We start from the raw sequence: 98,537 nt of genomic DNA, 5'->3' as shown, positions 1-98,537 counted from the left end.
TTAACGCCTGTGGAGATAGTAGGTTACGAGGTCTGGGAAGCAGGAAGCCCATTGGCTTTAGACAATGGGTAGTTCACCAGGAAGGGCTTTCACGATGGGCTGGAGTCTCTCTTTACTTGTCAGGAGCAGCTGAAACATGCCGCTATGATTATGCTGGATGCGGATGGACTGAAGCTGGTTAATGATATTTACGGACACCATATTGGCGATGATTACCTGAAACGGATTGCTTCAGCCTTAGATGAAAGAACAAGGGGAAGGAAGCTCAGTGCGCGCCTGGGCGGAGATGAATTTATACTGTTTTTGTATGGATATTCGGCGAAAATTGATTTGGAACAGGATATTGAGAAGCTGAGGGAGCGCCGGGGAGAATGCTTTCTTGGAGAATCAGAAAACGTTCCTGTTACCCTTGAGTTTTCCATGGGATATGCGTTTTATCCAGACGATGACAGGGATTATCATGTGCTGATGCATCTGGCAGACCAAAATATGTATGAAGAAAAACGAAAACGGAAAAAGTGGCGTAGAGCGTGAGTGAAGGGTATTCTTAAGGCTCAAAGCTATTTTGAAGACACCCGTATATTGCTGAGGAGTGATGTGGCAATATTGCGGGTGTTTTTTATGTGCAGTCAAACTATAAAATAAACTATATAGAAACTATACATAATCATATATTTTACTTATAACCTTTCGAGAAGTATAATAAAAATCAGAAGGAATCTGTTTACGAAAGGAGAAGAATCATGGAGGAAATTAAGGCGGCGCAGGAACAGTTTGGAAAGCTGATTGAATCAGAATTTCAGCGGATTGAGAAAATGAAGAAGGACAGAGAAGCTGTTGATTTTTCCAGGCTGGAAACGATCGTGATTGGAGTTCTTCCCGGTGATGGGATTGGTCCGATTATTATGAAGCAGGCACTGCGGGTTCTGAGAGAGCTTTTGGCGCCGGAGTTGAAACAGGGCCGTGTGGAGATTCGTGAGATTGAAGGAATGACCATTGAAAACCGGGCAGCAAAGCTGCAAAGTCTTCCGGACGAGGTGTTTGAGGACATTAAGAAATGCAATGTTTTGATTAAGGGGCCAATGGTCACTCCACGGGCAGGAGAGCCCTGGCCAAATATGGTTTCAGCCAACAGTCTGCTGCGCCGGGGGCTGGAGCTGTTTGCTGCAGTCCGTCCCATTCGGATTCCGGATAAGAATATTGACTGGACATTTTTCAGAGAGAACATTGAAGGAGAATATATCTGGGGAAATAAGGGAATCCAGGTAAACGAGGATCTGGCCGTTGACTTTAAGGTACAGACCAGACAAGGAAGCGAGCGGATTGCCCGGGCTGCTTTTGAGTACGCGAGAAAAAATGGGAAAAAGAATGTGACGATTGTAACCAAGGCTAATATTGTAAAGCTGGCGGATGGAAACTTTATTGAAGCTGTACGGAGAGTGGGAGAAGAATATCCGGAGATCGAGATTCAGGAGCGGCTGGTAGATGCTATGTGCGCAAAAATGCTGGATCCGGAATTCAACAGGGGAATCGAAGTGATTGTCCTGCCTAATCTTTATGGAGATATTGTAACAGATGTAGCGGCAGAGCACCAGGGAGGATTGGGAACAGCATCCTCCTCCAATATTGGAAATCACTACGCCATGTTTGAGGCAATTCATGGAACAGCGCCATTTTTAATCAATCATGGACGGGGAAATTACGCAGATCCCTGTTCTCTGATTCGGGCGGCAGGAATGCTGATGGCTCATATTGGATATGGGGATCGGAAAGAGCTTCTGGACAGGGCTCTTGATATCTGTACAATTACAGAGCGTAAATGTGTGATTACTACGGATACAGACGGGGCAACGGCAGAGGAATTTACAGACTATCTGCTGGAAACTATCGAGGGGCTGAAAAGGGAAGGCAAAAGGAACAAACCGGAAAAGAAGGATGTGGAAAGAGAAGAGCTGGAAATATAAGCTCAGAACAAAAGCATCCGGCAAGAAAGGAGAAGAGAGAGGCTATGAGGAAATTTCATACGGTCTTTATGAGAGGCGGCACCAGCAAAGGATGTATGTTTCATAAAGAGGATCTGCCAGAAAACAGAGATGAATGGGACAGCATTTTTCTGCAGGCCATGGGGGATCCGGATCCCAAGCAGATTGACGGTCTGGGGGGGAACGGTTTCCTCTAACAATAAAATTGTAATTGTGTGGAAAAGCCAGGAGCCGGGAATTGATGTGGAGTATCTGGTTGGTCAGGTGATTGTGGGGAAGAGCCAGGTAGATTATAAGTCCAACTGTGGAAATATGACAGCCGCCGTAGGCCCTTATGCAGTAGAAGAGGGAATGGTGGATGTTGTGGAGCCGGTGACCTGCGTTCATATGTTAAATCGCAACACAGGAAAATATATTGATGTGACAGTTCCTATTGATCCGGAAACAAAAACCTTTGCTCAGGAGGGAAGCTGCGCCATTGCCGGTGTGGACGGAACGGCTGCGGAGCTGAATGTGAAATTTTTAAATCCTGCAGGCGCAAAGACAGGCTGTCTTCTTCCCACAGGAAGGTGCCTGGATGTTCTTGATATTCCCGGTTTTGGAAAGCTGGAGACAACAATTCTTGACGTATCCAATCCCATGGTTCTTGTACGCGCCAGGGATATTGGCATGTCCGCTGACATCGGCCAGCGCTATCAGTGTAGCGGCTGCACTGAAGGGTTCTGTGGTACAGCAGATGATGCATTCCATGGAACCGGTGAACCATGTGCGGATTGGCCATCCCAGCGGTATTATGACTATGGTGCCGGAGGTAAAAGAGGAGGACGGAGTTCTTAATCTGCCCAGTGTAGGTGTTCAGAGAACAGCGAGAAGAATTATGGAAGGAACCCTTTACATTAGAAAATAATGATTACTTTAACAGATAAAAAGACAAAAAATCATAAAAAAAGCCGGACTTTTCAGGGCAGTCGGGTTTCTGAATCCATAGGGGAGACAGAAACCCGGCTGTCTTTTGGATCCTGTACAGATTTCTATTGACGTTAGTAAAAAAATCTAGTATCATACTGATAAGAACAGGTTTATATAAAGATGCTATTTATAAGAATTTCTAATGAAGATAAAAGGAGAACTAACAATGGCGAAAGTAGGAATTGTAATGGGAAGCGACTCAGATATGCCGATTATGGCAAAGGCTGCTGAGATCCTTGATAAGCTTGGAATTGATTATGAAATGACGATTATCTCCGCTCACAGAGAGCCGGATATTTTCTTCCAGTGGGCAAAATCTGCAGAAGAAAGAGGGATTCGTGTGATCATTGCAGGAGCAGGAAAGGCAGCTCACCTTCCAGGTATGTGCGCAGCTCTGTTCTCTATGCCGGTCATTGGAATTCCCATGAAGACCTCTGATCTGGGCGGTGTAGATTCCCTGTATTCCATTGTACAGATGCCGTCTGGTATTCCGGTAGCAACGGTAGCAATCAATGGAGGCGCCAATGCAGGAATTCTGGCAGCAAAGATTCTGGCTGTTTCTGATGAAGAACTGCTGCAGAAAGTAAAGGATTATTCCGAAGCTCTGAAAAATGATGTAGTAAAAAAGGCAGAAAAGTTGGAGAGTGTGGGATACAAGGAGTATCTGGCACAGATGTAGAAGCGGTTGATAAGAACTGGAAATAAAATACATAGAAACAGCAGAATAAGATCGGAGGATGAATCATGGATTACAAGAAAGCCGGAGTGGATATTGAAGCTGGTTACAAGTCAGTGGAACTGATGAAGGAGCATGTAAAAAAGACCATGCGTGAGGAAGTTCTGGGAGGCCTGGGCGGTTTTTCCGGAGCATTTTCCCTGGCAAAGATCAAAGAGATGGAGGAGCCGGTGCTTCTCTCCGGAACAGACGGCTGCGGAACCAAGGTGAAGTTGGCTATTATTATGGATCAGCATGACACCATTGGTATTGACGCTGTAGCGATGTGCGTCAACGATATTGCATGTGCAGGCGGCGAGCCGCTGTTTTTCCTGGATTATATTGCCTGCGGAAAGAATTATCCCGAAAAGATTGCTTCGATTGTAAAAGGTGTGGCAGAGGGCTGTCTTCAGTCTGAGGCTGCTTTGATTGGCGGAGAGACAGCAGAGCATCCGGGACTGATGCCGGAGGAGGATTATGATCTGGCAGGATTTGCAGTTGGTGTCTGCGACAAAAAAGATATGATTACCGGAGAACATCTGCAGGCAGGCGACGTGCTGATCGGTATGGCATCTACAGGTGTTCATTCCAACGGCTTTTCTCTGGTGCGCAAGGTATTTGAAAAGGAACTGACAAAAGAAGGATTGGATACCTACTATGATGTTCTGGGCAAAACTCTGGGCGAGGCACTTCTGGCACCTACCAGAATCTATGTAAAAGCACTGAAGAGTCTGAAAGAAGCAGGCGTTCAGGTAAAGGCCTGCAGCCATATTACCGGCGGCGGATTTTATGAGAACGTTCCCCGTATGCTGAAAGAAGGAACCCATGCGGTGATCAAAAAGGACAGTTACCAGGTACCGCCGATCTTTAAGCTGCTGGCAGAAAAAGGAGAGATTGCTGAAGAAATGATGTACAACACCTTTAATATGGGACTTGGCATGATTGTAGCAGTCGATCCGTCCCAGGTGGATGCAGCTATGGAGGCAATCCGGAAAACAGGAGATGTTCCCTATGTGGTTGGTTCTATTGAAGCAGGAGAAAAAGGGGTGACCTTATGCTAAGAGTCGGTGTCATGGTTTCTGGAGGAGGCACCAATCTGCAGGCGATTCTGGATGCTGTTGAGGAAGGCAGAATTACCAATGTGGAGATTGAAGTTGTGATCAGCAACAATCCCGGCGCCTATGCACTGGAGCGGGCGAAAAATCATGGAATTGAGGCTGTATGCATGTCACCGAAGGACTATGAAACAAGAGATGATTTCAACCGGGCATTTCTGGAAAAGGTAGATGAATACCATCTGGATCTGATTGTGCTGGCCGGCTTTCTGGTAAAGATCCCAGAGGCGATGGTTGAAAAATATGAGCATCGGATTATCAATATTCATCCGTCTTTGATTCCTTCCTTCTGCGGAGTGGGTTATTATGGGCTGAAGGTACATGAGGCAGCTCTGGCCCGTGGTGTCAAGGTGACAGGGGCAACGGTTCACTATGTGGACGGCGGAATGGATACCGGCCCCATTATTCTGCAGAAAGCAGTGGAGGTGCAGGAAAACGATACGCCGGAGCTTTTACAGCGCAGAGTGATGGAGCAGGCAGAGTGGGTGATTCTGCCAAAGGCCATTGATATGATTGCCAATGGTATGGTATAAAGAAAAACAGGGCAGGCCGGAGGAATACCGGTCTGTCTTTGGTGTTTTAAGATTGATGCTTAAAATAAAGGAGGACAGGCTTGTATGAAGATTCTGATTGTTGGAGGCGGCGGAAGAGAACACGCCATTGCATGGAAGCTGGCGCAGAGCCCAAAGGTAGAGAAGTTGTATTGTGCACCGGGAAATGCAGGAATTGCAGAGGTGGCTGAGTGTGTCAATATTGGTGTTATGGAGTTTGATAAGCTGGTGGAATTTGCGAAGGAGCATGAGATTGACATGACCGTTGTGGCGCCTGATGATCCCCTGGCAGCAGGAGCTGTGGATGCTTTTGAGGCAGCAGGACTGCGTGCCTTTGGCCCCAGAGCCAATGCGGCGATTCTGGAGGGCTCCAAGGCATTTTCCAAGGATTTAATGAAAAAATACAACATCCCCACAGCTGCTTACGAGACCTTTTCCGATCCGGAGGAGGCTATCTCTTATCTGGAAACAGCAAAAATGCCGATTGTACTGAAGGCAGACGGTCTTGCCCTGGGAAAAGGCGTTCTGATTTGCAGGAACCTGGAGGAAGCGAAGGAAGGTGTGAAAACCTTGATGCTGGACAAGCAGTTTGGTTCTGCAGGAGATGAGATTGTTATTGAAGAATTCATGACAGGCCGCGAGGTATCTGTTCTGTCCTTTGTAGACGGAAAAACTATTAAAATCATGACCTCTGCCCAGGATCACAAGCGGGCCAAGGACGGAGATCAGGGGCTGAATACCGGCGGAATGGGAACCTTTTCTCCCAGTCCCTTCTATACGGCTGAGGTAGATACTTTCTGTAAAGAAAAGATTTATCAGCCCACTGTGGATGCCATGCGGGCAGAGGGAAGAGAATTTAAGGGGATTATTTTCTTTGGCCTGATGCTGACAGAAGATGGTCCCAAGGTGCTGGAGTATAATGCCCGTTTTGGAGATCCGGAAACACAGGTGGTTCTGCCAAGAATGAAAAATGATCTGGTGGATTTGTTTGACGCCTGCATTGACGGCACTCTGGATCAGATTGATCTGGAATTTGAGGATAATGCTGCGGTCTGCGTGGTTCTGGCATCAGACGGTTATCCAGAGCATTACGAGAAGGGCTTTCCGATTACCGGACTGGAGCGTTTTCAGTCTGCAGACGGATACTATGTATTCCACGCCGGAAGCAAATTTGACAGCGAAGGCCGTGTTGTTACCAACGGTGGAAGAGTGCTGGGGGTTACGGCAACCGGCGCAACCTTAAAAGAAGCCCGCGCCAATGCATATCAGGCAACGGAGTGGGTGCAGTTTGATAATAAATATATGCGTCACGATATTGGAAAGGCGATTGACGAGGCGTAAGATTGGAAAGGCAATTTGTTAATTCCCATTTCAATCGGAAACAAAGAGCGAAAACACACATGTCATAACAAACCGGAAAAGACCACGGACAGTCGGTAACCCCTGACTGTCTGTGGTTTTTTCTTTTTTACAGAAAAATATATTGTGCAGCAGCAGGTACGAAAAATGGGAAAGGTGTTTTCAAACAGCCGCTTGTTTCTTTTATAATGGAAAAAGCCAAAAATTCGGAAAACGCCTGTTTCCTTGATAATTTTATTTTATTCCGGACATTTCTTTTCTATACTCAGTATTCTGAAATATACTCAGAACCTGTTTATGTCAGCCTGCATTGCTACCACCTCATATTTACGCTCATCGTTCGATGAAAAAATCAGAAGAAGAGTAAAAGAGAGACAATATGGCTACTTTGGAAGAAAAGTTAAGATGGGCAGAGGAAGATTTCAGGGCACAGGTCAGGGAAGAACGATTTGCGTATGCATCGCTGACCTGGCTGATCGGGAAGGTATGTAAAAAGGCATTAAAAGGCAAGGATGCAGTCACGATTGCAAATGAGCTGGAGGAAGATGATGTGGGAAAGGTGCAGAGAATCATGGATGTGGCAAAATCGTTTGCTCCAGACTATGATGTGGAAGAAATCTATAAAAAGATGATGGCGTAATGGGAATAGTAGTATGGGATTTTAAGGTGTTCGATTTGTCGGATCAGTTGAACATGGGATTATAGTTGTGATACAATCCTGTCAGGAATCCGTAATTTTTAACATATAAAATGGGAGTGGACAAATGAGCATGAGCGACATGGAGTTTAGAGCGGTTTTGTTAGATCAAATGAAGGACTATCTGGACGGAAGAATCACGAAAGAAGAATATTACGATCAAGCAGAACCCTTTTATACGGAATACGCAAATACTTATGAAAATCCGCTGTTTCACAAGTGCTTTATGGATACAGTACCGGAAGCCTGTTTATTTTATATTGATGAGCCTGGTCTGACTTCGGAAATAAAAGAATCAAAATTCCATGAAGCATTGCAGGAAGCGTATGTGGCATTACAGAAACTTTGATTTAGAGTCTGACGATAATAGAATTGAATGAAATCATAAGGAGATCAGATGACACAAGAGGATTATTATATTAAAATTCCGCATAGATGAATTAGAAGAGTGTTTAGATTTAATAGAAGACGAGATATCGGATAAGATAAATCATGGCCATTATAAGCAGGAAGAATCGTATATGAATCTTGTTTTAAACTGCACGGGAAAAGTCTTTTGACTCTCCGTGAATTGATTTTATTATGTAAAAATGGTTTTCCGGATGGAGCCCTTGGCCTGGCCCGTAATTTGTTTGAACAGTTCATTATTATCTCTGTATTTGAAGCACAGTGTGAAGGTGTTGATAGAGACAGAATGGTAGAGAAATATTATGCTGATTATAATGTGCAAAGATATAAAAATTTAAAAACAATGTGCAGGTACGCAGGACAAACAGAAAAAATGCAGGACTACGAGAACGAGCTTGCGAAATTGCGGAAACAATTTTCTGTAAGCAAATTAAAAGATTATTGGTGGTCAGGTCATTACTCTTTTACAGATATGTGCGAATATGTCATCGAACATACAGATGGAAATTACAAAACGATGGTTATAAATTTATACTTACTTCGTTGCAACAACGGGAACGGCCGGGGTTTTCTGCTTGGAATTTCATAATTGACACCTGTCACGTTGCACGGTATAATATAAATATGATAAGATCATTTGCACACAAGGGATTGAAGGAATTTTTTGAGAACGGTTCCAAGAAAGGAATCCAGCCAGAGCATGCGCCAAAATTAGGCAGAATGCTTGATCGTCTTGATGCAAGTATCAGTCCACAGGATATGAATTTACCGGGATACCGGCTACATCCGCTGAAAGGAGACAAACAGGACATGTGGTCTGTTACTGTTAATGGCAATTGGCGATTAACATTTTATTTCGAAGGACAGGATGCGCATCTCGTGGATTACCAGGACTATCATTAGAAGGAGGAACATGTATGATAAGCAGAAAACCAACTCATCCGGGAGTTGTCCTCTTGGAAGATGTTATAAAACCACTGGGGCTTACCATTACCGATGCAGCCAGAATGCTTGGTGTAAGCCGGAAAGCATTATCAGAATTTGTGAATGAAAAAGCGATGTTAAGTCCTGATATGGCAATTCGCATTGCAAAAGCGACGAACACATCGCCGGAAAGCTGGATGAATATGCAGCAGAAACTGACACTCTGGGAAGCAAAACAGCATCTTCCAAAGAATGTTATCCCATTTCCATCCGTACGGTCTGAAGAGGCTGCTGCGCTAGATGTAAAAATGGCTCCACCATATTGATGGAGCCCCATTGAACCAACGGATGCTAAAATTTTAAGTTTTCCGTACCCGTTCCCCCCTTAAATCAAAATGTGAGGTCAGCCACAGGAAATTCCGTGACCGGCTGCATGTACTTTATATCTACAAACAAGAGAGTAATTTTTGTATAAAGATATACATTTTCCATTTTGGATATTTTGGGGAAACATATCCAAAATGCATTTCACTGACATTAACCCATTTTGCGGATAACGGTTTTTGGAATTCTTGTAACCCAAAACGTTCCACTATTTTTGAAATATCCAAAATGGAGTGATTTTAAAAAGTAGGTTTTCGGATAAAGTAAGACTTTGACCATAATCAGGATTGCGAAATGTAAAAACAGGCGGTTTTGAACCGCCTGTTTTAGATGTAATCTGTCGTTAAGGATGTTAATATAAATGAACAATAGTTGTTAAGCGATATTCGTATATGAAATAAGCATCTTCAAAAACACCTTCAAAATCCAAATTAGAAACTTAACGCAAAGCTATAATATCCTGTGGATTCGTCCTGGAGCTTGTGGAAGTCCAGACTGTTGGACATCTTCTGGTGTTTTGCAGAGGAAATAGGGACATAGTAGTGGAAATCTCCGATAGTAAGAAGAATTCCCACATGGAGTTTCAAACGTTCCCCATATTCCACATATCCGACATGGGAATCAAACTGCGTCAGGTAATTGATGTATTTTTTATCGATAACGTACCAATCCATAGATCCTCCTGAAAGTAAAAAAGAAGCTCGCTCGCGAGCTTCTCCGCCTGCGGCGGGTCGCTTCTGCGACAAAATTCTCTGCCGCCGCATAGCGATCCTCGCGGAGCGTTTTTATGTCATAGGACGCACTTTTCTATGACATAAAAAAGCGGGTGGATTACTCCACCCACTGCTGTTAACCGATTGTTTTAATTGGACAATCTAACCGCTTTTAAACGAGCATTTTAACTGGACGCTCTAACCGCTACACAGATATTTCCATCTGTGTCTTTATTATATGCAAGTTACAGTAAAAAATCAATGTTTTTAATTGTTAAATTTTTATATTCCCTGTGCAAGCAACGGGGGCGCTACTTGCCATAATCTTAATCTATAATTCCCCTGTAAAATCACAGGTATTCGAGTGACATCAATCAAAAAATGTATGGTTTGATTTTACCATAGGCATCGAAAAAAGGAAAGGAGTCGGAACTGGCGAAAAGCCAGTATGAAAGTTTCGTGAAGTTTGTTGCAGGGGGAAACTTGAACAAACCACAGTAGCCATTGTGGATAGCTGTTCCGGTTTCGAAGAAAGAGGAAGAGCGTTTCGCCATTCATCGGAAAACCATCGTAAAATTTATCGGCATTTGGTATAATATAGGCAACAGGAAAGTAGGGGGCTGAATGAAAAAAACAGGATATTGCCGCAAACGAGGAAATGCCTATTAGCGAAGAAATGGTTGTATCTTATGTGAGTGCTTTGCGGAAAGTTATACTGAAGGAAAACGGGGGAGAAACTGGAAGACTGAGACTGAACAGATTAGGTCTTAACATTAACAAGGAAGGTGACAAAATGTTCAGGATCGTTTTAGGTGATATTACAAAAGAGACAGTGGACGCCATTGTGAACGCTGCAAACACAAGCCTTCTGGGCGGAGGCGGCGTGGATGGCGCCATTCACCGGGCAGCGGGGCCGGAGCTCCTTGCGGAGTGCCGGACGATCCACGGATGTAAAACGGGACAGGCGAAAATCACAAAGGGTTATCGGCTTCCAGCAAAGTATGTAATTCACACACCTGGGCCGATTTGGAACGGCGGAACCAGGGACGAGGAACGGCTTTTGAGAAACTGCTACGAAAACTGTCTGAGACTTGCGGCGGAGAACGACTGCCAAAGCGTGGCGTTTCCGTCCATCAGTACAGGGATTTACCGTTTCCCTTTGGAGAAAGCGTCCAGAATTGCAGTAAGAACCATTCTGGAGTTTTTGGAAGCTCATCCGGATATAGAGGTGCGGATGGTGTGCTTTGACAGGGAAACGCTTGGATATTACGGAACTGCTTTGAAAGAGCAGACTGAGTTTTTGTAACGAGAGAAGAGAACTCAACTATCAGGAAATTCCAAGGAGGCAGTATGACAGTAAGATTTTTGGAAAAGAAGAATAAAGAAGTTAAATTGGTATTGATTATGGTATATGTGATAGCCCTTTTGATTTTAAAATCATATGAATGGTCGTTTTATATTTGTACCATAGCGTTAGTTGTTTGTCTTTCTATATATAGATGGTGGTATCATAAGCAAAATACAAAAGACAAATCGTTTTGAATGCAAAATATATTTGCACGAGTTGTGGAGGAATCTGTGTGAGAGGAAAACATGGAAGATGGGTTATGGCAGGAATCGCAGCCTTACTGCTCATATGGATGGTTTGGGGAAATAGAACAGTCGGCGTTACAAACTATATTGTTTCAAGCGATAAGCTGCCAGAGGCGTTTGATAACTACAAAATTGCCGTTGTTTCTGATGTGCATAATGCAGAGTATGGGGAAAACAACAGGATCCTGATATCTGTGATTCAAAAGGAAAATCCGGATATGATTGCCATAATAGGAGATTTGGTGGATGCAAATAAAACTGATATGGAAGCAGCAAAAACGCTGACAAAACAGCTCGTCGAGCTTGCTCCCTGTTATTATGTGACGGGAAATCATGAAGCGTGGATTGGCGAACAGTATCAGGAATTAGAAGAAAAATTGCTGGATATAGGTGTGAATATTCTTCATGACAGGGCAGTAAAAGTCATAAAGAATGGAGAAACGATACAGATTGCAGGTCTGGATGATCCGTATTTTGCTGGAGGGGATTTGTCTGTACAGGAAAACAGATTAAAAACCAGACTTCAAGAGATGAATCTGACAGAGGATTATTGTATACTGCTGTCCCACAGACCGGAATTTTTTCATATATATGTGTCGGAAAATGTGGATTTGACAGTAAGCGGACACACGCATGGCGGGCAGTTTCGGCTGCCATTTGTTGGTGGAGTGATAGCTCCAAATCAGGGGATGTTCCCTAAATATGATGCCGGAAAATATTCTGAGAATGGCAGGATTATGATTGTCAGCAGAGGAATTGGAAACAGTATTATTCCGGTGAGATTTCACAACAGACCAGAAGTGGCAATAGTTGGATTGCATGGTGTTTTATAACTTTGAGATTTATTGAGAATCTTGCAGTACGGCGGTTTTTTGTTTGTACCTTCGTTATTTTGGAAAAGAATTTCAAAATACAACGAAGCATTACATCAAATAGACAAAATAGAGGATAGAACAGATGAGTTCCAGATACTTGGATGTGGAGAACGTAATCAGAGGACAGGAGGGCTATAACAGCAACAATTTGCATGTACCTCCAGAATTGAAAAGAAATGCACAAAAATTGTGCTGGGAATATAATCAGACCGGACCATTTGAGACAGAGAAACGAAAGGAAATTTTGCAGAAATTATTGGGCAAATGTACTGATCTGACATTTATAGAACCTTCTTTCCGGTGCGACTATGGCTTCAATATTTTTATTCATGGTTTGGCGGTAATCAACTATAACTGTGTGATTTTAGATACGTCGCCGGTGAATCTGGGAGAAAATATTTTTATTGCGCCAGGCGTATGTATCGCCTGTGCTGGCCACTCAATAGATCCCACTCAGCGGGCAGAGGGAATCAGCACTTCCAAACCTATTGTAATAGAACGGGATGTCTGGATTGGCGCCAATGCGGTTATTTGCGGAGGCGTAACGATTGGTCAGGGCAGTGTCATTGGCGCAGGCAGCGTTGTAAATAAAGACATTCCGCCAATGTCAGTGGCAGCAGGAACCCCCTGCCGTGTGATACGGAAAATACGTGAATCGGATAAAATCAAGCCGGAAGATATTAGATTTTAATTACAAAGGTTGACAGTATAAAAAACCCACTCTCTGGGCAGATTACAGTTCCAGATGTAGGAGAAGTGATTCTGGATGATGTCAAGGCAAAGGGCGAGATCCTTGTAGGTTCCCAAAAAACGAAATGAGAGTGCTCTTTATATTAGCAGGGAGGATGCTTATGAAAATTGTGATTTTAATGGAGGATACAAAGGGAGAGCAGGAGGTAAGTGCAGAGCATGGTCTGAGTCTTTATATTGAGACGGGGCATCATAAGATTTTGGCAGATACCGGAGCTTCGGATCGAACCTGGGAGAATGCCGGGGCTTTGGGGGTGGATCTTACGGATGTGGATACGGTGTTTCTCAGTCACGGACACTATGATCATACCGGAGGTGTTCTGACCTTTGCCCGCAGTCATCCGAAGGCCCGAATTTATATGCAGAAAACGGCAGCAGGTGCTTATTATCATGGAGAACGGTATATTGGGATTGACCGGGAAATTCTGGAGCTTGCGGGGCTTCATCTTCTGGAGGGAAATTTCAGGATTGATTCGGAGCTGGAGATTTTTTCTGGGATCCAGGGCAGAAGATATTGGCCCAAAAGCAATGAGGCATTATCGGAGCTGGTTGGCGGCAGGCAGATGCAGGATTCCTTCCAGCATGAACAGTGCCTCGTTATCAGGGAGGGAGAAGAAACAGTTCTGATTTCCGGCTGTGCTCATAATGGAATTTTGAATATTTTGGATCGGTTTGAACAGCTTTATCATACTTGTCCCAGTAAGGTAATCAGCGGATTTCATATGGCGAAAAAGAGCGCGTATACAGAAGAGGAAATCCAAATCATACAGGATACAGCAAAACAGCTGTGCCATTATCCTGCCCGCTTTTATACAGGACATTGCACAGGGCAGGAGGCTTTCGCCAGGATGAAGGAGATCATGGGGGAGCAGCTGGTGGCCATCCATGCGGGGGACAGGATTGAAAGAGCATAAGCTGTTTTTTCGCGGGAACATGCAGCCGGTTCTTTCTTAATGCAAAATCAGCTGTGAAAAGAAGGGGGATTGTTGTAATGAAGGTCATTGATTTAACGCATACGATTCAGGAAGAAATGCCGGTTTTTCCGGGGACAGAGCCTCCGGCTCTGATGCAGGCAGCCAGCTGTGAAGAGGATGGATTTCGAGAAATACTTCTGAAACTGACTACTCATACAGGAACTCATATGGATTCGCCTGCTCATATTTTTCCGGATGGGATCACATTGGATCAATTTCCGGCAGATCAGTTTATGGGGAGAGCCCTTGTGATTGACTGCAGAGATTTAAAGGAGGGGGAAGCTATCTCTATGAAACAGATCCTGCGGTATGGAGAGAAAGCAGAAGAGGCGGATTTTCTTTTGTTTTATTCCGGATGGGATCAGTACTGGGGAACCAGTCGTTATTTTGGAGAGTACCCCTGCGTGGATGATGAGGTTCTGGATTTTATCATACAAGGGCGGTACAAGGGCATTGGATTTGATGTAATGGGACTGGATCCGATCCGGGATGAAAATCTGCCCCGTCATAAAAAATTGTTTCAGGGGCGGAATATGGTGAACATTGAGAATCTGAAAAACCTGGGTCTGTGCGGCCATGATTTGTTCAGGTTTTTCTGTTTTCCCATGAAAATCAGAAACAGTGACGGCGCGCCTGTGCGGGCGGCTGCCTGTGTGGAAGAGGAAAAATAAGGTGTGCCGGGAGAGAAAACTACGAATTTTTTAGGATGCAGCGTAACAAAACAGCACCATACCCTGACCCAGATTCCTATGGGATTGCTGAAACAGGAATTTGAGCTGAAGGCAGTGGAGGAGGCACAGCCGTCGGAGGAAATGATGGAGATTCCGGGAATGAAGGATGAACTGCGCCGCCCCATAATGCTTTTGGTAAAGGCGCAGGTGAAAAAGAAAAGAAATTGATCCAGAAGAAAAAGTATGATATACTTTGTTCAATAAAATATGAGCAGTCAGGTGTTCGGACAGGGCTTTGTCCATGTCCGGGTGAAAAGGGAAACAGGTGAAAATCCTGTGCGAACTCGTCACCGTAATGAGGGAGCAGACGCCGGTAAATCACTGGGAAACTGGGAAGATGGCGGATGTGTTGATTTCTGAGTCGGGAGACCTGCCTGACTGTGTACAGAAACAATAGTTTCAGGCCACGAGTAACTGGTTGTACAGAAAAATACAGGAATGCCCCTTTGTCAGAGCTTTCCTGATTTTTGTGTTCCCCTTTTCTTTGTGAGCAGGGGAATTTTTATGTCATAGGAAAGTGTGTCCTATGACATAAAAACGATCCGCGAGGATCGCCATGCGGCAGAAGAGAATTTTGTCGCAGAAGCGACCCGCCGCAGGCGGAGAAGCTCGCGAGAGAGCCTCTTTCTTATTATAGAGATAGGATCTCTCTGTTATTTTCTGCCGGAGGCTTTGTTTCTGACTTTGATACAGGATTGCTTTTGTCCGCTGGAATCGGACAAGAAAATGCAGGACTGAATTATTAAGAAAATACAAGGCAGGGATACTGCAGAAAGAGGGATTTTATGAAGAAGAGAAACGCAGCAGTTTTTATGGCAGTCTGGATGGGAGCAGCAGGAATCACCGGGTGTGCAGGAACACAGAATCAGGCGCAGAGCAGCCCGGCGGAAAGCAGGGCAGAAACTGTGACAACGTCGGAAGAAGGTATGCCAGAAACTTCTGAAGAATCTCAGGAAGAAGCTTTGTCTGCGGATCAGAAGGCAGCAGACCAGGTTGCAGCCATGATCGATGCGATTTATGTACAGAAGAGAACGGATGATACGGATAAACAGTGTGAAGCTGCAAAGGCAGGCTGGGATGCTTTAACGGAAGAACAGAAAATGTTGGTTTCCGGAGAAAATGCAGATCCGGATTATTTTGGAAGAGATACAGGAGATGCTTCTGCAGATGATCCGCGCAATCAGGATGAGATTGGGGAAAAGGAGATTCTTGTGGTTAGCTTTGGAACTTCCTTTAATGACAGCCGTACAGCAGATATTAAGGGAATCGAGGATGCTCTCCAGGAGGCATATCCGGAATGGTCCGTCAGACGGGCCTTTACAGCTCAGATTATTATTAACCATGTTCAGGCCAGAGACGGGGAGAAAATCGACAATGTGGATCAGGCATTGGAGCGGGCGGTGAAAAACGGAGTGAAGCAGCTTGTAGTTCAGCCGACACATCTGATGCACGGGGCAGAATACGATGAGCTGCTGGAGTCTGTGGAGGCATATCAGGAGCAGTTTGAGTCTGTGACTGTGGCAGAGCCTCTTTTGGGAGAGGTTGGCAGCGATGCTTCTGTGGTGAATGAGGATAAAAAGGCAGTTGCAGAAGCGATTGCAGCAGAGGCAGCATTCGATGCAGGCTATGAAGATCTGGACGGAGCAAAGGCAGATGGAACGGCTTTCGTATTTCTGGGCCACGGTACATCTCATACGGCAAAGGTTTCTTACAGCCAGATGCAGACGCAGATGAAAGCCCTGGGATATGACAATGTATGGATTGGAACTGTGGAAGGGGAACCGGAGGAGACAGAGTGTGGCCAGGTGATTGAGGCAGTATCCCAGGCTGGGTATCAGAAGGTGATTCTTCGCCCGCTGATGGTAGTAGCGGGGGATCATGCCAACAACGACATGGCAGGAGAGGACGAGGATTCCTGGCTGAGTATGTTCCAGGCGTCCGGAAAGTTTGAAGAGATAGAGACACAGATTTCCGGTCTTGGTTCTATCCCGGCAATTCAGAAGCTTTATATCGATCATACAGCTGCAGCTATGAAGCAATAAAAAACGGCAGGCTGAACTGTTACTAAAAAACTAGGAGTGTGGAAAATGAGAAAAAGACAGAGAAGGGCTGCTGGAGCAGTGATTGGTGCTCTGGTCTGTGCAGTTTTAGGCGGATGCGTTGGCTCTGTTTCGGAAAAGGCGGCGCCTGCGCAGACAGAGATCGTCTTCGAAGAAATCGCTCTTTCAGACGGAGTTTATCAGGCAGAATTTGATACAGACAGCAGTATGTTTCATGTCAATGAGGCCTGTGACGGAAAAGGAACTTTGACAGTGGCAGATGGAAAAATGACCATTCATATTTCCCTTACTTCAAAAAATATTCTCAATCTGTATCCAGGGCTTGCTGAGGATGCACAGAAGGAGGGGGCAGAGCTTTTGATGCCTACAGAGGATACGGTTACCTACAGTGACGGAACCACAGAGACAGTGCACGGATTTGATGTTCCGGTTCCTGCGCTGGATGAAGAATTTGATCTGGCTTTGATTGGGAAAAAGGGAAAATGGTATGATCACAGGGTGTCAGTTTCCAGTCCGGAGAAGATGACGGAACAGGGAGCGAAAGCGACAAAAACGCCAGGAGAAGAGACAGGAGCAGCGGAAGAAGCAGCCTCAGGAGAAGCGGAAAAAACGGCAGAAGCAGAGAAAAAGGTGGAGCTTGAGGAAGGTATCTATACGATAGAGGTAATGATGGAGGGCGGAAGCGGAAAGGCAGAGATTTTGTCTCCGGCACTTCTCCAGGTTTCGGAGGATCAGATTACTGCGCAGATTCAGTGGAACAGTCCCAACTATGATTACATGATTGTGGACGGGGAAACCTTTTATCCGGTAAATACAGAGGGAAATTCTGTTTTTGAAATACCGGCAGAGACGTTTGATGTTCCTGTGGATGTAATTGGAGATACGGTAGCGATGAGTAAACCGCATGAAATCGAATATACGCTGACCTTTTATTCGGATACGATTAAACCAGAAAGCTAAAGGAAGCGTTTTATGATAAGGACAATAAGAAACGGGATGATTGCAGCTCTTTTGATTGCCGGAATCTTTGGGCTTTCCGGCTGCAGTAGAAATTCTTCTGCTGCAGAGCAGGAACTTCCTCTGGTCTACGAGGACAGTTTAAGGCTGCAGTATGCGGAAAATTTTTCGATTGATTATTATGCCGGCGGGTATTCCATGATAACTACAAAGCGGGACGGCAGCAGGTTCCTGATTGTTCCGGAGCAGGCAGAAACCCCGGAGGGGGTGGAAGAGGATATTGTGATTTTAAAGCAGCCGATACAGGATATTTATTTGGTGGCATCGGCGGTGATGGATATGTTCTGTCAGCTGGATGGGCTGGATGCCATAAGCTTTTCCGGACAGAAGCAGGAAAACTGGTATATTAAGGATGCAAAAAATGCAATGGCAGAAGGGAGGCTTCGCTATGCAGGGAAGTACAACAGGCCGGATTACGAACAGCTTGTGTCAAGAGGCTGCAGACTTGCCATTGAAAACGGCATGATCACCCATGCGCCGGAGGTTGTGGAAAAGCTGGAGGATTTTGGAATCCCGGTGCTTATGGAGGCATCCAGCTATGAAGCGCATCCTCTGGGAAGAGTGGAGTGGATCAAGCTGTTTGGAGCTTTGCTGGGAAAGGAAGAGGCGGCGGAGCGGATTTTTCAGGAGCAGGCGGATATTTTAAACAGAATTTCTGAGGATCAGCCTTCTGAAAAAACAGTTGCGTTTTTCTTTGTTTCCTCCAATGGAATGGTACAGGTAAGGCAGTCCTCCGATTATATTCCCAGGATGATTGAGCTGGCTGGAGGACGGTATGTTTTTGAGAATCTGGGAGATCCGGAAAGCAGGAAAGCTACGATGAATATGCAGGCAGAGGAGTTTTATCACAAAGCCCGCAATGCAGATTTTCTTATATACAACAGCTCTATTGACGGAGGAATCTCTACAATGAAAGAGCTGCTGGATAAATGTGAGTTTCTGGAGGATTTTCAGGCAGTGAAGGAAGGAAATGTATGGTGCACCTCCAATGATATGTATCAGCAGTCTCTGTCCATTGGTTATCTAATGGAGGATATGCACAGAATGCTTCAGGGAGATGACACATCTCCCATGCACTATCTTTTTGAGGTTCAGTAAAGAAAGGTTGATTCAGATGGAGAAACAAAGAATATATCGGTACACATGGGGATTTTTGTTCCTTTTTGCCGGTGTGGCAGCTGGATTGATTCTGAATGTGTGTATGGGAAGCGTTCGTATTCCTGTGGAGGAGGTCTGGCGCATTCTGACAGGGAAAGGAGGAGAGATGGTATCTGCCAGGATTCTTCTGGATATTCGGATGCCCAGAACCATAGCGGCAATTCTCCTTGGTGGTGCTTTGGCCCTTGCCGGTTATCTTCTGCAGACCTTTTTCCATAACCCCATTGCTGGTCCTTTTGTTCTTGGAATTTCCTCAGGAGCCAAAATGGCGGTGGCTCTGGTTATGGTAGTGTTGATGGGGCACTCAGTGCGCGTCACTTCTGCAGATATGATTCTGTCTGCATTTCTTGGAGCTCTTCTTTCTATGGGCTTTGTGCTTCTGGTATCCCGACGGATGGCAGGTATGTCCCAGCTGGTTATCAGCGGAGTTATGATTGGATATATTTGTTCCGCAATTACGGAGCTGATTGTTACCTTTGCCGAGGATTCAGATATTGTGAATCTCCACAACTGGGCTCAGGGAAGCTTTTCCGGAATCACATGGGAGCAGACAGAGCTGATAGCAGCAGTAATTCTGGTAACCTTTCTTATTACTTTTTCCCTGTCTAAGCCATTGGGGGCTTATCAGCTGGGGGAGTCTTATGCCCAGAACATGGGGGTAAACATCAGGGCTTTGCGGATATGGCTGGTTCTCCTTTCCAGCATACTGTCGGCATGTATTGTGTCCTTTGCAGGGCCGATTTCTTTTGTAGGCATTGCGACGCCCCATCTGGTGAAACGCCTTTTTGGCTCTTCCAGGCCGCTGCTAATGATTCCGGCATGTTTTCTGGGAGGAAGTGTATTCTGCCTGTTCTGTGATTTGCTGGCAAGAAATCTGTTTGCGCCGACAGAACTGAATATCAGCACGGTGACAGCAATTTTCGGAGCGCCGGTAGTATTATGGGTTATGGCAAAGCAGAGAAAGGACAGAGGGCTGTAATGGACTATTATTTTCAGACAGAAGGGTATTCGGTAGGATATGACGGAAAACCCCTGATCCGTCAGATTGAAATTGGAATACAGAAAGGAGAAATTCTGACTCTGATCGGACCAAACGGAGCTGGAAAATCTACAATTTTAAAAAGCATTGCAGGGCAGCTTGGGGTAATTGGAGGCTCTGCTTACCTGGACGGACGGGAACTGGGAGCCATGTCGGGGGCGGAACTGGCCAGAAAAATGGCAGTGGTATTTACAGAAAGACTGAAAACAGAGCTGATGACCTGCGAGGATGTAGTGGCTACGGGAAGGTATCCCTACACAGGCCATTTCGGCATTCTGACGAAGAAGGACAGGGAAGCAGTGAGGGAGGCTATGGAGCTGGTTCATGTAATGGAAATCCGGGATCAGGATTTTGCAAAAATCAGCGACGGGCAGAGGCAGAGGGTCATGCTTGCAAGAGCGATTTGTCAGGAACCGGAGATTGTTATTTTAGATGAGCCCACCTCATTTCTGGATGTAAAATACAAGCTGGAATTTTTGTCAGTGCTTCAGGAGCTGCGGTTAAAAAGAGGGCTGACAGTGATTATGTCCCTCCATGAGCTGGAGCTGGCAGAGCGGGTTTCGGATAAAATTCTCTGTATCCGGGGGGATTTTGTAGATCGGTTTGGAAGGGCAGAGGAGATTTTTCAGACGGGATATATCCGGAGTCTTTTTGCAATAGAAGCCGGAAGCTTTGATGAGGAAAATACCAGTATGGAGCTGCAGGCGCCATCCGGACAGCCGGAGGTGTTTGTAATAGCAGGCTGCGGTACAGGGAGAGGCGTTTTCCGGGAGCTTCAGAGAAAGGGGATTCCGTTTAGTACAGGAATTTTATTTGACAATGATGTGGATTATCCGGTGGCGTCAGCCCTGGCATCCGAGGTGATTGAAATAAAGGGACTAGAACCGATTGGGAAAGAAACCATTCAGAGGGCAAAGCAGCGGATAGATTGCTGCAAACGAGTTATTTGCTGTAAAACACAATTTGGAAGTCTGGAGAAGGCCAATGAAGAGCTTTTAAAGTATGCAAAGTCCAGAGAAAAGGATATTGCATACACAGGTTTTAAGTGACCAACAATGAATGTGGAAGAAATGAGGGGAGGCTGTTTTGATTCAGCCTCTCCTCATTTTTTCAAAAACAGGAATATACAAAACCAGGGTTACTGCCATAACAGTCATCATCAGGAGAATCAGGCCCATCACAGCCATATAGCCTTCTTTTATCAAAAGCACGTCCAGCGTATCAGTCAGGCTGGAAATCAAAACTACAGCTGCGGCTTTCCAGATATCCTGTTTCGTCTCTGCTGTAAGGTAGAGAAAGCAGAAGACAGGAATCATCAGGATTCGAAAATATCCCATCAGATTCGGAATGGAAAACAGCTCATGGCGGTCGATGTGTTTCATGGCCTCACCTCCTAATGAGATCATTATACCATTTTTAGATGGGAATACCAATGGGAAAATGGTTTGCTTGACAAATATCCTGAAAAATCCTATGATAGTAGGACGCTGTTTTGGCATAGGCAGTAAGGAGGATATTATGAAAGAAAAACATCTTGATTTATGCAGAGATTCGGTAAACTCTGTATTTTTTCAATTTCTGATTCCGTCCATCGGAGCAACGCTGGTGAATTCTATCTATATTCTTGGAGATACCATATTGGTGGGACGGGGAGTAGGAAGCATGGGAATTGCGGCCCTGAATTTGCTGCTTCCGGTGTTTTCTCTGTTTTTTGCCACAGGAATGCTGTTTGGAGTAGGTGGAAGCGTTTTGTTTTCCTTTGATAAAGGACGAAAAGATGAGACAGCAGCAAGAGAGCATTTTTCTGCAGCCCTGGCAGGCACGATATTGATGGCAGTTTTTTATGAAATTGTGTGTGGATTGTATTTTGCTCCCATTACCGCATTTCTTGGAAGAAATGAGGCAATGGATGAGATGGTAAGAAGTTATGGACGGATTCTCACGGCAGGCTGCCCAGTGTTCCTGCTGTCATCGTTTCTTCAGGCATTTGTGAGAAATGACAGGGCGCCGAGGGTGGCGATGGCAGCAGTGATCGCAGGCGGAGTCAGCAATGTGATTCTGGATTATATTTTTATGTTTCCCATGAAAATGGGAATGGCCGGAGGAGCGCTGGCAACGGTGCTGGGTTCTGTTATTACTGTGGTGATTTTACTAAGCCATTTTTTCAGCAGCAGCAATACCCTGAAATTTACCAGACATTTTCACTGGAAAACCATTGGGGAGGTGGCTCTCAACGGCCTTTCCAGCTTTATTCTGGATCTTTCCAGCGGCGTGGTGATTCTTCTGTTTAACCGTCAGCTTCTGTACTGGATTGGCGATATGGGCGTAATGGTTTACGGCATTGTTTCCAACAGTGTTCTGGTGGTTAATTCCATCAGCAATGGTATCAGTCAGGCATCTCAGCCGCTGATGGCAGTAAACAATGGCGCCGGTCTTTTGGAACGGGTAAATCAGACCTTTCGGCTGGCCAGGAGATTTTCTGTGGGAACGGGAATTCTCTTTACTGCCCTGGGCCTTCTGGCTCCGGCCCTTGTAGTGCGGGTATTTGTTTCTCCTACGCCGGAAATCCTCGCAATGGCTGTTCCGGCAGTGCGGATTTATTTTCTGGCATTTTTAGCAACGGGAATCAATCTTCTTCTGGCTACGTATTTTCAGTCAGTTTTGATGCCGGCCTGTGCCCTGATTCTTTCCCTTTGCCGCGGCGTAATTTTTTCAGGAATTCTTGTTTATCTGCTGCCCCTTCTTGTGGGAGTAGAGGGAATCTGGGCTGCTATGCCTGTGGCTGAGCTTTTAGCCTTGACTCTTGGAATCCTGATGAAAAAGCGGGGCAAGAGACAAAGCAGCTGATAAAATATTGGATCATATAGTTATGATTCATTTTCTGTGATTTTGAAGCACTGTCCGGAGAAGGGCGTCAGGGTAATCTGGAATCCGTTCTTTCCCGGGCAGTGTTTTGCTTTTGATTTCTTTGTCTGCCCACCGTACTCCTGCCAGTCTGTATTGATCAGCGGTTCCAGCCAGCGGACGTTTCCAGGAAGGGAAAGGCCGGAAACAGAATAGGGCTGATCGGAAAACTGGAAAAGGAACAGGATTCTCTGTTTTTGACAGCGCCGTTCAAAGATGTAGCAGCAGGAGCCGTCCTGGTCAGATTTCAGCCACTGAAAACCGGAGGGGCTGTAGTCTTCCTGGTAAAGGGCAGGCGTATTCAGATACAGGATGTTGATTTCCCGCATAAACCGGAGAAAGGCATTATGAATCGGGAAATCCAGAAGGCACCAGTCCTGTTCTCGTTTTTCATCCCATTCACGAAGCTGCCCTATTTCATTTCCCATAAAATTCAGCTTTTTGCCTGGATGGGCCATCATGTATAGATAGAAGGCTCGTCCCTGGGGGAATTTATCCTCATAAGCTCCGTACATTTTCTGAAGAATCGTGGCTTTTCCGTGAACGACTTCATCGTGGGAAAGAGGAAGAAGATATCGTTCCTGGTAGTAATACTGCATGGAAAAGGTCAGCTCATGGTAATGCTCTGGACGCAGCCGGGGCTCTGTCTGAAAATAACAGAGAGTATCGTGCATCCAGCCCAGATCCCATTTATAGTCAAAGCCCAGTCCGCCTTCACTGACAGGTTTTGTTACACCTGGATAGTTTGTGGAGTCTTCGGCTATGAGCATGGCATCGGGAAAGCGCTTTTTCAGACCTTCGTTCATGGTGCGAAGAAATTGCAGAGAGGGATGATTTTCTCCCCGCTCTGGCTGACCCTGCCAGTAAATCAGATTTCGCACAGCATCCATTCTCAGACCGTCAAAATGGTATTCCTCCAGCCAGTAACAGGCAGCAGACTGGAGAAAGCTGCGTACCTCTCCGCGGGAGTGCATAAAGTTGCAGCTTCCCCATTCACTTCTTCCTACATCACGATGAGGGTATTCGTAGAGGGCGGTTCCATCATAATTCCACAGAGCATAATCATCAACGGCAAAATGGACGGGAACAAAATCAAGAAGGACTCCTATCTGGTTTTGATGGCAGAGATCCACAAATTTCTGAAGCTGCCTGGGCGTGCCGTACCGGGAGGTAGGAGCGAAAAAGCCTGTGTTTTGATACCCCCAGGATTCATCGGAGGGATGCTCAGAAAGAGGCATCAGCTCTACGTAGTTGTATCCGTTTTTTTTCAGCCATGGAATCAGCAGCTTTGCCAGCTCCTCATAGCTGTACCAGTCCTCTGAACCATCGCCTTTTTTTCTCCAGGAACCGGCATGAAGCTCATAAATATTGACTGCCTGACGAAAGGCAGCGCCGCGTCCTGCCATCCATTCCTGATCCCGGAAAGTGTGGTGCTTCAGGCTGCAGATAACAGAGGCATTGTGAGGACGAAGCTCAGAGGAAAGCCCATAGGGATCGCAGTGATCCAGAAAAGAGCCGTCCTGGCGATAAATCCGGTATTTGTATCGCATGGATTCTTTGGCCTCCGGGACAGTAACCTCCCAGAAATTCCCGTCATAGATTTTCTCCATGGGAGTTTCCTGCCACTGATTAAAATCGCCAATCAGAGAAATCCGCAAAGCGTTAGGAGCAAAGGTGCGGAAGGTGGTTCCATGGCTGGAAACCTGTGCGCCTAGATACCTCCATGCTTCAAATTCTTCCCCCATATAAAATCCGTAAAAATCCATAATATCCTCCTGTCTGACTTATCCATCAAGAATCTTGAGTTCCTGTATTTTTCTGAGTATAATGAGTATAAGATGGGGAGAAGAAAATTTCCATAATCGATATTGAAAAAAAGTATGATAAACAACGTTTTACGGAAAAGGTTGGTTTTTTATGATGGATATGCGGGTGAAGAAAACAAAACGGAGTATTATTAATGCATTTTTAGAGCTGCGGTCGAAAATGCCGCTGGAAAAAATCAGGATAAATGAGCTGTGCCGGATTGCTGAAATTAACAAATCAACATTTTATGCCCATTATCAGGATATTTATCAGCTGTCAGAGGAGGTGGAACAGGAGGTTCTCCAATCCTATCTGAATATTCCTCACCCGGAATATGTTCTTTGCAATACAGAAGGCTTTGTTCGGGAACTGTTTCAGGCCTTCTATGCACATGAACGGCTGTTTCATATTCTGTTTTCCGGAAGCCGGAGCAGTGTGCTGACAGAAAAAATTGCGGAAGGGATTCGGGAGCTGATTCTCAGGCAGTATCCGCAGTATGCAGACAATCCGGTTTTTCATACGCTGATTACTTATCGGGTTTACGGCAGCTGTTACGCTTTTCAGGAAAGCAAAGATTATGGGGAGGAGCTGGTGATTTCTTTGATTGGAAAGCTGGCTGGGCAGGATTTTGAGGAATTCGCTCTGCAGCGGGAAGGCAGTTTCTCCTGTCAGCAGAAGGAAACTTGGACAATAAAAAGAGATGATGGAAAGAGGCAGAAGGTATGAAAAAGCGGAAAAGAAAAAAGAGAAAAGAAGAATAAAGGGAAAACAATAAAAACAGGAAGATGACAAAAAATGAGGGTAAAACCATGAGAGAAAATACAATGTACGAGAACATGATTGCAGTGACAAACAGGCAGCTGTATCTTCAGGCAGCAGAAAAAAACAGATGCCGGGATGGGAAAGAAGACGAGGAGATGTCGGAGGCTTTTCTTCCTGGAACCCGTTTATGGAACCGGTATCTAAAGCAGGTAGAGCAGGTGCTTTCTCTTTCTCCCAAAGCGCTTGTTTTGCGGGAAAAGGATCTGGAACCGGAGGTTTACAGGCAGCTTGCAAAAGATGTAACAGCTTTGTGTGAGGCTGCGGAAACAGAATGCATCCTTCACGGTTTTCCTGATGAAGCAAGGGCTCTTTCCTGGCGGAAAATCCATCTGCCATTGAGACTTTTTCGGGAGCTTCCGTCTCTTGATTTTTTTGAAAAAAAAGGAACCTCCGTTCATTCTCTGGCGGAGGCCAGAGAGGCAGAGGCTCTTGGTGCAGACTATTTATTTGCCGGAAATATATTTGAAACTGATTGTAAAAAAGGACTTCCGGGAAGAGGTCTTTCGTTCCTGCAGGAAGTCTGCAAACAGGTCTCCATCCCTGTGTATGGAATCGGTGGAATTACTCCTGAACGCATGGAACAGCTTCTTTTGGCAGGGGCTTCCGGAGGCTGTATGATGTCCGGATTTTTAAAACTCCAGGGAGAAAAAGAAGCATAGAAGTAGCGGCAGGCGAAATTATTCAAAGGTTCCCCTGACCTCAGGCACGCTGTTTCGTACCATGACCCTTCCTTTGGCAATCACGGTATGAAGCAGAAGGCTGTCTTTGTGAAGCAGACAAATATCGCCGTCATAGCCGGGAGCAATATGGCCCTTGGTATTCAGCTTCAGAATCCGGGCAGGGTTTGATGTAACGGCCCGGAGGGCCAGCTCCAGGGGAAGGTGTTCCCGCATGACGCATTCTCTTACTTCTTTTAAGAGGGAGGAGGCTTTTCCAATGCCGAGTCCTTCATATTGGCCGGAGGGACTGAAACGGGGAAGACTGCCCTGACCGTCAGAGGATATGGTAAAGTTATTTTCAGAAATACCTGCATCCAGAAGACGTCGGATTCCGGTGCAGACGCGAACCTCATCGGTGATTTTTTCCCAGGAATCGATGTCCTCATTGCCAGTAAAATCTACACATCCGCCTTCTCTGGCAAAGCTTACAGCAGCCTCAAACAGATGGGAGTTGCGGTTAATATGAGTCGGAAGAAACTGGGTAACAGGAATTTCTGTCTCATGGACAACCCGCTCGATCAGATCAAGATGACGGGCGCCGTCGCCCAGGTGAATATTTAAAATTCCGGCTTTTCCGGACAGCATGCCCCCGACTCTGGCATCTGCAGCCAGACGGACAAATTCTTCATAAGATGGCTGAGAGGAGCGGTGATCAGAAATAGCGATTTCCCCGACGCCGATGACCTTGTCAAGCATCATCAGATCCTTCATAACACTTCCTGTAAGTGTGTGGGGAGGAATTTGGTAGGAGCCTGTATAACAGTAGGCAGTAATGCCTTCGTTTTCTAGGCCATGAGCTTTGGCAAGAAGACCGGTCATATCCCTGGAAATCCCATCTGTGCCGATACAGCCTACTACTGTTGTGATTCCGCAGCAGGTCAGTCCGGAGAGTATTGCTTCCGGGGTTCTTGTATGAAATCCGCCTTCGCCTCCGCCGCCCATAATGTGTTCATGGCTGTCAATAAAGCCGGGAACTGCGGCAAAATCAGTACCGTCGATGGTTTCCACATGGACAGCGCCGTTAAACTCTGCCTGGAGATTTTTTCCTATAGCAGCAATCTTGTCTCCAAGAATCAAAATATCCTGTTTCCCCAGGAAACGGGGTTCGTAAACTTCTGCATTTTTAATCAGAACAACCATAGCAATTAATTCCTCCCTATCTGCGAAAAATAAGTGTGTAAAAAAAGAGTTTCGGATCCTGTCAGAATTCCGGAAAGTCTATCTGGCGAATCTTCATTCGTTTTAAAAGAAGTTCATCAGTTAAAAGAGACAATTCATCCAGAAGCCGGATGTGATAGGTGCCAAGCCCAATTCTTTCCCGGGAAGCAGCAGGAGTTTCTGCGCCAGTCGGGGCAGCTGCCAGTTCTCCTGCGATTCCCAGGGAAGCAGCTGCCAGAAGGGCAGCAGTCAGAGGTTGGGTAACAGCCAGATAAACGCCGGCGATACAGGTAAGCATACAGCCTGTTCCGGTGATTCTTGCCATAAGGGGAGAGCCGTTTTCAACCAGGTAAACTGCGCTGCTTTCCCAGTCTGCAATCATGTCCACCTCGCCGGTAGCCAGAACAACAGCATGGTTTTGGCGGGCGCACTGAAGAAGAATTTCTGACATCTGCCGCTGAGCCGGAAGATTGTCTCTGGTTACAGCATCGGCGGCGCTTACATCAATGCCTGAGTCGTGAAAACCGGAACCGGCAATGGCACGTATTTCCGAAGCATTTCCTTTGATGATGGCCGGATGGCAGTCCCGGATAAAGGTTTTTGCCAGCTCCATGCGGAAGGGACTGCAGGTAATGCCGACCAGATCAAGGACTGCGGCCCGTTCTTTTCCGGCCAGCATAATGGATTCAGCACGGGCATCTGTAATATTTCCCAGGCTGACAGTAAGAGCAGAGGCCATGGCAGCGATCCGGGATACCTCCCGGGGATGCTCTGCCATAATGGGGCGGGCGCCCAGAGCAAGAACGGCATTGGCGCAGTCATTGATAACAATGGGGTGTGTAATGCAGTGGATCAGTGGTTCTGTCTGAAGTACCCGGGATCTGGCCAGGGAAAAATCCGGGGCCAGACGGGTTGATTCATGGAAAAAATCCGGACAAAAAGTCTTGTCCGGAGCGGAAGAGCTATGTAGTATCATGAATATTCTCCTGTTTTTTTCTGGTTTTTTATCCAGTAAATTCCGGCAGCAGCCACAAATGCCGCCAGTACCAGATATTTTAAATTTGACGCCAGGATTCCTGGAGCTTTTACAAGCTGCTTTACAGCAACAGAAACGGCCAGTGCGGCGATCAGTCCCAGAAAGGCAATGCCTATAGCATCGTTGGCAACGGTGTTTCCGCCTTCATATGCGCGGGAACCCAGGGCTTCCTGAAAAACAGAAAGCATTTTTGTTTTCTGAAGATGTTTTAACAGCAGAAAGGCAAGACTTCCTCCAATAAGGGTCCCGGCAATAAAGGAGGGCACATAGAAAAACCAGGTCAGTCCGGTTTTTCCCCATATCCAGGTCATAACAGGATAGGAAAGGATGGCTCCGATGATTCCCGTTCCTATTACTTCACCAAGAAAGGCCCATACCAGTTTTCCGCGGGAAAGGCGGTAAAGCATACCGGAAAGGAAGGCTCCAAAAACAGCTCCGGTCAGAGCCAGAGGAGGGATTCCCATGCAGACCATGCGGATAATACCGATGGTAAAAGCGCAGGCCAGAGCATACCAGGGCCCCAGCATAACGGCACAGGTGACGTTGATTAGATGGGCCATGGGACACATACCTTCTACCCGGAGAATGGGAGAAATGACAACGCCCAGAGCGACCATCATAGAGAGAAATACCAGTCGGGTTACATGTTTGTTTTTGTTCATCTTTTTCCTCTTTTCTGCTGCGGAAAAGGGGCGCCATTTTCTTCTGCCACACGGTGATCCCTGCGGAGCGTTTTGTATTGCAGGAAAATACGTCCTATGATACAAAAACAGCGTGCCGCAGAGGGCACGCCGCAATGGATCAGAAAATATAGATACAGCGATGGTGCCGGCTTACGCAGCTTGTAATGTCGGTCGATGCTCCAATTGCATCCTCTCAATCCGAAACACGGACTCCCATCGCTAATCTCTTCGTACACAGTGCCAGGGCGCTCCCCCTCACACCGATGCTGCCAAAAAGCAGATACAAAGACCTATTGCTATTATATCCGGAAATCAAAGTTTGTCAAGATACGGGCAGAAAGCTTTTCGAAAAACAGGAAGAGATGCCAAATACTATCCGCGGATATGGCGCTTCAGGGCATCAAAGCTTTCCTGGCTTAAATCATGTTCAATCCGGCAGGCGTCTGCGGAGGCAGTTTCCGGAGAAACTCCCAGTTCCACAAGCCACTGGCTGATCAGTGTGTGACGCTCATAGGTATCAGATGCCAGCTTTTTTCCTTCTTCTGTAAGAACAATGTATCCCTCACTGCTGACAGTAATATAGCCCTTGCCTCTTAAATTTTTCATTGCAACGCTGACACTGGGCTTTGAATATTCCAGCTCGTTGGCAATGTCGATGGAGCGAACCACTGGCAGCTGTTTGGAAAGAACCAGTATTGTTTCCAGATAATCTTCCACTGATTCTTCGGATTTGTGTTGGATATATCCCATGGGTAAAAACCTCCTTTTTGCTATCTCTATGTTAGCATATTTTTCAGGGAAAGGAAAGCATTATCGAAACCGGCCTGCGGCCAGGGAACCATGGCTTGACAGAGGAAGTGGGAGGGAAGTATGATAGAAACACAGAAAGCCGGATTGTGTTGGAAACCGGAAGTGAAAAAACAGGCAGTTGGATGCCAGACAGGAGGAAAAATATGCAGAAGCTGGAAAAACAATTCCATATTCATTGCCAGGAAGGAGATGTGGGACGTTATTGCATTCTTCCCGGAGATCCGGGCCGGTGCGGAGATATTGCCGCATATTTTGACAATCCCGTTCTGATTTCCCAGAATCGGGAATATACCGTGTATACAGGAACTCTTTTAGGGGAAAAGGTCAGCGTCTGTTCCACTGGAATCGGAGGACCCTCTGCCTCCATTGCCATGGAGGAGCTTCACAATATCGGGGCAGATACCTTTATTCGTGTGGGAACCTGCGGAGGCATTGATTTGAAGGTTCAGTCCGGCGATATTGTCATTGCTTCCGGTGCGATCCGCTATGAACATACCAGCAGGGAATATGCGCCTATCGAGTATCCGGCAGTCCCGGATTTTGAAGTACTGACTGCTCTGGCAGATGCTTCCAGACAGCTTCAGAAACGGTACCATGTAGGTGTTGTTCAGTGCAAAGACGCTTTTTACGGGCAGCATTCCCCGGAAAAAATGCCGGTTTCCTGGGAGCTGCTGCAAAAATGGGAGGCCTGGAAGCGGCTGGGAGTAAAAGCAAGTGAAATGGAGTCAGCGGCTCTGTTTGTGGTGGCGGATGCTCTTGGCTGCCGCTGCGGTTCCTGTTTTCACGTCATCTGGAATCAGGAGAGAGAGAAGGCGGGGCTGGATCAGAATATGAGTGAGGACACCTCATCAGCTGTTCTGGTGGGAATCGAGGCACTGAAGCTGATGATTCAGAGAGACAGGGAAAAGGAAAGCTTTTCAGATTTTTAACATTGTTCTGGGAAAGAATTTTACAATCGGAATTTATACTGCTCCTTGCATGCAGATCGCAAAGTGACGAAAGCATATAAGGAGAAAAATATGAAAAAAAGATTAGCAGCAGTAATGATGACAGGTCTGATGGCTTCTTCCGTTCTGAGTGGATGCGGGAGTCAGACAGTGCAGACAGAGCCGGCACCGAGCACACAGCCTGCTGAGACTCAAAGCGTTCCGCCTACAGAAGCACAGGCAGAAAATTCCGAAGAAGAAAAGTTCCCCAAATATGTATTTTTGTTTATTGGTGACGGAATGAGCTATCCTCAGATTCAGTTGACCAATTATTTTGTCAGCGCCTCAGAAAATCTGAACAGGGGAACGGCTGTGGTCAAGGATGAGGAGAAAACGATTCTGGACAGCAAAAACAATTTAGCTATGATGGATTTCACAGTGTCTGGTTCAGCCCAGACATATGACAGTACATCATTTGCCCCTGATTCTGCATCAACAGCAACATCTATTGCTACAGGAAATAAAACATGGAGCGGAAGCATCAATGTCAGCGAGGATTTTTCCAAGGAATATGAAACAATTGCAGAAAAGCTCAAGGCGCAGAAGGGTTATAAAATTGGAATTCTTTCCAGTGTTAACTTAAATCATGCTACACCAGCAGCATTTTACGCACATCAGGCATCCAGAAGCAGTTACTATGATATTGGACTGGAATTGATTGAAAGTGGATTTGATTACTTTGCAGGCGGTGGATTATTAAAACCAACCGGATCTGAAAAGAATCAGGAGGACCTGTACACACTGGCAGAAAAGGCGGGATACCGGGTTGTAAAGACACAGGCAGAGGCAGAGGCATTGAAGCCGGAGGATGGAAAGGTAATCGTGATTGATGAGCATCTGGCTGACAGCGATGCTATGGCATATGAGCTGGATCGCACGGAAGAGCAGTGGTCTCTGGCAGATTATGTGGATAAGGGAATCGCGATGCTGGACAATGAAAACGGATTTTTCATGATGGTAGAGGGCGGAAAGATTGACTGGGCCTGCCATGCGAACGATGCAGCATCTACCATTGCAGATACCATTGCCCTGGACGATGCGGTTGAAAAAGCGGTAGAGTTCTATGAAAAGCATCCAGAAGAGACCCTGATCCTGGTAACGGGCGATCACGAGACAGGAGGTCTGACGATTGGATTTGCAGGAACGGATTATGATACCTTCCTGACCAATTTTGAGAATCAGAAAATTTCTTATGCGAAATATGATTCTGATTATGTGAAAGCATATAAGGAGAATAAAACAGATTTTGAAACGGTTATGAAGGATGTGGAACAGCTGTTTGGACTTTTGGCACCTTCTGGAGAGGGAGAGCAGGAAGCTCAGCAGAAAGACAGCGCAGATTTCCATCCGGAATCCAATAACAGCGGCGCTCTGGAAATGACAGAGTATGAGTATGGTCTCTTAAAGGAAGCTTATGAAACAACCATGACCCGTACCGGGGAGGAGTCTGAATTTGGTCAGGAGGAGTACATTAAGTACGGAAGCTATGAGCCGCTGACTGTGACGATTACCCACATTTTAAATAATAAGAGTGGTGTTAATTTCGGTTCTTATGCTCACACAGGTCTTCCTGTTGAGGTATTGGCAGAGGGTGCTGGCGCAGAGGTCTTTGACGGATACTATGATAACACAGATATTTATAAAAAAATGGCATCCCTGTTAGGAGTACAATAATATGATCAAACAGCTTTTCTCCCGGCAGAAAAGTGTGATTTTAACAACCTTAATCGGTCTGATTTTCATAGCGGTCCTCATAGCCCTGCCAACAGGCTATGAGGATGCTTTGATTTACAAAGGGACGGAGCGGGCTGTAGGAACGGTTGTTGCCACAGATAATTCTGCCATTATTCCATCTGGACTGATTCAGTCCGGAGAGCAGATGTGTACCATTGAAATTGAAAACGGAAAATTTAAGGGACAGACTTTGACAGGAGTCAATTTTCTGAGTGGTTCTCTGGAAAAGGACAAAATATTTAAAGAAGGAGATCGTGCACTTTTGACTATCAGCTGTCAGGAGGATACGATAAAATCCGTTGTTTTATCGGATCACTACCGGTTGGATAAGGAAATAATCCTGCTGTTGGTTTTTGCTGTGTTTTTGATTGCATTTGCAGGAAAAAACGGAATTCAGGCTGTACTTTCCTTTGGAATTACAGTACTTGTTATCTGGAAAATTTTGGTTCCCTGCTATTTAAAGGGATATTCACCTGTCTGGACTGGAATCCTTATTACGGTAATTTTGACGGTTATGATTATCTTTTTTGTGTATGGTGCAGATATTCGAACCGTTACAGCGTCGGCTGGCTCTCTTCTTGGAGTAGCAGTTACCTGTGTGCTTGGAATTCTTTTTACGGATTTATTCCGGATACATGGTGCGGTGATGCCAAATGCAGAGTCCCTTCTCTATAGTGGTTATCAGGATCTGGATTTGACATCGATTTTTATGAGCAGTATTTTTATTGGAGCTTCGGGTGCTATGATGGATTTGGCCGTGGATATTACTTCTGCAGTTTGGGAAGTCGTAGAGAAAAAACCGGATATTTCTGCAAAAGAAGCCATGCTTTCCGGAATTCGAGTAGGAAGAGCGGCAATGGGAACGATGACAACTACGCTTCTTCTTGCATATTCCGGAGGATATATAGCACTCCTTATGGTTTTTATGGCTCAGGGAACACCGGTGGATCATATCTTGAATTATAAATATGTGGCATCAGAAATTCTGGATACTGTGGTAGGAAGCTTTGGCCTGGTTACAGTTGCTCCATTTACAGCGGCAGCAGCAGGTTTGCTTCTGACAAGAGGAAAGGCGAAACAGGAATGATGAAACAGGAGCAGCCCTCTTTCCTTGTGTAGACTTTGAGACAAAACCATTGTATAATGAGAGAGGTTTAGAATGTCGGCGTCCTGGATATAGGAATTCTGAATGACAGAAAACTGCAGACAGAATTTGTGTATCTAGGGCGCTTTTCAGAAGTGTATTCGGGAGGGAACATGAACACAACAGCAGAAAAGAAGGCAAAATTAAAAGAAAAATATGGCCGGAGCCAGGAGGAGACGCTCCGCTGCAGTGAATATGCAAAAAGGTGGTGGCCCAAGGAGACTTCTCATCGAATGAGAATTGCCGACGAGGTCAGAAATCAGCTCTTTTTATTTGATCTTCCCTGGGATATGGAGCAGACGGCAGAGCCGGTGACCTTTGAGGGGGAGATTGACTGGTCCTATCAGCCCGGACCGGATCCGGAATTTATTTTCCAGATGAACCGTCATCAGTACTGGATCTGTCTGGGACAGGCGTATGCCATGACTGGGGATGAAGCCTATGCAGAGTGCTTCGCATCTCAGCTGGTTCACTGGATCAAGAAGAATCCTCTGACAGAGGAAACAAAGGGAACCACCTGGAGAACCATTGAGGCGGGAATCCGGGGAATTAACTGGCTTCGGGCAATGGGATACTTTGTGGACAGTCCTGCAGTAACAGACGAGGTATTTGAACAGTTTTTGTCATGTATGAAGGAGCACGGCGTTTATCTGGCTGCCTGTGAGCGTCCGTTTTCCACAAAGAGCAACTGGGGTGTACTGGAAAATAACGGACTGTTTGCAATTGCTCATCTTTTACAGGAAACAGGAGACTGCCCGGAGGCCGGAGCGTGGATCAAGCTGGCGAAGAATCGTTTAATCCGTCAGAATTGGGTTCAGATTCTTGATGATGGAGTGCAGTGGGAAATGTCCCCCATGTATCATAATGAGGTTCTCAAATGCTTCTTAGAGGCGCTGCAGACAGCGGCATTTTATGATGATGAATTCCCGCAGGAATTCCAGGACAAGGTAAAATCCATGGTGTTTGCAGATCGGATCTGGCAGAAGCCGGATAAAAGCCAGCCCTCTGGCGGTGACAGTGATGTGACAGATCTGAGAGATCTTCTTACAGCAGGTGCATTCTGGTTTGAGGATCCGGTTCTGAAATCCGGCGGATATGATCGGATGGATTATGAGGGAATCTGGAATTATGGAATCTGCGCGCAGGTGCGGTATGAAGCCCTTGCCTCCTGCGAACCGGAGAGTCTGGATTGCTGGCTTTCCGACAGCGGAAACTGGTATCTGCGTTCTTCCTGGCAGGAGGATGCCGATTATCTTCATATGCGGTGTGGAAGTCTGGGCGGAGGACACGGACATTTTGACAAGGGACATCTGGATCTGGTAATTGGGGGAGAGGATGTGCTGGTAGATCCGGGTCGGTATACTTATGTAGACGGAACGGAAAGACGGATGTTAAAAAGTACAAAGGCTCACAATACTGTGACAGTAGACAGCGAGGAATATACTCACTGTGTTGATTCCTGGGGGGTGAAGGGACTCTGGCCTGCTGTAGGCGGAGCCATGAGCAGAAAAGGAAAGTATGGATTTGCAGAATGCGGCCATCTGGGGTATATTGACCGGGGCGTTTATGTGGAACGCCGGGTACTGGCTGTAGGAACAAGGATTTATGTGGTTATGGATACCTGCTATGGAAATGGAGATCACACACTGACCCAGCATTTCCATCCGGCTTTGAATCAGAAAGTGACTGTCCGGGAGAATGGTTTTACCCTGGAGGGAGAAAAGAGCCGCGCAGAATTCTTCTGCATTTCCGGGCATGAGGGAAGCATTGTATTGGAGGAGGAGGCCTTCCCCGTATCTCTCCATTACAATCAGATAGAAAATGGAACGATGGTTTCCTGCAAAAAACAGGGAAACGGCGTGTTTGGAATGATGACTGTGATTGTCTGCAGTGCTCTGAATGAAAATGAGACGGGAGCCTGGGCAGAGGCAGTTCCTGTTATGTCTGCAATGGCTGGAAAGCCTTTAAGCAGCCATGAGGCAGATGGAGTACGAATTCAGGCTCAGGGTCACACCTGGCTGGTAGTAAATGCCCATGTGGAGGCTGGAGCCAGCTGCGAGTATATCGGCGCAGAGGGAAGGTTTGGCCTGGGCCGGGTGATGGCTGCAGAAGATGATGAAGAAGATATGACTGTTTTGAAATGGTAATGAAGAATAAACGTACTTTCCTGTGATATAAAAATATAGCTCCCTTTCAGGAGAGAGGCAGAGAAATAAAGCCTGTCTCCTGGAAGGGAGTATTTTTTCGCCTGCAGAGCAGATAAAAAAGGAACAGACAGCTTACAGGCTCTGATGCGCGGCATCTGCAGCCCGGAGAATATAGCTGATTTCCGGATACTGATTATGCTGCAGAATCTGGGGAGTAATTTCAATTTTGGGTGATACGTTTTTTGTGTACAGAAAGCGGTTTCTGATAAAAATGCGGAAATGCTGTCCGTCAAGCTGAACAGCAATTCTGCCGGGAGTAAAATCTGACAGCTTCAGAAGGGCTTTGACCAGCTTTTCTGGAATTACGATTTCAGAGCCGGCTTTTGTATAGGTATAAATGCGGTTTCGAAGCTCTGCGCTCTGGCTGCTGTCTGCAGAATGAATTTAAGATTGCTTTCGGATCCAGGCCATCTTTTTCCTGATAAGAGATATTTTTAAGGAATGGCCTCAGACATTCTTCCAGAGCAGCTGTTTTTACAGCCTTTTGATATCGTTTGGACTGCTTACGGAAAACAAACAGGTAAAAGAGGAAAACCAGTCCGTAAAGAAGGAAGGAGAGGGGAGAGTGTCTCAGAGTAAGAATCAGGCTGACTATTAGTCCAGCGGCGCAGATGGCAACCATAATTTGGGCAGTTCTTTTTTCCTGCTGTATTTTATTTAGTTTGTCGTTCATAATTTCAGTCTTTTCTGAATGATTTATCCAGGAATATTATACCAGAGGGGAGAGGGAATGAGAGGAACAATCAAACAGATAAAGTAAGAGAAGGTGAAATGACAATGTATGGCATCTCGACTATCGCCTTCTTTTGTGGTATAATTCAGCATTATGCAGTCGCGAAGGGAGGCATTTTTATGGGCGGACAGAAGCCTGAAAAAAAGAAAAAACATATATGTGCTGGTTTGTTGGCCCATGTAGATGCAGGAAAAACTACACTTTCTGAAGGGATTTTGTATCAGACAGGAACCATTCGTAAGCTGGGAAGAGTGGATAACAGAGATGCCTATCTGGACACCTATGCGCTGGAACGGGCAAGGGGAATTACGATATTTTCCAAACAGGCGCAGCTGACTTTAGGCGATTTGGAGGTGACGCTTCTTGATACGCCGGGACATGTGGATTTTTCGGCAGAGATGGAACGGACACTGCAGGTTCTGGACTGCGCGATTCTTGTTGTCAGTGGCGCGGACGGAGTACAGGGTCATACAGAAACCCTGTGGAGGTTGCTCAGGAGGTATGAGATACCCACTTTTTTATTTGTGAATAAAATGGATCAGCCAGGAACGGACAGGCAGCTTCTTCTGGAAGATATCCGTTCTCATTTGGATGAAAACTGTATGGATTTTTCTCTTATGGATGAGGGGGGAGCGATTCTGGAGAATCTGGCTATGTGCGATGAACAGGTGCTGGAGGAATATCTGGAAACTGGTCGGATTCCGGAAAGGGAAATCTGTCGGATGGTCAGGGAAAGAAAGGTATTTCCCTGCTATTTCGGTTCTGCGCTGAAGCTGCAGGGAGTGGAAGAACTGCTGAAGGGATTGGAGAGCTGGATGACGCCGCCGGTTTACGGAAAGGAATTCGGGGCAAAGGTTTACAAAATTTCCAGGGATGATCAGGGAAACCGTCTGACCCATTTAAAAATTACCGGAGGCACATTGAAGGTAAAGGATGTGATTGCGGTTCCGGGAATGGAAGAGGGAGAAAAGGTTAACCAGATCCGAGTTTATTCTGGTGCAAAGGCGGAGATGGTTTCAGAGGCAGAGTCCGGAATGATCTGTGCAGTGACTGGATTGACAGAGACAAAGCCAGGGCAGGGACTGGGGGCGGAATCAGAGTCAGATCTGCCTCTTCTTGAGCCTGTTTTGACCTATCGGGTAAATCTTCCGGAGGACTGTGATGTCCATAAAATGCTTCAGTGCCTGCGTCAGCTGGAGGAGGAGGAGCCGCAGCTCCATATTGTCTGGAACGAAACTCTGGGAGAAATCCATGTGCAGGTTATGGGTCAGGTACAGATGGAGGTATTGAAAAGTCTGGCGGAAGAACGATTTGGTGTGGATATTTCTTTTGATGCAGGAAATATTGTATACAAGGAAACCATTGCAGGTTCTGTGGAAGGAGTCGGCCATTTTGAGCCTTTGCGTCATTATGCAGAGGTACATCTTCTCCTGGAGCCGGCTGAGCCGGGAAGCGGTCTGCAGTTTGGAACTAGCTGCAGTGAGGATGTACTGGACAGAAACTGGCAGAGGCTGATTCTTACGCATCTGGAAGAAAAACGCCATGTAGGTGTTTTATGCGGAGGCGAAATTACAGATATGCGGATTACCCTGATTGCAGGCCGCGCCCATCAAAAGCATACAGAGGGCGGAGATTTCAGGCAGGCAACCTACCGGGCAGTTCGCCAGGGCTTAAGGGAAGCAGGATGCCGTTTACTGGAGCCTTATTATGATTTTCGTCTGGAGGTTCCCCAGGAAAATACAGGCCGTGCCATGGCAGATCTGGATCGGATGCAGGGAACTTTTGAGCCTCCTGTCCAGGAAGGAGAGCGAATGATTCTTTCCGGATCAGCGCCGGTTGCTTTGATGCGCGATTATCAGAAGGAAGTGATTTCCTATACCAGAGGCCGGGGCCGTCTTTTGTGTACCTTAAAGGGATATTTTCCCTGCCACAATGAAGAAGAGGTTGTGGCAGATTGCGGATATGATCCAGAGGCGGATCTGGAAAATCCTACCGGTTCTGTGTTCTGTGCCCATGGTGCAGGCTTTGTGGTTCCCTGGAATGAGGTCAAGGATTATATGCAGGTGGAAAGTCCGCTGAAAGTATCAGAAAAGGGGCTGGAAGCCGGGGAAAACAAGGAAAACAAGGAAAACAGCCGTAAGCCTCTGGGGGCAGGCGCAGGCATGGCTCCCGCCAGAAATTCAGGGGGTGCTTCACGAAGCTTTGGCGCAGATGAAAAGGAACTGGAGGCAATTTTTACCCGTACCTATGGAGAAAAACGCCGGAGACTTCCGGGGGAAAGCGGTCCCAGACTGGTAACCTTTGATCCGAAAAAACAGGGCGAAGCTTCCTATGGGCCAGACCGAATCCGAAGTCACGGGAATCCCGGATATATGAAGAAACAGCAGGAGCCAGAGGAGGAATATCTTCTGGTAGATGGCTATAATATTCTTTATGCCTGGGAGGATATGCGGGAGCTGATGCAGGTAACTCTGGATGGTGCCAGACATCGGTTAATGGATATTCTTTGCAATTATCAGGGATATCGGAAGTGCCGTTTGATCGTGGTGTTTGATGCTTATAAGGTTCCCGGCGGTGTTGGAAGCGCTCAGGATTATCACAATATTCATGTGGTTTACACAAAGGAAGCTGAGACGGCAGATCAGTATATTGAGAAATTTGCCCACGAAATGGGGCGGAGATACCGGGTAACAGTAGCTACTTCTGACGGTCTGGAACAGTTAATTATCCGGGGGCAGGGCTGTATTCTGATGTCTGCTGCAGATCTGCGGGAGGACATTGAACGGATAGGCCGCCAGATCGAGGAAGAACAGGGACGTCTTCCAAGACCAGGCAAGAACTATCTTTTTCAGGATGTAGATAAAGAACTGGCTGAGTATCTGGAAAAGGTACGGCTGGGGAAAGATTAAGTCTGGAAAATGGCTCGGGGAATCCTGTTTTCCCGGGCTGTTTCAGGGAAATACGGATTTTAAAAGCTCGATAAAGCCTCGTTCTGTCCGATCCAGATAGGAATCTTTTTTGTAGACCACATTTACATCCCAGGCATCGGGAATTTCCCCGTATTGATAGCGGCAGAAGCAGTCTATTCCACCTAAAGCCTCCAGAGCCCGGCTGGGGACTATGGTGATTCCAAGGCCGGAATGGGCAAGCTGAACAGCAGAAATACAACTGGAAACCTCCATGGAAACCATGGGGGATATTTTCTTTTTTCGGAAAATTTCATCCGTTTTTTTTGCGAATGGCATGTCCTTTTTTTATGGGAATAAAGGGCTGGCTTCGAAGAAATGCATCACGAACAATATTGTGAATCGGATCTGCCAGATCCTCTTCCTTTACAACACCGGGAGCAGCAATAAGATATAGATTTTCCCGGTAAATACACTCTGTCTGCAGACCGCTGGGAAGATCCTTTAAATCCCGCGGAATAATGTAAAAGTTAATTTCATCTTTTAAAAGTGCTGACAAAAGATCGTCAGACATGGCTTCATAAATCTGAACTTCTACCTGAGGGAACATTTTTTTATAGAGCGGGATGACTCTGGGAAGCATATATCCAGCCCGTTCTGTGGGAAGCCCAAAAATGATCCGTCCTTTTTCTCCAAGACCGATATCCACTAATTCCCGGCGCAGATTGTCATTGAGACGCAGAATTGTCCGGGCAGTATCTACATATTTTTCTCCTGCGTAGGTGAGAGTCAGGGGATAATTTTTCCGGTAAAACAGTTGTACACCGATATCCTGTTCTATCTTTGAAATAATATAGCTGAGAGACGGCTGAGAGATATAAAGCTTTTTTGCAGCTTCGGTAATGCTTCCGCAGTCTGCTACAGCTATCACATACTGCAAATCACGAAAATCCATGAAATTCCCTTCTTTCTACTATTATAATCAAGAACAATGCCTTGCCTTGGCATATTGCTATACAGAGCAATATATCAGAGTATTTGCTGAAATTCAAGAAAAGTATAGATAAATATATATAATAATCATGCTAATATATGTATTTTACTGTTGATAATAAATTAACTATAATAAATATAGACACAAAATAAAATCTGCGGTCCGGCAGTAACCGTGGATCTTCCGTCGGGAGAAGGAGCGCTGGCAGCAGAGGCGATTCTTCATCTGAAAAAGGGGGATGTGCTGGTGATTGCAGGGAAGGGCAGATGTGATTGCTCTTACTGGGGGGATCATCGCAGCATCTGCGCTTCTATGAAGAGAGCGGAGGCAGTAGTAATTGACGGAGGATTCCGCGATGCAGAGGGATGTGAAAAGGCAGGATTTCCTGTTTTTGCGAAAGGACTGACCTGCCGTACAGCGGCAAAAAGCGGGCAGGGAACCATTCAGTCAGAGGTAAGCTGCGGTGGGATTTTGGTGCGTCCGGGCGATTTGATCGTAGGAGACAGAAACGGCGTGGTTGTGATTCCTCCGGAGGATGCGGAGGAGATTATGGAGCGGGCTGAAAGCAAGCACAGGCTTCAGGAACTTCTGATAAAGCAGATGAAAAAACGGGAAAGGTGATTCCAAAAATTTCCGAAAAGTATCTGTTGGAGAGCTGATTCATTATTACAAAAAAGGATGCAAAAGAAAAATTTTTCAAGAGGATTCTGCATCAAAAGGGAATAGATAAAAGGTTAAAAAGTGAAAAGGAGAAAAGGAATATGGCAAAAAATTTATCACGAAAAATTCTGGAAGCCCACCTGGCAAAGCCCTCGGAAATGATTCCGGGAGAGGAAATATACTTGAAGGTGGATCAGACATTAACCCATGATATTAACGCAGTTATGACGTATCTGGCCTTTGAGCAGATTGGCCTGGATCGGACACAGGTAGAAACAAGCGTGAGTTACCTGGATCACAATCTGTTGTATCTGGATTATAAAACACCGGATGATCATATTTATCTGCAGTCTGTTGCAAAAAAATACGGAGTTTATGTATCCAGACCGGGAAATGGCATCTGTCATGCTGTACATGTTGCACGGTTTGGCGCTCCCGGAAAGCTGTCTATGGGTGGCGACAGCCACACGCCTCACGGCGGTTCCATTGGAATGATGTGTATTGGTGTAGGTGGAATGGATGTTGCAACAGCTATGACGGGGGTGCCGATGCGGCTGAAAATGCCGCAGATTATTCGTGTAAATCTCATTGGAAAGCTGAAGGCGGGGTGCAGTGCCAAGGATGTGATTTTGGAAATGCTGCGCCGCAATACGGTGAAAGGCGGACTGGGAAAAATTTATGAATACACAGGTCCTGGTACACTGGAGCTGGAGGTAGAGGACAGAGTAACGATTGCCAATATGGGGGCAGAGCTTGGTGCGACCAGTTCTATTTTCCCGGCAGATGATCTGGTGCGCAGATTTATGAAGGCTCAGGGAAGAGAGGATGAGTTTGTTCCTATGGAGGCAGATGAGGGCTGTGAATATGACGGAGAGATTACCATTGATCTTAGCAGCCTTGAACCATTGATTGCTTGTCCCCATCAGCCGGACAATGTAACAACCATCAGACAGGTGGAGAAGAAAAAAGTACAGCAGGTAATGCTCGGAGGCTGTACCAACGGAAGCTACAAGGACATTGCAAAAGCAGCTCTGGTTCTGAAGGGACATCATGTTCATGAGGATGTCAGCTGTACCTGCGCAGTTTCCTCCAAGCAGATTTACAAGCAGCTTATGCGAGATGGATATATAGAAATGCTGATGGATGCAGGTGTACGTATGCTGGAGCTGGCATGCGGACCATGCTGTGCCATTGGACAGTCACCGGCAACGGATGGTGTGGCAGTGCGCACAACTAACCGGAACTTTAAGGGAAGGGCCGGAAACCCGACGGCAAAGGTGTATCTGGTAAGCCCGGAGAGCGCTGCAGCCTGTGCTATTACAGGAACATTCTCTACAGCAGAGGAAATTCTGGGAGAGAGTGTTAGAATTCTGGAAACGATTCGGGAACCGGAGGAGTATCCGATTGATGATTCCCAACTGATTCCTCCCCTTCCTCAGGAGGATGCAGCGAAGGTTGAGATTATCCGTGGGCCTGGGATTGCGCCCCTTCCCATTCCAGATGCTCCGGAGCATCACCTGGAATGTAAGGTCAGCTTAAAAACTGTGGATAACATTACAACAGATGATATTACTCCGGCAAGCGCTGAATTTTCCAGTATGCGTTCCAATATTCCGTTAATGAGTCAATATTGTTATCACCGCTACGATCCTGCTTTTGCAGCACGGGCAAAAGAACTGGGCAAGAGTATTATTATCGGAGGCGAAAATTATGGACAGGGTTCTTCCCGTGAGCATGCGGCAATCAATCCCATGTACCTGGGGGTAAAAGCTGTTATTGCAAAGAGTATGGCGCGGATTCACAAGGGAAATCTGGTAAACCACGGAATTATTCCCATGCTGTTTGCGGATCCGGCAGATTATGACCGGATTGATCAGATGGATGAGCTGGAAATCGACGGTCTTCGGGAGCAGATTGCAGAAAGAAGAGTTCTGGTAAAGGACAGAACCAGAGACTTTTCCTTTGAGGCCGTTTTAGATTTGTCTGACAGCGAATTAGAGGTAATTCTTTGCGGCGGACAGCTTCGGTATCTGAAAGAGGAGCTGAAGAAAATGGGAGTGATTTAGTAAAAAGAAAAGAGAACCAGGCAGGTGAAAGAATTTCGGAATACGAAGCAATCACCTGCTCTTTTTTTCTTCTCCTGCTTGCAAAAATATTTTAAATGAAGTACAATAGACGCGGATCGTCAGTTTTTAGACAAACACTGATGGCAGCAACTATGGAAGCGGATCGGGAAACCGATCATAAAATAGTAGCAATTCAGGACAGGGCATCTTTTTGTCCGGCAAGGCCATCCTGAATCGTTACAAATAAATAAGAGGAGAATTCACAATGAGCAAAAAACCGGTGGTATTAATGATTCTTGACGGATACGGCTTAAACGACAAGTGTGAGGCCAATGCTGTCTGTGAAGGAAAAACCCCAGTGATGGATCAGCTGATGAGTCAGTGTCCTTTCGTAAAAGGACAGGCCAGCGGAATGGCAGTAGGTCTTCCGGAAGGACAGATGGGAAACTCTGAGGTAGGACATCTGAACATGGGTGCAGGACGTATTGTTTATCAGGAGCTGACCCGTATTACCAAATCCATTCAGGATGGTGATTTTTTTGAAAACAAGGCATTTATGGCAGCAGTAGAAAACTGCAAAAAGAACGATTCTGCTCTGCATATGTTCGGACTGGTTTCTGACGGCGGCGTTCACAGCCATATTACTCATATTTATGGTCTGCTGGAGCTGGCAAAGCGCAATGGCCTGAGCAAGGTCTATGTACACTGCTTCCTGGATGGCCGTGATACTCCTCCAGCATCTGGAAAAGATTATGTAGCAGCTCTGGAGGCCAAGATGGCTGAGCTGGGCGTTGGTAAGGTAGCAACTGTAGCAGGCCGCTACTATGCAATGGATCGAGATAAGAACTGGGATCGTGAGGAGATTGCCTATAAGGCACTGACAAAGGGCGAGGGCGTTCAGGCAGAGAGCGCTGTTGCAGGAATTCAGGCTTCCTATGATAACGGCAAAACTGATGAGTTTGTTATGCCTATGGTAGTGATGGAAAACGGTGCCCCGGTAGCAACCATCAAAGACGGAGATTCTGTTATTTTCTACAATTTCCGTCCCGACCGGGCAAGAGAGATGACCCGCATTTTCTGTGATGATGAGTTTACAGGCTTTGATCGCGGTGAGAGAGTGAAGACTACCTTTGTATGCTTTACCGATTACGATGAAACCATTGGAAATAAGCTGGTTGCATTTGAAAAAGAGTCTATTACCAATACCTTTGGTGAGTTTTTGGCTGCTCACGGCCTGAAGCAGGCCCGGATTGCTGAGACAGAGAAATATGCACATGTAACCTTCTTCTTTAACGGCGGCGTTGAGGAGCCAAATGAAGGAGAGGATCGTATCCTGGTTCCTTCTCCCAAGGAGGTTGCAACCTACGATTTGAAGCCGGAAATGAGCGCACCTGCTGTATGTGACAAGCTGGTTGAGTGCATTAAGTCCGGAGCCTATGATGTAATTATCATCAACTTTGCAAATCCGGATATGGTAGGCCATACTGGTGTTGAAGCAGCAGCAATTAAGGCAATTGAGGCAGTGGATGAGTGCGTTGGAAGAGCAGTAGATGCAGTCAAGGAGATGGACGGTGTAATGTTCATCTGTGCAGATCATGGTAATGCAGAGCAGCTGGTTGATTATGAAACTGGTGAGCCATTTACTGCACATACCACCAATCCGGTTCCCTTTATTCTGGTGAATGCAGATCCGGCTTACAAGCTGAGAGAGGGCGGATGTCTGGCTGATATTGCTCCGACTCTGATTGAGCTGATGGGCATGGAGCAGCCGAAGGAAATGACCGGAAAATCTCTTCTGGTAAAATAATCCGTTCAGCGGAATTTGAAAAAAGAAAAATCGCCTGACAAGGCAAAAAGCAGGGCGCTGCAGACAGTGAATGATTTATCTGTCTGCAGCGCCTTTTTGTTAGTCCTCATAAAGTTTTCCGTAGATTTCCTCAGAAAGCAGATCCACATAGGAGGGATCCGGAAGATCGTGGTTGGTAACAAGCAGATCCTGAATCAGTTCAAATCGCTTCAGGCTCAGTTCCTCTGGGCTCAGTTCACCGAATTCCGAAAGAATTTTCTGATCCAGCTGTTCTCCTGTATATTCGGAAACAAACCAGGAGATCAGCTGCTTTGTAGTTTCCTCCTCCTGAGCAATCTGGCTGCTGAGCTTTTTGGCATCTTTTGACGAGGTGAAGGCCACATAAAGAGCGGCAGCGCCCATGACAACGAGAAGAGTTTTGGTAATGATTCCGGAAAAACCGGCTATAGGCATGGGAATGACACCCAGCCAGAAGAGAACCCCACTTGCAAGCATAATGCTTCCTACCAGCAGAAATGCGGAGGAAGAGGACTGGAGATCTTCATAGCGCTGAGCCTTTTTAACATAGACGCGGGCAGGCTCCCTGTGGTTTTTCTGTTCAGAGGAGGTCTCCTGTCCAGCCGCCCTCAAAAGATCCTCTTCCAGAGCAGCTTCTTCCATACGGGCAGCCAGCTGGGCTTCCTGCTCGCGCCGGAGCTGTTCGGCCTCTTTGCGGGCTATGGCCTGGGCTTCCTCCTTAGAGCTTACAAGCGGTCCGCCGCAGTCAGTGCACACGGTCATTCCGTCAACAAATTCCATATCACATTTGGGGCAATAAGGCATAATAAATTCCTCCCTGTGTTGCTTTTTCATTTGTATTATTTCTTAATTATAGTGCAGTTTTTCAGGTTCGTCCAGCCAAACATTTGTTAGAGAAAAGCTTGGACGTGATTAAAATTATAAAAATACCGCTTCCCTTTCCTGGAAAAATAGGCTACAATGAAGAGTACATCTAGTTATATCTAAAATCTATACAGGAAAGAAAACAGAGGAAAAAGGAATGAAAACTTCAGAATTGATGAAGCGGTTTGTTCCCTACTATGGAAAGTATTGGAGAGTCATGGTTTTTGACCTGTTCTGCGCATCGCTGACGACGATCTGCGAGCTGGTTCTGCCTATGATTCTCCGATTTATTACCAATGAGGGAATGCGGGATCTTGCCTCCATTACATCAGGCATGATTATCAGAATTGCCCTGGTTTATTTTGGTCTGCGGATCATTGACGGTATGGCGGCGTTTTATATGGCTTATACGGGACATGTCATGGGAGCCAGAATTGAGACAGATATGCGGCAGGATGCCTTTGAGCATCTGCAGAAGCTGTCGGACAGTTATTTTAATAATACAAAGGTGGGTCAGATTATGGCCCGGATCACTAGCGATCTGTTTGATGTGACAGAATTTGCCCATCACTGTCCGGAGGAGTTTTTTATCGCAGGAATTAAGACGATAGTATCCTTTGCCGTTCTGGCAGGGATCAATCTTCCGCTGACTGTGATTATTTTTGCCTTTATCCCGGTTATGGCAGTATCCTGCACCTATTTTAATCTGAAGGTGCGGGCTGCATTTAAGCGTCAGAGATACCAGATTGGTGAGCTGAATGCCAAAATCGAGGATAACCTTCTGGGAAACCGGGTTGTCCGTGCTTTTGCGAATCAGGATATTGAAATTGAAAAATTCCGGGAAGATAACCAGGCATTTCTGGATATTAAGCGGGAAACCTACAAGTATATGGCTGCGTTCCAGAATACAGTCCGTATGTTTGACGGACTGATGTACACGGTGGTGATTCTTGCCGGAGGCATTTTCATGGTAAAGGGCCTGATTAGCCCAGGTGATCTGGTGGCATACACCATGTATGTGACAACTCTGCTTGCGACCATCCGCAGAATTATTGAGTTTGCGGAGCAGTTTCAGCGAGGTATGACAGGAATTGAGCGGTTTGTGGAGATTATGGACTCTACGGTGGAGATTCTGGACGAGCCAGGAGCAGAGCCCATGGATCAGGTCAAGGGAGGAATCCAGTTTGAGCATGTAAGCTTTGAGTATCCGGATGATCACAATCCGGTTCTGGATGATATTAATCTGAATATCCGGCCAGGAGAGAAGATTGCTCTGGTAGGTCCATCCGGCGGTGGAAAGACCACTTTATGTAATTTGATTCCCAGATTTTACGACACAACGGGGGGAACCATTCGAATTGACGGACGGGATCTGAGAGGAATTACTCTGCAGAGCCTTCGCTCCGGAATCGGAATTGTGCAGCAGGATGTGTACCTGTTTTCCGGTACCGTGTATGACAATATTGCATATGGAAAGCCAGAGGCAAATCGGGAGGACGTTATTGCAGCTGCAAAGCTGGCAGGCGCCCATGAGTTTATCTCTGAACTGAAGGATGGCTATGATACCTATGTAGGCGAGCGCGGCGTGAAGCTGTCGGGAGGGCAGAAGCAGCGCATCAGCATTGCCAGAGTATTTCTGAAGAATCCGCCAATTCTGATTCTGGATGAGGCAACTTCAGCTCTGGACAATGAAAGCGAGCATCTGGTAAATCAGTCTCTGGAGCGTCTGGCCCAGGGAAGAACGACAGTAACTATTGCCCATCGGCTGACTACAATTCAGAATGCAGACCGGATTCTGGTGCTGTCTGATGGAAAAATCATGGAAGAAGGAAGCCACGAAGAGCTTCTGGAAAAACAGGGAATGTATTATCAATTATATATGTCAGTGCAGGACAAGACCTCAGAGGACCTGCCGGAAGGAGAAGTGAGATGAAGGTTGCAGTTGTAACGGACAGCAATAGCGGAATTACCCAGTCAAAAGCAAAAGAAATTGGAATTTCTGTGATTCCCATGCCGTTTATGATCAATGGGGAGACTTTTGAGGAAGATATTAACCTGACTCAGGAGCAGTTTTATGAGAAAATGGTGGAGGGCGCAGAGATCTCCACTTCTCAGCCATCTCCAGAGATAGTTATGAACCTTTGGAGTGAGCTTTTGCAGTCCTATGATGAAATTGTTCACATCCCCATGTCAAGTGCCCTGTCCAGCTCCTGCCAGACAGCGATGATGCTTGCAGAGGATTTTGAGGGACGTGTATTTGTGGTGGATAATCAGAGAATTTCCGTTACTCAGTATCAGTCTGCTCTGGATGCTTTAAAGCTGGCTCAGGCTGGGCTGACCGGAGCTCAGATTAAGGAGATTCTGGAAAGAGAAGCCCGGGAGTCCAGTATTTATATTATGGTGGATACTCTGAAATATCTGAAAAAGGGCGGAAGAATCACCCCGGCTGCGGCAGCTTTGGGAACGCTTCTCAGAATTAAGCCGGTTCTGCAGATTCAGGGAGGAAAGCTGGATTCTTTTTCCAAGGCAAGAACGGTAAAGCAGGCAAAGACAACGATGCTTTCCGCTGTTGCAAAGGATCTGGAAGAGCGGTTTGATGATCCGAAAGCGGAGAAATGCTGGCTGGAGGTGGCTTATACCTGTGAGAAGGAGATGGCGGAGGAGTTCCAGCAGGAAATCCGTCAGCAGTTTCCGCAGGTACAGGAGATTCATATGGATCCCTTATCCCTGAGTGTTGCCTGCCATATCGGACCAGGAGCGCTGGCTCTAGCTGTTACAAAGAAAATTGATGCTGAGGCAGAGCGAAGCCATTATGGAAAATGAGGAAAGAGGAAAAAAACGATACTTTTTTGAGAGGTTTCGGAAAACGGTCAGTCTGAAGGTGGTAATTGCCGTGCTTCTGGTGGCCTTTGGAATGATTCCCATGGTTTTGGGAACTCAGACTATGTTGAATTCCATGCGCCAGAGTCAGATTGACTCCCGTATGACAGAGGTACAGAACCACTGCCGTATTCTTGCCAGTAAAATGGCGCGGATGGGGTATCTGACAGGAGAAATGCGTGGAGGTATGGACAGTGAAATTGAGACCCTGGCAGATGTATATCACGGCCGGATTGTGGTGGTAAACCAGGATTTTCGGATTGTGACGGACACCTTTCATATTGCAGAGAAACGGCTGAATGTGGCAGAGGAGGTTCTTCGCTGCTTCCAGGGAGAGAGCAGCAGCATTTACAACAAGGATAAACATTATTTTGTGCAGACAATCCCCATATATGCAGCTTCCTCAGATAAGAATGTAAACGGAGTTTTGGTGATCAGCGCATCTACGGAACCGATTATTTCTCTGTCAGAGGGAGTTGGGGATAAGACCCTTCTGTTTCAGATCATTGTATTTTTAATTCTTTTGATTCTGGCAGCAGCTCTGTCCATCTGTCTGGTTCGTCCCTTCCGGGATTTTTTGGAAAAACTAAAGCTGGTAGACCAGGGAGAGTTGGATACGGACATTACGGCAGATGTTTATCTGGAAACCCGCAAAATTTCCGAGACGGTAGGACAGACACTGTCGAAGCTGCGGGCTGTGGATCAGTCCCGTCAGGAGTTTGTTTCTAATGTGTCCCATGAGCTGAAAACGCCGATTACCTCGATTCGGGTTCTGGCAGATTCTCTGATGGGCATGGGAGAGGTTCCTGTAGAGCTGTACCGGGAATTTATGGAGGATATTTCTGATGAGATTGACCGGGAAGGCAAGATTATTGACGATCTGCTGTCTCTGGTGAAGATGGACAAATCAGAGGCAGAGCTGAATATTGCTCATGTGGATATTAATCAGCTGGTAGAGCAGGTATTAAAGCGTCTTCGTCCCATCGCCAACCGGAGGAAGGTGGAGTTGATCTACGAAAGTATCCGGCAGGTAACGGCAGATGTGGATGAGACAAAGCTGTCTCTGGTGATCACCAATCTGGTGGAAAATGCCATGAAATATAACATAGAGGAGGGCTGGGTCCGGGTTACAGTGGATGCGGATCATAAGTTCTTTTATCTGAAGGTGGCGGATTCTGGTATTGGAATTCCGGAGGAGATGCAGGATCAGATTTTTGACCGCTTTTTCCGGGTGGACAAGGCCCGTTCCAGAGAAACCGGCGGAAGCGGACTGGGGCTTGCCATTACGCGGAATGTAGTTCTTATGCACAAGGGTGCAATCAAGCTGACCAGCAAAGAGGGGGAAGGAAGCATCTTTACCGTTCGGATTCCCCTGAAATATATTGTATAGCAGGAGGCGGACATGAAACAATTACAGAAAAGGAAGCTGATTTTCGTTCTGCTTCTGCTGGCTGTCTGGGCTTCCGGCTGCGGAAAGAAGCAGGAGCCGTTAAGAGAAGGGGAGAGAAGCTATCAGATCTATTATCTGAATCCTTCTGCGACCCGCATGGTGACCAGAGAATACCGGACGATGACTGTGGATTCAGATACTCTGGTTCAGGAGCTTCTGGATGCTCTGATGAATGTTCCGGCCGATCTGGATGCCCAGGTGCCGATTTCCGAAAAGGTGGCCTGCCAGGGGGCAAGGCAGGAAGGCATGGTGCTGTATCTGTTTTTTGACAACAATTACACCAGCATGAGCCCTGGACGGGAGATTCTCTGCAGGGCGGCTCTGACAAAAACACTGACTCAGGTAGACGGCATTGACTACATCAGTATTTATTCTGGAGATCAGCCGCTGCTGGACAGCACAGGAATGCCTGTGGGAATGCTTTCGGATTCTGATTTTGCAGACAGCATTTCCGACGTCAATACTTATGAAAAGACGGAGCTGACTCTGTATTTTACAGATGAATTTGGAGAAAAGCTGTATCCGGAGCAGCGAAGTGTGATGCACAATATCAATACCTCCGTTGAGAAAATGATTCTGGAGGAGCTGCTTGGCGGGCCGTCCACGCCCTGGCTGCGGACAACTCTGGAGAGCGGTACAAAGATTCTCAATGTGTCAGTGAATGAAAATGTGTGCTACATCAATGTGGACAGCAGTTTTTTGAATAATTCCCTGGAGGTAAAGGATTATATTCCTATCTATTCCATTGTCAATTCTCTGGCAACCCAGCCTTCGGTAAACCGGGTGCAGATTTCTGTAAATGGATCCCAGGATGTGATGTTTCGGGATACGATTTCCCTGAATACCATGTTTGAAAGAAATCTTGATTATGTAGGAGGAACAGAAAATTAAACGACCGCTGCTTTTTTTGACAGGAGGATTCGTACTTGGAGAGGTATTGATCCTGCAACGGGGCGCGGCGCTTCAGATGCTGGCAGCAGGACTGCCGGCCGCTGCAGCAGTTTTGATTTTGTTTGGAAAAAGCAGAGAGCCCAAAGCGGGCTTTCTGGGAAGTCTGCAAATATCAGGCAGGAGCATGTGGTTATGGCTTCTGCCTGTTTTTCTTTTGGCAGGAGGTTTCCGGGCCTGGCAGGGGCAGAGTGCCTTTCAGAAGGAGATTTCACTGAACCTGGATGGAGAACGGATTACGGTGGAGGGAAGGGTAGAAAAAATAGTGCCGAAAGAGGAATGGCTGGTTTTGGAGTTGGGGGAGGCGGCTGTGAAAAAGGGGCCGGAAAGGGCGCAGGGAAAGATTCTGAAACGGCTCCAGGTATATCTGGAACAAAGGAAAAACCAGAAGACGCCGAAGGCAGGGCAGATGATTCTGGTGTCAGGAGACTGTTCGGCCTTTGACCGTTCCCGGAATCCAGGGGAGTTTGATTATCAGCTGTATTACTGCTCCTTAAAGCTCTCTTACCGGATATTCGCAGAGAACTGGAGCGTGACCGGAGGAAGGACAGACTGGTACCGTCAGAGCCTGTTTTACTTGTCAGAGAAGGCAGGAGAAGTGCTTGACCAGGCAGCAGGAGAAGACGGAGGAATTTTCCGGGCGCTGCTTCTGGGAGATAAAAGCAGTCTTCCAGAGGAAGTAAGAAGCCTGTATCAGAAAAATGGGATTGCCCATCTTCTGGCAATCAGCGGACTTCATCTATCACTGGTCAGTATGGCTGTTTACGGCCTGCTCAGAAAGTCTGGAGCAGGCTTTGGCCTGGCTGGAATATGCGGAACAGGTGTTTTGGTCAGCTATGGAATTCTGGCAGGAGGTTCTTCTTCTATTGTCCGGGCGCTGATTATGGCTCTTTGCGGTTATGGCGCTGCCTTTCTGGGGCGAACTCCGGATCTGCTTACATCCCTGGCTCTGGCAGCTTTGTGGCTGTTTTGGGACAGTCCCTTTCTGGTATGTCAGGCTGGCGTTCAGCTGTCCTTTGGGGCGCTTTTGGGAATTGGTGCGGCGGCCCCAGGGCTGGCGGCGCTCTGGAAAGGAGAGCAGGGTGACAGCCAGGAAAACGTTTCTGGTCTGTGCATCAGCGGCGGAATGCAGCTGGTGACTCTTCCTGTAATTCTGTTTCATTTTTTTCAGTATCCTCTGTACGGAATTTTTCTGAACCTCATAACCGTTCCTCTCATGGGACTTGTAGTTGCTTCCGGTGGAGCTGCGATTTTGTTTGGTCTTGTGCCAGGAGAAGGAGGAGCAGCTCTTCCCCGCTTTGCGGCTGGAGGTGGGAGACTGATTCTGGACTGGTATGCCTGGTGTTGCCGCTTATTTGAGCAGCTTCCTGGAAGCAGCCTGATTCTGGGACGTCCATCTTTCTGGCAGCTTGGCCTGTATTATGGAATTCTCAGCGCCTGTCTCTGGATGGGAAAGAAAAGAAATGGAAAGAAAAAAAGTATGGTTCAGAAAATGCTTCCGGCTGCGGCTGTATTTCTTTTATTTCCCCTTCCGGCAAGGGGGCTGACCGTAACCTTCCTTGATGTGGGACAGGGGGATGGAATCTGCCTGCAGACCAGACAGGGAGTGATTCTTTCCGACTGCGGAAGCAGTGATCAGAAGAATCTGGGGGAATACTGTCTGGAGCCATTTTTGAAAAGCAGAGGAATTGGGGCGGTGGATTATGCCATTGTCAGTCATGGGGATCAGGATCATATCAGCGGAATTTCCTGGCTTCTGGAACAGGAAGACGGGGTTTTTATTCGAAAGCTGGTTCTGCCGGCAGCAGGCAAGGGGGACGAAGCCTGTGTCAGACTGGCCAAACAGGCGGCTTTGCGAGAGTGCCAGGTGCTCTGGATGGGGAGAGGAGACTGTCTGCGGATGGGAAATTTAAGTCTGACCTGTCTGTACCCGGATGGCTTGGAGGCAGGGGCGCCTCCGGAGACAGACAGAAATGAGCATTCTTTGGTTCTCTGGCTGGATTATGGTTCCTTTGATATGGTTCTTACCGGAGACATGAGCCAGAAGGGGGAACAGGCAATTCTGGAAAACAGAGGGGTGAGGGAGCAGGCAGAGGTTCTGAAAGCGGCGCATCACGGTTCACGTTTTTCCTCCTCTGAAGCATGGCTGGACGCTCTTTCGCCTGGTCAGGCTGTGATTTCCTGCGGGGAGAAAAACAGGTATGGCCATCCTCATGCAGAGGTACTGGAGCGACTAAGGAAACGGGGGATTACGGTTTACGAGACAAGAAGCTGTGGGGCAGTAGAGCTTTACACAGATGGAAAAAGGATGCGCTGGGAAACCTGGCTGAAATAGTTCCTTTTTTTGTAATAATCCTGTATAATGAAACAGAAGTGTGCCGGAAAAGCACAGTCAGGAGGATACCATGCAGACATTAAATCAAGATATCAAGGAGCGCAGTTTTCGTCCGGTTTATCTGCTTTACGGAGAGGAAACCTTTCTGGTAAACAGCTATAAAAACCGCTTAAAGGAAGCGGTTCTGGGCGATGATACCATGAATTTTTCCCGATATGAGGGAAAGGGAATTGATGTCGGCGAACTGATCCGTCAGGCAGATACCATGCCGTTTTTTGCAGAAAAAAGGCTGATTCTGGTAGAAGACAGCGGCTTTTTTAAAGCCTCTTCTGAGGAACTGGCCTCTTATCTGCCGTCTATGCCGGATACCACCTGTATTATTTTTGCTGAGAGTCAGGTGGATAAGCGCAACAGACTGTACAAAAGGGTAAAGGAGCTGGGATACGCAGCGGAAATGCAGCGTCAGGATGCGGCTCAGCTTGCCCGTTGGGCCGGTGGAATTCTTGCCAGAGAAGAGCGGAAAATTACAGGCCGCACAATGGAACTGTTTTTAAGCATGACGGGAGAGAATATGGAAAATATCCGGATGGAGCTGGAAAAGCTCATCAGCTATACTATGGGAAAAGTGGTTATTACAGACGATGATGTGAAGGCAGTCTGCACTGTTCAGGTGACTAACCGGATTTTTGATATGGTATCTGCCATTGTAAACAGGCAGACAAGAAAGGCTATGGATCTGTATGAGGATCTTCTTACTTTGAAGGAGCCGCCTATGCGCATATTGTTTCTCATTGCCCGCCAGTTTAATCAGATCCTTCAGGTTAAGGAGCTGATGGCAAAGGGAATGGATAAGGGAAGCATTGCCTCCCGCCTGAAGATGCAGCCCTTTGTGGTAGGAAAAACCATGCCTCAGGCCCGCCAGTTTTCCATAGAACAGATTCTTGAATGCGTGAAGCTGTGTGTGGAAGCGGAGGAGGCGGTAAAAAGCGGACGTCTTCAGGACAGGCTGGCGGTAGAACTTTTGATTGCCCGGGAATACTGAATGGCTGTAATGATGTAACAGTTCAGTCGTGCATCTTCTTGCCCGCTTACAGCGGACAAGAAGCTTTAGGCGTCCGCCTTATGTGGATTCAGTCAGAAAAATTCTTATGAAAGCAAACTTTCAACGAGTTTTTCTGACTGAATCCCCGCAAGGCTGAACTGTTACGTAATTATTGCTCTTCCTTGTCTGCATCATAAAGAGAAGCGATGGAGGGAGAGCGCAGATCTGTCTCCGGCATTTGATTGTCTGCCGGAAGAGCTACAGCCGGATCAATTCCCAGCTCCGGCGTAGGCGCCGAATTCATGCGGAATTCCATAATATCCTCCACAGAGCAGTTTAAAATGGTACACAGCACATCAATGGTGTGAGTTGATACATAGGAATTCTTTTTCAGCCGGTTGATTTGACCGGCGCTGATACCGTAGTATTTAATCAGACGGTACTGGGTAATGCCCCTTCTTTTCATTGTTTCCCAGAGCTGGTTGTATAAAATCATGAAATCACCTCTGGTTTTATTTAAACAGCACAATCCAGTTATGTATATTATCCATAACTGGACGATATGATACGTCAGAAAGGAATCAGACTATGATAAAGGCTATATTTTTTGACATAGACGGAACCCTTCTTTCTCATACAACAGGGAGGGTTTCGGCAGAAGCAGCAGAGGCTCTGGCCCTTCTTCGGAGAAAGGGAATTCTTCTGCTTGCCGCAACAGGACGCCATATTTTGGAGTTTTCTGATCTCCCGGTCAATCATCTGGAGTTTGATGGATATGTGACCTTAAATGGTCAGCTTTGTCTGGATAGAAACAGAAAGCTTTTTTATGGAAATCCGATTGCACCGGAGGATGCCAAGCGTCTGCTTTTGGTGTTTGAAAGAAGAGAAATGCCGGTTATGATTGTGGAAAAAGACAGGATGTATCTGAATTTTGTCAATGATGCGGTCCGGCGGGCCCAGGCAGATATTTCTACGCCGGTGCCGGAGACGGGCGTGTATACGGGTGAGGAAATCTATCAGTTTATTCTCTATGACAGAGGCTGGGAGGCAGATGAGCTGGTGAGAACATTAAACCAGAGCCGCATGATCCGGTGGCATGAAAGGGCTGTGGATGTGATTCCGGAAAAAGGCGGGAAGGTTGCGGGAATCCGGCGTTTTCTGGAGGATTGTTCTATAAGTCAGGAGGAAATTATGGCATTTGGTGATGGAGAGAATGACATGGATATGCTGAAATTTGCCGGAACTGGAATTGCCATGGGAAATGCAGACACGCAGGTAAAGGCCATAGCAGATGAGGTAACAGAAAGCGTAGATGAAAACGGTGTTGTCCGGGCTCTTTATCGCCACGGTCTTTTGTAAGAGGAAACAAAAAATCCGATTCTCCACACCTGAGAATCGGATTTTTTATATCATATCGATCTTCCAGCCAATGATTAAGCCATAGCGTTGACAGCTTTAGAAAGACGAGAAACCTTTCTGGAAGCTGTGTTCTGATGGTAAACACCCTTGCTGGTTGCTTTCTCGATTTCGGAAATAGCAGCGTTTAAAACTACCTGAGCAGCAGCCTTGTCTCCGGCAATTACAGCAGCGTCAACCTTCTTGCAAGCAGTTTTTACTTTGGATCTGATTGCTTTGTTTCTAGCAGCTTTGGTTTCGTTTACTAAAATTCTTTTTTTAGCAGATTTAATGTTAGCCAATCTGGGCACCTCCAATTATAAATTTTATTCATAGTCTTTGGTTTGCATCAAAGTCTGGACACGGACAGTTCAATGTAAACATACTTTTGTATTCTAACCAATCCATCAGGAAAAGTCAATACATAAAAGGCAGTTTTTTGAGAAAAAATAGGAACTGTTCAGGAAAATGACGTATTTGAAGAGCAGATCTGCGGGAAGCAGATGATTGGAGAGTGAAAAATGAAAAATTCAGGAATAAAAACGGAAAAAAGAGAATTTCAGGTTCGTACAGACCTGGCTCTGGAACAGCGGGAATGCGTTCCAGGGGACGGCGGCGAAATAGCAGGCGTGTCTCTGCGGGAATGGACAGGGGAGCAGTCTCTGGTCAAGCTGTCGGAGGTAAGGATTCTTGACGGCCGTGGGGCGGAAGCCATGGGAAAGCCCCAGGGAACCTACCTGACTTTGGAGGCGCCTCAGCTGGCAAAGAGGGGAGAAGAATGTCAGGAGGCGGTTTCCCGGGAGCTGGCTATACAGATACAGCGGCTGTCGGCTTCACTTTTGAAACATCACCGGACAGGCAGGGAGGGGAATGAGGCGGAAGCAGGCATTCGGATTCTTGCAGTTGGCCTGGGAAATCATCTGGTGACGCCGGACAGTCTCGGACCAGAAACTATAGGAAACCTTCAGATGACCAGGCATCTGGAAAGCCAGATGGGGCCAGGATTTTGCAGTGAGCGCGGTCTTCCTGTTCTCAGTGGAATTGTACCTGGTGTCATGGCCCAGACCGGGATGGAAACGGCAGAAATTTTAAAGGGAATTATCAGGGAAACAAGACCGCAGCTTGTGATTGCCATTGACGCTCTGGCAGCCAGAAGTATTCGCCGTCTGGGAACCACAATCCAGCTGACAGACACAGGCATCCATCCAGGCTCCGGAGTGGGAAACCACAGGCACAGTCTGACAGAAGAAAGCCTGGGGGTTCCTGTTCTGGCCATTGGCGTACCTACAGTAGTGGGGGCGGCGGCCATTGTCCATGATACAGTCAATACCATGATTCAGGCTTTGGCAGACAGCAGAGAAACCAGGGGAATGGGAGAGTTTGTGCGCGATATGGGGCCAGAAGAGCAGTACAGCTTGATTCGGGAGCTTCTTGAGCCGGAATTTGGAAGCCTTTATGTTACGCCTCCGGATATTGATCAAACCATAAAGCAGCTGGGGGATACGATTTCCCAGGGAATCCATGGGGCTTTTTTTCCCTCTGTTTTTTCGGAAGCACCCGGTTGTAAAGGAGCGGATTCTGTGATATGATAGCTTGTAGCTTTGTGCCGAAAACGGGCTGAATCTTTTCAGGAAGGGATACCAGTCTGAAAGCAGCGGCTTATCCGGCATAAGCAGACATAATAACGATACGAAAGAGAGAAGAACAATGATACAGTATTTGATTGTATGTCCGCTGGTATTTCTGGCTGGTTTTGTGGATGCTATAGCGGGCGGCGGCGGACTAATTTCCCTCCCTGCCTATATTATTGCAGGAGTTCCGGCCCACTTTGCCATTGGAACCAACAAGCTGGCATCAGCTATGGGAACAACCATTTCCACAGGCCGGTATCTGAAAAACGGATATCTGAAAGGAAAGCAGATGCTTCAGATCGCTGTGGCAGCCTGTATTGCATCCCTCATTGGTTCCTCCATCGGCTCCAGCCTTTCTTTGCTGGTCAGTGAACAGGTGCTGAAAAATCTTATGATTCCTGTTTTGCCGGTGGTAGCTTTCTATGTACTCCGCAACAAAAATCTGGGTGATGTGGCAGTAAAGGAGCCGCTGCCGGAAAAAGCAGCCTTTGCGATTGCTGTGCTGGCAGCGCTGGTAGTGGGCGCTTATGACGGCTTTTACGGACCGGGAACCGGTACTTTCCTGCTTCTGATTCTTACGGGAGCGGCCAGAATGGATGTGCGCAAGGCATCAGCCCTGACGAAGGTGATTAACCTGGCATCCAATGTGGCAGCTTTAGTGAACTTCCTGGTTAATGGAACTGTCCTTTACGGACTGGGGCTGGCAGCAGGCGTGTTCTGCATTGCCGGTCATTATATTGGTTCCGGTCTGGTGGTACATAATGGACAGAGGATTGTGCGTCCAGTGATTCTGGTGGTTCTCGCTATTTTATTTGTGAAAATTATTGCAGGTGCATAAAGAAAAACGGGACAATATTGAAAAATTGTAACCGTTCAGGAAAGGAGTGTGACTTCATTATGAAGTGGACAAAATTTACCCTGAAGACCACAACTGAGGCAGTGGATCTGATCAGCAGCATGCTGGATGAAATCGGCATTGAAGGAATCGAAATCGAGGACAATATTCCTCTGTCAGAGGCAGATACCAAGGGGATGTTTATTGACATTCTGCCGGAGCTTCCGCCGGATGACGGAACAGCAAAGGTGAGCTTTTATCTGGAGGATTTATCCAATCTGGAAACTATTCTGCGGGAGATTGAGGAAGGTCTGGACGATTTGAGCCAGTTTGTCAATGTAGGAGAGCGGACCATTGCTGTTTCCGAGACAGAGGATAAGGACTGGATCAACAACTGGAAGCAGTATTTTAAGCCCTTTACAGTAGATGACATTCTGATTAAGCCTACCTGGGAGGAGATTCCCCCTCAGCACAGAGACAAGCTGCTGATTCAGATCGATCCAGGTACGGCATTTGGAACAGGAATGCATGAAACAACCCAGCTGTGTATCCGCCAGCTGCGCAAATATGTGAACAGCAGCTCCGATATTCTGGATGTGGGAACAGGAAGCGGAATTCTCGGTATTGCGGCCTTAAAGCTGGGCGCCCATCATGTGTTTGGCACAGATCTGGATGAAAATGCCATTACGGCAGTAGGAGAGAATCTGGAATCCAATGATATTTCCCAGGAGCGCTTCTGTGTGGTTCAGGGCAATATTATTGATGATAAGGCCATTCAGGATCAGGCAGGGTATGAGTGCTATGATATTGCAGTTGCCAATATTCTGGCGCCGGTTATTATCATGCTGCAGGGAGAGATCTGCGCCCACTTAAAGCACGGAGGTATTTTTATTACCTCAGGCATTATCAATACAAAAGAGGCGGACGTGCGCCAGGCCATGGAAGCCAATGAGGAACTGGAGATTCTGGAAACTACATACCAGGGTGAGTGGGTATCCATTACTGCCCGGAGAAAGTAAAGGAGCGGGAGCGTGTATCATTTTTTTGTAGCCACCTCTCAGATTGCAGATGGATATGCTGTGATTACAGGGCAGGATGTGAATCATATCCGCAATGTACTGCGGATGAAGGCAGGAGAGAAGATCGGAGTACGGGACGGCATCTCCCGGAATTATATCTGTGAGCTGGAGACCATGGAGCCGGAGTTTGTAAGAGCGAGAATTCTTTCTGAGGAAACGGATTCCAGTGAGCTTCCGGCCAGACTTTATCTCTTCCAGGGACTTCCCAAGGGAGATAAAATGGAGCTGATTATTCAGAAGGCGGTAGAACTGGGAGCCTGTGAAATCATTCCGGTTGCAACCAGGCGTTCTGTGGTAAAGCTGGATAAAAAGAAAGAAGAAAATAAAGTCCGCCGCTGGAATGCCATTGCGGAAAGCGCAGCCAAGCAGTCCGGCCGGATGCAGATTCCAGAGGTGAAGGGTGTGATGACGCTTGCGGAGGCCTTTTCCTATTCCGAAAAGTTTGACATCAATCTGATTCCCTACGAGCTGGAAGAGGGAATGGAAAAAACCAGGGAGATTCTTGGCAGAATCAAGCCGGGAATGCAGGCAGGAATTTACATAGGCCCTGAAGGCGGATTTGACCGGGAAGAGGTGGAGGCTGCTGTGAAAAAGGGAATCCATCCGATTACTCTTGGAAGACGAATCCTGAGAACAGAGACAGCAGGAATGGCGGCTCTGTCAATTCTCATGTTCCAGCTGGAACAGTAACAAACGAATAAGGAGAAAAAAATGGAGTGCTATTTTGATAATTCCGCCAGTACCCGCGTGCTGGACAGCGTAAAGGATATTGTAGTAAAAACCATGACAGAGGATTACGGCAATGCAGCCGCCAAACACAGAAAAGGTATGGAGGCGGAGCAGTATATCCGGGAGGCCCGCAGAATTATTGCAGGAACCTTAAAGGCAGCAGAAAAGGAAATTCTTTTTACCTCCGGCGGCTCAGAATCCAACAATATGGCCCTGATCGGTACGGCTCTGGCCAATCAGCGGGCAGGACGCCATATTATTTCAACGGCAGTGGAGCATCCTTCCGTTTACAATCCGCTGACCTATCTGGAGGAGCTGGGATTTGAGATAACCTTTCTGCCTGTGGATCATAACGGCCATATCAGCCTTCAGCAGCTGGAGGAGGCGATTCGTCCAGATACGATTCTGGTGTCTGTGATGTATGTAAATAACGAGGTGGGCGCAGTAGAACCTATAGAAGAGATTTCCCGGATCATCAAGGCTAAAAATCCGTCGGTGATTTTCCATGTGGATGCAATCCAGGCTTATGGAAAATATGTAATTCGACCGAAAAAGCAGGGAATCGATCTTCTGTCTGTCAGCGGACATAAGATTCACGGCCCCAAGGGCGTGGGATTTCTTTATATCAGAAGCGGCGTGAAAATCAAGCCGTTGATTTATGGCGGAGGCCAGCAGAACAATCTTCGTTCCGGCACGGAAAATGTTCCTGGAGCAGCAGGGCTGGGCGTTGCTGCAAAAGAAATGTACACGGATCATGAGGAGAAAATCCGCCGCCTGACAGAGCTGAAGGACTACATGATAGATCGCCTGGGAGAGATTGAGGGCACGCTAGTCAACAGCAAAATGGGAACGGAAAGCGCCCCCCAGATTGTCAGCGTCAGCTTTGAGGGCGTTCGAAGCGAGGTGCTTCTTCATGCGCTGGAGGATAAGGAAATTTACGTTTCCTCCGGTTCTGCCTGCTCCTCCCATCATCCTGGCATCAGCGGGACACTGAAGGGAATCGGATTGGCGCAGAAATACCTGGATGCGACTATCCGCATCAGCTTTGGCATTTTTAACACAAAGGAAGAGATCGATTACTGCATTGATACGTTAAAGGAGCTGCTGCCGGTGCTTCGCCGGTATCAGCGGGGATAAGAGAGGACAAACTATGGTATATCAGTCATTTTTAATTAAGTACGCAGAGATCGGAACAAAAGGAAAAAACCGGTATCTGTTTGAGGATGCTCTGATTAAGCAGATTAAAAATGCTCTGCGCAGAGTAGAGGGAAGATTTCTGGCATCCAAGGAGGCTGGCCGGATTTATGTTCAGGCAGAGGGAGATTATGACTATGATGAGGTCATTGAAGCTCTGCAGCATGTGTTCGGCATTGCCTGGATCTGTCCGATGCTTCAGATTGAAGATAAGGATTTTGAGCATATTAAGCAGGTCGTGATCGATTATATTGGAGAGGCTTATCCGGATCGCCATTTTACATTTAAGGTAGACAGCCGGAGAGCAGATAAAAACTATCCGGTTCATTCTGAGGAAATGAACCGTCAGCTGGGAGAGGTAATTTTAAACGCCTATCCGGAAACTTCTGTAGATGTTCATAAGCCAGAGGTTCTTTTGAAGGTTGAGATTCGAAAGGTAGTCAATATTTACTCCCTGATGATTCCGGGCCCCGGCGGTATGCCTGTGGGAACGAACGGAAAATCCATGCTTCTTTTGTCCGGCGGAATCGACAGCCCGGTAGCAGGCTATATGATTGCCAAGCGGGGCGTAAAGATTGATGCAGTTTATTTCCATGCACCGCCCTATACCAGTGACCGTGCAAAGCAGAAGGTGATTGATCTGGCAAAGCTGGTTGCCCGCTATTCCGGCCCGATTCCGCTTCATATCGTAAACTTTACAGATATTCAGCTGTATATTTACGAGCAGTGTCCTCACGAGGAGCTGACGATCATCATGCGGCGTTATATGATGAAGATTGCAGAGGAAATTGCACGGAAAAATAACGCTCTGGCCCTGATTACAGGAGAGAGTATTGGTCAGGTAGCTTCTCAGACCGTTCAGTCCTTAGCGGCAACCAATGAGGTCTGCACAATGCCGGTATTCCGCCCGCTGATTGGCTTTGATAAGCAGGAGATTATTGATATTTCTGAGAAGATCGGAACCTTTGAGACTTCGATTCAGCCTTATGAAGACTGCTGCACTATTTTTGTGGCAAAGCATCCGGTGATTAAGCCGAATCTGAATATGATTCACAAATCTGAGCAGAATCTGAAAGAAAAGATTGATGAGATGGTAAAGACGGCCCTGGAGACCGCAGAGGTTGTTTGGTGTGACTAAAGATAAAACAGAGAAAGGATGCCTCTCGAACAGAAGCATCCTTTGCATTCTCTAAAAACAGATATTCAGAAGAACTTACTGAATGATATAGGGAGCCAGGGTCTCCAGAATCTCATCGATACCAGCCTCTGCGTGAATATTCAGATCGATGGGCTTGGACAGATCCAGGCTGAAAATACCCATAATGGACTTGGCGTCGATTACGTATCTGCCGGATACCAGATCGAAGTCAACGTCGAACTTGGTCAGGTCATTTACGAAAGACTTTACTTTATCAATGGAATTTAAAGAAATACGAACAGTTTTCATGTATAAAACCTCCTTAATGGTTTTCAGTATTTTTTTGTGACGGCAGGGAGAATCCCAACTGCCAGTCCTACATAAATACTACCCAGATATGGAAGAAAAGTCAATAGGGAGTTTCGGTGAAAATCCGGTGAAAACCCGGTAAAGAGTTCGGGAAAAGGAGAAAAGAATATGCGGACAGCAGCCCTACATAACCTGGGATGCAAAGTGAATTCCTATGAGACAGAGGCCATGCAGCAGTTACTGGAGGTGGCCGGGTATCAGATCGTGCCTTTTCATGAAAAGGCAGATGTGTATCTCATCAATACCTGCTCTGTAACCAACATGGCAGACAGGAAATCCCGACAGATGCTGCACAGGGCAAGAAAGCAGAATCCGGATGCGGTGGTGGTGGCTGCAGGGTGCTATGTACAGTCAGCCTCCGAGGAGCTGAAGAAGGATCTGGCAGTAGATGTGATTATAGGAAATAACAAAAAACAGGATCTGGTGGAGATTCTGGAGGAATATTTTCAGGAAAAGCATCAGGTGCATGTGATCGATATTGGAAACACACAGGAATACGAGGAATTAAAGATCAGCCGGATCGCGGATCACACCCGGGCATTTTTGAAGGTACAGGACGGATGCAACCAGTTCTGCAGCTATTGTATTATTCCCTATACCAGGGGCCGGGTTCGCAGCCGCCGGTCAGAGGACGTTGAGTCTGAGGTACGCACGCTGGCAGAAAAAGGATACCGGGAGGTGGTTCTGACGGGAATCCATTTAAGCTCCTATGGTGTGGATTTTACAGAAGAGAAAGAAAATCTCCTGGGGCTGATTCAGCGGATTCACCGGATTCCGGGAATCGAGCGGATACGCCTGGGTTCTTTAGAGCCTCGGATTGTAACGGAGGAGTTTGCATCAGAGTTAGCAGCTCTCCCCAAGCTTTGCCCGCATTTCCATCTTTCTCTGCAGAGCGGATGTGATGAAACCTTAAAGCGCATGAACCGCCATTATACGGCAGCAGAGTATGCCCGCGGATGCGAAATTCTCAGAAAGGCATTTGAACAGCCGGCTATTACCACCGATGTGATTGTAGGATTTCCTGGGGAGACAGAGGAAGAATTTCAGGAGACAAAGCGTTTTCTGGAGCAGATCGGCTTCTATGAAATGCACATTTTCAAGTATTCCCGCCGGGCTGGGACTCGGGCGGATCGGATGCCGGAGCAGATTCCGGAGCAGATAAAAACGCTGCGAAGCGACGAACTGCTGGAGCTGGAAAAACGCCTTTCAGAACAGTATAGAAGAAGCTTTTTGGGCAGGAAAACAGAGATTCTTCTGGAGGAAGAAACACAGATAGACGGGAAAGCCTACATGATTGGACATACCAGAGAATATGTAAAGGCAGTAGTTCCCCTGGAAAAAGGCAGGAAAAATCAGATGGCAGAGGGAGTTTTGACAGAAATGCTTACACCGGAAATTCTTCTGCTTTCCTGAGCTGCGGTAAATTTCTGATAGGAAAATGAGCTGCTGTGAGCAGTATGGAAAAAGAGGCAGAAGAAGACAGCGGGAAAAATTCCCCTTGCCGAATTGGACAAAGTAGTATAAAATAGAAAAGAATAGTTAAAGGACGTGAGGAACATGGGCGAAATTCATAACACACAGTTTTTCAGGGCAGTACAGGAGAAGAAGATGGATGTCAGCCAGGTTTTAGAGTTGGTTTATGCAGCGCTTAGAGAGAAAGGGTACAATCCGGTGAACCAGATTGTTGGATACATTATGTCCGGAGATCCCACCTATATTACCAGCCATAAGGGCGCCAGAAGTCTGATTATGAAAGTTGAGCGAGATGAGATTCTGGAAGAGCTGATGTCTGTTTATATTGATACGAAGCTGAGATAGAGTGAAAAAAACTGCCAGCCATATCTGTTACACTGCTGCGGAGCATAAGTGTTCTGCAGCGGAAAACGCACTGCGGAGGATGCCGGATGCGTTTTGTAGATGGGGCTGGCTTTATTTTCTGTAGGCAAAAAGGAGTGGTTTTCCGAACAGAAGGGAAACGGTATCCTGGAAAGGCAGTGTATGAGGATTTTAGGACTGGATTATGGCTCAAAGACTGTGGGAGTGGCGGTGTGTGATCCTCTGGGGATTACAGCCCAGGGAGTAGAGACCATTACCCGTAAGGAGGAGAACAAGCTTCGGAAAACTCTGGCAAGGATTGAGTCGTTGATTAAGGAATACGGGGTTGAAACCATTGTTTTGGGTTATCCTAAGAACATGGATGATACCATTGGCGAGCGTGCAAGGAAAACGGAAGAATTTCGCGATATGCTGATACGCAGAACTGGACTCCCTGTGGTTCTGTGGGACGAGCGTCTGACAACTATAGAGGCAAATGAGATTTTAATAGAAAGCGGAGTGCGCCGGGAGGATCGCAAAAAGGTGATTGATAAGATTGCAGCTACCCTGATTTTGCAGTCTTACCTGGGATCTCTGAAGGAGTGAGAACGTGGCACAGGAAGAGAAAATTACATTACAGACAGATACCGGCGAAGCGGTGGATTTTTATGTGCTGGAGGAGACCAGAATCAACGGAATGAATTATCTTTTGGTAACAGATTCCGAAGATGAGGATGAGGACGGCGAATGCTATATTTTAAAGGACGTATCCAGACAGGAGGACAGTGAGGCTGTCTATGAGTTCGTAGAGAATGATGACGAAATGGACTATCTGTTCCGGATTTTTACGGAGCTGATGGAGGACATGGATGTAGAACTGCAAAAGTAGCGGACATGGACGAAAACGTGCGGAAAAGACAGAAGGATCAGGATGACAGAATGAATTTGGAGGAAAAAAATTGAAGACAGAAAATCAGAATTATCAGCTTGACAAACCGGAAGAATATGCGGAAAATCAGATGGACGTGAGCGTGGATAAAGCCGCAGAAAAAGAAAAAAGCGCAGAGAAAACCGGAAGCCGGGCCGGAGGACGGACAGGCGGAAAAAACGGTGGAAAACCCTCCAGAGCAGGCGCAAAACCGGCGCCAAGACAGACTCCCCGCACAGCAGGAAAAGGGGAAGGAAGGACAGGGAAACCAGCGGCAGCAGAGAAAAAGCCGTCCCGGACAGCGAAGGCAGCAGAGCTGAAGGGAGAAGGAAAGCCAAAGGTAAAGATTATTCCTCTGGGCGGTCTGGAGCAGATCGGCATGAATATTACTGCATTTGAGTATGAGGATACCATTGTAGTCGTGGACTGCGGACTTGCATTTCCCACAGATGACATGCTGGGAATTGATCTGGTGATTCCCGATGTTACCTATCTGGAAAAAAATATTGATAAGGTGAAGGGCTTTGTGATTACCCACGGACACGAGGATCATATCGGCGCCCTCCCCTATATTCTTCAGAAAATCAATGTTCCGGTGTATGGAACAAAGCTTACCATCGGATTGATTGAGAATAAATTAAAAGAACACAACCTGATGAAGAGCACCAAGAGAAAGGTGGTCAAGCACGGACAGTCCATCAATCTGGGATGCTTCCGGGTAGAATTTATTAAGATTAACCACAGTATTGCCGATGCGGCAGCCCTGGCGATCTTTACGCCGGCCGGCGTGATTGTTCATACCGGCGACTTTAAGGTAGACTATACGCCTGTATTTGGAGATGCTTTTGATCTGCAGCGTTTTGCAGAGCTGGGCAAAAAAGGTGTGCTGGCGCTGTTAAGCGACAGTACCAATGCAATCCGTCCGGGCTTTACAGCTTCTGAGCGGACGGTGGGAAAAACCTTTGACGCAATTTTTGCAGAGCATAAAAACAACAGGATTATTGTGGCAACCTTTGCCTCCAATGTAGACCGTGTGCAGCAGATTATTTCCTCTGCCTACAAATACGGAAGAAAGGTTGTAGTAGAAGGACGAAGCATGGTCAATGTCATCGGAACGGCAAGTGAGCTGGGTTACATCAATATTCCCGACGGCACTCTGATTGAAATTGATCAGCTGAAGAATTATCCGGACGAGCAGACGGTATTGATTACGACAGGAAGCCAGGGTGAGTCTATGGCAGCTCTGTCCCGAATGGCTTCTGGTATGCATCGGAAGGTTTCTATTAAGCCGAATGATGTGGTGATTTTAAGCTCTACTCCGATTCCGGGCAATGAAAAGGCTGTTTCCAAGGTAATTAACGAGCTGTCCATGAAGGGCGTAGAGGTGATTACCCAGGATACCCATGTATCGGGCCATGCATGTCAGGAGGAGATTAAGCTGATTTATTCTCTGCTTCATCCCCGTTTTGCTCTTCCCGTGCATGGAGAGTACCGCCATCTGGTGGCAAACCGGTCCATTGCTCTGTCCATGGGAATTCCAAAAGAAAATATTTTGATTATGTCCTCCGGTGATGTGGTGGAGATCAGTGAGGATTCCTGCAGGGTGGCTGAGCATGTTCAGGCCAGCGGCATTCTGGTAGACGGACTTGGTGTGGGCGATGTAGGAAACATTGTTCTTAGAGATCGGCAGAATCTGGCTCAGAACGGTATTATTATTGTTGTTCTGACACTGGAGAAATACAGCAACCAGCTTCTGGCAGGTCCGGATATTGTATCCCGTGGTTTTGTCTATGTAAGAGAGTCGGAAGATCTGATGGACGATGCCCGTCAGGTTGTTGATGATGCTGTGGCAGACTGTCTGGATCGCCATGTTTCCGACTGGGGTAAGATGAAAAATGTGATTCGCGACAGCTTAAGTGACTTTATGTGGAAGCGGATGAAGCGCAATCCCATGATCCTTCCTATTATCATGGAGGTTGAGTAACCAACATCAGAAAGGCAGTGATGACCGATGAGTCAGATTACAAAGGACATCAATAAAATAACAGGCACCATCATCGGGGTATCGGGAAAGCTGATTTTGTATGCATTGATTCTTCTGCTGCTTACAGAGGGAATTGTCAGAGGGTATGCCTTTGGCCACACTATTTTTTATCAGACGCCCATGGAGCCGGCTCCGGGCAGCAACAAGGTTCTGACTGTGACGGCAGAGGATTCTGGAGCGGATATTGCTGCAGCCCTTAAGGATCTGGGGCTGATTGACAATGAGCTGGCCGCCAGGTTCCAGATGAAATTTTATGAATATGAGGCCGTTCCGGGTACGTATACCCTGAATACTTCTATGACCTCAAAGGAAATTCTGCGACTTTTAAGCGAAGGACCTGAGGCAGAAAAGGAAGAGGAAAATACAGAAAGCAGCAGGTAGCCAAGATGGATCAAAAACGGATTACGGATTATATTAATTCTCTGGATCAGGGGCACGGAGTTTTGTGCGACAAAATTGCAAAGGAAGCCAGAGCCGCCGCTGTTCCCATTATCCGAAGGGAAACCGGGGCTCTGCTTCAGACCCTGACTGCAGCGGTAAAGCCCATGCGGATTCTGGAGGTGGGAACGGCAGTGGGCTATTCGGCTCTGTTGATGGCTCAGTCCATGCCGTCCGGCGCCCATATTACCACCATTGAAAAATATCAGCCCAGGATTGTGGCTGCAAAGGAGAATTTCCGGCTGGCAGGGATGGAAGACGCAATTACCCTGATGGAGGGAGATGCAGATAAGGTTCTGGAACAGCTTTCCGGAACCTTTGACTTTATCTTTATGGATGCGGCTAAGGGCCAGTACATTCACTGGCTTCCGCGGATTCTGGAGCTGATGGCGGAGGGCGCGCTGCTGGTGACAGACAATGTGCTTCAAGACGGAGATGTGGCAGAATCCCGGTTTGCTGTGGAGCGCCGCAACCGTACCATTCATGCCCGGATGCGGGACTATTTATATACGCTGACCCATATGGAGGAGCTGAAAACCAGTATTGTTCCCATTGGAGACGGCGTTGCTTTAAGTGTAAAAATACTGAGGAGAGAACCATGAGAGAGACAGAACTTCTGATTCCGGCAGGCAGTCTGGATGTGCTGAAAACGGCTGTAATTTACGGAGCTGACGCAGTATATCTGGGCGGAGAGGCCTTCAGCCTCCGAGCCAAAGCCAGAAATTTTACGAATGATGAGATTCGGGAGGGAATCGCCTTTGCCCATGAGCATGGTGTAAAGGTCTATATTACAGCCAATATTCTGGCCCACAATGAGGATCTTCCGGGAGTAGAGGCTTATTTTGAAGAGCTGAAGGAAATCCATCCGGATGCTCTGATTATTTCAGACCCGGGAGTTTTTGCCATTGCCAGACGGGTGCTGCCGGACATGGAGCTGCATATCAGCACCCAGGCAAATAACACAAACTATGGAACCTATCTGTTCTGGCACCAGATGGGGGCTAAGAGGGTGGTTTCAGCCAGAGAGCTGTCCTTAAAGGAGATCCGGGAAATACGGGATCGGATTCCGGAGGATATGGAAATTGAAAGCTTTATTCACGGAGCCATGTGCATTTCCTATTCCGGCCGCTGCCTGCTCAGTAATTTTCTGACAGGAAGAGATGCAAATCAGGGGGCCTGTACCCACCCCTGCCGATGGAAGTATGCCCTGATGGAGGAAACCAGACCGGGTGAGTATATGCCTGTATTTGAAAATGAGAGAGGGACTTATATTTTCAATTCCAGAGATTTGTGTATGATTGAGCATATTCCGGAGCTGATTGAGGCGGGAATTGACAGCTTCAAGATCGAAGGCAGGATGAAGACGGCGCTTTATGTGGCTACAGTGGCCAGAACCTATCGAAAGGCTATTGACGATTACAAAAAGGATCCGGAGCTTTACCGGAAAAATCTGGACTGGTACCGGGCGGAGATTGCCAAATGTACTTACCGGGAATTTACAACGGGCTTTTATTTCGGAAAGCCAGATGCAGAAAGCCAGATTTACGACAATAACACCTATGTGAAGAATTACACCTACCTGGGTACGATTGAAGAGGTTCGTCCGGACGGATGGTGCCGGATTGAGCAGAAAAACAAGTTTTCTGTGGGAGAGGCCATTGAGGTTATGAAGCCGGACGGCCGGAATGTAGAGGTAACGGTCCGGGGAATTACTGATGAGAACGGAATCCCCCAGGAGAGCGCTCCCCATCCAAAGCAGATTCTCTATGTGGATCTGGGAACAGAGCTGTCTCCCTATGATATTCTGCGCAGAAGCGAGATGGATCCGGAGACGGAAGGCTGAAAAAGACTGGAATGGGAGAAGCGACAGTAAAAGCTGAAAACAGAAGGCTGAAAACAGGAAAGGAGAAATAAAGTTTATGGTACGAAAAGCAGATGTGAAGGCAGTAGAAAACCTGGGCGGAGGAAAGGGAACCGCTTATGTTCACCATATTATTTCGAAAGAGGAGATGCTGGGACATGGAAGACTGTATGCCAGAGTTGTGCTTCCTCCGGGAAGCAGTGTAGGCTGGCATCAGCATGTAAGAGATACAGAGCCCTACTACATTCTGAAGGGTGAGGCAGATTTTATCGATCATGATAAAACTGTCACTAAGGTAGGACCTGGGGATTGCTGTATCATTCAGGTGGGACAGTTCCACAGTCTGGAAAATAATTCCGACAGTGATGTGGAATTTATGGCTCTGATTTACAATGAGGCGGGATTTCTGTACGAATAACGGGGTATGGATATGTTGACATGGACTCTTGCAGTGGCGGCGGCAGTCTGTCTGGCTTACTATGGGATCATTGTGGTTTACACAGGGATCGGGACAGTCTCAGCTGCAATCTGGCTGCTGGCCGGCGGTTTTTTTGCAGTTTCGGCAGCAGCTGTCCGAATTTATCAGAAATATCCGGATCGGATGCCTATGTGGATTCCCGTATCCATGGTGACTCTGTGTGCGTCGGGAGGTCTGGTGGTTCTGACGGTTTTGATTCTGATCTTTGGGCGGATTCCTGCAGCTGCGGAGCCAGATCTGGATTATGTCATTGTCCTTGGAGCCTCGGTGAAGCCGGAGGGAGTAAGCAGGACTTTGAAGCTGCGTCTGGATAAGGCTGCGGAATATGCAAAGCAGAATCCGTCTACCATGCTGATTCTGTCCGGTGGACAGGGGGCAGACGAGCCTTGTACAGAGGCCTCTGCCATGAGGCAGTACCTGGCAGAAAAAGGTGTTTCTCCAGAACGGATGATTCTGGAGGAGCAGTCACAAAGTACGACGGAAAATATTGCATACAGCAGGCTTTTGCTGAAAGAAAAGGCGGAAAACGGAAAGCAGGAAGTGGGAATTCTTACCAGCAATTTCCATTTGCTGCGGGCCCGCCTGATTGCAGCAAAGCAGGGAATGAAAAATATTCGCGGCATAGCAGCGGAATCGGATAAAATTCTGTTTGCCCATTTCTGTTTCCGGGACAGTCTGGCCATATTAAAAGACCGGTTAATGGGCAACCTGTAAATAATGAGATTTCATTGACGGAAAAAGGAGACATGAAGAAATGAATCAACTGGAAAAAGTGAAGGCGCTGGATGCCTATGAGGTAAAGGAGTGGAAAACTCTGAAAGAAACCCGGTCAGAAGGAATTGTGCTGCGTCATAAAAAGACAGGTGCAAAGCTGTTTCTTCTGTCCAATGATGATGAAAACAAGGTATTTTGCATCGGCTTTCGGACACCGCCGGATGACGATACGGGACTGCCCCATATTCTGGAGCACAGTGTTCTCTGCGGTTCGGAAAAGTTCCCGCTGAAGGATCCCTTTGTAGAGTTGGTCAAGGGTTCCCTTAATACTTTTTTAAACGCCATGACCTATCCGGACAAAACGGTATATCCTGTGGCAAGCTGTAATGATAAGGATTTTCAGAATTTGATGGATGTGTATATGGATGCGGTTTTCCATCCGAATATCTATAAGGAAGAAAAGATTTTCCGCCAGGAGGGCTGGCATTATGAGCTGGAATCGGAAGAAAGCCCGCTGATTTACAATGGCGTGGTTTACAATGAGATGAAGGGAGCCTATTCCTCTCCGGAAAGTCTGCTGGACAGCTGTACACAGAAGACCCTGTTTCCAGACAACTGCTACGGAAAGGATTCGGGAGGTGATCCGGCCTTTATCCCACAGCTGACCTACGAAAAATTCCTGAATTTCCATAAAACCTATTATCATCCGTCCAACAGCTATATTTATCTGTACGGAGATATGGATATGGCAGAAAAGCTGGAATGGCTGGATCGGGAATATCTTTGCCACTATGAGGAGCGCCCGGTGGATTCCTCTATCCCGGAGCAGAAGGCCTTTGCAGAGCCGATTGAAAAGGAATTTCATTATTCTATTACAGAGGGAGAGGACGATACAAACGCCACCTACCTTTCCGTAAATACGGTTGTGGGAACGGATCTGGATCCGGTTCTGTACCTGGCATTTCAGATTCTGGAATATACGCTTTTGGATGCGCCGGGAGCACCGATTAAGCAGGCCCTGATTGATGCGGGTATTGGAAAGGATGTGCTGGGAGGATACGAAAGCGGAATTCTTCAGCCCTATTTCAGTGTGATTGCCAAGGATGCCAGACGGGATCAGAAAGGGGAATTCCTGTCTGTCGTAAAGGGAACTCTGCGGAAGCTGGCTGACCAGGGAATCAACAAAAAAAGCCTTTTAGCTGGTCTCAACTACTATGAATTCAAATATCGGGAAGCAGATTATGGCAATGCCCCCAAGGGACTGATGTTTGGTCTGCAGTGTCTGGACAGCTGGCTGTATGACGGAGATCCCATGATGCACCTGGCTTATGAGGACACCTTTACCTATTTGAAGAAGGCAGTGGAGGAGGGATATTTTGAAAACCTGATCCGGGAGTATCTTCTGGACAATCCCTTTGAGGCTGTTGTGATTGTCAGCCCTGAAAAGAATCTGACAGCAAAAGAGGATGAAAGGCTGGCAGGAAAGCTGGCGGAATACAAAGCTTCTCTGACACAGGAACAGTTAGGAAAACTGGTGGAGGATACCAGGGAGCTGAAGCTTTATCAGGATACGCCTTCCACTCCGGAGATTCTGGCCAAAATTCCGCTGTTAAGCCGGGAGGACATTGAGAGAAAGGCAGAGACCTTTTCCTGGACAGAAAAGAGGGAGGATGGAATTTTGGTTCTCCACCACAATTTCTTCACATCAGGAATTGGTTATCTGAAGGTGCTGTTTCGGACAGATGCTGTGCCGCAGGAGGATCTGCCATATGTGGGACTTCTGAAGTCCGTTCTGGGAAGCGTGGATACGGAGCGCTATGGTTATTCCGATTTAACCAGTGAGATTCATTTAAACAGCGGCGGTCTTGATTTTGCAGTAACCTCTTTTGCAAACCTGGAGGAGCCGGAGCATTTTACAGGGGCATTTGTTGCCAGTATCCGGGTATTGTATGATCGGCTGGATTTTGGATTTGGCATGATAGAAGAAATTTTGAATCACTCTGTTTTTACAGATGAAAAACGTTTGGGTGAGGTGATTGGAGAAACTAGATCCAGGGCGCGGATGCGTCTGGAAAATGCCGGTCACAGTACGGCTGTTTCCCGGGCAACCTCTTATTTCTCACCGACGGCCTACTACAATGAATTGACCGGAGGAACGGCTTATTACCATTTCCTGGAGCAGCTGGAAAAGAACTACGATTCCCAGAAAAATGCCGTTGCTGCAAAGCTTAAGGAGGTAGCTGCAAAGCTGTTTACCCGTTCCAATATGATGATCAGCTATACAGCAGATGATACAGGCTATGAGGCGCTGCCGCGTACTGTGACACTGTTAAGTCAGAAGATGCCTGAGGGAAGCGGAGAGCGTTATCCCTTTGTTCATCCTGTGGAGAATAAAAACGAGGGTCTGAAAACCTCTTCCCAGGTCAATTATGTGGCTCGGTGCGGTAATTTCCGCAGTAAGGGCTTTGCATATACCGGTGCTCTGAAGATTCTGCAGGTGATTTTAAGCTATGATTATTTGTGGCTGAATCTGAGAGTCAAGGGCGGCGCTTATGGCTGCATGAGCGGCTTTGGCCGTTCCGGCGAGGGCTACCTTGTTTCCTATCGGGATCCTGGCATGAAGGAAACCAATGAAATATATGAGGGAATTCCGGCTTATCTGGAGGCCTTTGATCCAGATGAGCGGGATATGACCAAATATGTGATTGGTACTATCAGCGGCATGGATACGCCTCTGACACCTTCTGCCCGGGGCGCAAGAGGCCTTTCTGCCTACCTGTCCGGAGTGACAGAGGAAATGATGCAGAAGGAGCGGGATCAGGTTCTGGATGCAGACCGGGATGATATTCGGGCGCTGGCTGGACAGGTACGGGCAATTCTGGAAACAGGAAGTCTCTGCGTGGTTGGAAATGAGGAAAAAATAGAAGCAAACCGCGGAATGTTCGGTGAGGTTTCAAATCTTACGAGAGGATAAATGCGCATGGCAAAGAAAGCAGGAACACTTGATATAGAAAAGCTGATGGCGGAGCTGAATCCGGAAAAGACAGCAAAGGAAAACAGCGGAGAGGCGGCTTCCACGGCTCCGGTTCAGAAAAAATCAGGCTTTGTGACCTTGATTGGACGTCCAAATGTGGGAAAATCCACTCTGATGAACCATCTGATCGGGCAGAAGATCGCCATTACGTCTCAGAAGCCACAGACTACCAGAAACAGAATTCAGACTGTGTATACGGATGAAAGGGGACAGATTATTTTTCTGGACACACCCGGTATCCATAAGGCCAAAAACAAGCTGGGTGAGTATATGGTCAATGTGGCAGAGCATACCCTGAAGGAGGTAGATGTGATTTTGTGGCTGGTAGAGCCCACGACCTTTATCGGAGCTGGAGAGCGCCACATTGCAGAGCAGCTGAATCAGGTAAAGACACCGGTGATTCTGGTTATCAATAAGATTGATACTTTAAAGGATCAAAAGGAAATTGCCACCTACATTCAGGCATATAAGGATGTATGTCAGTTTGCGGAGATTGTTCCGGTTTCTGCTCTGAGAAAGCGGAATACGGATCTTCTTACAGAGCTGATTTTTAAATATCTGCCTTACGGGCCTATGTTTTATGACGAAGATACAGTAACAGATCAGCCCATGCGTCAGATTGCAGCAGAGCTGATCCGTGAAAAAGCGCTTCGTCTTCTGGATGAGGAAATCCCTCATGGAATTGCAGTTACCATTGAGCGGATGAGCGAGCGTCCCAACGGCATGATTGATATTGATGCCACCATCGTCTGCGAGAGGGATTCTCATAAAGGAATTGTCATTGGAAAGGGCGGCGCCATGCTGAAGAAAATCGGCAGCACAGCCCGGAGAGAAATTGAAGCCATGATGGAAACAAAGGTGAATCTCCAGCTGTGGGTCAAGGTTCGCAAGGAATGGCGGGACAGTGAAATTCTGATGAAAAACTACGGATATAATCCAAAGGAGTAGAGAACGGTGAGGGAAACGGCAAATCTGACCGGAATGGTATTAAAGGCCACTCCTTCTGGAGAATATGACAGGCGTTTGGTGATTCTCACACGGGAACGGGGAAAAATCACAGCCTTTGCCAGAGGCGCGAAAAGGCCGGGGAACCAGCTGATGGCAGTAAGCCGTCCCTTTGTTTTCGGTCAGTTCCGCCTGTTTGAGGGGCGGGAGGCTTACAGTCTTCAGGGAGCAGAGATTTCCAATTATTTTACAGAGCTTTCCCAGGATGTGGAATCAGCCTGTTATGGCTCCTATTTTCTGGAGTTTGCCGATTATTACAGCCGGGAAAATATGGATGCAGGGGAGCTGCTTCTGCTTTTGTATCAGTCTCTTCGGGCGCTGTTAAAGCCGTCTCTTCCCAACAGTCTGGTTCAGCTGGTTTTTGAACTTCGAGCCATGACAATAAGCGGCGAGTATACGGAGCATCCGCCCTGTCAGGTCAGCGATTCCGCGGCCTATGCATGGGAATATATCATTTTCTCCCCTTTGGAAAGTCTTTATACGTTTGTGCTGACACCAGAGGTGCAAAAGGAGCTGAAGTTCTGCGTAGACAGAAACAAAAAGCGGTTTATTGACCGTTCCTTCCACTCCCTGGAGATTTTGGAGATGATGTAATGCAGCTGCCTGGAGCATGATTTGTCCGGACTGATGGGGCAGAACCGTTACTGTTTACTGGTTTTCCAGTGAACAGTAACGCAGAACTGGCGAGAAACACAGGAATTTTTCTGCAGGTATTGAAAATATTATCATTTACGGGTATAATCCTAAATATCTGTGCGCTGGAAAGCGCTGGAGGATTCAGGAGGATAGTTATGAAAAAGAACTGTGCTGTGCTGACAGCGGCAGCTCTTTCCTGTGCGGTTCTGGCCGGATGCGGACAGAAGCAGGAGGGAACCTGGAATGCCAACGAAAACAGCATCTATGTGACAAAGGAACTGGCTGTGGAAAGCGCCATGGTCTATACTTCCGATAAGCCCAATGAGCTTTACACGGTGGAGGGGCTGTCTTCTTATGTGGAGGAGGCTGTGACTTCTTACAATACAGAGCACGGAGGAGCGGCGGCTTTTGAAAATGAAAAGGATCAGGAAAAGCTTCCCACGGCGCTGAAAAGCTGCAGTCTGGAGGGACAGACTGGAAAGCTGGTTTTTGAGTATGCATCTGCAGATGATTTTGTAAATTTTTCAACAGAAAATGGAGATAATACCCACTCCATTACTGGTCTTTCCGTGGGGACGGCAGCAGAGCTGGCCGGAGAGCTGGAAGGCATGACCTTTCTCACAGCAGCCGGAAAGGATGCAGAACTTGCTTCTGTAACCGGTGAAAGCAAAAACAAGGCTGTGATTGTAGAGGGAGCTGGCACTGTTTATGTAGAGGGCGGCGTTGCCTTTGTGACAGAAGGTGTTCGGGTGAAGGCCAGTAATGCGGTGATTACATCTGAGGGAACCAACTGCATCGTATTTCAGTAGAAGGGCTTTAGGAAATAGAAAGATACCAGGGGACAAAGGACAGAGTTCCGATTTATTGGAGAGCGGTATTCTGGTTCGGCCCCCAACATCATATAAAAAGAGAGGATATCTGAGATGGAAAAGACAATGGAAAAAATTGTAGCACTGGCAAAAAGCAGAGGCTTCGTATATCCCGGCTCCGAGATTTACGGCGGTCTTGCCAACACCTGGGATTATGGTAATCTTGGTGTAGAGCTGAAAAACAATGTAAAGAAAGCATGGTGGCAGAAATTTGTTCAGGAAAGCCCCTACAACGTAGGTGTTGACTGTGCGATTCTGATGAATTCCCAGACCTGGGTTGCTTCTGGTCATCTGGGCGGCTTTTCCGATCCCCTGATGGACTGTAAGGCATGTAAGGAGCGTTTCCGCGCTGACAAGCTGATCGAAGACTACCTGGCAGAGAACCATATCGAGATTGAAGGTTCTGTAGACGCCTGGTCTCAGGAAGAGATGAAGAACTTTATTGAAGAGAAAAATATCTGCTGTCCTACCTGCGGAAAGCATGATTTCACAGATATCCGTCAGTTTAACCTGATGTTCAAGACCTTCCAGGGCGTTACTGAGGATGCAAAGAACACGGTTTATTTAAGACCGGAGACTGCTCAGGGTATTTTTGTAAACTTCAAGAACGTACAGCGTACCTCCAGAAAGAAAGTTCCCTTTGGTATCGGTCAGATTGGTAAATCCTTCCGTAACGAGATTACTCCCGGAAACTTTACCTTCCGTACCCGTGAGTTTGAGCAGATGGAGCTGGAGTTCTTCTGTAAGCCGGGCACTGATCTGGAGTGGTTCCAGTACTGGAGAGGCTTCTGCCGTGACTGGCTGCTGGCTCTGGGCATTAAGGAAGACGAGATGCGTCTTCGCGATCATTCTCCGGAGGAGCTGTGCTTCTACAGTAAGGGAACAACGGATATCGAGTTCTTATTCCCGTTCGGATGGGGCGAGCTGTGGGGTATTGCAGACAGAACCGACTACGACCTGACCCAGCATCAGAACGTTTCCGGCGAGGATATGTCCTATTTTGACGATGAGGCAAAGGAAAAATACATTCCTTATGTAGTAGAGCCGTCTCTGGGCGCAGACCGTGTAACTCTGGCATTCCTGTGCGCTGCATACGATGAGGAAGAGTTAGAGGGCGGCGATGTTCGTACTGTTCTTCACTTCCATCCGGCTCTGGCACCGGTGAAGGTAGGTATCCTTCCTCTGTCCAAGAAGCTGAATGAGGGCGCTGAGAAGGTATACGCCGAGCTGTCCAAATACTACAACTGTGAGTTCGATGACAGAGGCAATATCGGTAAGCGTTACAGAAGGCAGGATGAGATTGGTACTCCTTTCTGTGTTACCTATGACTTTGACTCTGAGACAGACGGCGCAGTAACTGTTCGTGACCGCGATACCATGGAGCAGGTTCGCGTTCCGATTGCAGAGCTGAAGAATTACTTTGAGGATAAGTTCCGTTTTTAAGATGAAATTGAACAGTTACGAATATGTAAATATAAAGAACCGCTGCGGCATAGATGTGAGAGATCTGTGCTGCAGCGGTTTCGGTATTTTAAAGCAGCTCCCGAACCTGCTCGATAACGCGGTGAATGATTTCGTTCATAGACAGATTTTCGCAGCCGGCCACGTGGTGATTGCACCGGTTTACCGGCATGAGAATCTGACTGGCCTGACTGCGCCCTATAGCTGTCGCCATGGCAGGGGTTACCTCTCCGAAAAGTGAATCTGCAATTACAATTCCAATAGGCCCAATAATAATATCAGAATCCCGTGCTGCTACAAGCACGGGGTTTTCTCCTGTTGCGCCATAATCAGCTCCCGCCTTCAGCATGGATGCTGTGGCTATGCTGTTGGTGCCGATGGCAAGCAGCTCCTGTTCTGGAAATTCCCGTTTGAGATGTTCGATCAGGGCTTTTCCCATGCGTCCACCTTGTCCGTCAATAATAGTAATTTTTTTCATGATTCGCTGTCCTTTATGCTGTAATTTTTGGTAACCGTTCAGTCCAGCGAAGCTTCAGATAGGAACATGCATGGCTGAACGGTTACGAATTTCCAACAATTGTATCATATAAACAGAAGTTTTGCTATAATGAGATTAGGTTATACAACTAGGAGGAGATTTCCATGCTTACATCTCTTGCACTTATTTTTCTTACCGGTCTTCTGATGGCGGCCCTGTGTCAGCAGATCCGGCTTCCCAGAATCATTGGCATGCTGGCTACGGGAATTGTTCTGGGGCCCTTTGTCCTGAATCTTCTGGATTCGCTGATTCTTTCTATTTCTGCGGATCTGCGGAAAATGGCTTTGATTATTATTCTTTTAAAGGCAGGTCTTTCCCTGAATCTGTCAGACTTAAAAAAAGTAGGACGTCCGGCGGTAATGATGGCTTTTGTGCCGGCAAGCTTTGAAATTCTGGCCTTTGTCCTGTTTGCTCCGGCGCTTCTTCCAGTAAATCGGATGGAGGCGGCGGTGATGGGGGCTGTGCTTGCAGCCGTTTCTCCGGCTGTGGTGGTGCCCCGAATGGTTCAGCTGATGGAGTCAAAGTACGGAACAGAAAAAAGCATTCCCCAGATGATTCTGGCGGGCGCATCCTGCGATGATATTTTTGTGATTGTCGTATTTACTACCTTTGTCAGTATGGCTCAGGGCGGACAGGCCAGAGTAACCGATTTTTTAAATATTCCAGTATCTATTCTTCTGGGAATTCTCCTGGGAGCCGCAGCAGGATGGCTGCTGGCTCTGTTTTTTGAAACAGCTTATGCCAGAAAGCACTATGTGCGCAACAGCATGAAGGTGATTATTGTGCTGGGAACTTCTTTTCTTCTGGTGGCGGCAGAGGAGTGGTTGAAGGGAATTATCTCTGTTTCCGGACTTCTGGCAGTGACCAGCATGGCCTGTGTTTTGAAAATGAAAAGCACGGCCTTTGTGTCGAAGCGCCTGTCGGAGAAATTCGGAAAGCTGTGGTTGGCGGCAGAGGTACTGCTTTTTGTCCTGGTTGGAGCTGCAGTCGATATCCGTTATACGCTGGAGGCGGGACTGGCAGCAGGGCTTATGATTGCGCTGGCCCTGGTATTCCGCAGTGTGGGTGTGGCTCTCTGCATGGCTGGTACAAGTCTGAACCAAAAAGAGCGATTGTTTTGCGTCATTGCCTATTTGCCTAAGGCTACGGTTCAGGCGGCTATTGGATCAGTGCCTATGTCGCTGGGACTTCCCTGCGGAAAAATCGTTCTGTCGGTTGCTGTGCTGGCAATTTTGATTACGGCTCCTCTGGGAGCGCTGGGAATGGACGGAACCTATCGGCTTCTTTTAAAAAAGGAATAATCATTTTCAAATAATAATTTTGGGTTTTCGTTTTCCATGGAAAGAATATAAGGTATAATAGAAGTATCCGAGGCGTTATTTTTCCACGGGAATATTCTGAGGGAAAGTATAGAAGTATTTCACTGTGCTGAAATACAGCGCTGTAATACAGACAGAGAAATATCGACAGAAGTAAAATATTCCCGGTTTTTGGGAAGAAGGAAAAATTCCTGCCCCTTTGAGTTACAAAACATGACAGAACAAAATTTGATAAAACAAAAGGAGGAAATTCAAATGGCAAAAGTGTATGCAATGATTGCGGACGGAACAGAAGAAGTGGAGTGTCTGGCAGTGGTGGACTTGCTGCGCCGCAGCAAGATTGACACAGTTTTAGTGGCGGCAAAGGAAGATAGAGAGGTTGTCACTTCTCACGGAATTCGAATTCAGGCGGATGCAGCCGTAGGTGAGGTGGACTTTTCAGATGCAGATGTGATTTTCCTGCCGGGAGGAATGCCAGGCTCCGTTCATCTTTCCCAGTGTGAACCCTTGATTCAGGCATTGAAGGCTCAGAATCAGGCAGGAAAACGGATTGCAGCAATCTGTGCGGCTCCGGCAGTGGTTCTGGGACATCACGGCCTTCTGAGAGGAAAACGGGCCACCTGCTTCCCTGGTTTTGAGGAAGAGTTAAACGGAGCAATTGTGGTTGATCAGGGCGTGGTAACAGATGGGAATGTTACAACTGCAAAGGGACTTGGCGTTGCCCTGGATCTGGGGCTGGAGCTGGTAAAGCTTTTAATAGATGAAAAAACGGCAGATGATTTGAAAAAAACGATTCAGTACGCCTAAGATGGACGTATGATCTGGCTGGAAGGAAAAGCTGAGGAAAAAGCAGAAGCGCGAGCGGTGAAGGCGCAAGGTAAATGAGGAAAGAAAAAAAGACAGGAAAGCAAAAATGGGTAACAGCAGAATGAATAAGAAAATAACTGTTCGCATATACGAATGAAAAATCTATATGCGAAAATGACAGAAATTGGAAGTGCTTACACCGAATTTTGCAGAAATTTGTACAAAATTTTCCTGTTTTTTTAAAGAAAACTTCTTTACTCAGCGGTAAAATATGGTATACTATGTACGGACTGTTTCAGGGCCTTCTTTCGGCGCCATAAAAGCGGCAGCAGCTTTACAGAAAACAGAGAAGGTAGTTTAGGACTTAAGTAAAGGGAAGCGAAAGAGGAGCAGCCGGGAACGGTAAAAACCTGTAGAGGATATCTACACGTATGAGGAGGAAAAACCAATGGCAAATAAGTGGGTTTATTTATTCACCGAGGGTGATGCCAGCATGAGAAATCTGCTTGGCGGTAAGGGAGCAAACCTGGCTGAGATGACCAACATCGGTCTTCCGGTACCCCAGGGCTTTACCATCACAACAGAAGCATGCACACAGTATTATGAAGATGGACGTGAGATCAACGAGGAGATCCAGGCCCAGATCAATGAATATATCGGCAAGATGGAAGAGATTACCGGCAAGAAGTTCGGTGATCATGAGAATCCGCTGTTAGTATCTGTTCGTTCTGGTGCAAGAGCATCCATGCCGGGTATGATGGACACCATCCTGAACCTGGGATTGAACGAAGAGGTTGTTAATGTAATCGCTGAGAAGTCCGGCAATGCACGCTGGGCATGGGACTGCTACAGAAGATTCATTCAGATGTATTCCGACGTTGTTATGGAGGTCGGCAAGAAATATTTCGAGACCCTCATCGATGAGATGAAGGAGAAAAAGGGCGTTAAGCTGGACGTTGAACTGGATGCTGACGACTTAAAAGAACTGGCAAATCAGTTTAAGGCTGAGTACAAGGATAAGATCGGCGCAGACTTCCCGGATGATCCGAAGGAGCAGCTGATGGGCGCAATCAAGGCAGTATTCCGTTCCTGGGACAACCCCCGTGCAAACGTATACCGCCGCGACAACGATATCCCGTATTCCTGGGGTACCGCTGTAAACGTACAGTCCATGGCTTTCGGTAACATGGGTGATGACTGTGGTACTGGTGTTGCATTTACCCGTGACCCGGCTACTGGTGAGAAGGGCCTGTTCGGTGAGTTCCTGACCAATGCACAGGGTGAGGACGTTGTAGCAGGTGTTCGTACTCCGATGCATATCAACGAGATGGCTGACAAGTTCCCGGAGGCATTCAAACAGTTTAACGAGGTTTGCAAGACTCTGGAGAATCACTACAGAGATATGCAGGATATGGAGTTTACCGTTGAGCACGGAAAACTGTACATGCTGCAGACCAGAAATGGTAAGAGAACCGCTCAGGCTGCATTAAAGATCGCCTGCGATCTGGTAGATGAAGGCATGAGAACTCCGGAAGAGGCAGTTGCCATGATCGACCCGCGTAACCTGGATACTCTGCTGCATCCGCAGTTTGATGCTGAGGCACTGAAGAAAGCTGAGCCGCTGGCAAAAGCTCTGGCTGCTTCTCCGGGTGCTGCATGCGGTAAGATTGTCTTCACTGCAGAAGATGCAAAAGAGTGGGCTGCAAGAGGCGAGAAAGTAGTTCTGGTTCGTCTGGAGACCTCTCCGGAAGATATTGAGGGTATGAAGGCTGCTCAGGGTATCCTGACTGTTCGTGGCGGTATGACCTCTCACGCTGCAGTAGTTGCACGTGGTATGGGTACCTGCTGCGTATCTGGCTGCTCCGATATCGCTATGGATGAAGAAAACAAGAAATTTGTTCTGGCTGGTAAGGAATTCCACGAGGGCGATGCTCTGTCCATCGATGGTTCCACCGGTAAGATTTACGATGGCATTATCCCGACTGTAGACGCTACCATTGCTGGTGAGTTTGGCAGAATTATGGGATGGGCTGATCAGTACAGAAGACTGAAAGTAAGAACCAACGCAGATACTCCGGCTGATGCAAGAAAAGCAAGAGAGCTGGGCGCTGAGGGTATTGGTCTTTGCCGTACCGAGCATATGTTCTTCGAGGGCAACAGAATCGACGCTTTCCGTGAGATGATCTGTTCTGAGACTATAGAAGAGCGTGAGGCAGCTCTGGAGAAGATTCTTCCGGAGCAGCAGGGTGATTTCGAGAAGCTGTATGAGGCTCTTGAGGGCAACCCGGTATGTATCCGTTTCCTGGATCCGCCGTTACACGAGTTCGTTCCGACCACAGAGGAAGATATTAAGAAACTGGCTGATGCACAGGGCAAGAGCGTTGAGACCATTAAGAATATCATCGCTTCTCTGCACGAGTTCAACCCGATGATGGGTCATCGTGGATGCCGTCTGGCTGTTACCTATCCGGAGATTGCAAAGATGCAGACCAAGGCTGTTATCCGCGCAGCAATCAACGTTCAGAAGGCACATCCCGACTGGACCGTAGAGCCGGAGATCATGATTCCGCTGGTTGGCGACATTAAAGAGTTAAAGTATGTAAAGAACTTTGTAGTAGAGACCGCTGACGCTGAGATCGCAGCAGCAGGTATTGAGCTGAAATATCAGGTTGGTACCATGATCGAGATCCCGAGAGCAGCTCTGACTGCAGATGATATTGCAAAAGAGGCTGAGTTCTTCTGCTTCGGTACCAACGATCTGACTCAGATGACCTATGGCTTCTCCCGCGATGATGCAGGTAAGTTCCTGAATGCTTACTACGATGCTAAGATCTTTGAGAACGATCCGTTCGCAAAGCTGGATCAGGTAGGTGTAGGCAAGCTGATGAAGATGGCTATCGAGTTAGGTAAGCCGGTACGTCCGGAACTGCATGTAGGTATCTGCGGCGAGCACGGCGGAGATCCGTCTTCCGTAGAGTTCTGCCACAAGATCGGTCTGGACTATGTTTCCTGCTCACCGTTCCGTGTTCCGATTGCAAGACTGGCAGCAGCGCAGGCTGCTATCAAGAACCCCCGCAAGTAAGAGTTCTGTCATTCACCATTGGATTTGATGAAGCGCAAACCTTCTATAAATCCCATGGATACGGCATAAAACCGTCAAAATGGCATGATTTGACCGTGGAGGTTTATATCTAATCACCAAAACCCCCGTACATTCCCAATTGGGCAATGTGCGGGGGGTTTTTGTTGTTATTTTGGGCTGTTTGTACAAATCTAAACGGGAACGCAAAAATGTATTCTGATTTCAAAAATACATTTTGTCCATGCTCGCTGCTATTTTCACAGCAGCCAATTCCGTAATTTTGGACGAATTCAGCTTTCAGTAAAGGAGGCCATTATGAGACGAGACGATCAAAGGCAAGCAGTAAAAAACATTCCCTTGGAACAACTGAAGCCATTTAAGAATCATCCCTTTCAGGTACGAGACGATGAGGAATTTCGGCGTCTTGTTGAGAGCATTGAAATTCACGGTGTAATTCATCCAGCGGTGGCTCGCCAGATTGGTGAGGATTGTTATGAACTAATTTCTGGTCATCGACGCAAAGCGGCTTGTGAAGTATTGGGTTACTCTGAGATGCCTGTTTTAGTCCGGTCTATGACGGATGATGAGGCAGTTGTAAACATGGTAGATGCAAACCTTCAGCGTGAAACGATTCTCCCAAGTGAAAGAGCCTTTGCATACAAAATGAAGTTGGTAGCTATGAGCCATCAGGGGCGTAAAGGATTTACTTCCGCCCAACTTGGGCGGAAGTGTGTCGGAAAAGAATCCAGAGAGTTAATTGCTGAACAAGTCGGTCAAAGTCGCAACCAAATTTCTCGCTATATCCGTCTTACTGAATTGATACCAGAAATCCTTGAAATGGTTGATAATCGAAAAATGGCATTGAATCCAGCAGTATCTATTTCCTACTTGGACAAGAAGCAACAGAAGCTACTATATAAGGTAATGGTAGCACTAAAAGCAACCCCATCTATTTCTCAGGCAAAAGCCATCCGAGAAAAGGCCAGTGAATCAGACTTTACAGAAGATTACTTGGTTTGTATCTTATCGGAAAAGAAACCAAACCAGAGAGAGCCGATGATTGTTGAAGAAGAAGAAATCAAGCAGTATTTCCCCTCGCATTACAATAGTGAACAGATGCACAACACGATTTTACTGTTGATTAGAAATTGGAGTAAAAAGCGTGGCTACACACAATAAAAGGTCATTATACCTTGTCACAACAGGGAGCAGAAAAATTTTCTGCTCCTTTTTTTATTTTTTGCGCAACAAACGGCCTCTGCCGTGGCCTACAAGTGAGAGTTACATCTCGTGGACCTTGAAAATTCAGAAGAACATCAGGTACAACCGTCCCTCGGAGAGCCACTCCGGTGATACGCCATGACGCCTACGGGTCGAGCGACTTCCCTATCGCCGGTAAAGAGCTTGATAACTTGAGGCCACGATCCAGGGACAGGGGGAAAACTTACACTCAGCCACAGTCCGAGCGTTAAAAGCGTCGCAGGCAATGGGAGTGTCCGGTACAGAACCGTGATAAATGAATCCTAAATCAAAAGGATGCCGAAATGTTCTTGATTTTAAGAAAACCCAAGGGGGTAGTTTACCCTCTTTACATTCCATCTTCTGTTCAAGACACAGGAGGAAACTGAAATGAACACACAAATTATCGCCATCGCCAACCAGAAAGGCGGCGTTGGCAAGACAACCACCTGCGCAAATCTGGGTATCGGGCTGGCGCAGACGGGGAAGAAAGTTCTGCTGATCGACGGAGACCCGCAGGGCAGCCTGACCATCAGCCTGGGCCATCCCCAGCCGGACAAGCTGCCCTTTACTCTGTCCGACGCGATGGGCCGTATCCTGATGGACGAGCCGATGCGCCCCGACGAGGGCATCCTGCACCACCCGGAAGGCGTTGACCTGATGCCTGCCGACATCCAGCTCTCCGGCATGGAGGTCTCCCTGGTGAACGCCATGAGCCGTGAGACCATCTTGCGGCAATACCTGGACACGCTCAAGGGACAGTATTCCCATATCCTGATTGACTGTCAGCCCTCCCTGGGGATGCTTACGGTCAATGCGTTGGCGGCTGCCAACAGGGTCATAATCCCCGTCCAGGCGGAGTATCTGCCCGCCAAGGGCCTGGAACAGCTGCTCCAGACGGTCAATAAGGTGAAACGGCAGATCAACCCCAAGCTCCAGATCGACGGTATCCTGCTGACGATGGTGGACAACCGCACCAACTTTGCCAAGGAGATTGCGGCTCTGCTGCGAGAAACCTACGGCAGCAAAATCAAAGTGTTCGGAACTGAGATTCCCCATTCTGTCCGAGCAAAGGAAATCAGTGCCGAGGGCAAGAGTATTTTTGCCCATGACCCCAAGGGCAAAGTGGCCGAGGGTTACAAGAATCTGACCCAGGAGGTGATGAAACTTGAAAAGCAGCGCGAAAAAAATAGAGCTGGCCTCAGTAGATGACCTGTTTTCTACTGAAGAAAGTCGGCAAGACGAGCAACTGGAAAAAATCCAGGAAATTCCCCTATCTGAACTGCATCCGTTCAAGGATCACCCCTTCAAGGTCAAGGATGATGATGCAATGATAGAAACCGCAGACAGCATCAAAAAGTATGGCGTGTTGGTTCCTGCGATTGCCAGACCTCTGCCTGATGGCAGTTATGAGCTGGTAGCCGGACACAGACGCCGCAGAGCCAGCGAGTTGGCCGGAAAAGAAACCATGCCTGTCATTGTGCGCGACTTGGATGACGATGCTGCCACAATTATTATGGTTGACAGCAATTTGCAGCGAGAAAATCTGCTCCCCAGTGAAAGGGCCTTTGCCTACAAAATGAAGCTGGAAGCCATTAAACATCAGGGAGCAAGAACAGACCTGACTTCTGTTCAAGTTGAACAGAAGTTGAGCGCCAGAGACCAGGTGGCAAAAGAAGCCGGTGAACGAAGCGGTATCCAGGTAATGCGATATGTTCGTTTGACTGAGCTGATTCCAGAGCTTTTGGATATGGTGGATGAAAAGAAAATCGCATTTAATCCAGCCTATGAACTCTCTTTTTTGAAACCGGACGAACAGCAAATGCTGGTGGAAACAATGGACTATGAGCAGGCTACCCCTTCTCTCTCTCAGGCTCAGCGAATGAAAAAGTTCAGCCAGGATGGGAAATTGTCAGAAGATGTGATGCTTGCCATCATGTCAGAGGAAAAAAAGGGTGATCTGGATAAAGTGACCTTGAGCAGCGATACCTTGCGAAAGTATTTCCCCAAAAGCTATACACCGGCCAAAATGCAGGAAACCATTATTAAACTGCTAGAACAATGGCAGAAAAAACGCCAACGAGATCAGGAACGATGAAGGGAGAGCCTATGAAAGATATTGCAGCAAGGGAGCTGAAAGGCCACAACATTCTTGCAGTGGAGCGATTTTGGGACAGCACTTGCTGGATGATTGAGTTTACTGTCTTGCGCCCTACTGCTTATGGAGAACCCGGTGACGAAATGAGGCTTTTTCTCACAGAGGACGGGTATCAGTCAGCTCTGCAAAGCCAGCAGCGTCGAGAAATCAAAATTAAGAGATATGCTCATGTTATTGAGGGGCATATTCTCGACTTCAAGCCTAAAAAACACCGTCGTTCATAACCGATACAACGAAAGGAAAGGAATGAATATGTGTACTGTAAGAGAAATCCGAGAAGCTATTCAAGAAGATTGCCGCTCACAGCGTGATATGGAATCCACCGAGATTGACCGTGTTTTTCAAACCTTACCATTTTCTCAGGAAAGGGATCTGTTTGATAAACCACCAATGCCAAAACGCCCCTACCGACGCAAGAAAAAAGATACAGACAGACCCTAACCGCTGCCACAATTCTCTTATGAATTGCGGCTTTTTTCATACCTGAGAAATGAAAGGAGTGAAGTAAATGGCTGTTTTTCGTGTAGAACGCACTGGCGATTACACGGTTATGAGCAATTTCCATCTAAAGGATAAACGGCTTTCTTTGAAGGCAAAGGGTCTCTTGTCGCAGATGTTATCTCTGCCAGATGACTGGGATTATACGCTGTCAGGACTCAGCTATATCAATCGAGAAAGCAAAGATGCAATCCGCTCTGCTGTCAATGAGCTTGAAACAGCCGGATACATTCGGCGCAGACAGACAACTGATGCTTCTGGTAAATTCGCAGCCAATGAGTATACCATTTTTGAGCGTCCCATCGAGGGAGAACCGATGTTGGATAAGCCGTCGTCGGAAAACCCGATAACGGTAAACCCGTCAGCGGTAAATCCGTTACCGGAAAATCCAACACAATTAAATACTAAGAAATCAAATACCCAAAAACAAAATACTCATGGATCAAATACCGATTCCATCCCCTTCCGGGAAACAGCGGCGGCAATACCGCCGGAACGGAAAGGAAGGGATGCGATGTCTGTCACAGAGATAGAAAATTATCGGGAATTGATTTTGGAGAATATCGAGTATGACTGTCTGAAGCAGCGTTATCCTCTCTACCTGGATGACCTGAATGAGATTGTAGAGCTGTTGGTAGAAACGGTCTGTGCCAAACGAAAGACCACCCGGATCTCTGGTGCGGACTTTCCTCACGAGATTGTACGCTCCCGCTTTTTGAAGCTGGACAGCTCTCACATCGAGTTTGTCATGGACTGTCTGCAAAAGAACACCACTCAGGTACGCAACATCAAGCAGTACCTGCTCGCGGTGCTGTTCAATGCGCCTACCACCATGAACAATCACTTCACTTCATTGGTCAACCACGATATGCACGCAGGCGGCTGGTAATCGGCCGCTTTTGTATTACACCAAAGGAGGCACAGCATGAATCAGATTGAGGTTTTCAATAGTCCAGAGTTTGGAAGCATTCGAGTAATCGAGGAAAATGGGAAATACCTGTTTTGCGGCGCTGATGTTGCAAAATCTCTGGGATACAAAGATACAGTAAATGCCCTAAAGACACATTGCAGAGAAGATGGGGTGGCGTTTTACCACCTCACCGATAATTTGGGGCGTAAACAGAAAGCTAAATTCATCAGCGAAGGAAACCTGTATCGCTTGATTGTCCACAGCAAATTGCCATCGGCAGAACGATTTGAAAAATGGGTCTTTGACGAGGTTCTTCCTACCATTCGCAAGTATGGGTCCTATCTCACAAAAGAAAAGCTATGGGAAGTAGCCACTTCACCGGAGGCACTGCTCAAGCTCTGCTCAGATCTCCTGGCTGAACGAGAGGAGAATGTATCTCTGCGCATAGCAAACGCACAGCTGGAGGGTAAAGCCGCTTTCTATGACCTGTTTATTGATTTGGAGCATAGCACCAATCTCAGAACTACTGCCAAAGAGCTTGCTGTCCCGGAACGCCGCTTTGTCCGATTTCTTCTGGAAAAGCGTTTTGTGTACCGCACTGCGTCCGGCAATGTACTGCCCTATGCAAAGCCAGCCAATGAAGGGCTGTTTTGTGTAAAGGACTACTGCAATCACGGTCATACCGGTTCTTATACGCTGATAACTCCGCAAGGCAAGCTGTATTTTGCCCAGCTTCGGGAGATGATCTTGCTGGTCTCATAAGAACGGAAGGGAAGTGGGTTTTATGCAGGAAGGCAAAACAATCGGTCAGCTGATGGAAGAAATGCGCCAGAAGGCCGGGGCGCAGAACTACCACGGCCATGACTACATGGATCTTCAGCGATTTGCGGAGAATACCCGGCACATGGTTATTTTTGATGTGCTGACCGATGACTCCCCGGTGGGCTGAAAAGGAGAACGGACCCGCCTGTTTTTGTCAGATATAGGCTATGAAAAAGCGCTGGACAGTCAGGCAAAGGGGCAGATCAAAATTCTCAGCCATGCAAAGGTCAGAAATGGAGATTTGTTTTATGACCACAAAGAACAGATACGATAGGAGGTATCCGATATGAATGAGGAAAAGAAAGTACCCTTCAAGTGGGAATATGGGGAAGAAACCATATCGCTGCAACTTGGGATGTATGCGAATAATCAGCGGCTTTATATCGGCATGATTACCCATACAGAAGATGGGGCGGAACCGTTTGCAGATATGACGGTGAACCTTCCGGGGTATTCCTTGGACCCCGGAGAGGCGTTTATTTCCGGTGACATCAGCAAGGACCTGCAGCGATTCATCAAAGAGAACAAATTGGGGAAGGTGCTTCCCTACCAGGTGCAGTCCGGTTATGGAAAATATTCTGCCGTTGCCTTTGATCTGGAGAAGTTGAAGGCATTTGACCCCAAAGGTGTGGCAGAGTTTCGGAAAGAGTGGAATCTGCCGGATAAGAAGCCGGTAAAGAAAAAGAGCCGAGGGATGGAGCGATAAAGAAATATCTTCTCCGGCGGCTGGTGGTTCCGCCTTAGAAAGAAATGCACCACCCCTGCACACTCTGTGGAAAGGAGGCGATGAAAATGCAGGAAGAAGTGGAAAACAGGACTTTAACGCTGGTTGTCAGTGGAACAAAGTTCACCGGTCGGCTGCTTAAAGCTGCCATCAGCAAGTACATGGCCCACTGTAAGGAAAAGAAGCTGCAAAAGCAGAGAAGCCGTGACGCTCCTGTGACCCCCCACGGCAAACAGACCGTCAAGCAGCTCATTGGTCAGAATCAGGGGATCTCCAATATTGAGATCACAGACCCTTCCATCAAGGAATTTGAGAAGATCGCCCGGAAATATGGTGTGGACTATGCGGTGAAGAAAGACCGCAGCAGCTCCCCACCCAAGTACCTGATCTTTTTCAAGGGCCGTGACGCCGATGCGCTGACCGCTGCATTTACCGAGTACACCAGCAAAAAGGTCAAGAAGGCCGAGAAAACGGAACGCCCGTCTGTGCTGGCAAAACTCAGTCAGTTCAAAGAGATGGTCAAAAATGCCGTGGTGGACCGCACCAAGCGAAAGGAGCTGGAACGATGAAAAAGCAGTTTGACATCAAAAAGCTCGTTTTGCTGAACCTGCCCTATCTCCTGATGGGGCTGTTTGCTACCAACTTCGGGGAGGCATGGCGACTGGCTCAGGGGGCAAATGCTTCAGAGAAATTCCTTTCCCTGTTTGCTGTCCTGCCTGGGGCGCTGCAAAGTTTCTGGCCCAGCCTGCACCCGTTGGATCTGCTGGTGGGGCTGTGCTGCGGTGCTGGCCTGCGTCTGGCGGTGTATCTCAAAAGTAAAAACGCCAAGAAGTACCGTCACGGCATGGAGTATGGCTCTGCCCGTTGGGGAACCCGTGAGGATATTGCTCCCTACATCGACCCGGTGTTCCAGAACAATGTCATTCTCACAAAAACCGAAAGCCTGACCATGAACAGCCGCCCCAAGGACCCAAAGACCGCCAGAAACAAAAATGTACTGGTGATCGGCGGCTCCGGTTCCGGTAAGACCCGCTTCTGGCTCAAACCGAATTTGATGCAGATGCACTCGTCCTATGTAGTCACCGATCCGAAGGGAACCATTTTGGTGGAGTGCGGAAAAATGCTCCAAAGGGGCGCACCCAAGCTGGGGAAAGACGGAAAGCCCATGAAGGATAAGCACGGTAAGGTCATTTATGAGCCGTACCGCATCAAGGTCCTAAATACCATCAACTTTCGAAAATCAATGCACTATAACCCTTTCGCCTATATCCATAGCGAAAAGGACATCTTGAAGCTGGTCACGACGCTGATCGCCAATACCAAAGGCGAAGGCAAGGCCGGAGACGATTTTTGGGTAAAAGCAGAAACCTTGCTGTACTGCGCACTCATTGGCTATATCCACTATGAGGCCCCGGTAGAGGAGCAGAATTTCTCTACCCTCATCGAGTTCATCAACGCCATGGAAGTCCGTGAGGATGACGAGGAGTTCAAAAACCCCGTAGACCTGATGTTTGATGCACTGGAAGCCGAGAAGCCCAACCACTTCGCCGTCCGTCAGTACAAGAAGTACAAGCTGGCTGCCGGTGATATATGCTCTAAGTGACTTCTTAATCATGATTTTGTCATGGTTAGTGAAGCAATCACTTAGAGCATTTTGTTTCAGGAGGTACAGCCATGAGAAATGAAAAAATTACCCCACTGTACGAGCGCCTGAGCCGGGACGATGAGTTACAGGGCGAGAGCAACTCCATATCCAACCAAAAACAGATGTTGGAGGATTTTGCTCGCCGGAATGGGCTGCCAAACCCTACGCATTTTACAGATGACGGTATCTCAGGCACCCGGTTTGACCGCCCCGGATTTTTGGCGATGATGGAGGAAGTGGAGGCAGGGCGTGTAGAGGCAATCGTCATCAAGGACATGAGCCGGTTAGGGCGCGACTATCTGAAGGTCGGTCAGGTTATGGAGGTTTTGCGGCAGCGTGGTGTTCGTCTGATTGCCATTAACGATGGTGTGGACAGTCTGAAAGGCGATGACGATTTTACCCCGTTCCGCAACATCATGAATGAATTTTACGCCCGTGATACCAGCCGGAAAATCCGTTCTGTGTTTAAGTCAAAAGGTATGAGCGGCAAGCACCTGACAGGCACCGTGATTTACGGCTACTTATGGGACGAAAAACGGGAGCATTGGCTGGTAGATGAGGAAGCTGCCGAAGTGGTACGCCGTATCTTTTCCCTCACGCTGGAGGGATATGGGCCTTATCAGATCGCTTGCAAGTTGTCCGCAGACCGGATTGAAATTCCCGTCGTACACCTTGCCCGCTTCAATGAGGGTGTGAACCGTTCAAAGCCGGTCAAAGACCCGTATGGATGGGGATCATCTACCATCGTGAATATTTTGAAAAAACGAGAGTATTTGGGGCACACCATCAATTTCAAGACCCGCAAGCACTTTAAGGACAAGAAAAGCCACTATGTTTCTGAGGACGAGTGGACGATCTTTGAGAATACCCATGAAGCCATTATCGACCAGCAGACCTTTGATCTGGTGCAGAAAATCCGTAGCAATGTACGGCGTTATCCAAACGGCTGGGGCGAAGCGGCTCCCCTCACAGGCTTGCTCTATTGTGCCGATTGTGGCAGCAAGATGTATGTCCACCGCACCAACAATGGCAAGCGGGTTTCTCAATATACCTGTTCCAATTATACCAAAGTTCCGTGTGGGACACTATGCCCTACACAACACCGTATCAATGAGAGTGCTGTCCTGACATTGGTTTCCGACACGCTCCGGGCTATCGCTGAATATTCGAGAAATGACCGGACGGAATTTATTCACACTGTTCAGGAGACGCAGGTTGCTCAACAGAGTGCCGATATATCGAAAAAGCGCAGGCGTTTGGCTGCTGCCCAAAAGAGAGCCGGAGAACTGGAAAAACTGATTTGCAAAATCTATGAGGACAATGCCCTCGGCAAGCTGCCGGATGCACGATATAGGGCGCTTGATGCACAGTATGCCAAAGAGCAGGACGCACTTGAGATTGAAATTGCGGAGCTGGAAAAGGCTGTTACCGGCTATGAGCAGAGCCAGAAATCCGCAGAGAAATTTATAGCCCTAATTGATAAGTACGAGAATTTTGACACTCTGACAAACACCATGCTCAACGAGTTTGTAGAGAAAATCCTTGTCCACGAACGCGCCCGAAAAGGCAGTCAGGACACCACGCAGGAAATTGAAATCTACTTCAATTTTTTAGGACGCTATATCCCACCATCCTTACAGCCGGTTCCTTTAACCCCGGAGGAACAGGAAGAACTGCGGAAAAAAGAAGAACGCAAGGACAGGCTTCATCAGAATTATTTGAAGCGGAAAGCCAGCGGCGCACAGAAACAGTATGAGGACAAAATCAAGGCGAAGAAAAAAGCGGAAATGGACGCTAAGAAAGCCCTGATCCGGGCTGAGGATATGAAAAAAGGTGTTTTTTCTACTATCGGTCAGCTACCAAAAGAAGAACCGCGCAAAGGCAGCATAGCAGCCAGCGCAGCAGTCTAATCATCACGAAGCAAAGGAGAATGAAAATGAGTAAATTGACTTACATTCGTTGTGGAGATTATGATATACCCAACCTAAAACTTTCTGAACAGCCGGAAACTTCTATCGGCAAGTACGGAAGGATGAGAAAATCCTACCTAAAGAAACATCGCCCCATTCTCTACAACCAACTGCTGATGAGCGAGAAGCTGTATCCACACCTGTTAGAGATTGACCGGACAGCGCAGGAGCGCGTGGACACCATGTTGCCTCACATGATGGAGACTGCGGGTGTCACGGAAGAACTGAAAGCCTGTGACCCTATGCGTTGGGTGGGGCTGATGAACACATTAACGGCACAGATTGAGGAAATTTTAATCAGGGAACTGATTTGCAGCTGAATGGGAGGTGCGGGAAATGCTGACCTTTGAAAAGATTTTGAAAGTGTTTCAGGCATATCTGGATGATGATCCACTGTATGAGGTAGTTCAGACCAGCCACGGTTATACATTGATGGCATGGGAACCCCACCGGAATGACTGGTACAGCGCTGAAATACAGAAAACCCCGGAGGATTTACGGAACGCTTTGTTGGGTACATACGCCAACTTTCTGGAAGATAAGATTACTGGAAATGACCGTGACCTGACTGCGACAGAAACCGGAGAAATCCAGCAGAGGTGCCGGGAACTTTTGGAAAAGTGCCGGGAAACTTGATATAGAAACGCCAGAAGGAGGCCGCGATTATGCGTCCTCCTTCTGGTTCGCAGTCTGTTCCATTTTGAGCGCCCCGTCTATGGCACCTTCGATAATCGGCAGGTATTGTTCAGGACAGAGCTTCAGCTTGTGGCTGACCCGCTGCCGCTGTGCGCTTTCTTCCCGCATGATCTCCGGGTTAAAATATCGCTCTACGGGAAGTCCGCAGACCTTAATCAACTGGATCATCACAGGCAGGCTCGGAATCGCACCTTGATTCTCAATGTTGGCAAGATACCGCCATTCAATCCCAACCATTTCTGCCAATGTTTTTCGTGCCAGACGCTTTGCCTCTCGTGCGGCTTTGACATCTGCGCCGAAGGTTTCAAATCCGGGACAATCTTCAACTTTCGCCATATAGCATCACCCAGTTACATTGTATAATTCATACTCTGCCCGGGGAATGTTTCTATATGCAGGTTAGTTGAAGTTTATAATTCATCACTGATATTTGTTTTCCACGGTGGCTGGGCAGATAGATCTTTTATATCTCATACTAGGTCGTATCTGAAAACTCAAAGTTTCACAAAAATGTGATATAATCATTGCAAAGGAGCTGAGATACATGGCAAGATGATATGAAGTAAGTGACGACGAGTGGAGCCGAATTGAGTATCTGTTTCCCTCAGCTAAAACTGGCAGACCAGCCAAATGAGATAATAAAATCATGTTCAATGCCATTCTTTGGCTTGCTCGCAGTGGTTCAGATTGGGAGGATATGCCCAATCGTTATCCGCCGCACCAAAGCGTTTACAGTCGCTTCTGCAAATGGCGTGATGACGGAACTCTGGGGGCTGTATTCCATATGCTGAATGCAGATCTTGAGACACTGAGTATATACAGTACTTGTAGATATAGGTGGAAATAATGTAACTACCGAATCAATCACTTGAGTTTCGCAAGAATCCAAGTGATTAATCCAGTACATAGGTTACTTACAAAATTACAATTATGATGAAAACGGGAATAAGCATCCAGATAAGTAAAAACCAGGGAAATTTCTGCCCTATGAACCAGCCAATCAAGATATCAATCAGTACCATCGGGATTAGAATCAGGCAGCCAGGGAGCAACAAAGTCTCCCAGTGATACCAATGAAAAAATCTTCCATAAAATACAGCAGCCAGAAGGAATACAGCAGCGATCAGAAGGAGTGAGCCTATAAAGGCTGCACTGCATCGAATAGCTGCGTAAACCAGTGGATTTACGGGTGTAGCATGGGTGATTACGGCTGTTTTCTGTTCCGATTTTGAAAAGAAAAATGACAGAAAGAACAGGGAGCCAATCCATAAAAGGGGAAGGAGCCGAAGAAGATAGTCACAAAAACTTTGCACAGAAAAGGGAGCCGTCTGTTCGATTCCTAAAAGTGTTACCTGATTTAAGATCTGCCATCCGGTAAATAGAATAACGGTCAGGATACCAACAAAAAATTGATTCCAAAGAAGTCTTTTTAATTCGTAAAAAAAGATTCTAGTCAAGGTTTAAATCCTCCTCTGTTAGCTTACAGGCATCTAAGAATTCCTGTTCGGTCAAGTAGGGGTACATAGGATCAACGTCCCGGTTAAAAAGCTGGTACAGGATCAGATCCATTGGCTCTTCGCCGCCAAGGAGTTCTTCTGCTTTCAAAATTTTTAGAGGCATTTCATTGTAGTACCGCATGTTAGAGAGTTGGTTGGAAATGTCCAAACGTTTTTCTTCGGGTAATGCCTCCAGGTATTGTGGATTGCGGATGTAAAAGTTATTGTAATAGTCATCGACTGCTGTTTGCCACTGGTCAATGTAATGTTCTTTGGCATAAGCTTCTCCGTAAAGCTCTTTGATGATTCGGTATGTGGTATAAACAGTTAGTCCTTCTGCAGACCAGGCACTGTCTGGCTGGGAAACATCGAACATGGTTCCAAGTCCCCACCACTGATGAACCATTTCGTGTATCATGACTTCTCCGGGAATTCCGCCTTTTTCAGAGTTGTGCAGATTTTGTGTCGTGAAATCCTGTTCATCTACCAAGCTGGCGCCGGAAACTGCATAGCCTCCTCCAGCTACTCGCCCTTGAATCAGCTTCAAAGAATCGAGGGAAGAAAAGGAAGGTATTCCGTAATGGGAAGAGCAGTATTCCATGACAGTCTGGATAGCTTCGACGGCATTGGCTTCTTTCATGATTGGATGGTGTTTACGACCATAATAGAACTGAATGGATGTACCAGCGGCATTAATATCTTGGCGAACATAGTCTCCCGCATAGAGAATTCCACCAGTTCCCGTATCTTCAATTCTCCATGTAATGGTTCCGTTATCATGCTCTATTTCTTTTTTTGCCTCAGCAATCCCAAAGGGAATGACTGTCATGGTATCTGGGAGCGTAATATCTGTGATGGAAGAGAACATACCATCAGCAGTCCCCACATTCATGATCATGGGAGCCAGGGTCTGATTTTCCAGGCATAAATACTTTGAGCTGATTTCCGGTTTTCCCTGCATGGTTTCCATAAGGTTCCAGTCTTGCGGGAATCCTTGGTAATCAAAACAAAGATCGATGGATTCAAGATCAGGGATCGTGATATTTAAAAGTGCCATATTGGATTCCTGGTAATCGTCAATTTCGAAGGGGACAGACTGACCATTGGCCTGGACAGAATTTATCTCATAACCGGGATTGATTGCAAATGCCACCTCTTGCGCTGTTCCTGTCATATTTTCAATTTGAAAGGATGTAGTGCCGGATACAGTTCCCCTGGAAAGATTGGGATGGACATCTGTGACTTGTTTTCCGCAGAATACACCATCTAGGTAAGGAATTTCGTAAAGGGCTGTGGCAGACAAATCTGGATTGCTGTGATCCAGAAATGGCTGGGACTTGTATAAAAAGCCGCAAAAAGCAAAAAGGCAGACAGTAATCATAGGACGCCAGAAGTGGCGACTGCTGTATTGCATGGATCCCACAGGTCCTTTTCCATATTGCCGGATACACAGATAGGACAAGAGCCAGATTGCTGTTGCACCTATGATCCAGGTAAAACGCATATAAGCTACCGAACGGAAGATACGGAAGTTTGTAAAATCATCCGAGATTGCCCATACACAGGGGTTTAACCAGCAAAGCTGCCAATTATCTTTCCAAATGGTCAGGCTTAGTCCGGCTAGGGCTGCCAGTATGACAATAGACAGATCCATACGGCGAGTAAACTGATATGCGGCAGAGGATAAAAGGATGGAAATGGGCATTGCCATTCCCATAAATAAAAAATAGCACAGGAAATAGGTCAAGCCATCAAAAATGCTTCCGGAAGCCATCATGGTAAATGGCATCCAGACAGCTACAGTGATACTCCATGTTAAACCAGCAGTACCTATAAGAGACAACAAACGGATACAGGAGGCGGTTAGAGGAGAGACAACCGAATAGAGGAGAGCCTCCATCTGCCCGCGTTTTACCCGATCCCATTCCCAGACAGTCAGGAATGCAAATAGAAGGCTAGAAAAGATTCCAGCTGCCAGAGAGGGATTGGCCAGATAGGTTCCTAAAGTGGTAGCTTCCACTGGTTGATATAGAAACAGACCCATGATAGGGGAAAGGATAGTAAGTCCCATTATCAGCCAAGTGATAGGTGAGCGCAAAAGACGCCGGAACTCTAACCAGAATAAAGAAAAGATTCTCATTGCAGTTCCTCCTTGGAGATCAGATAAAGATAGGCATCTTCTAAGGTTGGCTCTTCTGCGTGAGCGTAAGAGGGAAGGGTTTCCCATACGCCTTTGCAGCGTATTCCGAAAGCA

Annotated in this window: 98 protein-coding genes, 3 pseudogenes and 1 riboswitch (1 of these 102 cut by a window edge); of the genes and pseudogenes, 84 read left to right on the top strand and 17 right to left on the bottom strand. The window is 47.1% G+C overall.

Annotated elements, in window-relative coordinates:
* The 15 genes and pseudogenes from ACESON_RS08825 to ACESON_RS08755 form a co-directional block, all read left to right on the top strand.
* Positions 1-182: hypothetical protein (locus ACESON_RS08825; RefSeq protein WP_373109295.1), on the top strand; the 182-nt coding region annotated here is incomplete at its 5' end.
* Positions 100-534 (top strand): GGDEF domain-containing protein, encoded by a 435-nt coding sequence (locus ACESON_RS08820; protein ID WP_373109320.1) that lies wholly within the window; start codon positions 100-102, stop codon positions 532-534. The genes ACESON_RS08825 and ACESON_RS08820, both read left to right, overlap by 83 nt.
* A 209-nt stretch (positions 535-743) precedes the next feature.
* Positions 744-1,964: an isocitrate/isopropylmalate family dehydrogenase gene (locus ACESON_RS08815; RefSeq protein ID WP_373109293.1), complete on the top strand. Its 1,221-nt coding sequence runs from the start codon at positions 744-746 to the stop codon at positions 1,962-1,964.
* A 44-nt stretch (positions 1,965-2,008) separates the two neighbouring features.
* A complete protein-coding gene (locus tag ACESON_RS08810) occupies positions 2,009-2,179 on the top strand; it encodes a PrpF domain-containing protein (RefSeq protein WP_373109292.1) in 171 nt (56 codons plus the stop codon).
* A 16-nt stretch (positions 2,180-2,195) separates the two neighbouring features.
* Positions 2,196-2,597: pseudogene (locus tag ACESON_RS08805) on the top strand (PrpF domain-containing protein); the annotation flags it as partial.
* Positions 2,560-2,889: a PrpF domain-containing protein gene (locus tag ACESON_RS08800; RefSeq protein WP_373109318.1), complete on the top strand. Its 330-nt coding sequence runs from the start codon at positions 2,560-2,562 to the stop codon at positions 2,887-2,889. The pseudogene ACESON_RS08805 and the gene ACESON_RS08800, both read left to right, overlap by 38 nt.
* A 228-nt stretch (positions 2,890-3,117) precedes the next feature.
* Positions 3,118-3,630 carry a 5-(carboxyamino)imidazole ribonucleotide mutase gene (gene purE / locus ACESON_RS08795; protein ID WP_177959571.1) on the top strand — a complete coding sequence of 171 codons (513 nt, stop codon included), beginning with the start codon at positions 3,118-3,120 and terminating at the stop codon, positions 3,628-3,630.
* A gap of 65 nt (positions 3,631-3,695) precedes the next feature.
* Entirely contained in the window at positions 3,696-4,727 is a 1,032-nt protein-coding gene (gene purM / locus ACESON_RS08790; RefSeq protein ID WP_177959572.1) for a phosphoribosylformylglycinamidine cyclo-ligase, read from the top strand.
* A complete protein-coding gene (purN, locus tag ACESON_RS08785; protein WP_373109291.1) occupies positions 4,721-5,314 on the top strand; it encodes a phosphoribosylglycinamide formyltransferase in 594 nt (197 codons plus the stop codon). Before purM ends, purN begins: the two co-directional genes overlap by 7 nt.
* 84 nt (positions 5,315-5,398) lie before the next feature.
* Positions 5,399-6,673 carry a phosphoribosylamine--glycine ligase gene (gene purD, locus ACESON_RS08780; RefSeq protein WP_373109289.1) on the top strand — a complete coding sequence of 425 codons (1,275 nt, stop codon included), beginning with the start codon at positions 5,399-5,401 and terminating at the stop codon, positions 6,671-6,673.
* Positions 6,674-7,070: 397 nt separating this feature from the next.
* Entirely contained in the window at positions 7,071-7,331 is a 261-nt protein-coding gene (locus ACESON_RS08775) for a hypothetical protein (protein ID WP_373109288.1), read from the top strand.
* Positions 7,332-7,455: 124 nt separating this feature from the next.
* Entirely contained in the window at positions 7,456-7,737 is a 282-nt protein-coding gene (locus tag ACESON_RS08770) for a hypothetical protein (protein WP_178276282.1), read from the top strand.
* A 165-nt stretch (positions 7,738-7,902) separates the two neighbouring features.
* Positions 7,903-8,385, top strand: a complete 483-nt coding sequence (locus ACESON_RS08765; protein WP_373109316.1) for a DUF5677 domain-containing protein — start codon at positions 7,903-7,905, stop codon at positions 8,383-8,385.
* Between the two features lie 35 nt (positions 8,386-8,420).
* Complete coding sequence (locus tag ACESON_RS08760; RefSeq protein ID WP_178270155.1) at positions 8,421-8,699, top strand: type II toxin-antitoxin system RelE/ParE family toxin; 279 nt, start codon at positions 8,421-8,423, stop codon at positions 8,697-8,699.
* Positions 8,700-8,713: 14 nt separating this feature from the next.
* The gene (locus tag ACESON_RS08755; protein ID WP_373109286.1) at positions 8,714-9,046 is read left to right on the top strand and encodes a HigA family addiction module antitoxin; all 333 of its coding nucleotides are present in this window, start codon (positions 8,714-8,716) and stop codon (positions 9,044-9,046) included.
* A 489-nt stretch (positions 9,047-9,535) separates the two neighbouring features.
* Here ACESON_RS08755 and ACESON_RS08750 read toward each other — a convergent pair whose 3' ends face one another.
* Positions 9,536-9,778, bottom strand: a complete 243-nt coding sequence (locus ACESON_RS08750; RefSeq protein WP_373109284.1) for a type III toxin-antitoxin system ToxN/AbiQ family toxin — start codon at positions 9,776-9,778, stop codon at positions 9,536-9,538.
* Positions 9,779-10,610: 832 nt separating this feature from the next.
* Between ACESON_RS08750 and ACESON_RS08745 the strand changes: the two genes are divergently transcribed.
* The 12 genes from ACESON_RS08745 to ACESON_RS08690 all read left to right on the top strand — a co-directional run bounded on the left by ACESON_RS08745 (position 10,611) and on the right by ACESON_RS08690 (position 21,063).
* Positions 10,611-11,123, top strand: a complete 513-nt coding sequence (locus ACESON_RS08745) for an O-acetyl-ADP-ribose deacetylase (protein ID WP_373109282.1) — start codon at positions 10,611-10,613, stop codon at positions 11,121-11,123.
* A 274-nt stretch (positions 11,124-11,397) separates the two neighbouring features.
* Positions 11,398-12,243 (top strand): metallophosphoesterase, encoded by an 846-nt coding sequence (locus tag ACESON_RS08740; protein WP_373109280.1) that lies wholly within the window; start codon positions 11,398-11,400, stop codon positions 12,241-12,243.
* Between the two features lie 124 nt (positions 12,244-12,367).
* Positions 12,368-12,976: a sugar O-acetyltransferase gene (locus tag ACESON_RS08735; RefSeq protein ID WP_373109278.1), complete on the top strand. Its 609-nt coding sequence runs from the start codon at positions 12,368-12,370 to the stop codon at positions 12,974-12,976.
* Entirely contained in the window at positions 12,970-13,104 is a 135-nt protein-coding gene (locus ACESON_RS08730; protein WP_373109314.1) for a DUF3737 family protein, read from the top strand. The genes ACESON_RS08735 and ACESON_RS08730 overlap by 7 nt, the downstream gene beginning before the upstream one ends.
* Before the next feature lie 32 nt (positions 13,105-13,136).
* On the top strand, positions 13,137-13,949 hold the full coding sequence (locus ACESON_RS08725) for an MBL fold metallo-hydrolase (RefSeq protein WP_373109276.1): 813 nt from the start codon (positions 13,137-13,139) through the stop codon (positions 13,947-13,949).
* Between the two features lie 77 nt (positions 13,950-14,026).
* Entirely contained in the window at positions 14,027-14,680 is a 654-nt protein-coding gene (locus tag ACESON_RS08720) for a cyclase family protein (RefSeq protein ID WP_373109274.1), read from the top strand.
* A gap of 3 nt (positions 14,681-14,683) precedes the next feature.
* On the top strand, positions 14,684-14,908 hold the full coding sequence (locus ACESON_RS08715) for a hypothetical protein (RefSeq protein ID WP_373109272.1): 225 nt from the start codon (positions 14,684-14,686) through the stop codon (positions 14,906-14,908).
* 32 nt (positions 14,909-14,940) lie between these two features.
* Positions 14,941-15,133, top strand: a riboswitch (cobalamin riboswitch).
* Positions 15,134-15,666: 533 nt separating this feature from the next.
* Complete coding sequence (locus ACESON_RS08710; protein ID WP_373109312.1) at positions 15,667-16,782, top strand: sirohydrochlorin cobaltochelatase; 1,116 nt, start codon at positions 15,667-15,669, stop codon at positions 16,780-16,782.
* Between the two features lie 45 nt (positions 16,783-16,827).
* Positions 16,828-17,760: an iron transporter gene (locus ACESON_RS08705; RefSeq protein ID WP_373109270.1), complete on the top strand. Its 933-nt coding sequence runs from the start codon at positions 16,828-16,830 to the stop codon at positions 17,758-17,760.
* Positions 17,761-17,772: 12 nt separating this feature from the next.
* Entirely contained in the window at positions 17,773-18,915 is a 1,143-nt protein-coding gene (locus ACESON_RS08700; RefSeq protein ID WP_373109268.1) for an ABC transporter substrate-binding protein, read from the top strand.
* A gap of 16 nt (positions 18,916-18,931) precedes the next feature.
* Positions 18,932-19,954 carry a FecCD family ABC transporter permease gene (locus ACESON_RS08695; RefSeq protein ID WP_373109266.1) on the top strand — a complete coding sequence of 341 codons (1,023 nt, stop codon included), beginning with the start codon at positions 18,932-18,934 and terminating at the stop codon, positions 19,952-19,954.
* On the top strand, positions 19,954-21,063 hold the full coding sequence (locus tag ACESON_RS08690; protein WP_373109264.1) for an ABC transporter ATP-binding protein: 1,110 nt from the start codon (positions 19,954-19,956) through the stop codon (positions 21,061-21,063). Before ACESON_RS08695 ends, ACESON_RS08690 begins: the two co-directional genes overlap by 1 nt.
* 42 nt (positions 21,064-21,105) lie before the next feature.
* Here ACESON_RS08690 and ACESON_RS08685 read toward each other — a convergent pair whose 3' ends face one another.
* Entirely contained in the window at positions 21,106-21,396 is a 291-nt protein-coding gene (locus ACESON_RS08685) for a CDP-alcohol phosphatidyltransferase family protein (RefSeq protein WP_177959159.1), read from the bottom strand.
* A gap of 136 nt (positions 21,397-21,532) precedes the next feature.
* Here ACESON_RS08685 and ACESON_RS08680 point away from each other — a divergent pair, with 136 nt between their 5' ends.
* Positions 21,533-22,861, top strand: coding sequence for an MATE family efflux transporter (locus ACESON_RS08680; RefSeq protein WP_373109262.1), 1,329 nt, complete (start codon positions 21,533-21,535; stop codon positions 22,859-22,861).
* Between the two features lie 20 nt (positions 22,862-22,881).
* Here ACESON_RS08680 and glgB read toward each other — a convergent pair whose 3' ends face one another.
* Positions 22,882-24,684: a 1,4-alpha-glucan branching protein GlgB gene (glgB, locus tag ACESON_RS08675; protein WP_373109261.1), complete on the bottom strand. Its 1,803-nt coding sequence runs from the start codon at positions 24,682-24,684 to the stop codon at positions 22,882-22,884.
* Between the two features lie 151 nt (positions 24,685-24,835).
* On the opposite strand from glgB, the gene ACESON_RS08670 reads away from it, so the two are divergent.
* Complete coding sequence (locus ACESON_RS08670; RefSeq protein WP_373109258.1) at positions 24,836-25,450, top strand: TetR/AcrR family transcriptional regulator; 615 nt, start codon at positions 24,836-24,838, stop codon at positions 25,448-25,450.
* A gap of 83 nt (positions 25,451-25,533) precedes the next feature.
* Positions 25,534-26,205: a thiamine phosphate synthase gene (locus tag ACESON_RS08665; RefSeq protein ID WP_373109256.1), complete on the top strand. Its 672-nt coding sequence runs from the start codon at positions 25,534-25,536 to the stop codon at positions 26,203-26,205.
* A gap of 18 nt (positions 26,206-26,223) precedes the next feature.
* On the opposite strand, the gene iadA is transcribed toward ACESON_RS08665, so the two are convergent.
* From iadA to ACESON_RS08645, 4 genes are all read right to left on the bottom strand, one after another.
* Positions 26,224-27,405 carry a beta-aspartyl-peptidase gene (gene iadA, locus ACESON_RS08660; RefSeq protein WP_177959163.1) on the bottom strand — a complete coding sequence of 394 codons (1,182 nt, stop codon included), beginning with the start codon at positions 27,403-27,405 and terminating at the stop codon, positions 26,224-26,226.
* 61 nt (positions 27,406-27,466) lie between these two features.
* On the bottom strand, positions 27,467-28,399 hold the full coding sequence (locus tag ACESON_RS08655; protein ID WP_177959164.1) for a hydroxyethylthiazole kinase: 933 nt from the start codon (positions 28,397-28,399) through the stop codon (positions 27,467-27,469).
* Positions 28,396-29,121 carry an energy coupling factor transporter S component ThiW gene (gene thiW, locus ACESON_RS08650; RefSeq protein WP_373109255.1) on the bottom strand — a complete coding sequence of 242 codons (726 nt, stop codon included), beginning with the start codon at positions 29,119-29,121 and terminating at the stop codon, positions 28,396-28,398. Before thiW ends, ACESON_RS08655 begins: the two co-directional genes overlap by 4 nt.
* Positions 29,122-29,514: 393 nt before the next feature.
* Positions 29,515-29,892 carry a metal-dependent transcriptional regulator gene (locus tag ACESON_RS08645; protein WP_177959166.1) on the bottom strand — a complete coding sequence of 126 codons (378 nt, stop codon included), beginning with the start codon at positions 29,890-29,892 and terminating at the stop codon, positions 29,515-29,517.
* 203 nt (positions 29,893-30,095) lie between these two features.
* Between ACESON_RS08645 and udp the strand changes: the two genes are divergently transcribed.
* The 5 genes from udp to ACESON_RS08620 all read left to right on the top strand — a co-directional run bounded on the left by udp (position 30,096) and on the right by ACESON_RS08620 (position 39,665).
* Positions 30,096-30,881 carry a uridine phosphorylase gene (gene udp / locus ACESON_RS08640; RefSeq protein ID WP_177959167.1) on the top strand — a complete coding sequence of 262 codons (786 nt, stop codon included), beginning with the start codon at positions 30,096-30,098 and terminating at the stop codon, positions 30,879-30,881.
* 90 nt (positions 30,882-30,971) lie between these two features.
* Positions 30,972-32,612, top strand: a complete 1,641-nt coding sequence (locus ACESON_RS08635; RefSeq protein WP_373109252.1) for an alkaline phosphatase — start codon at positions 30,972-30,974, stop codon at positions 32,610-32,612.
* Between the two features lies 1 nt (position 32,613).
* Entirely contained in the window at positions 32,614-33,759 is a 1,146-nt protein-coding gene (locus ACESON_RS08630) for a YibE/F family protein (RefSeq protein WP_373109250.1), read from the top strand.
* A gap of 170 nt (positions 33,760-33,929) precedes the next feature.
* Complete coding sequence (locus ACESON_RS08625) at positions 33,930-35,963, top strand: alginate lyase family protein (RefSeq protein ID WP_373109249.1); 2,034 nt, start codon at positions 33,930-33,932, stop codon at positions 35,961-35,963.
* Positions 35,964-36,875: 912 nt separating this feature from the next.
* Positions 36,876-39,665: an NYN domain-containing protein gene (locus tag ACESON_RS08620; RefSeq protein WP_373109248.1), complete on the top strand. Its 2,790-nt coding sequence runs from the start codon at positions 36,876-36,878 to the stop codon at positions 39,663-39,665.
* A 42-nt stretch (positions 39,666-39,707) separates the two neighbouring features.
* Here the strand turns inward: ACESON_RS08620 and ACESON_RS08615 are convergent, their stop codons facing one another.
* Positions 39,708-39,947 carry a LysR family transcriptional regulator substrate-binding protein gene (locus ACESON_RS08615; RefSeq protein ID WP_373109246.1) on the bottom strand — a complete coding sequence of 80 codons (240 nt, stop codon included), beginning with the start codon at positions 39,945-39,947 and terminating at the stop codon, positions 39,708-39,710.
* 28 nt (positions 39,948-39,975) lie between these two features.
* Positions 39,976-40,617 (bottom strand): LysR family transcriptional regulator, encoded by a 642-nt coding sequence (locus tag ACESON_RS08610; RefSeq protein ID WP_373109245.1) that lies wholly within the window; start codon positions 40,615-40,617, stop codon positions 39,976-39,978.
* 192 nt (positions 40,618-40,809) lie between these two features.
* Here ACESON_RS08610 and ACESON_RS08605 point away from each other — a divergent pair, with 192 nt between their 5' ends.
* The 3 genes from ACESON_RS08605 to gpmI all read left to right on the top strand — a co-directional run bounded on the left by ACESON_RS08605 (position 40,810) and on the right by gpmI (position 45,189).
* Positions 40,810-41,277 (top strand): RraA family protein, encoded by a 468-nt coding sequence (locus ACESON_RS08605; protein WP_373109311.1) that lies wholly within the window; start codon positions 40,810-40,812, stop codon positions 41,275-41,277.
* Between the two features lie 140 nt (positions 41,278-41,417).
* On the top strand, positions 41,418-43,382 hold the full coding sequence (locus tag ACESON_RS08600; protein WP_373109242.1) for an aconitate hydratase: 1,965 nt from the start codon (positions 41,418-41,420) through the stop codon (positions 43,380-43,382).
* Between the two features lie 265 nt (positions 43,383-43,647).
* The gene (gene gpmI, locus ACESON_RS08595) at positions 43,648-45,189 is read left to right on the top strand and encodes a 2,3-bisphosphoglycerate-independent phosphoglycerate mutase (protein ID WP_177960225.1); all 1,542 of its coding nucleotides are present in this window, start codon (positions 43,648-43,650) and stop codon (positions 45,187-45,189) included.
* A 99-nt stretch (positions 45,190-45,288) separates the two neighbouring features.
* Here gpmI and ACESON_RS08590 read toward each other — a convergent pair whose 3' ends face one another.
* Entirely contained in the window at positions 45,289-46,041 is a 753-nt protein-coding gene (locus ACESON_RS08590; protein WP_373109241.1) for a hypothetical protein, read from the bottom strand.
* 187 nt (positions 46,042-46,228) lie between these two features.
* On the opposite strand from ACESON_RS08590, the gene ACESON_RS08585 reads away from it, so the two are divergent.
* The 6 genes from ACESON_RS08585 to holA all read left to right on the top strand — a co-directional run bounded on the left by ACESON_RS08585 (position 46,229) and on the right by holA (position 54,726).
* On the top strand, positions 46,229-48,004 hold the full coding sequence (locus ACESON_RS08585; protein WP_177960224.1) for an ABC transporter transmembrane domain-containing protein: 1,776 nt from the start codon (positions 46,229-46,231) through the stop codon (positions 48,002-48,004).
* Positions 48,001-48,894, top strand: coding sequence for a DegV family protein (locus tag ACESON_RS08580; RefSeq protein WP_373109239.1), 894 nt, complete (start codon positions 48,001-48,003; stop codon positions 48,892-48,894). Before ACESON_RS08585 ends, ACESON_RS08580 begins: the two co-directional genes overlap by 4 nt.
* Positions 48,884-50,341 carry an ATP-binding protein gene (locus tag ACESON_RS08575; RefSeq protein ID WP_177960222.1) on the top strand — a complete coding sequence of 486 codons (1,458 nt, stop codon included), beginning with the start codon at positions 48,884-48,886 and terminating at the stop codon, positions 50,339-50,341. Before ACESON_RS08580 ends, ACESON_RS08575 begins: the two co-directional genes overlap by 11 nt.
* Before the next feature lie 12 nt (positions 50,342-50,353).
* Positions 50,354-51,292: a GerMN domain-containing protein gene (locus ACESON_RS08570; protein WP_373109238.1), complete on the top strand. Its 939-nt coding sequence runs from the start codon at positions 50,354-50,356 to the stop codon at positions 51,290-51,292.
* Positions 51,293-51,338: 46 nt separating this feature from the next.
* Positions 51,339-53,684 (top strand): DNA internalization-related competence protein ComEC/Rec2, encoded by a 2,346-nt coding sequence (locus ACESON_RS08565; protein ID WP_373109237.1) that lies wholly within the window; start codon positions 51,339-51,341, stop codon positions 53,682-53,684.
* Between the two features lie 70 nt (positions 53,685-53,754).
* On the top strand, positions 53,755-54,726 hold the full coding sequence (gene holA, locus ACESON_RS08560) for a DNA polymerase III subunit delta (RefSeq protein WP_373109235.1): 972 nt from the start codon (positions 53,755-53,757) through the stop codon (positions 54,724-54,726).
* A 169-nt stretch (positions 54,727-54,895) separates the two neighbouring features.
* Here holA and ACESON_RS08555 read toward each other — a convergent pair whose 3' ends face one another.
* Positions 54,896-55,222, bottom strand: coding sequence for a helix-turn-helix domain-containing protein (locus ACESON_RS08555; RefSeq protein ID WP_373109232.1), 327 nt, complete (start codon positions 55,220-55,222; stop codon positions 54,896-54,898).
* Between the two features lie 92 nt (positions 55,223-55,314).
* On the opposite strand from ACESON_RS08555, the gene ACESON_RS08550 reads away from it, so the two are divergent.
* Positions 55,315-56,085, top strand: a complete 771-nt coding sequence (locus tag ACESON_RS08550; RefSeq protein WP_373109230.1) for a Cof-type HAD-IIB family hydrolase — start codon at positions 55,315-55,317, stop codon at positions 56,083-56,085.
* 74 nt (positions 56,086-56,159) lie between these two features.
* On the opposite strand, the gene rpsT is transcribed toward ACESON_RS08550, so the two are convergent.
* Positions 56,160-56,423 carry a 30S ribosomal protein S20 gene (gene rpsT / locus ACESON_RS08545; protein WP_177960216.1) on the bottom strand — a complete coding sequence of 88 codons (264 nt, stop codon included), beginning with the start codon at positions 56,421-56,423 and terminating at the stop codon, positions 56,160-56,162.
* A gap of 219 nt (positions 56,424-56,642) precedes the next feature.
* On the opposite strand from rpsT, the gene gpr reads away from it, so the two are divergent.
* From gpr to thiI, 6 genes are all read left to right on the top strand, one after another.
* Positions 56,643-57,710, top strand: a complete 1,068-nt coding sequence (gene gpr / locus ACESON_RS08540; RefSeq protein ID WP_373109227.1) for a GPR endopeptidase — start codon at positions 56,643-56,645, stop codon at positions 57,708-57,710.
* Positions 57,711-57,828: 118 nt separating this feature from the next.
* Complete coding sequence (locus tag ACESON_RS08535) at positions 57,829-58,590, top strand: sulfite exporter TauE/SafE family protein (RefSeq protein ID WP_373109225.1); 762 nt, start codon at positions 57,829-57,831, stop codon at positions 58,588-58,590.
* A gap of 59 nt (positions 58,591-58,649) precedes the next feature.
* Positions 58,650-59,606, top strand: a complete 957-nt coding sequence (gene prmA / locus ACESON_RS08530; RefSeq protein WP_177960213.1) for a 50S ribosomal protein L11 methyltransferase — start codon at positions 58,650-58,652, stop codon at positions 59,604-59,606.
* A gap of 12 nt (positions 59,607-59,618) precedes the next feature.
* Positions 59,619-60,356 carry a 16S rRNA (uracil(1498)-N(3))-methyltransferase gene (locus tag ACESON_RS08525; RefSeq protein ID WP_177960212.1) on the top strand — a complete coding sequence of 246 codons (738 nt, stop codon included), beginning with the start codon at positions 59,619-59,621 and terminating at the stop codon, positions 60,354-60,356.
* Positions 60,357-60,377: 21 nt separating this feature from the next.
* Complete coding sequence (locus ACESON_RS08520) at positions 60,378-61,532, top strand: cysteine desulfurase family protein (protein ID WP_373109222.1); 1,155 nt, start codon at positions 60,378-60,380, stop codon at positions 61,530-61,532.
* 13 nt (positions 61,533-61,545) lie between these two features.
* Complete coding sequence (gene thiI / locus ACESON_RS08515; RefSeq protein ID WP_177960210.1) at positions 61,546-62,727, top strand: tRNA uracil 4-sulfurtransferase ThiI; 1,182 nt, start codon at positions 61,546-61,548, stop codon at positions 62,725-62,727.
* A 75-nt stretch (positions 62,728-62,802) separates the two neighbouring features.
* On the opposite strand, the gene ACESON_RS08510 is transcribed toward thiI, so the two are convergent.
* On the bottom strand, positions 62,803-63,036 hold the full coding sequence (locus ACESON_RS08510; RefSeq protein ID WP_177960209.1) for an HPr family phosphocarrier protein: 234 nt from the start codon (positions 63,034-63,036) through the stop codon (positions 62,803-62,805).
* A 168-nt stretch (positions 63,037-63,204) separates the two neighbouring features.
* Here ACESON_RS08510 and mtaB point away from each other — a divergent pair, with 168 nt between their 5' ends.
* The 15 genes from mtaB (at position 63,205) to ACESON_RS08435 (ending at position 78,361) form a co-directional block, all read left to right on the top strand.
* Complete coding sequence (gene mtaB, locus ACESON_RS08505) at positions 63,205-64,509, top strand: tRNA (N(6)-L-threonylcarbamoyladenosine(37)-C(2))-methylthiotransferase MtaB (RefSeq protein ID WP_373109219.1); 1,305 nt, start codon at positions 63,205-63,207, stop codon at positions 64,507-64,509.
* Between the two features lie 144 nt (positions 64,510-64,653).
* Complete coding sequence (locus ACESON_RS08500; protein WP_177960207.1) at positions 64,654-64,914, top strand: IreB family regulatory phosphoprotein; 261 nt, start codon at positions 64,654-64,656, stop codon at positions 64,912-64,914.
* Positions 64,915-65,094: 180 nt separating this feature from the next.
* Positions 65,095-65,517, top strand: coding sequence for a Holliday junction resolvase RuvX (gene ruvX, locus ACESON_RS08495; protein WP_177960232.1), 423 nt, complete (start codon positions 65,095-65,097; stop codon positions 65,515-65,517).
* 4 nt (positions 65,518-65,521) lie between these two features.
* Complete coding sequence (locus ACESON_RS08490; RefSeq protein ID WP_177960206.1) at positions 65,522-65,800, top strand: DUF1292 domain-containing protein; 279 nt, start codon at positions 65,522-65,524, stop codon at positions 65,798-65,800.
* Between the two features lie 355 nt (positions 65,801-66,155).
* Positions 66,156-67,823, top strand: a complete 1,668-nt coding sequence (locus ACESON_RS08485; protein ID WP_373109309.1) for a ribonuclease J — start codon at positions 66,156-66,158, stop codon at positions 67,821-67,823.
* A 27-nt stretch (positions 67,824-67,850) separates the two neighbouring features.
* The gene (locus tag ACESON_RS08480; RefSeq protein WP_373109217.1) at positions 67,851-68,264 is read left to right on the top strand and encodes an aminodeoxychorismate lyase; all 414 of its coding nucleotides are present in this window, start codon (positions 67,851-67,853) and stop codon (positions 68,262-68,264) included.
* 5 nt (positions 68,265-68,269) lie between these two features.
* Positions 68,270-68,923: a class I SAM-dependent methyltransferase gene (locus ACESON_RS08475; protein ID WP_177960204.1), complete on the top strand. Its 654-nt coding sequence runs from the start codon at positions 68,270-68,272 to the stop codon at positions 68,921-68,923.
* Entirely contained in the window at positions 68,920-70,164 is a 1,245-nt protein-coding gene (locus ACESON_RS08470) for a U32 family peptidase C-terminal domain-containing protein (RefSeq protein ID WP_177960203.1), read from the top strand. Before ACESON_RS08475 ends, ACESON_RS08470 begins: the two co-directional genes overlap by 4 nt.
* 76 nt (positions 70,165-70,240) lie before the next feature.
* A complete protein-coding gene (locus ACESON_RS08465) occupies positions 70,241-70,600 on the top strand; it encodes a cupin domain-containing protein (protein WP_177960202.1) in 360 nt (119 codons plus the stop codon).
* Positions 70,601-70,612: 12 nt separating this feature from the next.
* Positions 70,613-71,374, top strand: a complete 762-nt coding sequence (locus ACESON_RS08460; RefSeq protein ID WP_177960201.1) for an ElyC/SanA/YdcF family protein — start codon at positions 70,613-70,615, stop codon at positions 71,372-71,374.
* Positions 71,375-71,414: 40 nt separating this feature from the next.
* Complete coding sequence (locus tag ACESON_RS08455) at positions 71,415-74,348, top strand: insulinase family protein (RefSeq protein ID WP_373109215.1); 2,934 nt, start codon at positions 71,415-71,417, stop codon at positions 74,346-74,348.
* A 6-nt stretch (positions 74,349-74,354) separates the two neighbouring features.
* A complete protein-coding gene (gene era, locus ACESON_RS08450) occupies positions 74,355-75,356 on the top strand; it encodes a GTPase Era (protein WP_373109214.1) in 1,002 nt (333 codons plus the stop codon).
* Between the two features lie 6 nt (positions 75,357-75,362).
* Entirely contained in the window at positions 75,363-76,007 is a 645-nt protein-coding gene (gene recO, locus ACESON_RS08445; RefSeq protein WP_177960199.1) for a DNA repair protein RecO, read from the top strand.
* A 197-nt stretch (positions 76,008-76,204) separates the two neighbouring features.
* Positions 76,205-76,858: a hypothetical protein gene (locus ACESON_RS08440; RefSeq protein WP_373109212.1), complete on the top strand. Its 654-nt coding sequence runs from the start codon at positions 76,205-76,207 to the stop codon at positions 76,856-76,858.
* A gap of 114 nt (positions 76,859-76,972) precedes the next feature.
* Entirely contained in the window at positions 76,973-78,361 is a 1,389-nt protein-coding gene (locus tag ACESON_RS08435; RefSeq protein ID WP_177960197.1) for a glycine--tRNA ligase, read from the top strand.
* An 88-nt stretch (positions 78,362-78,449) separates the two neighbouring features.
* Here the strand turns inward: ACESON_RS08435 and ACESON_RS08430 are convergent, their stop codons facing one another.
* On the bottom strand, positions 78,450-78,857 hold the full coding sequence (locus ACESON_RS08430; protein WP_177958694.1) for a DUF3842 family protein: 408 nt from the start codon (positions 78,855-78,857) through the stop codon (positions 78,450-78,452).
* Positions 78,858-79,021: 164 nt separating this feature from the next.
* On the opposite strand from ACESON_RS08430, the gene ACESON_RS08425 reads away from it, so the two are divergent.
* From ACESON_RS08425 to ACESON_RS08345, 17 genes and pseudogenes are all read left to right on the top strand, one after another.
* Positions 79,022-80,218 carry a cation:proton antiporter gene (locus ACESON_RS08425; protein ID WP_373109210.1) on the top strand — a complete coding sequence of 399 codons (1,197 nt, stop codon included), beginning with the start codon at positions 79,022-79,024 and terminating at the stop codon, positions 80,216-80,218.
* A gap of 273 nt (positions 80,219-80,491) precedes the next feature.
* Positions 80,492-81,043 carry a DJ-1 family glyoxalase III gene (locus tag ACESON_RS08420; protein ID WP_373109208.1) on the top strand — a complete coding sequence of 184 codons (552 nt, stop codon included), beginning with the start codon at positions 80,492-80,494 and terminating at the stop codon, positions 81,041-81,043.
* Between the two features lie 448 nt (positions 81,044-81,491).
* Positions 81,492-84,125 carry a pyruvate, phosphate dikinase gene (gene ppdK / locus ACESON_RS08415; RefSeq protein WP_177958697.1) on the top strand — a complete coding sequence of 878 codons (2,634 nt, stop codon included), beginning with the start codon at positions 81,492-81,494 and terminating at the stop codon, positions 84,123-84,125.
* 315 nt (positions 84,126-84,440) lie between these two features.
* Positions 84,441-85,304, top strand: a complete 864-nt coding sequence (locus ACESON_RS08410) for a ParB/RepB/Spo0J family partition protein (RefSeq protein ID WP_178711314.1) — start codon at positions 84,441-84,443, stop codon at positions 85,302-85,304.
* A gap of 450 nt (positions 85,305-85,754) precedes the next feature.
* Complete coding sequence (locus ACESON_RS08405) at positions 85,755-86,576, top strand: ParA family protein (RefSeq protein WP_178711313.1); 822 nt, start codon at positions 85,755-85,757, stop codon at positions 86,574-86,576.
* The gene (locus tag ACESON_RS08400) at positions 86,533-87,462 is read left to right on the top strand and encodes a ParB/RepB/Spo0J family partition protein (RefSeq protein ID WP_154040596.1); all 930 of its coding nucleotides are present in this window, start codon (positions 86,533-86,535) and stop codon (positions 87,460-87,462) included. The genes ACESON_RS08405 and ACESON_RS08400 overlap by 44 nt, the downstream gene beginning before the upstream one ends.
* An 11-nt stretch (positions 87,463-87,473) precedes the next feature.
* Positions 87,474-87,746: a DUF5720 family protein gene (locus ACESON_RS08395; protein WP_002589068.1), complete on the top strand. Its 273-nt coding sequence runs from the start codon at positions 87,474-87,476 to the stop codon at positions 87,744-87,746.
* Positions 87,747-87,774: 28 nt separating this feature from the next.
* Entirely contained in the window at positions 87,775-87,963 is a 189-nt protein-coding gene (locus ACESON_RS08390) for a hypothetical protein (protein ID WP_006059571.1), read from the top strand.
* Between the two features lie 67 nt (positions 87,964-88,030).
* A complete protein-coding gene (locus ACESON_RS08385; RefSeq protein WP_154250773.1) occupies positions 88,031-88,909 on the top strand; it encodes a DUF6017 domain-containing protein in 879 nt (292 codons plus the stop codon).
* Between the two features lie 36 nt (positions 88,910-88,945).
* A complete protein-coding gene (locus ACESON_RS08380; protein WP_373109206.1) occupies positions 88,946-89,692 on the top strand; it encodes a BRO family protein in 747 nt (248 codons plus the stop codon).
* A gap of 22 nt (positions 89,693-89,714) precedes the next feature.
* Positions 89,715-90,026: pseudogene (locus ACESON_RS08375) on the top strand (DUF5720 family protein).
* Positions 90,027-90,038: 12 nt separating this feature from the next.
* Positions 90,039-90,458, top strand: a complete 420-nt coding sequence (locus tag ACESON_RS08370) for a DUF4313 domain-containing protein (protein ID WP_320911503.1) — start codon at positions 90,039-90,041, stop codon at positions 90,456-90,458.
* 86 nt (positions 90,459-90,544) lie between these two features.
* The gene (locus ACESON_RS08365; protein ID WP_002570687.1) at positions 90,545-91,045 is read left to right on the top strand and encodes a PcfB family protein; all 501 of its coding nucleotides are present in this window, start codon (positions 90,545-90,547) and stop codon (positions 91,043-91,045) included.
* Positions 91,042-92,061, top strand: a pseudogene (locus tag ACESON_RS08360) (type IV secretory system conjugative DNA transfer family protein); the annotation flags it as partial. The gene ACESON_RS08365 and the pseudogene ACESON_RS08360, both read left to right, overlap by 4 nt.
* Before the next feature lie 89 nt (positions 92,062-92,150).
* Positions 92,151-94,031: a DUF4368 domain-containing protein gene (locus ACESON_RS08355; protein WP_373109204.1), complete on the top strand. Its 1,881-nt coding sequence runs from the start codon at positions 92,151-92,153 to the stop codon at positions 94,029-94,031.
* Between the two features lie 26 nt (positions 94,032-94,057).
* On the top strand, positions 94,058-94,411 hold the full coding sequence (locus tag ACESON_RS08350; protein ID WP_097784692.1) for a TnpV protein: 354 nt from the start codon (positions 94,058-94,060) through the stop codon (positions 94,409-94,411).
* 16 nt (positions 94,412-94,427) lie between these two features.
* Positions 94,428-94,727, top strand: coding sequence for a hypothetical protein (locus ACESON_RS08345; protein WP_373109202.1), 300 nt, complete (start codon positions 94,428-94,430; stop codon positions 94,725-94,727).
* 27 nt (positions 94,728-94,754) lie between these two features.
* On the opposite strand, the gene ACESON_RS08340 is transcribed toward ACESON_RS08345, so the two are convergent.
* On the bottom strand, positions 94,755-95,123 hold the full coding sequence (locus ACESON_RS08340; protein ID WP_373109200.1) for a helix-turn-helix transcriptional regulator: 369 nt from the start codon (positions 95,121-95,123) through the stop codon (positions 94,755-94,757).
* A 310-nt stretch (positions 95,124-95,433) separates the two neighbouring features.
* Between ACESON_RS08340 and ACESON_RS08335 the strand changes: the two genes are divergently transcribed.
* Positions 95,434-95,634: a transposase gene (locus ACESON_RS08335; RefSeq protein WP_373109198.1), complete on the top strand. Its 201-nt coding sequence runs from the start codon at positions 95,434-95,436 to the stop codon at positions 95,632-95,634.
* A 602-nt stretch (positions 95,635-96,236) separates the two neighbouring features.
* On the opposite strand, the gene ACESON_RS08330 is transcribed toward ACESON_RS08335, so the two are convergent.
* Both ACESON_RS08330 and ACESON_RS08325 read right to left on the bottom strand, forming a co-directional pair.
* Positions 96,237-98,423, bottom strand: coding sequence for a hypothetical protein (locus tag ACESON_RS08330; RefSeq protein ID WP_373109197.1), 2,187 nt, complete (start codon positions 98,421-98,423; stop codon positions 96,237-96,239).
* On the bottom strand, positions 98,420-98,537 hold the 3' portion of the coding sequence (locus ACESON_RS08325) for an ATP-binding cassette domain-containing protein (protein ID WP_373109196.1). 743 nt of this gene lie beyond the right edge of the window; the window shows 118 of its 861 coding nt (coding positions 744-861); its start codon lies off the right edge, out of view — the gene reads right to left on this strand; the stop codon is at positions 98,420-98,422. Before ACESON_RS08325 ends, ACESON_RS08330 begins: the two co-directional genes overlap by 4 nt.

The organism is Lachnoclostridium sp. Marseille-P6806, assembly GCF_964238185.1.
GTDB lineage: Bacteria > Bacillota > Clostridia > Lachnospirales > Lachnospiraceae > Brotaphodocola.
The sequence above is the reverse complement of the archived record's forward strand: the minus strand, read 5'-3'. Positions and strand labels throughout refer to the sequence as shown.

What these genes read in the sequence shown, in the direction of transcription:
- gpmI (WP_177960225.1), top strand. Translation starts at nt 43,648, where the DNA reads ATGAGCAAAAAACCGGTGGTATTAATGATTCTTGACGGATACGGCTTA.
- purM (WP_177959572.1), top strand. Translation starts at nt 3,696, where the DNA reads ATGGATTACAAGAAAGCCGGAGTGGATATTGAAGCTGGTTACAAGTCA.
- ACESON_RS08760 (WP_178270155.1), top strand. Translation starts at nt 8,421, where the DNA reads ATGATAAGATCATTTGCACACAAGGGATTGAAGGAATTTTTTGAGAAC.
- ACESON_RS08635 (WP_373109252.1), top strand. Translation starts at nt 30,972, where the DNA reads ATGAAAAAAAGATTAGCAGCAGTAATGATGACAGGTCTGATGGCTTCT.
- thiI (WP_177960210.1), top strand. Translation starts at nt 61,546, where the DNA reads ATGGTATATCAGTCATTTTTAATTAAGTACGCAGAGATCGGAACAAAA.
- ACESON_RS08630 (WP_373109250.1), top strand. Translation starts at nt 32,614, where the DNA reads ATGATCAAACAGCTTTTCTCCCGGCAGAAAAGTGTGATTTTAACAACC.
- ACESON_RS08645 (WP_177959166.1), bottom strand. Translation starts at nt 29,892, where the DNA reads ATGGGATATATCCAACACAAATCCGAAGAATCAGTGGAAGATTATCTG.
- ACESON_RS08355 (WP_373109204.1), top strand. Translation starts at nt 92,151, where the DNA reads ATGAGAAATGAAAAAATTACCCCACTGTACGAGCGCCTGAGCCGGGAC.
- ACESON_RS08480 (WP_373109217.1), top strand. Translation starts at nt 67,851, where the DNA reads ATGAGTCAGATTACAAAGGACATCAATAAAATAACAGGCACCATCATC.
- ACESON_RS08725 (WP_373109276.1), top strand. Translation starts at nt 13,137, where the DNA reads ATGAAAATTGTGATTTTAATGGAGGATACAAAGGGAGAGCAGGAGGTA.
- ACESON_RS08775 (WP_373109288.1), top strand. Translation starts at nt 7,071, where the DNA reads ATGGCTACTTTGGAAGAAAAGTTAAGATGGGCAGAGGAAGATTTCAGG.
- era (WP_373109214.1), top strand. Translation starts at nt 74,355, where the DNA reads ATGGCAAAGAAAGCAGGAACACTTGATATAGAAAAGCTGATGGCGGAG.
- ACESON_RS08610 (WP_373109245.1), bottom strand. Translation starts at nt 40,617, where the DNA reads ATGGATTTTCGTGATTTGCAGTATGTGATAGCTGTAGCAGACTGCGGA.
- gpr (WP_373109227.1), top strand. Translation starts at nt 56,643, where the DNA reads ATGAAAAATTCAGGAATAAAAACGGAAAAAAGAGAATTTCAGGTTCGT.
- ACESON_RS08680 (WP_373109262.1), top strand. Translation starts at nt 21,533, where the DNA reads ATGAAAGAAAAACATCTTGATTTATGCAGAGATTCGGTAAACTCTGTA.
- ACESON_RS08380 (WP_373109206.1), top strand. Translation starts at nt 88,946, where the DNA reads ATGAATCAGATTGAGGTTTTCAATAGTCCAGAGTTTGGAAGCATTCGA.
- ACESON_RS08685 (WP_177959159.1), bottom strand. Translation starts at nt 21,396, where the DNA reads ATGAAACACATCGACCGCCATGAGCTGTTTTCCATTCCGAATCTGATG.
- ACESON_RS08465 (WP_177960202.1), top strand. Translation starts at nt 70,241, where the DNA reads ATGGTACGAAAAGCAGATGTGAAGGCAGTAGAAAACCTGGGCGGAGGA.
- ACESON_RS08370 (WP_320911503.1), top strand. Translation starts at nt 90,039, where the DNA reads ATGAATGAGGAAAAGAAAGTACCCTTCAAGTGGGAATATGGGGAAGAA.
- ACESON_RS08385 (WP_154250773.1), top strand. Translation starts at nt 88,031, where the DNA reads ATGGCTGTTTTTCGTGTAGAACGCACTGGCGATTACACGGTTATGAGC.
- ACESON_RS08350 (WP_097784692.1), top strand. Translation starts at nt 94,058, where the DNA reads ATGAGTAAATTGACTTACATTCGTTGTGGAGATTATGATATACCCAAC.
- ACESON_RS08395 (WP_002589068.1), top strand. Translation starts at nt 87,474, where the DNA reads ATGAAAGATATTGCAGCAAGGGAGCTGAAAGGCCACAACATTCTTGCA.
- ACESON_RS08810 (WP_373109292.1), top strand. Translation starts at nt 2,009, where the DNA reads ATGAGGAAATTTCATACGGTCTTTATGAGAGGCGGCACCAGCAAAGGA.
- ACESON_RS08700 (WP_373109268.1), top strand. Translation starts at nt 17,773, where the DNA reads ATGATAAGGACAATAAGAAACGGGATGATTGCAGCTCTTTTGATTGCC.
- ACESON_RS08570 (WP_373109238.1), top strand. Translation starts at nt 50,354, where the DNA reads ATGAAACAATTACAGAAAAGGAAGCTGATTTTCGTTCTGCTTCTGCTG.
- ACESON_RS08340 (WP_373109200.1), bottom strand. Translation starts at nt 95,123, where the DNA reads ATGGCGAAAGTTGAAGATTGTCCCGGATTTGAAACCTTCGGCGCAGAT.
- purD (WP_373109289.1), top strand. Translation starts at nt 5,399, where the DNA reads ATGAAGATTCTGATTGTTGGAGGCGGCGGAAGAGAACACGCCATTGCA.
- ACESON_RS08430 (WP_177958694.1), bottom strand. Translation starts at nt 78,857, where the DNA reads ATGAAAAAAATTACTATTATTGACGGACAAGGTGGACGCATGGGAAAA.
- ACESON_RS08755 (WP_373109286.1), top strand. Translation starts at nt 8,714, where the DNA reads ATGATAAGCAGAAAACCAACTCATCCGGGAGTTGTCCTCTTGGAAGAT.
- ACESON_RS08440 (WP_373109212.1), top strand. Translation starts at nt 76,205, where the DNA reads ATGAAAAAGAACTGTGCTGTGCTGACAGCGGCAGCTCTTTCCTGTGCG.
- ACESON_RS08420 (WP_373109208.1), top strand. Translation starts at nt 80,492, where the DNA reads ATGGCAAAAGTGTATGCAATGATTGCGGACGGAACAGAAGAAGTGGAG.
- ACESON_RS08475 (WP_177960204.1), top strand. Translation starts at nt 68,270, where the DNA reads ATGGATCAAAAACGGATTACGGATTATATTAATTCTCTGGATCAGGGG.
- ACESON_RS08620 (WP_373109248.1), top strand. Translation starts at nt 36,876, where the DNA reads ATGGGCGGACAGAAGCCTGAAAAAAAGAAAAAACATATATGTGCTGGT.
- ACESON_RS08390 (WP_006059571.1), top strand. Translation starts at nt 87,775, where the DNA reads ATGTGTACTGTAAGAGAAATCCGAGAAGCTATTCAAGAAGATTGCCGC.
- ACESON_RS08510 (WP_177960209.1), bottom strand. Translation starts at nt 63,036, where the DNA reads ATGAAAACTGTTCGTATTTCTTTAAATTCCATTGATAAAGTAAAGTCT.
- udp (WP_177959167.1), top strand. Translation starts at nt 30,096, where the DNA reads ATGCAGAAGCTGGAAAAACAATTCCATATTCATTGCCAGGAAGGAGAT.
- ACESON_RS08410 (WP_178711314.1), top strand. Translation starts at nt 84,441, where the DNA reads ATGAGACGAGACGATCAAAGGCAAGCAGTAAAAAACATTCCCTTGGAA.
- ACESON_RS08800 (WP_373109318.1), top strand. Translation starts at nt 2,560, where the DNA reads ATGTTCTTGATATTCCCGGTTTTGGAAAGCTGGAGACAACAATTCTTG.
- ACESON_RS08745 (WP_373109282.1), top strand. Translation starts at nt 10,611, where the DNA reads ATGTTCAGGATCGTTTTAGGTGATATTACAAAAGAGACAGTGGACGCC.
- ACESON_RS08705 (WP_373109270.1), top strand. Translation starts at nt 16,828, where the DNA reads ATGAGAAAAAGACAGAGAAGGGCTGCTGGAGCAGTGATTGGTGCTCTG.
- ACESON_RS08435 (WP_177960197.1), top strand. Translation starts at nt 76,973, where the DNA reads ATGGAAAAGACAATGGAAAAAATTGTAGCACTGGCAAAAAGCAGAGGC.
- ACESON_RS08330 (WP_373109197.1), bottom strand. Translation starts at nt 98,423, where the DNA reads ATGAGAATCTTTTCTTTATTCTGGTTAGAGTTCCGGCGTCTTTTGCGC.
- ACESON_RS08735 (WP_373109278.1), top strand. Translation starts at nt 12,368, where the DNA reads ATGAGTTCCAGATACTTGGATGTGGAGAACGTAATCAGAGGACAGGAG.
- ACESON_RS08695 (WP_373109266.1), top strand. Translation starts at nt 18,932, where the DNA reads ATGGAGAAACAAAGAATATATCGGTACACATGGGGATTTTTGTTCCTT.
- iadA (WP_177959163.1), bottom strand. Translation starts at nt 27,405, where the DNA reads ATGGTTGTTCTGATTAAAAATGCAGAAGTTTACGAACCCCGTTTCCTG.
- ACESON_RS08655 (WP_177959164.1), bottom strand. Translation starts at nt 28,399, where the DNA reads ATGATACTACATAGCTCTTCCGCTCCGGACAAGACTTTTTGTCCGGAT.
- ACESON_RS08670 (WP_373109258.1), top strand. Translation starts at nt 24,836, where the DNA reads ATGATGGATATGCGGGTGAAGAAAACAAAACGGAGTATTATTAATGCA.
- ACESON_RS08365 (WP_002570687.1), top strand. Translation starts at nt 90,545, where the DNA reads ATGCAGGAAGAAGTGGAAAACAGGACTTTAACGCTGGTTGTCAGTGGA.
- ACESON_RS08500 (WP_177960207.1), top strand. Translation starts at nt 64,654, where the DNA reads ATGGGCGAAATTCATAACACACAGTTTTTCAGGGCAGTACAGGAGAAG.
- ACESON_RS08665 (WP_373109256.1), top strand. Translation starts at nt 25,534, where the DNA reads ATGAGAGAAAATACAATGTACGAGAACATGATTGCAGTGACAAACAGG.
- holA (WP_373109235.1), top strand. Translation starts at nt 53,755, where the DNA reads ATGCAGACATTAAATCAAGATATCAAGGAGCGCAGTTTTCGTCCGGTT.
- ACESON_RS08335 (WP_373109198.1), top strand. Translation starts at nt 95,434, where the DNA reads ATGTTCAATGCCATTCTTTGGCTTGCTCGCAGTGGTTCAGATTGGGAG.
- glgB (WP_373109261.1), bottom strand. Translation starts at nt 24,684, where the DNA reads ATGGATTTTTACGGATTTTATATGGGGGAAGAATTTGAAGCATGGAGG.
- ACESON_RS08535 (WP_373109225.1), top strand. Translation starts at nt 57,829, where the DNA reads ATGATACAGTATTTGATTGTATGTCCGCTGGTATTTCTGGCTGGTTTT.
- ACESON_RS08690 (WP_373109264.1), top strand. Translation starts at nt 19,954, where the DNA reads ATGGACTATTATTTTCAGACAGAAGGGTATTCGGTAGGATATGACGGA.
- ACESON_RS08470 (WP_177960203.1), top strand. Translation starts at nt 68,920, where the DNA reads ATGAGAGAGACAGAACTTCTGATTCCGGCAGGCAGTCTGGATGTGCTG.
- ACESON_RS08585 (WP_177960224.1), top strand. Translation starts at nt 46,229, where the DNA reads ATGAAAACTTCAGAATTGATGAAGCGGTTTGTTCCCTACTATGGAAAG.
- thiW (WP_373109255.1), bottom strand. Translation starts at nt 29,121, where the DNA reads ATGAACAAAAACAAACATGTAACCCGACTGGTATTTCTCTCTATGATG.
- ACESON_RS08520 (WP_373109222.1), top strand. Translation starts at nt 60,378, where the DNA reads ATGGAGTGCTATTTTGATAATTCCGCCAGTACCCGCGTGCTGGACAGC.
- ACESON_RS08425 (WP_373109210.1), top strand. Translation starts at nt 79,022, where the DNA reads ATGCTTACATCTCTTGCACTTATTTTTCTTACCGGTCTTCTGATGGCG.
- ACESON_RS08590 (WP_373109241.1), bottom strand. Translation starts at nt 46,041, where the DNA reads ATGAAAAAGCAACACAGGGAGGAATTTATTATGCCTTATTGCCCCAAA.
- ACESON_RS08615 (WP_373109246.1), bottom strand. Translation starts at nt 39,947, where the DNA reads ATGGTTTCCATGGAGGTTTCCAGTTGTATTTCTGCTGTTCAGCTTGCC.
- prmA (WP_177960213.1), top strand. Translation starts at nt 58,650, where the DNA reads ATGAAGTGGACAAAATTTACCCTGAAGACCACAACTGAGGCAGTGGAT.
- ppdK (WP_177958697.1), top strand. Translation starts at nt 81,492, where the DNA reads ATGGCAAATAAGTGGGTTTATTTATTCACCGAGGGTGATGCCAGCATG.
- ACESON_RS08575 (WP_177960222.1), top strand. Translation starts at nt 48,884, where the DNA reads ATGGAAAATGAGGAAAGAGGAAAAAAACGATACTTTTTTGAGAGGTTT.
- ruvX (WP_177960232.1), top strand. Translation starts at nt 65,095, where the DNA reads ATGAGGATTTTAGGACTGGATTATGGCTCAAAGACTGTGGGAGTGGCG.
- ACESON_RS08770 (WP_178276282.1), top strand. Translation starts at nt 7,456, where the DNA reads ATGAGCATGAGCGACATGGAGTTTAGAGCGGTTTTGTTAGATCAAATG.
- ACESON_RS08555 (WP_373109232.1), bottom strand. Translation starts at nt 55,222, where the DNA reads ATGATTTTATACAACCAGCTCTGGGAAACAATGAAAAGAAGGGGCATT.
- ACESON_RS08710 (WP_373109312.1), top strand. Translation starts at nt 15,667, where the DNA reads ATGCCAGAAACTTCTGAAGAATCTCAGGAAGAAGCTTTGTCTGCGGAT.
- ACESON_RS08625 (WP_373109249.1), top strand. Translation starts at nt 33,930, where the DNA reads ATGAACACAACAGCAGAAAAGAAGGCAAAATTAAAAGAAAAATATGGC.
- ACESON_RS08580 (WP_373109239.1), top strand. Translation starts at nt 48,001, where the DNA reads ATGAAGGTTGCAGTTGTAACGGACAGCAATAGCGGAATTACCCAGTCA.
- ACESON_RS08405 (WP_178711313.1), top strand. Translation starts at nt 85,755, where the DNA reads ATGAACACACAAATTATCGCCATCGCCAACCAGAAAGGCGGCGTTGGC.
- ACESON_RS08720 (WP_373109274.1), top strand. Translation starts at nt 14,027, where the DNA reads ATGAAGGTCATTGATTTAACGCATACGATTCAGGAAGAAATGCCGGTT.
- ACESON_RS08345 (WP_373109202.1), top strand. Translation starts at nt 94,428, where the DNA reads ATGCTGACCTTTGAAAAGATTTTGAAAGTGTTTCAGGCATATCTGGAT.
- mtaB (WP_373109219.1), top strand. Translation starts at nt 63,205, where the DNA reads ATGCGGACAGCAGCCCTACATAACCTGGGATGCAAAGTGAATTCCTAT.
- ACESON_RS08455 (WP_373109215.1), top strand. Translation starts at nt 71,415, where the DNA reads ATGAATCAACTGGAAAAAGTGAAGGCGCTGGATGCCTATGAGGTAAAG.
- purE (WP_177959571.1), top strand. Translation starts at nt 3,118, where the DNA reads ATGGCGAAAGTAGGAATTGTAATGGGAAGCGACTCAGATATGCCGATT.
- purN (WP_373109291.1), top strand. Translation starts at nt 4,721, where the DNA reads ATGCTAAGAGTCGGTGTCATGGTTTCTGGAGGAGGCACCAATCTGCAG.
- ACESON_RS08750 (WP_373109284.1), bottom strand. Translation starts at nt 9,778, where the DNA reads ATGGATTGGTACGTTATCGATAAAAAATACATCAATTACCTGACGCAG.
- ACESON_RS08815 (WP_373109293.1), top strand. Translation starts at nt 744, where the DNA reads ATGGAGGAAATTAAGGCGGCGCAGGAACAGTTTGGAAAGCTGATTGAA.
- ACESON_RS08600 (WP_373109242.1), top strand. Translation starts at nt 41,418, where the DNA reads ATGGCAAAAAATTTATCACGAAAAATTCTGGAAGCCCACCTGGCAAAG.
- ACESON_RS08460 (WP_177960201.1), top strand. Translation starts at nt 70,613, where the DNA reads ATGTTGACATGGACTCTTGCAGTGGCGGCGGCAGTCTGTCTGGCTTAC.
- ACESON_RS08550 (WP_373109230.1), top strand. Translation starts at nt 55,315, where the DNA reads ATGATAAAGGCTATATTTTTTGACATAGACGGAACCCTTCTTTCTCAT.